Source organism: Paracoccaceae bacterium Fryx2 (assembly GCA_032334235.1).
Taxonomy (GTDB): Bacteria; Pseudomonadota; Alphaproteobacteria; order Rhodobacterales; family Rhodobacteraceae; genus JAVSGI01.
Window position 1 is genome coordinate 1,345,959 of record JAVSGI010000003.1, and the last position, 111,536, is coordinate 1,457,494.

General features: G+C 61.8%; 116 protein-coding genes and 4 pseudogenes (2 of these 120 cut by a window edge). 54 read left to right on the plus strand and 66 right to left on the minus strand.

What is annotated here, in order from left to right; all coding sequences use genetic code 11:
• From RNZ50_07585 to RNZ50_07605, 5 genes are all read left to right on the plus strand, one after another.
• Positions 1 to 331, plus strand: the 3' end of a protein-coding gene (locus tag RNZ50_07585; protein MDT8854880.1) for a phospholipase D family protein. It extends 1,520 nt beyond the left edge of the window; the window shows 331 of its 1,851 coding nt (coding positions 1,521-1,851); its start codon lies beyond the left edge, outside the window; the stop codon is at positions 329 to 331.
• Complete coding sequence (locus RNZ50_07590) at positions 324 to 3,422, plus strand: helicase-related protein (protein MDT8854881.1); 3,099 nt, start codon at positions 324 to 326, stop codon at positions 3,420 to 3,422. Before RNZ50_07585 ends, RNZ50_07590 begins: the two co-directional genes overlap by 8 nt.
• A gap of 571 nt (positions 3,423 to 3,993) precedes the next feature.
• Positions 3,994 to 5,226, plus strand: coding sequence for a DNA (cytosine-5-)-methyltransferase (gene dcm / locus RNZ50_07595; protein MDT8854882.1), 1,233 nt, complete (start codon positions 3,994 to 3,996; stop codon positions 5,224 to 5,226).
• Entirely contained in the window at positions 5,219 to 5,755 is a 537-nt protein-coding gene (locus RNZ50_07600; GenBank protein MDT8854883.1) for a very short patch repair endonuclease, read from the plus strand. The genes dcm and RNZ50_07600 overlap by 8 nt, the downstream gene beginning before the upstream one ends.
• Positions 5,673 to 6,935 (plus strand): MvaI/BcnI family restriction endonuclease, encoded by a 1,263-nt coding sequence (locus tag RNZ50_07605; protein MDT8854884.1) that lies wholly within the window; start codon positions 5,673 to 5,675, stop codon positions 6,933 to 6,935. The genes RNZ50_07600 and RNZ50_07605 overlap by 83 nt, the downstream gene beginning before the upstream one ends.
• On the opposite strand, the gene RNZ50_07610 is transcribed toward RNZ50_07605, so the two are convergent.
• Entirely contained in the window at positions 6,866 to 7,798 is a 933-nt protein-coding gene (locus RNZ50_07610; GenBank protein MDT8854885.1) for an IS5 family transposase, read from the minus strand. The genes RNZ50_07605 and RNZ50_07610 overlap by 70 nt on opposite strands.
• A gap of 268 nt (positions 7,799 to 8,066) precedes the next feature.
• Here RNZ50_07610 and RNZ50_07615 point away from each other — a divergent pair, with 268 nt between their 5' ends.
• The gene (locus tag RNZ50_07615) at positions 8,067 to 8,432 is read left to right on the plus strand and encodes a hypothetical protein (GenBank protein MDT8854886.1); all 366 of its coding nucleotides are present in this window, start codon (positions 8,067 to 8,069) and stop codon (positions 8,430 to 8,432) included.
• Positions 8,433 to 8,514: 82 nt separating this feature from the next.
• On the opposite strand, the gene RNZ50_07620 is transcribed toward RNZ50_07615, so the two are convergent.
• The 16 genes and pseudogenes from RNZ50_07620 to hisI all read right to left on the minus strand — a co-directional run bounded on the left by RNZ50_07620 (position 8,515) and on the right by hisI (position 20,752).
• Positions 8,515 to 8,850: a hypothetical protein gene (locus RNZ50_07620; protein ID MDT8854887.1), complete on the minus strand. Its 336-nt coding sequence runs from the start codon at positions 8,848 to 8,850 to the stop codon at positions 8,515 to 8,517.
• A complete protein-coding gene (locus RNZ50_07625; GenBank protein ID MDT8854888.1) occupies positions 8,847 to 9,395 on the minus strand; it encodes a hypothetical protein in 549 nt (182 codons plus the stop codon). Before RNZ50_07625 ends, RNZ50_07620 begins: the two co-directional genes overlap by 4 nt.
• A 12-nt stretch (positions 9,396 to 9,407) precedes the next feature.
• Positions 9,408 to 9,629: a hypothetical protein gene (locus tag RNZ50_07630; protein ID MDT8854889.1), complete on the minus strand. Its 222-nt coding sequence runs from the start codon at positions 9,627 to 9,629 to the stop codon at positions 9,408 to 9,410.
• Between the two features lie 667 nt (positions 9,630 to 10,296).
• Entirely contained in the window at positions 10,297 to 10,482 is a 186-nt protein-coding gene (locus RNZ50_07635; GenBank protein ID MDT8854890.1) for a hypothetical protein, read from the minus strand.
• 193 nt (positions 10,483 to 10,675) lie between these two features.
• A pseudogene (locus RNZ50_07640) lies at positions 10,676 to 11,717 on the minus strand (IS5 family transposase).
• 154 nt (positions 11,718 to 11,871) lie between these two features.
• On the minus strand, positions 11,872 to 12,921 hold the full coding sequence (locus RNZ50_07645) for a WD40 repeat domain-containing protein (protein MDT8854891.1): 1,050 nt from the start codon (positions 12,919 to 12,921) through the stop codon (positions 11,872 to 11,874).
• A complete protein-coding gene (locus RNZ50_07650) occupies positions 12,906 to 13,868 on the minus strand; it encodes a GTP-binding protein (protein ID MDT8854892.1) in 963 nt (320 codons plus the stop codon). The genes RNZ50_07645 and RNZ50_07650 overlap by 16 nt, the downstream gene beginning before the upstream one ends.
• 2 nt (positions 13,869 to 13,870) lie before the next feature.
• Entirely contained in the window at positions 13,871 to 14,833 is a 963-nt protein-coding gene (locus RNZ50_07655) for a metal ABC transporter substrate-binding protein (GenBank protein MDT8854893.1), read from the minus strand.
• 12 nt (positions 14,834 to 14,845) lie between these two features.
• Positions 14,846 to 15,712 (minus strand): metal ABC transporter permease, encoded by an 867-nt coding sequence (locus RNZ50_07660; GenBank protein ID MDT8854894.1) that lies wholly within the window; start codon positions 15,710 to 15,712, stop codon positions 14,846 to 14,848.
• On the minus strand, positions 15,709 to 16,461 hold the full coding sequence (gene aztA / locus RNZ50_07665) for a zinc ABC transporter ATP-binding protein AztA (GenBank protein ID MDT8854895.1): 753 nt from the start codon (positions 16,459 to 16,461) through the stop codon (positions 15,709 to 15,711). The genes RNZ50_07660 and aztA overlap by 4 nt, the downstream gene beginning before the upstream one ends.
• Positions 16,462 to 16,565: 104 nt before the next feature.
• On the minus strand, positions 16,566 to 17,006 hold the full coding sequence (locus tag RNZ50_07670) for a Fur family transcriptional regulator (protein ID MDT8854896.1): 441 nt from the start codon (positions 17,004 to 17,006) through the stop codon (positions 16,566 to 16,568).
• 80 nt (positions 17,007 to 17,086) lie between these two features.
• Positions 17,087 to 18,136 carry an iron ABC transporter permease gene (locus RNZ50_07675; GenBank protein MDT8854897.1) on the minus strand — a complete coding sequence of 350 codons (1,050 nt, stop codon included), beginning with the start codon at positions 18,134 to 18,136 and terminating at the stop codon, positions 17,087 to 17,089.
• A 49-nt stretch (positions 18,137 to 18,185) separates the two neighbouring features.
• Positions 18,186 to 19,115 (minus strand): ABC transporter substrate-binding protein, encoded by a 930-nt coding sequence (locus RNZ50_07680; GenBank protein ID MDT8854898.1) that lies wholly within the window; start codon positions 19,113 to 19,115, stop codon positions 18,186 to 18,188.
• Between the two features lie 13 nt (positions 19,116 to 19,128).
• Complete coding sequence (locus RNZ50_07685; protein ID MDT8854899.1) at positions 19,129 to 19,890, minus strand: ABC transporter ATP-binding protein; 762 nt, start codon at positions 19,888 to 19,890, stop codon at positions 19,129 to 19,131.
• A complete protein-coding gene (locus RNZ50_07690; protein MDT8854900.1) occupies positions 19,887 to 20,294 on the minus strand; it encodes a DUF1636 domain-containing protein in 408 nt (135 codons plus the stop codon). The genes RNZ50_07685 and RNZ50_07690 overlap by 4 nt, the downstream gene beginning before the upstream one ends.
• On the minus strand, positions 20,294 to 20,752 hold the full coding sequence (hisI, locus tag RNZ50_07695; protein MDT8854901.1) for a phosphoribosyl-AMP cyclohydrolase: 459 nt from the start codon (positions 20,750 to 20,752) through the stop codon (positions 20,294 to 20,296). The genes RNZ50_07690 and hisI overlap by 1 nt, the downstream gene beginning before the upstream one ends.
• 89 nt (positions 20,753 to 20,841) lie before the next feature.
• On the opposite strand from hisI, the gene RNZ50_07700 reads away from it, so the two are divergent.
• Positions 20,842 to 22,023, plus strand: coding sequence for a GTP-binding protein (locus tag RNZ50_07700; GenBank protein MDT8854902.1), 1,182 nt, complete (start codon positions 20,842 to 20,844; stop codon positions 22,021 to 22,023).
• A gap of 44 nt (positions 22,024 to 22,067) precedes the next feature.
• Here RNZ50_07700 and RNZ50_07705 read toward each other — a convergent pair whose 3' ends face one another.
• Positions 22,068 to 22,664, minus strand: a complete 597-nt coding sequence (locus RNZ50_07705) for a LysE family translocator (protein ID MDT8854903.1) — start codon at positions 22,662 to 22,664, stop codon at positions 22,068 to 22,070.
• A gap of 239 nt (positions 22,665 to 22,903) precedes the next feature.
• Here RNZ50_07705 and RNZ50_07710 point away from each other — a divergent pair, with 239 nt between their 5' ends.
• Positions 22,904 to 24,574, plus strand: a complete 1,671-nt coding sequence (locus tag RNZ50_07710; GenBank protein MDT8854904.1) for an iron ABC transporter permease — start codon at positions 22,904 to 22,906, stop codon at positions 24,572 to 24,574.
• A 54-nt stretch (positions 24,575 to 24,628) separates the two neighbouring features.
• Here the strand turns inward: RNZ50_07710 and RNZ50_07715 are convergent, their stop codons facing one another.
• The gene (locus RNZ50_07715) at positions 24,629 to 25,654 is read right to left on the minus strand and encodes a Fe(3+) ABC transporter substrate-binding protein (GenBank protein ID MDT8854905.1); all 1,026 of its coding nucleotides are present in this window, start codon (positions 25,652 to 25,654) and stop codon (positions 24,629 to 24,631) included.
• A 143-nt stretch (positions 25,655 to 25,797) separates the two neighbouring features.
• Positions 25,798 to 26,763, minus strand: coding sequence for a DUF1513 domain-containing protein (locus RNZ50_07720; GenBank protein ID MDT8854906.1), 966 nt, complete (start codon positions 26,761 to 26,763; stop codon positions 25,798 to 25,800).
• Positions 26,764 to 26,923: 160 nt separating this feature from the next.
• Here RNZ50_07720 and istA (RNZ50_07725) point away from each other — a divergent pair, with 160 nt between their 5' ends.
• Complete coding sequence (gene istA / locus RNZ50_07725) at positions 26,924 to 28,432, plus strand: IS21 family transposase (protein ID MDT8854907.1); 1,509 nt, start codon at positions 26,924 to 26,926, stop codon at positions 28,430 to 28,432.
• Positions 28,429 to 29,244: an IS21-like element helper ATPase IstB gene (gene istB, locus RNZ50_07730; GenBank protein ID MDT8854908.1), complete on the plus strand. Its 816-nt coding sequence runs from the start codon at positions 28,429 to 28,431 to the stop codon at positions 29,242 to 29,244. Before istA (RNZ50_07725) ends, istB (RNZ50_07730) begins: the two co-directional genes overlap by 4 nt.
• Positions 29,245 to 29,305: 61 nt before the next feature.
• Here istB (RNZ50_07730) and RNZ50_07735 read toward each other — a convergent pair whose 3' ends face one another.
• Positions 29,306 to 29,467 (minus strand): hypothetical protein, encoded by a 162-nt coding sequence (locus RNZ50_07735; GenBank protein ID MDT8854909.1) that lies wholly within the window; start codon positions 29,465 to 29,467, stop codon positions 29,306 to 29,308.
• 3 nt (positions 29,468 to 29,470) lie between these two features.
• A complete protein-coding gene (locus RNZ50_07740) occupies positions 29,471 to 29,890 on the minus strand; it encodes an imelysin family protein (protein ID MDT8854910.1) in 420 nt (139 codons plus the stop codon).
• A gap of 96 nt (positions 29,891 to 29,986) precedes the next feature.
• On the opposite strand from RNZ50_07740, the gene istA (RNZ50_07745) reads away from it, so the two are divergent.
• Entirely contained in the window at positions 29,987 to 31,525 is a 1,539-nt protein-coding gene (gene istA, locus RNZ50_07745) for an IS21 family transposase (GenBank protein MDT8854911.1), read from the plus strand.
• Between the two features lie 12 nt (positions 31,526 to 31,537).
• Positions 31,538 to 32,299, plus strand: a complete 762-nt coding sequence (istB, locus tag RNZ50_07750) for an IS21-like element helper ATPase IstB (protein ID MDT8854912.1) — start codon at positions 31,538 to 31,540, stop codon at positions 32,297 to 32,299.
• Here the strand turns inward: istB (RNZ50_07750) and RNZ50_07755 are convergent.
• From RNZ50_07755 to RNZ50_07775, 5 genes are read right to left on the minus strand one after another with little or no spacing between them, the layout of a single operon-like run.
• Positions 32,234 to 33,043, minus strand: a complete 810-nt coding sequence (locus RNZ50_07755; protein MDT8854913.1) for an imelysin family protein — start codon at positions 33,041 to 33,043, stop codon at positions 32,234 to 32,236. The genes istB (RNZ50_07750) and RNZ50_07755 overlap by 66 nt on opposite strands.
• Positions 33,040 to 34,611, minus strand: coding sequence for a di-heme oxidoredictase family protein (locus tag RNZ50_07760; GenBank protein ID MDT8854914.1), 1,572 nt, complete (start codon positions 34,609 to 34,611; stop codon positions 33,040 to 33,042). The genes RNZ50_07755 and RNZ50_07760 overlap by 4 nt, the downstream gene beginning before the upstream one ends.
• On the minus strand, positions 34,571 to 35,056 hold the full coding sequence (gene bfr / locus RNZ50_07765; protein ID MDT8854915.1) for a bacterioferritin: 486 nt from the start codon (positions 35,054 to 35,056) through the stop codon (positions 34,571 to 34,573). The genes RNZ50_07760 and bfr overlap by 41 nt, the downstream gene beginning before the upstream one ends.
• On the minus strand, positions 35,031 to 35,303 hold the full coding sequence (locus tag RNZ50_07770) for a (2Fe-2S)-binding protein (protein MDT8854916.1): 273 nt from the start codon (positions 35,301 to 35,303) through the stop codon (positions 35,031 to 35,033). Before RNZ50_07770 ends, bfr begins: the two co-directional genes overlap by 26 nt.
• Positions 35,304 to 35,318: 15 nt before the next feature.
• The gene (locus RNZ50_07775) at positions 35,319 to 36,590 is read right to left on the minus strand and encodes an imelysin family protein (GenBank protein MDT8854917.1); all 1,272 of its coding nucleotides are present in this window, start codon (positions 36,588 to 36,590) and stop codon (positions 35,319 to 35,321) included.
• A gap of 54 nt (positions 36,591 to 36,644) precedes the next feature.
• Between RNZ50_07775 and RNZ50_07780 the strand changes: the two genes are divergently transcribed.
• A complete protein-coding gene (locus RNZ50_07780; GenBank protein ID MDT8854918.1) occupies positions 36,645 to 36,971 on the plus strand; it encodes a hypothetical protein in 327 nt (108 codons plus the stop codon).
• Between the two features lie 124 nt (positions 36,972 to 37,095).
• Here the strand turns inward: RNZ50_07780 and RNZ50_07785 are convergent, their stop codons facing one another.
• The 3 genes from RNZ50_07785 to RNZ50_07795 form a co-directional block, all read right to left on the minus strand.
• Complete coding sequence (locus tag RNZ50_07785; protein MDT8854919.1) at positions 37,096 to 37,236, minus strand: hemin uptake protein HemP; 141 nt, start codon at positions 37,234 to 37,236, stop codon at positions 37,096 to 37,098.
• A 23-nt stretch (positions 37,237 to 37,259) separates the two neighbouring features.
• Complete coding sequence (locus RNZ50_07790) at positions 37,260 to 37,424, minus strand: hypothetical protein (protein MDT8854920.1); 165 nt, start codon at positions 37,422 to 37,424, stop codon at positions 37,260 to 37,262.
• A 330-nt stretch (positions 37,425 to 37,754) separates the two neighbouring features.
• Entirely contained in the window at positions 37,755 to 38,747 is a 993-nt protein-coding gene (locus RNZ50_07795; GenBank protein ID MDT8854921.1) for a tripartite tricarboxylate transporter substrate binding protein, read from the minus strand.
• Between the two features lie 204 nt (positions 38,748 to 38,951).
• Here RNZ50_07795 and RNZ50_07800 point away from each other — a divergent pair, with 204 nt between their 5' ends.
• Positions 38,952 to 39,401 carry a hypothetical protein gene (locus RNZ50_07800; protein MDT8854922.1) on the plus strand — a complete coding sequence of 150 codons (450 nt, stop codon included), beginning with the start codon at positions 38,952 to 38,954 and terminating at the stop codon, positions 39,399 to 39,401.
• An 11-nt stretch (positions 39,402 to 39,412) separates the two neighbouring features.
• Complete coding sequence (locus tag RNZ50_07805; protein MDT8854923.1) at positions 39,413 to 40,906, plus strand: tripartite tricarboxylate transporter permease; 1,494 nt, start codon at positions 39,413 to 39,415, stop codon at positions 40,904 to 40,906.
• 193 nt (positions 40,907 to 41,099) lie between these two features.
• Here the strand turns inward: RNZ50_07805 and RNZ50_07810 are convergent, their stop codons facing one another.
• The 3 genes from RNZ50_07810 to RNZ50_07820 form a co-directional block, all read right to left on the minus strand.
• Positions 41,100 to 41,681 carry a rhomboid family intramembrane serine protease gene (locus RNZ50_07810; protein ID MDT8854924.1) on the minus strand — a complete coding sequence of 194 codons (582 nt, stop codon included), beginning with the start codon at positions 41,679 to 41,681 and terminating at the stop codon, positions 41,100 to 41,102.
• A gap of 208 nt (positions 41,682 to 41,889) precedes the next feature.
• Positions 41,890 to 42,333: a hypothetical protein gene (locus RNZ50_07815; GenBank protein MDT8854925.1), complete on the minus strand. Its 444-nt coding sequence runs from the start codon at positions 42,331 to 42,333 to the stop codon at positions 41,890 to 41,892.
• A gap of 560 nt (positions 42,334 to 42,893) precedes the next feature.
• Entirely contained in the window at positions 42,894 to 43,601 is a 708-nt protein-coding gene (locus tag RNZ50_07820) for a hypothetical protein (GenBank protein ID MDT8854926.1), read from the minus strand.
• 88 nt (positions 43,602 to 43,689) lie between these two features.
• Here RNZ50_07820 and RNZ50_07825 point away from each other — a divergent pair, with 88 nt between their 5' ends.
• On the plus strand, positions 43,690 to 44,733 hold the full coding sequence (locus RNZ50_07825; protein MDT8854927.1) for an IS5 family transposase: 1,044 nt from the start codon (positions 43,690 to 43,692) through the stop codon (positions 44,731 to 44,733).
• Positions 44,734 to 44,906: 173 nt separating this feature from the next.
• Here RNZ50_07825 and RNZ50_07830 read toward each other — a convergent pair whose 3' ends face one another.
• The 9 genes and pseudogenes from RNZ50_07830 to RNZ50_07870 all read right to left on the minus strand — a co-directional run bounded on the left by RNZ50_07830 (position 44,907) and on the right by RNZ50_07870 (position 52,334).
• Positions 44,907 to 45,269 (minus strand): hypothetical protein, encoded by a 363-nt coding sequence (locus tag RNZ50_07830; protein ID MDT8854928.1) that lies wholly within the window; start codon positions 45,267 to 45,269, stop codon positions 44,907 to 44,909.
• Complete coding sequence (locus tag RNZ50_07835) at positions 45,266 to 46,180, minus strand: DUF5655 domain-containing protein (protein MDT8854929.1); 915 nt, start codon at positions 46,178 to 46,180, stop codon at positions 45,266 to 45,268. Before RNZ50_07835 ends, RNZ50_07830 begins: the two co-directional genes overlap by 4 nt.
• A 15-nt stretch (positions 46,181 to 46,195) precedes the next feature.
• On the minus strand, positions 46,196 to 47,392 hold the full coding sequence (locus RNZ50_07840; GenBank protein MDT8854930.1) for a GIY-YIG nuclease family protein: 1,197 nt from the start codon (positions 47,390 to 47,392) through the stop codon (positions 46,196 to 46,198).
• Complete coding sequence (locus RNZ50_07845; GenBank protein ID MDT8854931.1) at positions 47,385 to 48,134, minus strand: pseudomurein-binding repeat-containing protein; 750 nt, start codon at positions 48,132 to 48,134, stop codon at positions 47,385 to 47,387. Before RNZ50_07845 ends, RNZ50_07840 begins: the two co-directional genes overlap by 8 nt.
• Positions 48,131 to 49,063 carry an IS5 family transposase gene (locus tag RNZ50_07850; protein MDT8854932.1) on the minus strand — a complete coding sequence of 311 codons (933 nt, stop codon included), beginning with the start codon at positions 49,061 to 49,063 and terminating at the stop codon, positions 48,131 to 48,133. The genes RNZ50_07845 and RNZ50_07850 overlap by 4 nt, the downstream gene beginning before the upstream one ends.
• Before the next feature lie 39 nt (positions 49,064 to 49,102).
• On the minus strand, positions 49,103 to 50,884 hold the full coding sequence (locus RNZ50_07855; GenBank protein ID MDT8854933.1) for a DNA methyltransferase: 1,782 nt from the start codon (positions 50,882 to 50,884) through the stop codon (positions 49,103 to 49,105).
• Positions 50,881 to 51,303 (minus strand): type II toxin-antitoxin system VapC family toxin, encoded by a 423-nt coding sequence (locus RNZ50_07860; GenBank protein MDT8854934.1) that lies wholly within the window; start codon positions 51,301 to 51,303, stop codon positions 50,881 to 50,883. Before RNZ50_07860 ends, RNZ50_07855 begins: the two co-directional genes overlap by 4 nt.
• 3 nt (positions 51,304 to 51,306) lie before the next feature.
• Positions 51,307 to 51,549 carry a plasmid stabilization protein gene (locus RNZ50_07865; protein MDT8854935.1) on the minus strand — a complete coding sequence of 81 codons (243 nt, stop codon included), beginning with the start codon at positions 51,547 to 51,549 and terminating at the stop codon, positions 51,307 to 51,309.
• 83 nt (positions 51,550 to 51,632) lie between these two features.
• Positions 51,633 to 52,334: pseudogene (locus RNZ50_07870) on the minus strand (site-specific integrase).
• 103 nt (positions 52,335 to 52,437) lie between these two features.
• Between RNZ50_07870 and RNZ50_07875 the strand changes: the two are divergent.
• Positions 52,438 to 53,481 (plus strand): IS5 family transposase, encoded by a 1,044-nt coding sequence (locus tag RNZ50_07875; GenBank protein ID MDT8854936.1) that lies wholly within the window; start codon positions 52,438 to 52,440, stop codon positions 53,479 to 53,481.
• Between the two features lie 173 nt (positions 53,482 to 53,654).
• On the opposite strand, the gene RNZ50_07880 is transcribed toward RNZ50_07875, so the two are convergent.
• From RNZ50_07880 to RNZ50_07890, 3 genes are all read right to left on the minus strand, one after another.
• On the minus strand, positions 53,655 to 54,212 hold the full coding sequence (locus RNZ50_07880; protein ID MDT8854937.1) for an integrase arm-type DNA-binding domain-containing protein: 558 nt from the start codon (positions 54,210 to 54,212) through the stop codon (positions 53,655 to 53,657).
• A 139-nt stretch (positions 54,213 to 54,351) separates the two neighbouring features.
• Positions 54,352 to 54,762, minus strand: a complete 411-nt coding sequence (locus tag RNZ50_07885; GenBank protein ID MDT8854938.1) for a hypothetical protein — start codon at positions 54,760 to 54,762, stop codon at positions 54,352 to 54,354.
• A gap of 18 nt (positions 54,763 to 54,780) precedes the next feature.
• Positions 54,781 to 54,951 (minus strand): hypothetical protein, encoded by a 171-nt coding sequence (locus RNZ50_07890; GenBank protein MDT8854939.1) that lies wholly within the window; start codon positions 54,949 to 54,951, stop codon positions 54,781 to 54,783.
• Between the two features lie 312 nt (positions 54,952 to 55,263).
• Here RNZ50_07890 and RNZ50_07895 point away from each other — a divergent pair, with 312 nt between their 5' ends.
• The 6 genes from RNZ50_07895 (at position 55,264) to RNZ50_07920 (ending at position 58,827) form a co-directional block, all read left to right on the plus strand.
• On the plus strand, positions 55,264 to 55,533 hold the full coding sequence (locus tag RNZ50_07895) for a transcriptional regulator (GenBank protein ID MDT8854940.1): 270 nt from the start codon (positions 55,264 to 55,266) through the stop codon (positions 55,531 to 55,533).
• Between the two features lie 10 nt (positions 55,534 to 55,543).
• The gene (locus tag RNZ50_07900) at positions 55,544 to 55,738 is read left to right on the plus strand and encodes a hypothetical protein (GenBank protein MDT8854941.1); all 195 of its coding nucleotides are present in this window, start codon (positions 55,544 to 55,546) and stop codon (positions 55,736 to 55,738) included.
• Positions 55,735 to 56,595 (plus strand): helix-turn-helix domain-containing protein, encoded by an 861-nt coding sequence (locus RNZ50_07905; GenBank protein ID MDT8854942.1) that lies wholly within the window; start codon positions 55,735 to 55,737, stop codon positions 56,593 to 56,595. Before RNZ50_07900 ends, RNZ50_07905 begins: the two co-directional genes overlap by 4 nt.
• Positions 56,546 to 56,971, plus strand: coding sequence for a hypothetical protein (locus RNZ50_07910; GenBank protein ID MDT8854943.1), 426 nt, complete (start codon positions 56,546 to 56,548; stop codon positions 56,969 to 56,971). The genes RNZ50_07905 and RNZ50_07910 overlap by 50 nt, the downstream gene beginning before the upstream one ends.
• The gene (locus tag RNZ50_07915) at positions 56,968 to 57,489 is read left to right on the plus strand and encodes a DUF6362 family protein (GenBank protein ID MDT8854944.1); all 522 of its coding nucleotides are present in this window, start codon (positions 56,968 to 56,970) and stop codon (positions 57,487 to 57,489) included. Before RNZ50_07910 ends, RNZ50_07915 begins: the two co-directional genes overlap by 4 nt.
• Before the next feature lie 372 nt (positions 57,490 to 57,861).
• Positions 57,862 to 58,827, plus strand: coding sequence for a helix-turn-helix domain-containing protein (locus RNZ50_07920; protein ID MDT8854945.1), 966 nt, complete (start codon positions 57,862 to 57,864; stop codon positions 58,825 to 58,827).
• Positions 58,828 to 58,909: 82 nt separating this feature from the next.
• Here RNZ50_07920 and RNZ50_07925 read toward each other — a convergent pair whose 3' ends face one another.
• On the minus strand, positions 58,910 to 59,272 hold the full coding sequence (locus RNZ50_07925; GenBank protein ID MDT8854946.1) for a hypothetical protein: 363 nt from the start codon (positions 59,270 to 59,272) through the stop codon (positions 58,910 to 58,912).
• Positions 59,273 to 59,377: 105 nt separating this feature from the next.
• Between RNZ50_07925 and istA (RNZ50_07930) the strand changes: the two genes are divergently transcribed.
• Together istA (RNZ50_07930) and istB (RNZ50_07935) are read left to right on the plus strand one after the other, a co-directional pair.
• Complete coding sequence (gene istA, locus RNZ50_07930) at positions 59,378 to 60,886, plus strand: IS21 family transposase (GenBank protein ID MDT8854947.1); 1,509 nt, start codon at positions 59,378 to 59,380, stop codon at positions 60,884 to 60,886.
• Positions 60,883 to 61,698 carry an IS21-like element helper ATPase IstB gene (gene istB, locus RNZ50_07935; GenBank protein ID MDT8854948.1) on the plus strand — a complete coding sequence of 272 codons (816 nt, stop codon included), beginning with the start codon at positions 60,883 to 60,885 and terminating at the stop codon, positions 61,696 to 61,698. Before istA (RNZ50_07930) ends, istB (RNZ50_07935) begins: the two co-directional genes overlap by 4 nt.
• Positions 61,699 to 61,833: 135 nt before the next feature.
• Here istB (RNZ50_07935) and RNZ50_07940 read toward each other — a convergent pair whose 3' ends face one another.
• Positions 61,834 to 62,382: a hypothetical protein gene (locus RNZ50_07940; protein ID MDT8854949.1), complete on the minus strand. Its 549-nt coding sequence runs from the start codon at positions 62,380 to 62,382 to the stop codon at positions 61,834 to 61,836.
• Positions 62,383 to 62,394: 12 nt separating this feature from the next.
• Positions 62,395 to 62,616: a hypothetical protein gene (locus tag RNZ50_07945; protein MDT8854950.1), complete on the minus strand. Its 222-nt coding sequence runs from the start codon at positions 62,614 to 62,616 to the stop codon at positions 62,395 to 62,397.
• A gap of 406 nt (positions 62,617 to 63,022) precedes the next feature.
• Between RNZ50_07945 and RNZ50_07950 the strand changes: the two genes are divergently transcribed.
• Positions 63,023 to 63,955, plus strand: a complete 933-nt coding sequence (locus RNZ50_07950; GenBank protein ID MDT8854951.1) for an IS5 family transposase — start codon at positions 63,023 to 63,025, stop codon at positions 63,953 to 63,955.
• Positions 63,956 to 64,189: 234 nt separating this feature from the next.
• On the opposite strand, the gene RNZ50_07955 is transcribed toward RNZ50_07950, so the two are convergent.
• Both RNZ50_07955 and RNZ50_07960 read right to left on the minus strand, forming a co-directional pair.
• The gene (locus RNZ50_07955; GenBank protein ID MDT8854952.1) at positions 64,190 to 64,846 is read right to left on the minus strand and encodes an NAD(P)H-dependent oxidoreductase; all 657 of its coding nucleotides are present in this window, start codon (positions 64,844 to 64,846) and stop codon (positions 64,190 to 64,192) included.
• A gap of 22 nt (positions 64,847 to 64,868) precedes the next feature.
• Positions 64,869 to 66,305: a hypothetical protein gene (locus RNZ50_07960; GenBank protein MDT8854953.1), complete on the minus strand. Its 1,437-nt coding sequence runs from the start codon at positions 66,303 to 66,305 to the stop codon at positions 64,869 to 64,871.
• A gap of 452 nt (positions 66,306 to 66,757) precedes the next feature.
• Between RNZ50_07960 and RNZ50_07965 the strand changes: the two genes are divergently transcribed.
• Positions 66,758 to 67,216: a DUF1772 domain-containing protein gene (locus tag RNZ50_07965; GenBank protein ID MDT8854954.1), complete on the plus strand. Its 459-nt coding sequence runs from the start codon at positions 66,758 to 66,760 to the stop codon at positions 67,214 to 67,216.
• Here the strand turns inward: RNZ50_07965 and RNZ50_07970 are convergent.
• Positions 67,213 to 68,421, minus strand: coding sequence for a bifunctional alpha/beta hydrolase/OsmC family protein (locus RNZ50_07970; protein ID MDT8854955.1), 1,209 nt, complete (start codon positions 68,419 to 68,421; stop codon positions 67,213 to 67,215). The two genes, RNZ50_07965 and RNZ50_07970, sit on opposite strands and share 4 nt — an antisense overlap.
• A gap of 192 nt (positions 68,422 to 68,613) precedes the next feature.
• Here RNZ50_07970 and RNZ50_07975 point away from each other — a divergent pair, with 192 nt between their 5' ends.
• The 7 genes from RNZ50_07975 to RNZ50_08005 all read left to right on the plus strand — a co-directional run bounded on the left by RNZ50_07975 (position 68,614) and on the right by RNZ50_08005 (position 73,798).
• The gene (locus RNZ50_07975; protein MDT8854956.1) at positions 68,614 to 68,910 is read left to right on the plus strand and encodes a PRC-barrel domain containing protein; all 297 of its coding nucleotides are present in this window, start codon (positions 68,614 to 68,616) and stop codon (positions 68,908 to 68,910) included.
• A gap of 480 nt (positions 68,911 to 69,390) precedes the next feature.
• Entirely contained in the window at positions 69,391 to 69,957 is a 567-nt protein-coding gene (locus RNZ50_07980; GenBank protein MDT8854957.1) for a TetR/AcrR family transcriptional regulator, read from the plus strand.
• Positions 69,954 to 71,114: an efflux RND transporter periplasmic adaptor subunit gene (locus RNZ50_07985; GenBank protein ID MDT8854958.1), complete on the plus strand. Its 1,161-nt coding sequence runs from the start codon at positions 69,954 to 69,956 to the stop codon at positions 71,112 to 71,114. The genes RNZ50_07980 and RNZ50_07985 overlap by 4 nt, the downstream gene beginning before the upstream one ends.
• The gene (locus RNZ50_07990; protein MDT8854959.1) at positions 71,111 to 72,244 is read left to right on the plus strand and encodes an ABC transporter permease; all 1,134 of its coding nucleotides are present in this window, start codon (positions 71,111 to 71,113) and stop codon (positions 72,242 to 72,244) included. Before RNZ50_07985 ends, RNZ50_07990 begins: the two co-directional genes overlap by 4 nt.
• A 1-nt stretch (position 72,245) precedes the next feature.
• Positions 72,246 to 72,959 carry an ABC transporter ATP-binding protein gene (locus RNZ50_07995; GenBank protein MDT8854960.1) on the plus strand — a complete coding sequence of 238 codons (714 nt, stop codon included), beginning with the start codon at positions 72,246 to 72,248 and terminating at the stop codon, positions 72,957 to 72,959.
• A complete protein-coding gene (locus RNZ50_08000) occupies positions 72,956 to 73,366 on the plus strand; it encodes a hypothetical protein (GenBank protein ID MDT8854961.1) in 411 nt (136 codons plus the stop codon). The genes RNZ50_07995 and RNZ50_08000 overlap by 4 nt, the downstream gene beginning before the upstream one ends.
• A 15-nt stretch (positions 73,367 to 73,381) precedes the next feature.
• Positions 73,382 to 73,798, plus strand: a complete 417-nt coding sequence (locus RNZ50_08005) for a hypothetical protein (protein MDT8854962.1) — start codon at positions 73,382 to 73,384, stop codon at positions 73,796 to 73,798.
• Positions 73,799 to 73,866: 68 nt separating this feature from the next.
• Here the strand turns inward: RNZ50_08005 and RNZ50_08010 are convergent, their stop codons facing one another.
• Together RNZ50_08010 and RNZ50_08015 are read right to left on the minus strand one after the other, a co-directional pair.
• Positions 73,867 to 74,295 carry a DUF305 domain-containing protein gene (locus RNZ50_08010; GenBank protein MDT8854963.1) on the minus strand — a complete coding sequence of 143 codons (429 nt, stop codon included), beginning with the start codon at positions 74,293 to 74,295 and terminating at the stop codon, positions 73,867 to 73,869.
• A 26-nt stretch (positions 74,296 to 74,321) separates the two neighbouring features.
• A complete protein-coding gene (locus tag RNZ50_08015; GenBank protein MDT8854964.1) occupies positions 74,322 to 74,510 on the minus strand; it encodes a heavy-metal-associated domain-containing protein in 189 nt (62 codons plus the stop codon).
• Positions 74,511 to 74,678: 168 nt separating this feature from the next.
• Between RNZ50_08015 and RNZ50_08020 the strand changes: the two genes are divergently transcribed.
• From RNZ50_08020 to istB (RNZ50_08035), 4 genes are all read left to right on the plus strand, one after another.
• The gene (locus tag RNZ50_08020) at positions 74,679 to 77,180 is read left to right on the plus strand and encodes a heavy metal translocating P-type ATPase (GenBank protein MDT8854965.1); all 2,502 of its coding nucleotides are present in this window, start codon (positions 74,679 to 74,681) and stop codon (positions 77,178 to 77,180) included.
• A gap of 13 nt (positions 77,181 to 77,193) precedes the next feature.
• Entirely contained in the window at positions 77,194 to 77,658 is a 465-nt protein-coding gene (gene cueR, locus RNZ50_08025; protein MDT8854966.1) for a Cu(I)-responsive transcriptional regulator, read from the plus strand.
• Between the two features lie 444 nt (positions 77,659 to 78,102).
• The gene (gene istA, locus RNZ50_08030) at positions 78,103 to 79,641 is read left to right on the plus strand and encodes an IS21 family transposase (GenBank protein MDT8854967.1); all 1,539 of its coding nucleotides are present in this window, start codon (positions 78,103 to 78,105) and stop codon (positions 79,639 to 79,641) included.
• Positions 79,642 to 79,653: 12 nt separating this feature from the next.
• Positions 79,654 to 80,415 carry an IS21-like element helper ATPase IstB gene (gene istB / locus RNZ50_08035; GenBank protein ID MDT8854968.1) on the plus strand — a complete coding sequence of 254 codons (762 nt, stop codon included), beginning with the start codon at positions 79,654 to 79,656 and terminating at the stop codon, positions 80,413 to 80,415.
• Here istB (RNZ50_08035) and RNZ50_08040 read toward each other — a convergent pair.
• Both RNZ50_08040 and RNZ50_08045 read right to left on the minus strand, forming a co-directional pair.
• Positions 80,350 to 81,564: an MFS transporter gene (locus RNZ50_08040; protein MDT8854969.1), complete on the minus strand. Its 1,215-nt coding sequence runs from the start codon at positions 81,562 to 81,564 to the stop codon at positions 80,350 to 80,352. The genes istB (RNZ50_08035) and RNZ50_08040 overlap by 66 nt on opposite strands.
• Before the next feature lies 1 nt (position 81,565).
• Entirely contained in the window at positions 81,566 to 81,823 is a 258-nt protein-coding gene (locus RNZ50_08045; GenBank protein MDT8854970.1) for a metal-sensing transcriptional repressor, read from the minus strand.
• 130 nt (positions 81,824 to 81,953) lie between these two features.
• Between RNZ50_08045 and RNZ50_08050 the strand changes: the two genes are divergently transcribed.
• Genes RNZ50_08050 through RNZ50_08060 form a run of 3 tightly spaced genes read left to right on the plus strand, consistent with a single transcriptional unit; the run spans position 81,954 to position 83,897 of the window.
• Positions 81,954 to 82,247, plus strand: coding sequence for a hypothetical protein (locus RNZ50_08050; GenBank protein MDT8854971.1), 294 nt, complete (start codon positions 81,954 to 81,956; stop codon positions 82,245 to 82,247).
• Between the two features lie 55 nt (positions 82,248 to 82,302).
• Positions 82,303 to 83,028: a HupE/UreJ family protein gene (locus RNZ50_08055; GenBank protein ID MDT8854972.1), complete on the plus strand. Its 726-nt coding sequence runs from the start codon at positions 82,303 to 82,305 to the stop codon at positions 83,026 to 83,028.
• A gap of 17 nt (positions 83,029 to 83,045) precedes the next feature.
• Entirely contained in the window at positions 83,046 to 83,897 is an 852-nt protein-coding gene (locus RNZ50_08060; protein MDT8854973.1) for a hypothetical protein, read from the plus strand.
• A gap of 51 nt (positions 83,898 to 83,948) precedes the next feature.
• Here the strand turns inward: RNZ50_08060 and RNZ50_08065 are convergent, their stop codons facing one another.
• Positions 83,949 to 84,605, minus strand: a complete 657-nt coding sequence (locus RNZ50_08065) for a metalloregulator ArsR/SmtB family transcription factor (protein ID MDT8854974.1) — start codon at positions 84,603 to 84,605, stop codon at positions 83,949 to 83,951.
• An 88-nt stretch (positions 84,606 to 84,693) separates the two neighbouring features.
• Here RNZ50_08065 and RNZ50_08070 point away from each other — a divergent pair, with 88 nt between their 5' ends.
• The 11 genes from RNZ50_08070 (at position 84,694) to istB (RNZ50_08120) (ending at position 94,959) form a co-directional block, all read left to right on the plus strand.
• Positions 84,694 to 85,539 (plus strand): sterol desaturase family protein, encoded by an 846-nt coding sequence (locus RNZ50_08070; protein MDT8854975.1) that lies wholly within the window; start codon positions 84,694 to 84,696, stop codon positions 85,537 to 85,539.
• Complete coding sequence (locus tag RNZ50_08075; protein ID MDT8854976.1) at positions 85,536 to 86,834, plus strand: MFS transporter; 1,299 nt, start codon at positions 85,536 to 85,538, stop codon at positions 86,832 to 86,834. Before RNZ50_08070 ends, RNZ50_08075 begins: the two co-directional genes overlap by 4 nt.
• The gene (locus RNZ50_08080) at positions 86,831 to 87,184 is read left to right on the plus strand and encodes a DsrE family protein (GenBank protein ID MDT8854977.1); all 354 of its coding nucleotides are present in this window, start codon (positions 86,831 to 86,833) and stop codon (positions 87,182 to 87,184) included. Before RNZ50_08075 ends, RNZ50_08080 begins: the two co-directional genes overlap by 4 nt.
• A complete protein-coding gene (locus RNZ50_08085) occupies positions 87,184 to 87,480 on the plus strand; it encodes a rhodanese-like domain-containing protein (protein ID MDT8854978.1) in 297 nt (98 codons plus the stop codon). The genes RNZ50_08080 and RNZ50_08085 overlap by 1 nt, the downstream gene beginning before the upstream one ends.
• 98 nt (positions 87,481 to 87,578) lie before the next feature.
• The gene (locus RNZ50_08090; GenBank protein MDT8854979.1) at positions 87,579 to 87,950 is read left to right on the plus strand and encodes a MerC domain-containing protein; all 372 of its coding nucleotides are present in this window, start codon (positions 87,579 to 87,581) and stop codon (positions 87,948 to 87,950) included.
• Positions 87,937 to 88,725 (plus strand): nucleoside phosphorylase, encoded by a 789-nt coding sequence (locus RNZ50_08095; protein MDT8854980.1) that lies wholly within the window; start codon positions 87,937 to 87,939, stop codon positions 88,723 to 88,725. Before RNZ50_08090 ends, RNZ50_08095 begins: the two co-directional genes overlap by 14 nt.
• A 466-nt stretch (positions 88,726 to 89,191) precedes the next feature.
• A complete protein-coding gene (locus RNZ50_08100; protein ID MDT8854981.1) occupies positions 89,192 to 89,425 on the plus strand; it encodes a helix-turn-helix transcriptional regulator in 234 nt (77 codons plus the stop codon).
• Positions 89,422 to 90,684, plus strand: coding sequence for a type II toxin-antitoxin system HipA family toxin (locus tag RNZ50_08105; protein ID MDT8854982.1), 1,263 nt, complete (start codon positions 89,422 to 89,424; stop codon positions 90,682 to 90,684). Before RNZ50_08100 ends, RNZ50_08105 begins: the two co-directional genes overlap by 4 nt.
• A gap of 223 nt (positions 90,685 to 90,907) precedes the next feature.
• The gene (locus RNZ50_08110) at positions 90,908 to 92,572 is read left to right on the plus strand and encodes a DUF262 domain-containing protein (GenBank protein ID MDT8854983.1); all 1,665 of its coding nucleotides are present in this window, start codon (positions 90,908 to 90,910) and stop codon (positions 92,570 to 92,572) included.
• Between the two features lie 74 nt (positions 92,573 to 92,646).
• Complete coding sequence (gene istA / locus RNZ50_08115; GenBank protein MDT8854984.1) at positions 92,647 to 94,185, plus strand: IS21 family transposase; 1,539 nt, start codon at positions 92,647 to 92,649, stop codon at positions 94,183 to 94,185.
• 12 nt (positions 94,186 to 94,197) lie between these two features.
• Positions 94,198 to 94,959, plus strand: a complete 762-nt coding sequence (gene istB / locus RNZ50_08120; GenBank protein MDT8854985.1) for an IS21-like element helper ATPase IstB — start codon at positions 94,198 to 94,200, stop codon at positions 94,957 to 94,959.
• 1,016 nt (positions 94,960 to 95,975) lie between these two features.
• On the opposite strand, the gene RNZ50_08125 is transcribed toward istB (RNZ50_08120), so the two are convergent.
• A complete protein-coding gene (locus RNZ50_08125; GenBank protein ID MDT8854986.1) occupies positions 95,976 to 97,019 on the minus strand; it encodes an IS5 family transposase in 1,044 nt (347 codons plus the stop codon).
• Positions 97,020 to 97,095: 76 nt separating this feature from the next.
• Positions 97,096 to 100,203: a DUF3883 domain-containing protein gene (locus RNZ50_08130; protein MDT8854987.1), complete on the minus strand. Its 3,108-nt coding sequence runs from the start codon at positions 100,201 to 100,203 to the stop codon at positions 97,096 to 97,098.
• A gap of 51 nt (positions 100,204 to 100,254) precedes the next feature.
• On the opposite strand from RNZ50_08130, the gene RNZ50_08135 reads away from it, so the two are divergent.
• Positions 100,255 to 101,298 (plus strand): IS5 family transposase, encoded by a 1,044-nt coding sequence (locus tag RNZ50_08135; protein ID MDT8854988.1) that lies wholly within the window; start codon positions 100,255 to 100,257, stop codon positions 101,296 to 101,298.
• Positions 101,299 to 102,010: 712 nt separating this feature from the next.
• Positions 102,011 to 103,054 (plus strand): IS5 family transposase, encoded by a 1,044-nt coding sequence (locus RNZ50_08140; GenBank protein ID MDT8854989.1) that lies wholly within the window; start codon positions 102,011 to 102,013, stop codon positions 103,052 to 103,054.
• Positions 103,055 to 103,227: 173 nt separating this feature from the next.
• On the opposite strand, the gene RNZ50_08145 is transcribed toward RNZ50_08140, so the two are convergent.
• From RNZ50_08145 to istB (RNZ50_08180), 8 genes and pseudogenes are all read right to left on the minus strand, one after another.
• Complete coding sequence (locus RNZ50_08145) at positions 103,228 to 103,944, minus strand: hypothetical protein (protein ID MDT8854990.1); 717 nt, start codon at positions 103,942 to 103,944, stop codon at positions 103,228 to 103,230.
• Positions 103,945 to 103,993: 49 nt separating this feature from the next.
• Entirely contained in the window at positions 103,994 to 104,395 is a 402-nt protein-coding gene (locus tag RNZ50_08150; protein ID MDT8854991.1) for a hypothetical protein, read from the minus strand.
• A gap of 41 nt (positions 104,396 to 104,436) precedes the next feature.
• The gene (gene istB, locus RNZ50_08155; protein ID MDT8854992.1) at positions 104,437 to 105,198 is read right to left on the minus strand and encodes an IS21-like element helper ATPase IstB; all 762 of its coding nucleotides are present in this window, start codon (positions 105,196 to 105,198) and stop codon (positions 104,437 to 104,439) included.
• A 12-nt stretch (positions 105,199 to 105,210) separates the two neighbouring features.
• Positions 105,211 to 106,749, minus strand: coding sequence for an IS21 family transposase (gene istA, locus RNZ50_08160; GenBank protein MDT8854993.1), 1,539 nt, complete (start codon positions 106,747 to 106,749; stop codon positions 105,211 to 105,213).
• 486 nt (positions 106,750 to 107,235) lie between these two features.
• Positions 107,236 to 108,279: pseudogene (locus RNZ50_08165) on the minus strand (IS5 family transposase).
• A gap of 61 nt (positions 108,280 to 108,340) precedes the next feature.
• A complete protein-coding gene (locus RNZ50_08170; protein MDT8854994.1) occupies positions 108,341 to 109,186 on the minus strand; it encodes a hypothetical protein in 846 nt (281 codons plus the stop codon).
• A gap of 119 nt (positions 109,187 to 109,305) precedes the next feature.
• Positions 109,306 to 110,832: pseudogene (locus RNZ50_08175) on the minus strand (N-6 DNA methylase).
• Between the two features lie 125 nt (positions 110,833 to 110,957).
• On the minus strand, positions 110,958 to 111,536 hold the 3' portion of the coding sequence (gene istB, locus RNZ50_08180) for an IS21-like element helper ATPase IstB (GenBank protein ID MDT8854995.1). The gene runs 237 nt beyond the window's last position; the window shows 579 of its 816 coding nt (coding positions 238-816); the start codon falls outside the window, past its right edge; the stop codon is at positions 110,958 to 110,960.

Below are 111,536 nucleotides of genomic sequence, written 5' to 3' on the forward strand. Positions count from 1 at the left end.
AATCCTGCGCAGCATCATCGAGAACCGTGAGGCGTTCCTGCGCTACATCCGCCTGCTTCTGGGTGATCCGCAGGCGGCGGCGCAGATCATCCTGCAAGGTGGCAAGGGTAGCTTCCTTGGCTTTGCAGGCTTTGCCGACGATGCACCAATCCTGGAGGATATGGTCCGGTCGCTCTCCGGCGACGGCCGCCGCCTGCGCGACATCGAGCGGCTGATGACCCGGCTGGGCGATGCCAAGGGCGCGGATGGGGAACTGGTCATTCCGCCCCGTTTCGCAGCATTGTGGGAGGTGTTCCGCAGCGTTTTGCTGAGCGAGGTGCGCCGTGGCTGACGCCCGCTTTGACCCCGGCCCGGCGCTGGCCCCCCTCAAGGCTTTCCAGCGCGCGACGGTAGATCACGTCTGCCGCCGCCTGCTGACCGATGCCGACGCCACGCGCCAGTTTCTCGTGGCCGACGAGGTGGGCCTCGGCAAGACCATGGTGGCCCGCGGCGTGATTGCCCGCACGATCGAGGCGCTTTGGGAAAAGGTGCCAAGAATCGACATCATCTATGTCTGTTCCAACGGCGCGATCGCCGCGCAAAACCTCGCCCGTCTCAACGTGATGGAGCGCGAGGCGAAGGTGCTGCCGACGCGGCTGACCCTGCTGCCCTTGGTGCTGGGTGGGGAAAACAGTCTGCGCCACAACAGGGTGAACTTCATCAGCCTGACGCCCGGAACAACCTTCGATCTGAAATCCTCGGGCGGCTGGGCGCGCGAGCGGGCGCTGATCCTGCGGCTGCTGGATGGTCGCCTGGCCCACCCCAAAGGCGCAGTCCGGCTGTTTCAGGGCTGGTCGGGTGAAACTGGCTGGGAGGGGGAGCGTGCGCGGGTCGCGACCCTGCCAGTGGACCGCGAAATTGCGAACCGGTTTCAGGATGCTGTTGCCTCCAGCCCCGGCCTGATCACGCGGATCGATGATCTTTGTGCCGAGGTCGCGCGCTATCGGCAGGTCGACGGCGACCTGCGTCACGCCTGCACCGCCGTGATCGGTGAATTGCGAGGAATGCTGGCACAGGCCTCGGTTCAGTCCCTCGAACCTGATCTGATCATCCTCGACGAGTTCCAGCGATTTCACGATCTTCTGCACGGCGACAGCGAGGCGGCCGATCTGGCGCGCCAGTTGTTCAACCATACTGACAGCATGGGCAACAGCGCCAAGACCTTGCTGCTGTCAGCAACACCCTACCGTATGCTGACACTTGCGGGCGACGCACCGGAAGAGGGCGATCACCACCGCGATTTCCTCGACGTGCTGGAATTCCTTTTCGGTGCTGAAGATGGCAAGCGCCGTCGCGACGAGATCGCCGTCGAGATGCGCCACTTTCGCAAGGCGATGCAGGCGCTGCCAGGAGGATTCGAGAACGCCAGAACCATCCGGCACGGGATTGAGGGGCAGTTGCGCCGGATCATCGCGCGCACGGAACGCGTGTCAGAGACGGCAGACCGCGACGCCATGATCCGGGAGGTGCGTCATGAGCTAGACCTGACCGCGGGCGACCTTATCGAGGCGCGCGCCATCGCGGCGGTGGCGGCTGCGGCCGGGGCACCAGGCACCGTGGAATACTGGAAATCCTCGCCGTGGCTTTTGAACCTGATGCGTGGCTACAAGCTGGCCGATCTGCTGAAAGAGCAGGCCAAGGCCCCTTCGCCCGCCCTTCGTTCTGCCATGAAGGCGGCAATCCCCCTGCAGATCGCTCCGCAAACTGTGGAAAGCTATGCTCCGCTGACCCCGGCCAATGGTCGGATGCGCAAACTGGCAGAATTGGCCTTTGCCGAAGGCATGGCGCGCCGCCTGTGGATCGCGCCCTCGATGCCCTACTTTGGCACCAGCCAGCCGGTCAGCAAGATGCTGATCTTCTCGGAATGGACGATGGTCCCCGATGCGATCGCCGGGTTCCTGTCCTATGAGGCCGAGCGGCAGATGGGGATGGGCAAGGACCACGGCTATACCGATCCACCGACCACACGCCCCTTGCAGTTCCGCCGCGCCCAAGGTCGCCTTGCGGGTCTGCGTGCGCTGCAACTGGTGATCCCCTCGCCCCGTCTGGCGGCGCTGGCCGATCCGCTGACCTTGCTGCGCGAGGATGGCCCCTTTGCCGATCTCGACGCGATGCGTCGCGCCGCGGCAAATAGATTGCGCCCGCTTGCCGAAAACCTGACAGACCGCTGCACCGAGGCCGCGGAAGGCGGTTGGGACTGGAGCAGTGCTGCCGCCCTCGATATCTCGACAACTGGCTTTGCAGGTTGGCTGAGCAGCCCCACCTTGCGGCAGGAGGGTGACGAGGAAGCTTGGCCAGATCATCTGGCTGATCTCGCGCAAGCAGCCAAACAGCCGATCGGCCGCGCAGACACAGAGCAAGTCCTCGCCCATCTTGTCGATGTGGCGCTGGGCAGCCCGGCAACCTGCGCGCTGCGCGCGTTATCTCGCATCGCACCTGGTCTATCATTGGACGATCCCGCCCTTCTTTCCGCCGCCACGCATGTGGGCATGGCGTTCCGGACGCTGTTCAACCAGCCGGAATCGCAGGCGCTCCTGCGCGCCGAAGGCGATGTATACTGGCGGGCTGTCTTGCGTCATTCGGCCGAACATGACCTGCAGTCTGTCCTGGACGAGTACACCCATGTTCTGTTCGAGGCGGAAGGGCAGGTTGGCCATGCGCCGGTCTCTGCCGTACGCGTAATCGCTGAACGTATGGCCGAAGCGCTGTCGCTACGCCCTGCACAGATCGAGTTGAACCATTATACCTTGCAGCGTGGCCGCATCGTGCAAACGCACCCGATCACGCTACGCGGCCGATTTGCCATGCGATTGGCCCAGAAAGGCGAGGATGAGACCGGCGTAAACCGGACCGGTCTGGTCCGCACGGCCTTCAACTCTCCCTTCAAACCGTTCGTTCTGGCGTCAACATCCGTCGGACAGGAAGGGCTGGATTTCCACCCCTACTGTCACCGCGTCGTCCACTGGAACCTGCCAGGCAATCCAGTCGACATGGAGCAGCGCGAAGGCCGCGTCCACCGTTACAAGAACCATGCGGTCCGGCTGAACCTTGTCACAGGGCATTTTCAAGATGCGCTTGACGGTCAGGCAAGCGATCCTTGGGCCAGCATGTTCGACGCAGCGCATGCCGGAGCAAAGCACAAGGGCGATCTCGAACCATTCTGGGTGATGGATGGCCCGATCAAGGTCGAGCGCCACATTCTGTCGCTTCCGTTCAGTCGAGAGGAAACACGGCTGTCCTGGTTGAACCGTTCGGTCGCGCTTTACCGCTTGGCATTCGGGCAGCCCCGACAGGACGATCTTCTGGCGCTGCTGGATCAAGTTCGGAACGATATAGTCCCCGAGGAGCTTGCCCAGTTACAGATCAGCCTCCGTCCCGATTGAGCGCGGCCTTCTGCAGTTTTGGCGCGGTCGGCGTCCTGTCGGACTACTATCCAACTGGAATCGTTGCGGTTTTCGCGATTTTGTTGACCTATTGTTGACCTGGATTTTGGACAGCAAAAATCACCGCGGTTGGCGGGGCGTAATGCATTGTAGTTATTAGTTTTTTTGGTTGCGGGGACAGGATTTGAACCTGTGACCTTCAGGTTATGAGCCGCTTCTGCCGGAGGATCGGCGATCCTTTGATTTCAATAGGTTACGCGATAAGCCATTGAACTGGCGTTGCTTTCTAACTGCGTCGCGCCGCAGCCAACCGCAGCGGACGGGTCCAAACGGGGAACGAGGCAGTTAGACAGGTTGACCTATTGTTGACCCACTTCGGAATCACCTGTTTCGTACACTACCGCCGATCCCCGATCTCCTCTCTCCGGCCGAGGGACCGAGGTTAGCTTAAACCAATGAAGGTAGCCGCCTCTCGTTAACTGATTTGGAACCAGTCGTTTGCTAAATGTTCTTGAAAATGGGGAATCACTCCGACATTGTGTCAGAAAAATACCCAGACGGATGAGCAACGATGACCGAGTTCGAGGAACTGCTTCTGAAGGCAGGCTACACCGTTCCAGAGGCCGCCAAGGTTCTCGACTATTCTGAGGGTCATATATATCGCTTCAAGCGGGGCGATGAACAGCCCCGGGAAGGCGTGCTGGAGCTGATGCGTATGAAAGTTGCTGCACGGCAGGCTGGGATGCCGACGGCGCCGTCTTTCACCTTCGTTGATCTCTTCGCGGGGATTGGCGGGCTTCGCCGCGCGATGGAGTCTGCCGGGGGCCGGTGCGTGTTCACCTCGGAATGGGACCGGTTTGCCCAGCAGACCTATCTTGCTAACTTCCCGGACAACCGGCCGATTGCCGGTGATATCCGCGACGTGGATGCTGCCGACATTCCCGATCATGATGTTCTGGTGGCGGGCTTTCCCTGTCAGCCGTTCTCGATCGCCGGGGTGTCAAAAAAGAATGCGCTGGGCAGGCTGCACGGGTTCCAGGATGAAACGCAAGGCACACTGTTCTTCGATGTCCTGCGCATCCTGAAAGCTCACAGGCCAGCGGCGTTCCTGCTTGAGAACGTGAAGAACCTGACCAGCCATGACCGCGGCCGCACCTTCGAAGTTATCCGGCGCAAGCTGGCCGAGGAACTGGGCTATTCTCTCCACCTGCGCGTTATAGATGCGGGCCATTTCGTGCCTCAGCATCGGGAGCGCATCGTCATGGTGGGCTTCCGGGACAAGGTCGCTTTTTCATGGGACGATCTCGCCCTGCCCGCCTATGGCCACCGGCGCTTGCGGGATATCCTTCACCCGGAGGATGGCAGCGAGCAGCCGGAAGGGCATTTCACCGTCGGCCCCGATGCGCGCATCAACGTCAAGTATACTCTCACACCCGGGCTCTGGCAGTATCTTCAGGATTATGCGGCCAAGCACAAAGCCAAGGGCAACGGATTTGGCTTCGGCCTCGTCGATGGAAGTAACATCTCACGGACGCTTTCAGCGCGTTATTACAAGGACGGCTCCGAGATTCTGATCAGTCGTGGGGAGGGGAACAACCCAAGGCGCCTGACCCCGCGTGAATGTGCCCGGCTGATGGGATATGGCGACGATTTCCGCATCCCGGTCTCTGACACCCAAGCCTACAAGCAGTTTGGCAATTCGGTAGCCGTGCCGGTGTTTGCCGAGGTCGCGCGCATCATGCAGCCGCATATCGCGACAGTAATGCGGCAGGCAGCCGACGCTCCGGCCCTGAAGGTTGGCTGACGTCCACGATCCCGAAACCCGCAGCCGGAATATGGCGGCGATCAGGGGCTCCGACACAAAGCCTGAGCTGCTGATCCGCAAACTGCTGCACCGGCAAGGGTTCCGGTATCGGCTGCACGACCGGTTGCTCCTAGGAAAGCCTGATCTAGTATTTCTCAAATTCCGTGCGGTTCTGTTTGTAAACGGCTGCTTCTGGCATGGGCATGACTGTCCGCAGTTTCACTGGCCAAAGTCCCGGGAGGACTTCTGGCGGGAGAAAATCGGCGGCAATGTGCGCCGCGACTTGCGGAATGAGGCAGTGCTCAGCACTGCGGGCTGGCGGATTGGCCTGATCTGGGAGTGCGCAATCAAGGGGCCGGGGCGGCTGCCGGTCGGCGAAGTGATTGACAACGCTGCTGCTTTTCTCGAGGGTTCTGGCATGCACTTTTCCATTCAGGGCCAGTCGGTTGATCGATTCACTGAACAAACTGCTGGACATGATGCAGGCTCAGGGGGCCGTGCGTTTCTACGCAAAACGCCTTGCGGCTAATGACAACTCGAAGAACCAAGTTTATCTCGGCGGTGGCTTCGGCGCGCTGAACGTTCTGCCGCACGCGCCTGTGACGAGCGACGAGACTGTCATCGCTGGCAGCATTCGACGCCGCGACAAGGCCGACGTGCGGTTTTTTTGGATCGATGAATCCGGCCTGTCACCCGCGCCAGACGCCCAACTGATCCTTTACCCAAAATACCCCGAAGTGCGGATGTCGGGCTTTCTGCGCAGCGTCGAACGCGCACCAGGTGACCTCATGCGGTCCCGCGATCCGGGCCGGGTTCTGTTTCTTGGGATATGCGGCGACGGCCGCATCATTGGCTTCGCAGCAGCATCAGACCACCCTGTTGTCGCTGGCCTCGACGCAGCAGCCATCACTGAACTGGCCGGAGTGTTTCTCGATCTGACGCCTCTTCGGGCCGGGGTTGGCAATTCCCGCGACGCTCTTGTTGCCGCGCTCAGGGCGATCCACCTGAAGGGCTGGATACAATCCCAAAAAATCGGCCGCAGCGGGCTCCCCGAGCCCTACAGCGCAATGAACGGTGGCGGTTACACTCTCGAAGCCGAGCTTGGTATATCGCCCAACGGCTACTCCGAGCCGGATTTCCTCGGCTGGGAGGTTAAGCAATACGGTGTCAGCGACTTCACCAACTACCGGCCCAAGAGCCCGGTGACGCTGATGACACCAGAGCCCACCGGCGGCATTTATCGTGATGGCGTCGAGGCCTTCCTCCGCGAGTTCGGCTATGCGGACAAGACAGGGCGCCCGGACAGGATCAATTTCGGCGGCGTGTACCGGGCAGGCGGCGATTTCCATCCTGATACTGGGCTCGCGCTGCGGATCACCGGGTTCGATCAGACAACGGGCAAGATCACCGATCTTGACGGTGCGCTGCTGCTTCTGGATGTCAGAGATCGTATCGCCGCATCGTGGGGCCTGCGCAGGCTGATGGATCACTGGAACCGCAAGCACGCAAAAGCCGTCTATGTACCATCGCTGGCCCGCAACCCACCGCAAGAATATCAGTATGGATCAATCGTCCAACTCTGCGAGGCTCTGTTGCACAAATCGGGTGACAGACAGATCTCCCCTTTCCCTGGACAGACTCATCCCACGGCTTCAGTGACGGGTATACCGAGCGCCGTGAAGCCGTTCAGCACGGCTACACGGACCTGAAACTCGGCGACCTGACGGTCAAAGTCCCGCGCCATGAGGCGCTGACCCAGCAATTTGACGCAGTGCATCTTCGTCTCGACGCGGCTTCGGCGGTGATAACCGCTCCATCGTCGCCAGATGGTTCGGCCGAAGCGTTTCGACGCGCGTAGGGCTTCGTTGCGGGCGATTGCCCCGGGGGTGTCGGGCTTCCATGGCTTGGCGTTCTTGCGGGGCGGAATGATGGCGGCCGCACCGCGGGCGGCGATGGCGTCGTGACACTTGCGTGTGTCGAAGGCGCCATCAGCGGTGACGCTGGCGATCTCCTGATCGGGCGGGATCTGGTCGAGCAGTTCGGGCAGCATCGGCGCGTCACCGACATCGCTGGTGGTGAACTCGGCTGCGCGGATTTCCAGTGTTTTCTCGTCTATCCCGATGTGAATCTTGCGCCAGACCCGACGTTTGGTGCCGCCGTGCTTGCGCGCATTCCATTCACCTTCGCCTTCAACCTTGATCCCGGTGCTATCGATCAGAAGATGCAGCGGGCCTTGCGAGCCGCGGTGGGGGATGTTGACCTTCAGGGTCTTCTGGCGACGGCTCAGCGTGCTGAAATTGGGCACAGCCCAATCCAAATCGATGAGCCCCAGCAGGCTTTCGACGAAGCCAGTCGTCTGTCTGAGCGCCATGCCAAACAACACCTTGATGGTCAGGCAGGTCTGGATCGCGGCATCGCTATAGTCAGGCTGTCGGCCGCGCTTACCTGTCGGCGCAGCCTCCCAGATCATGGCGGTATCAAACCAGATCGTCAGCGAGCCGCGGCGCTTCAGCGCTTCGTTATAGGCGGGCCAGTTCCTGGTCTTGTAGGCGGGGGGTATGGGTCTGCTCATGCCGTCCAGCTACCACGCTGGATTCACAAGATGAATCCCTCACGGGATTTGTGCAACAGAGCCGGATTTTGCCCAAAGCCATCTCCGGAATCCGGAGTATAACCTTGTAAGGGAACCTTTAACTAAACCAGTAAAGGAGGAGGAGGAGGACGCAGCTGCGCGCGAGATCGATTTTGATCGTTTCTTCGCAGAGCTGCTGACCGCGCTCGGCCTTGATCCGAACGGAACCCTGCCTGCCTGGTGGCAAGGCTGGCCAGCCAAAACCCATGTGCGCCGCTGGATCGACGACCTTGGCCTCACCGAGGATCGGATCATAGAAACCGCCACCGAAACCCGGAGGGACCACCCTGCCCCGCCTGATGGGCCCAAGGCACTGGACCGGGCGATGGAACGCGCCGCCGAGCGTGACGCTCAACTCGCAGCAACCTCCCCGAAGGCCCCGACCGGCAAACGCCAGCCCAAACGCACAGAGGGCGCACGACCCAGCGCCGATGAACTCGCGGCCTTTTACGCAGACATGGTCAACTCCGACCGCTACCTGCCCGCCAACGCGATCAGCAACACAATCCGCGACGCGATGCTGTCACGCGGTCTCGTCACGCCAGATCGGTTGCGGGCGCGGGGCGTGCATTGAACCAATCGTGATCTTCGGCCAGTCTGGCCTGCGCTGCGGACGGACCATCTCGGCACCTCTGGCCAAGGGAAGCGCCGCCCCTTCAGTGCAGCATTTCCTCCAGCCCCAACGCTACGAATGCAGCCTTCATCTGCGGATCAAACCCCGGATCGATCCGCGCTGGGCCATAGCCGTGCGCCCGGTTCCAAGCATCGATCTCGCGCAGTTCAGCTGCGAACTCCTCGGGCGAGGCGGCCTCCTTCAAGGTCGTGTCACCCTCGCAATAGCTGAAGATCATCAGGCGGGTCGGGTCGGCCCATGTCCCGAAATACGCGGCGTCCTGTGCCGTATCGATCTGCGCCCAGCCCTTCTCGTAGCTGCAGAGCCCGAAATCATAGACGTAGCGATCAGCCGGGGCGAATTCGCGGGTGATCTTCATGCGGCCACCTGCGCGCGGGCAGTTATGGCGATCACACAAAGGTCGCGGTAGCGGGCCATGGCCTTCGGGCTGCTTGAGACCGGGTTGATCTCGAAAGCGCGCAAACCGGCGATGTCGCCCGCCTCAGCCAAGGCGACGATCTGGGCAAGCTTGGCGCGGAACCTGGCGTGGGTCGGCTTGGAGAAATCCGGCGCCTGCGGTAGCGCACCGGTTTGCGCCTGATTGAGAACGGCTTGACGCTTGCCGATAGCGGAGGAAGCTGCCGCCTTTGGTTCGTCGACGGGCGCCGGAATTACCTCGCCCGCAGGATCGGGGTTGCCGTAGTCCAGCACCAAGGTCAGCCGGGCCTCGGCCTGATCGAAGGTGTCGGCCGTCATTATCGACGTGAAGGCAAGGGTGGCGCGGGCGGCGCCAATCCTTGCCGCCAGCAAGCGGGCGAAAGCGTCACCCGCCTTCTTCGCGCTGGCGCCGGGTTCGATCGGCGTGTCGGAAAGGCGCTGGGCGAGCGTATCGATCTGCGCGGCGGTCAGGGCTTTGGTTTTCATGGTCGGGTTCCTTCAGGCGTTGGTGATGTGGGCGGAAAGCCCGAGGGTTGTGACCGCGTAGATCATCGTCCGGCCGTCACCGATCGCCGTGCCGTAAGCCTGCGCCTCGGGCAGGGTCGCGAATTGCGCGCGCGTGCGGGTGGCGGGCGTCCGGCCGCGGGCGGCGACAAAGTGCGCGGCGTTCTTGAGGCAGAATTCTTCGTGGTTCGTCAGGGGCTTGGTTGCGGTATTCATGGCGGTCTCCGTTGCGTTGCGATGGCTGCAGACAGCGCACGAGATCGAAAGAGAGCAACTTCTAAGTCACTGAATAGATGAGGTTTCGGTCAGAATGGGAGTATCCCGGCGAAGCTATGCCGCGCAACGCGGGGTCTCTGAAGCAGCGGTCCGAAAAGCCATTGCCACCGGGTGGATCACCACCCTGCCCGACGGCACGATCGATCCGGCACGGGTGGGTTGCGAGTGGGGCGCCCAGATTGATCCGGCCCTAGCGGCACAAAGCTTAAGGTAAGAATGCGCGGCACCACTCCGACGAAAGTGATCGCCTGAGTGATCGCTTCGGGCGGAAATACTCGACCAGTGGGCGTTTTCAGGTAGGCTGCGATGGCAAAGCTCAATATTCCCACCAGCAGCATTTGATGGACATAACCCGTGGCGCGCTTCTGCCAGCTTCCGGTCCATAAGAGACCCGGTGCTATCGTCATCGTCAGATCGACGGGCCCGTCTTTAGCTCGCGTGGCTTTTTTGCCGCTTTTCTATTCGCCTCTGGCTACGGCAACCCGTGATCGAGAAGGATTCCTACGAGTGCCTGTCTGCGAGCGCACAACGCATGTCGGACATCGGCAAGGGTCTTGCGCCGCGAGCTTAAAGGTAGGTCCCCAGCCGCTCACTGTGTTTGTGTGAGCTAAAGATCTTTTGAAAGGGATTGTACGTCCGCCTCGGTCACACCCACCATCGGGCCGGGGAACCGCAGAACGAACTTGTGGCGATCGGCGCGGACGACGGTGATCACGGTTTCCTGGTCGAGGCAGGCCGGATCCTTGCAGGCAAGCTCCGCCAGCATGATGGTGTCCTTGTCCGACAGGCCCATGAGGGCACCTCGATTTTTGACTGTTTTCGCGGCAACGGCATAGCAGGTTCTGCCCGAAGCGCGGCAGCGACCTTCAGCTGACCGATTGTTGCCTTGGTTTTTATGATCTGCCGCCCATTTCGCCTCGCGGACCTTCGGTTCAGGGCCGTTTTTAGCGATGCGCGGGGCGATCTGCGTCCTTGGCCGACCGTTTTCAGGCTGGGTGCGGGTTGATGCGACCCAGTTGGCCGAGGCGGCGCATGTTGTAGGCGAGATTCTTCATGCCGACTTTGGCCTTCGCCCGCACCAAGCCGATGGTGCGCACCAGGGTGCCGCCCATGTCGTTGGCCTGCGCGCCGAAGATGTGCTCAACCCGGACCCGCACGGTGGATTTGGTGCGGTTGCTGCCCTTGGCCTGGTCGGTCAGCGGCTTGCCCCGATTGCCCTTGCGGTGGATGTGGCTTTTCAGTTTTAAGGCGCGGAGTTTGGCCTCCATCTCCTCGGACCGATAAGCAGCATCCGCCCACACGCCAGACCCGGTGTTGCCCTGCATCAGCAGATGATCCACTGCCTGGCTGTCATGCACAGCGGCGTCGGTGACGTGGTAGCGCCGGACCAGCTTATGCGTGCGGTCCACATTCACATGGTTCTTGTAGCCGTAGTGGCTCTTGCCGTGCTTTTTCGTCCAACGTGCGTCCACATCCTTTTGCACCCGTTTCGCTGGCTTATCAGCCCAATCCTCGGGGACCTCGCCCTTCTTGATCGTTGCGTTTTCATCGCGCGTGTTGTGATTGCGCGGCACCGGCACGATGGAGGCGTCCAGGATCTGACCGCCGCGCGCAATGTAGCCCCGCCGCGCCAAATGACCGTCAAACAACCCGAACAACTCCTCCACCTTCGGCCTGCGCCAGCGCATCGCGATACAGCCACACCGTCTTGGCGTCGGGCACCCGGTCACCAAGGCCCAACCCCAGGAAGCGCATAAAGGAAAGCCGGTCGCGGACCTGATATTCGATCTGATCATCCGACAGGTTGTAAAGCGCGCTCAGAACCAGCGTCTTGAACATCAGCACCGCATCTATCGGCTTGCGCCCCGCGCGGGACTTGCGATCCGCAACAGGCTTGCGCCAGACCCGCTCAAGAGCCGGACGAAACTCCTCCCACGGCACGACGGCATCAATTTCGACCAGCGGATCCCTTTTGGCATCGAGGCTCGCGTAACGGTCCGAAAGATCGAAAAAACCCATCTGCGCCATCGTTGCATCCCCAATGCCAGTTCACTGTCTCACCATACCGAAGTGCGGGGGATGGGGCAATTTATAGAGGTGCCCATGAGTGACCCGACCCACGCCTTGAGCCGCTCTGTCACCACCGGATCGGCGGCGGGCCTGCGTTTGAAGAGGCCCAACATCAGCCTGTTGGCCCTAATGGGGCCCAGAGCACCACCCCGTCTTCGGCGGCGGCCAGCATCCAGCCGCTGTCCGGGGTCACCACCAGATGGGTGATCGCAGCCCCGCTGCGGCGCTTGATGACACGGGGCTGGGCGATGGGATCAATCTCGCTGAACAGCACCACACCGTTGTCAAACCCACAGAGCAGACCATCATGGCCGGGCAGGCCCACGACGGCGGTTGCCAGCGTGTCGCCATCATAGCAAAGCGTCAGCGGCTTTTGCCCCATCGGGCCATTGGCGCCATCGAACGGCCAGCAGATCGCCTCTTGCGCTCCGCTGGAAGCGAGGAACGGCAGTTTTCCCACCCAATCCATCGACTTCACCTTTGCCGGATAGCCCGACATCCGCATGTCGGCCTTGTCGCGCAGCCGCCAGCCGTGGAGGGCGTTCTCCTGCATGGTCGAGACGATAAACCGGTTGTCCGGGCTCCATGTCACCCCCACATGGCTGCCCGCCCATTTCAGCGATGACGGTTTCCAGTCGCGCCGCCCGCGCGTCCAGAGCGTGACCCCACCGTAATGTGCGACGGCCAGACGCTCGCCTTTGCGGTCAAAGGCGAGGCCGCCCACAGTGCTGGGATGGTCAAGCTTATGCGCCCTCCCGTCTGCATCGTGAACGTGCGCCGTCTTGCCCACGGATGCGGCCCACGCGCCCTTGCGGTGAGACGCGATGCAATCCACCCACCGCAGCCCGTGGCTGGCGATCTCCGTTACCTCGCCATCATCGCTGATCTTCAAGACCCGTCCGTCATCGCCCCCGGTCAGCACGCCCGCGCTATGGCGAGCCATGCACAGCACCGTACCCCGATGGACAGGCACTTCCTGCATCGGCAGGTCGGGGCGGAAGATCCGCACCACCCCGTCGCCAAAGCCTGCAAAAACGGTGTCATCCAAAGCCACCGTACAGGTCGGCACCGCATCGCAGATGAAATACCGCCCCAGCTTTTCGATGGCCGTCGGCTCGGCTGTGCGCGCCACTGGATCAAGGATCGTCACGCCGCCTTGCATGCCTCGAACCCTTCGCGGAGATTCATGCTGTCAAGATTGCGACCGATGAACACCAATTTGGTCTGGCGCGGCTTGTCGGTCGGCCATGGCCCCAGCAGGTTGCCATCCATCAGCATATGCACGCCCTGAATGACATAGCGCTGATCCTCGCCCGCCATGTCGATGATGCCTTTGGAGCGCAGCAGGTCTTGGCCCTTTTCGCGCAGGAGTTTGCTGAACCAAATCTGGAACGCATCCGGGTTCATGGGCACATCGGAGTGCAGCGAGATGCTGGTGACCTCGTCATCATGCTCATGGGCGTGGTCTTCGGTCAGGAAGTCGGGCTCGATTTCCAGCACGCGCTCCAGCTCAAACGCTTTCAGGCCCAGCACCTGATCCAGATCCACGGCGCAGCGCGCGGTGCGGATGATGCGGGCCGTGGGGTTGATGCTGCGCAGCCGCGCCTCGACCGCCGTCAGGGCGTTGGCATCCACCAGATCAGTCTTGTTCAACAGCACGATGTCGGCAAAGGCGATCTGCTCGGCGGCCTCGTGGCTCTCGTCCAGATGGGTGGACAGGTTCACCGCATCGGCCACGGTCAGGATTGCGTCCAGCCGGGTGCGGGCTGCAACATCGGCATCGACGTAGAACGTCTGCGCCACCGGAGCGGGGTCGGCAAGGCCGGTGGTTTCGATCAGGATGCCGTCCAGCCCCTTGCGCTTCATCAGCCCGCCGATGATGCGGATCAGATCGCCGCGCACGGTGCAGCAGATGCAGCCGTTGTTCATCTCGAACACTTCCTCGTCGGCATGGGTGACAAGGTCATTGTCGATGCCGGTCTCACCGAATTCGTTGATGATGACGGCAAACTTGCGGCCGTGGTTTTCGGTCAGGATGCGGTTCAGAAGCGTGGTCTTGCCTGCGCCGAGAAACCCGGTGAGGACGGTGACGGGGATTTGTGCGGTCATGGTCATTCCTTCAAGGCTGCGGTGAGGGTGGCCACGTTGTGGCGCATCATGGCAAGGTAAGTGCCGGCCGGGCCATCGGGGCCGGACAAGGCATCGGAGAACAGCGTGCCGCCGATCTGGGCCCCGGTCTCGGATGTGATCTGTTCCAGCAACCGGCTGTCGGTGATGTTTTCTACAAACACGGCCGGGATCGCTTCGGCCTTCATCTGGGTGATCAGGGCGGCCACATCGGCGGCAGAGGCTTCGGCTTCGGTGCTGAGGCCTTCGGGCGCGTGGAAGGTCATGCCGTAGGCGGCAGCGAAGTAGCCGAACGCATCATGCGATGTGACGACCGACCGGCGGTCTTCCGGCAGAGCGATCATCGCGGCCCTGATCTCGGCATCGAGCCCCGAAAGCTCGGCCAGATAGGCGGTGGCGTTTGCGGAATAGACCTCTTCGCCAGCCGGATCGGCGGCAATCAGGGCCTGCGCGATGTTGGAGACGTAAATCTTGGCGTTATCGATGCTTTGCCAGGCATGAGGATCAACAGCACCGTGATCGTGGCCCGTATGGTCATCGTGGTCATGCGCCTCACCCTCGGCATGCGCCTCGCCTTCGGCATGATCGTCATGGCCTTCCTCGACCATTTCCAGCGCCTTGATGCCATCGGTGGCCACCACAACCGGCCCCTTGAATTCCGACGCCTCGATCAGCCGGTCAAGCCAGCCCTCGAACCCAATGCCGTTGACAAATACCACCCTTGCTGCAGCCACCGTCTGCGCATCGGCCGGGGTCGGCGCGTAGACATGCGCATCACCATCCGGGCCGACCAGCGTGGTCACGGCAACCCGGTCGCCACCAACTTCGGCCACCATGTCGCCAAGGATGGAAAAGCTGGCGACAACGGGCAGTTTGTCTTGGGCAAAGGCCGACATTGGCAGGATGGCAAGGGCAGTCGTCAGGCCAAGAAACATACGGCGATGCATGGGGTTATCCTTTCAGGATTGCAGATGGGGGCGCGGCAGATAGCGCGCCATGAGGCTGCCTTGCGGGCCAAAGATGACCGAAGCGGCATAGAGTGCGCCCGCAACCAGGATGATCGCAGGGCCGGTGGGGAGGGATGCGTGGTAGGACAACAGAAGGCCGGTGATGCTGGACGCCACCGCCACAAGGATCGCCACGCCGATCATCCCGGCAATGCCTTGCGCCCAGAATCGGGCGCTTGCGGCGGGCAGGATCATCAGGCCGACCGACATCAGCGTGCCAAGCGCCTGAAACCCGGCGACAAGGTTCAGCACCACCAAGGCCAGAAAGCCGAAATGCGTGATCGCCGACATTCGGCTGACCGAGGCGAGGAACTGCGGATCGGCACATTCCAGCACCAGCGGGCGAAACAGCACTGCCAGCGCAAACCATGTGATCGTGGCAATCGAACAGAGCAGAACCAGCGCATCATCATTCAGCGCCAGCACCGTGCCGAACAGCACATGCAACAGGTCCACGCTGCTGCCCTTGACCGACACGATCAGTACCCCTGCGGCCAGACTGATCAGATAGAAGGCGGCCATGCTTGCGTCTTCCTTCAGCGCGGTCATGCGGGTGACAAAGCCCGACAGCAGCGCCACAGCCATGCCCGCCACCAAGCCGCCGATGGTCATCGCGCCCAGCGACAGGCCAGACACCAAGAACCCTACAGCGGCACCGGGCAGGATGGCATGGGCCATCGCGTCGCCGGTCAGGCTCATCCGGCGCAGCATCAGGAAGACGCCAATGGGCGTGGCCCCGATGGATATGGCGATGCAGCCCAGAAGCGCGCGGCGCATGAAGGCGAAGTCGAGGAACGGGGAGATGATCAGGTCGATCATGCCGCGCCTCGGTTTTGTTTGCGTGTCTCGGGCAGACAGACGGCGGCGTCCTCATCAAACGCCTCGCACATCTGGCGGGCGCGCAAGAGGTTGGCGGGCGTCAGCACCGATGCGGTCGGCCCGTGTGCGACCATCTCGCGCGCGATCATCAGGGTGTTGGGGAACTGTGCCCGCACGGTGTCAAGGTCATGCAGCACCGCCACCACGGTGCGCCCCTCGCCATGCCAGCGCTGAACCAGCGCCATCAGATCGGCGGCGGTCTTGGCGTCGATGGAAGTAAAGGGTTCGTCCAGCAGGATCACCTGCGCCTCTTGCAGCAACAGCCGTGCGAAGAGCACCCGCTGCATCTGCCCACCCGAGAGCGCACCAATCGGGCGGCGCTCAAACCCGGTCAACCCCACGGCGGCAAGGGCCATAGCAATCCGGTCAGCATGCCCTGCGGTGATCCGGCCAAAGGGGCCGATGTCCGCCCAAAGCCCCATGGCCACCAGATCGCGCACCGACACAGGAAAACTGCGGTCAATCTCGGCTTGTTGCGGCAGATAGGCCACGCGCGATTTCGCCAACGATATGTGCCCCTCGAGCGGACGCAGCGCGCCGATGATGCCCTTGAGCAGGGTCGATTTCCCAGCGCCGTTGGGGCCGACAATCGCTGTCAAACTGCCTGATGGAATTGTCGCATCCAGATGATGCACCGTAGGGTGGCGGTCATAGCCCAGCGTCAGATCCTGCAAGACGATGGCTGGCATGGCTTAACCCACCACGACCGCAAAGGCCGCCCACAGCAGGCCCCACACCACTGCCGCCACAGCCAGCCGCAGGCCAAGCCCCGACAGGATCAGGCTGAACCCGGTCACGCCTTGGCCCCCGCCCCGTTGTCTGTGCCCGCGTCACAGTCGCCGCAGCGGCCATGCACCTCGACCACAGGATGGGTTGGGCGAAAGCCGTCCTTGGCCAGCGCCTTGGTGATGCGCCCTACCTCGGCCCCGGCGTCACGTTCCTGCACTCGACCACAGTCATCGCAGATCGCAAAGACAACGGCGCGATCAGGGGTATCCGTGGCGGGCAGATAGGCGTTCAGCGATTCAATCCGCCGCACACGGCCCGCGCGGATCAGATGCTCCAGCGCGCGGTACACGGTCGTGGGGGCAATCCGGGGGCGGTCAGGCTTCAGCCGGTCAAGGATGTCATAGGCCGAAACGGGACCGTTCGCTGCGCGCAATACATCAAAGACCAGCCGGTCGTTGCCGGTTGGCTGGAGGGGATGGTCATGGGTCGGGAACGGTCTGATCACGCTGGCCTCATTGGTTCTAGAATAGTTATACTATAACATAACACTCCACAAGCCGACCGCGGGTCGTAATCCCCTAGGCGTTACATCCGCCGTCGCGCCAGAAGGCCTACGAAGAACGCCCCGCCAATCAGGCCGGTCACCACACCAATCGGCATGTCTTCGGGGGCCATCACGACGCGGGCGATGATGTCGGCCCAGATCAGGAAGATCGCGCCGAACAGGGCCGAGAACGGCAGCACGCGCGCGTTGTTGCCGCCCATCACCAGCCGCACGATATGGGGCATCATCAGGCCGACAAAGCCGATGATCCCGGAAAACGCCACCATAACCCCGGTGATCAGCGCCCCCGCCACGAACACCTGCAGCCGGAACCGTGCAGGCGCGATGCCCAGTGTGGCGGCGGTTTCATCCCCCACACTCATCGCGTTCATTTCGGGCGCGCGCAGCCACAGCCACGCCCCTGTCGGCACCAGCACAGCCAGCGGCCAGACCATATGCGACCACTGCGCAAGGCCAAGCCCGCCCAGCATCCAGAACACCACCGTATGCGTGGCGCGCGGATCGCCCAGGAAAATCAGCACATTGGCCCCGGCCATCACGATAAAGCTGACCGCAACACCGGCCAGAACCAGTCGGTCGGCCCCGTTGGCCCCGGTCAGGTGAACCACACCCACCACCAGCATCGCCGCCACCAATGCCCCCGCAAAGGCCAGCAAAGGCACCGTCAGCAGCCCCAGAAACAGCCCGGTGTGCAGCAGGGCAAGGATCGCGCCAAAAGCGGCGCCCGACGAGATGCCAAGGAGATGCGGATCGGCCAGCGGGTTGCGCGTCACAGCTTGCAAGGCCGCCCCCACCAGCCCCAGCCCCGCCCCCACAAGCGCCGCCAGCAGCACGCGAGGAAAGCGGATGTCCCAGACAATCGCCTCGCGTCCGTTGGACCACGTCGCCTCAACCAGCCCCGGAGCCAGTTGGTTGGCCAATACCCCCACCACGGTTGGCAAGGGCACGGGCACCGCCCCCACGGCCACCGCCACAAGGATGGATGCGCCCAGCACGCACAGGCCAAGCGTGGCCCGTGCCCCAAGGTGCAGGCGGCGTTGCGTGGCGTGGGTCAGGGTGCTGTCGGTCATCTGAACCTCCGGTGAAAAGGCCCGCGCCGATACGCGCGGGCCGCGTTGATCACTTGGCCGTAAAGCCCGCGACCACCTTTTCCACCGCCGCAATGTTGCGCGGCCCCGGCGTCGCCTCGACGTATTCCAGCACCACGAACCGGTCATTCACCACGGCGTCGATGCTCGCAAAAGCCGGGTTGTTTTTCATGAAGTCGATCTTCTGCTGAGCTGTCACATCGCCGTAGTTCACGATGACGATGACCTGCGGGTTGCGCTCTACCACCGGCTCCCACGCAATCTCGGTCCAGCTTTTCTCGACATCGTCCATGATGTTCACGCCCCCCGCTGCCTCGATCATCGCGGTGGGCATGGCGTACTTCCCTGCGGTGAACGGTGCCTCTTCGCCGCTGTCATAGACAAACACGCGCAGTGGGTTGCTGCGGTCCACCCCTGCCGTCACCTCGGCCAGACGCGCCTTGTAGCCATCAACCAGCACCACGGCACGGTCCGACACGCCGAAGATCGTGCCGAGGTTCAGAAGATCATTATACATGTCCTCCATCGCCACCTTGTCTTTCGGGCCAAGGTGGATGCAGCTTTCGGTCAGCTCGTAGGTCTGGATGCCAAAGGGTTCCTGCGTCTCGGGCGTCACCTCGCCGCCGACCTTCATGCCGTAGTTCCAGCCGGCAAAGAAGAAGTCCGGCTCGGCGCCGACCAGCACTTCCTTGGTCGGATATTTGGCCGACAGTTCCGGCAGTTCGGCGATGCCTTCCCGCATCTGTGCGTCCAGCGTCTTCCAGCCGGAAATGCCGGTGTAGCCGACCATCTGGTCTCGCAAGCCCAGGACAAGCATCATTTCGGTCAGGTTTACATCGTTTGAAATCGCCCGCGTCGGGGCGGCATTGAAGGTCACCTCGCGGTCGCAGCTTTTCACCGTGACGGGGAAGGCCGCCGCAGAGGTGGCGGACAGCAGCAAGGCAAGGGCGGCAAGTTTCATCGAAGTCTCCGGATTACAGGTGGAAGGAATAGCGCGGGCTGGGGCCGCTGGCGTCGATGCGGGCGGTCACGTCAAAGGCGCGGGTGATCGTGTCTGGCGTCAGCACATCGCAGGGCGGGCCATGCGCAAGCAGGCGGCCCTGATGCAGGATCAGCAGCGCATCGGCGTGTTCGGCGGCCAGCGTCAGATCATGCAGCGTCAGCACCACCGTCAGGCCAAGACCGCGCAGCAGGGACAGCACCTCCAACTGATGGCGGATATCCAGGTGATTGGTGGGTTCGTCCAGCACCAGCAGTTCCGGTTCCTGCGCCAGCGCGCGGGCCACCATGACGCGCTGCCGCTCGCCCCCTGACAGGGTGCCAAAGGGCATGTCCGCAAAACGCACAAGGTCCATCCGGTGCAGGCTGGCCGCGATCACCTCTGCGTCGCGCGCCCCTGCCCCGGCAAACCCCGACCGGTGCGGCGTACGGCCAAGGCCGACCATCTCACGCACGGTCAGGGCAAAATCGGTGGGTTGTTCCTGCAAGACAGCCGCCACCCGGCGCGCAGCGGCCCGCGGCGACAGCGCCCACAGATCATCACTGCCCAGCGTCACCCGCCCCACATCCGGGCGCAGATAGCGATAGAGCATCCGCAATAGCGTGGATTTCCCCGCACCATTTGCCCCACAGATTGCCAGTACCTGGCCGCGCAGCACGGTAAAGCTGACATCCGACAGGATCGGGGCCGCCCCGCGCGGTGCCCACGTCAGTCCTTTGGCGACAAGATGTGTCATAGCTCGGCCAAATTCGGGGTGACCATCAATGGGGCCGCCGGGATGCGCGCCAAAGCTGACCGGGCCAGTTTTCCCGGTCGTTCAGTGGAGCGGCACCAGCCATCGGGCAAAGCCGCATAAAGTTGGGCAAAAGCCACCAGATCGTCGATGTCGGCATTTGGATCAATATCGCCAAAGAGCCAAGTAGCCTTGCCCGCTGCACACCATGCCACCGTGCAGGGCCGATCGCAGCCCGCCATGCAGTCAACCCCGGAGACGTCAAACTGATCCAGTCCCCTGGCGTGCAGCGCTTGGCGCAACCTCGTGATCAATTCGGGGCCAGGTTCGGTCATGCTCCAATGACGGCACGATACGCAGACGGCGATCTGGTGGCGCAGCACTGCGTCAGGGCCAGGCTGCGCCATCACAGCTGCGTCGGGTTCGGCGAGTCACCATATACGGTGACCGGATCGAAAACCTTCGCGTTTTCGACAAATCGAAGCTCGCCGTCAGCGTCAACCGCCCGATAGAAACACGACCGATATCCGACATGGCACGACGCCCCGCCCGCCACATCAACCCGCAGCCAGATCGCATCCTGATCATCGTCAATGCGAACTTCGACCACCCGCTGCACAAAGCCCGAGGTTGCTCCCTTGTGCCACAGGCATTGGCGCGCGCGGCTCCAGTAATGCGCCTCGCCGGTCTGGATCGTCAGGCGCAAAGCTTCCACCGTCATCACGCCCATCATCAGAACTTCACCTGACTGCGCGTCGGTCGTGACCACAGGGATATGGCCATCGGCGTCAAATCGGGGTGCAAGGGACGTGCCTTCCTCGACCTGCGGAATGCTCGTGCGGCTGGCAAAGGGGATGGTGGGCATCGCAGGCTCCAGTCAATGGCAGCGCCTTGCTTAATGTAATGTTATAATATAACGCAAGTGGAAATCGACGTGACGAAAGGACGCCCGAAATGACCGCATCTGCATTTCCCATTCCAGTGACCCTGCTGACCGGGTTCCTCGGGTCTGGCAAAACCACGCTGCTGAACCACCTGATCCGTGATCCGGGCATGGGGCGGGTGGCGGTGATCATCAATGAGTTCGGGGATATCGGGCTTGACCACGACCTGATCGAGGAAGCGACCGAAGAGATGGTCTTGCTGCAATCGGGCTGTCTGTGCTGCACCATCCGCGGCGATCTGGTGACGGCGATGCTGGCGCTTCTGCGCCGTCAGGCGGCTGGCGAGGTGGCGTTTGACCGTGTGGTGATCGAGACGACGGGCCTTGCCGACCCTGCCCCGATCCTGCACACGCTGCTTGTTGAGCGGGAACTGGCGCAGGCCTTCCGGCTAGACGGCGTGGTGACGACCGCCTGTGCCGCCACCGGCCCGCGGAGCCTTGATAAGCAGTTCGAGGCAGTCAATCAGATTGCCCTTGCCGACCGGATCGTGCTGACCAAGACCGACCTTGTCACCCCGCCCGAGCTGCGCCGGTTCGAGGACCGCTTGGCGCAGATCAACCCCGGTGCGGCCCGCATCACTGCCGATCATGGCCGCGTGCCACCCGGAGTATTGTTCAACATCAGCGGGATGCACGACAAAGCTGCGCCAGATCAAACGCTGGCTTGGGTCAATGCCGCAGCCTATGCCCCCTCAAAGCCGACAGTACCCACGCAACCGATCGGCAGCGGCAACCCTGCCTACGGGCTGTTCGCGCCGAACCCCGCCACTGACCCCTTTGCCAGCCTGTCGATGGGCTTTCACCGCCCCTCGCCCGCAGCACCCGTCAGCCTGCACGATACCCGGATCAATTCGGTTTCCATCACCATCGATGATCCGATCCCGGCAAATCTTTTCGATTTCTGGCTGGATAACCTGATCGCGCTGCGCGGCCCTGATATCCTGCGCATGAAGGGCATCGTGCACGTCGAAGGCATCCCCCACCCCTTCGCATTCCATGGCGTGCAGCACATCTTTCACCCTCCGGTCAGCCTGCCGCACTGGCCCGAGGGCGACCGCAAAAGCCGGATCGTGGTCATCGGCCGCGACATCCCGCGCGACATTCTGGATAGCAGCCTTGCGGTCCTGCGGATGCGCCCAGAACAAACTGGGTCAGGTGGGATGATGGCGCAGCACGTTCAAATGCCGTTCTGACCGTCCCCTGTGTTCCGTTGGTCGGCGGGAGAAGTAGCGCATCGTCACCGAAACAGCATCCAGATCGCGACGGCGGCGAGCATGATACCAAAGGCAATGTTTATCGGCCGCGCAGCAGAGGCACTGCGAAACCGTCGCAACAGAAGGTCGCCTGCCAGCGTCCAGATGGTGAAGGCCACGAAGTTGTTCACGGTGAACACGGTCGTGATCCAGAGGACAAGTGCTGCATCGCTTATCGCCGAGGCGGGCAAAAACTGGCTGAACATCAAGACAACGATCAGATAGGCTTTGGGGTTCAGGATCAGCAGGATCGCCCCATCCAACGCTGTTGCCTCGCGCGCCTTGGCGACACCTGTCGTGGCGCCTGCACGCAAGAACAGCCATGCCAGCCAAAGGACGTAAACCGATCCGCCAATTCGCAGAACTTCTAACGCACTTGAACTCAGCCCGGCCAATTCGGCAAAGCCAAGCCCAATGACCGCTGTCACGATAAATGTGGCCAGGTGATAGCCTGTGGTCGCGGGCAGCGATGCACGCAGCCCAAAGCGCGCGCCAATTGCCGCAAAGAACATGTTCCCCGGCCCCGGGCTGTACGCCAGCGGCAAGAGAAACAGCAAAAGGGCAAGCGTAAATTCGAACATGCGACACGATCTCCAGAAAATGAGTTTCCTTGTCGCGCGGCAGTCGCAGCCAAGCGACCCGGTTATTGCGCAATGCCTGTTGCAAGGTTATTGCCAGAGGCCCGGCGCATGATGAGCAACGTGCGGGCTAACAGTCCGAGCCTGACTCCATCCTAAACGCACAACCCGGACTGGACCTGCAGCGGGATGACAGTGCGGATGGAATTGAAGCCAGCGGTCGGGGCGGTTATCATCAATCGATGAGCGTTACACCCACATCTTCTTTACCGTCCAAGCGCCGCCGAGGCAGTGGCTTTCAGGGCCTCGCGCTTGTCCTTGGCGGGCTGTGCCTGTTCCCTCTGGTTGCCGTCGTGCTGGCCGCTTTGACAGGCGGGGGGGAGACCGCCCTGCATCTGGCGACCACCCGCCTGCCGGTGTTGGCGGGCAACACGGTTCTTCTGGTGGCGCTGGTGGCGGTTGGCACAGCGGTGATCGGCACGGGGGCCGCGTGGCTGGTCACGATGACGCGCTTTCCGGGGGGCCGCGTGCTTGAATATCTCCTGCCGCTGCCGCTGGCGTTTCCGGCCTATGTTCTGGCCTATGCCTATACCACCTTTCTCGATCACCCCGGTCCTGTTCAGCGCACCCTTCGTGAGGTGACGGACTGGGGGCCGAACGACTATTGGTTCCCCGATATCCGGTCTCTGCCCGGGGCGGCGCTGATGCTGATCTTCGTGCTGTATCCGTATGTCTATCTGCTGGTGCGGGCGATGTTTCTGAGCCAGTCGGCCAGCGCCTGGGTTGCGGCGCGTGCGCTGGGGCAAGGCCCCTGGGGGGCGTTTCGTCGTGTCAGCCTGCCGATGGCGCGGCCAGCGATTGCGGGCGGCGTGCTGCTTGCCGTGATGGAGACCATCGCCGACGTGGGCACGGTGTTTCACTTTGGCGTACCGACCTTTGCCACCGGCATCTATCAGGCGTGGTTCTCGATGGGCGACCGGGGCGCGGCGGCGCAGCTGGCGCTGTGCCTGCTGACGGTTGCGCTGGCCTTGGCGATCGCTGAGCGAACGATGCGAGGGCGGGCGCAATTTCACAACACTGGAAGGCGGTTCGAACGTGTCGAGCCGCTGCGGCTGCGAGGGCTGGCGGCGATAGGTGCCTTTGTTGCCTGCGCGGTGCCGGTCTTGTTCGGCTTTGTCCTGCCTATCGCCATTCTGGTCGAGATGGCCATCGGGTCGGGCCAGAATCTGCTTTCGGCACGCTATATTGCCCTGATCGGCAATTCGTTGACGCTGGCTGGCCTCGGGGCGTTTCTGACTGTGGCCGCAGCATCTGTGCTGCTGTTCAACGCACGGCTGCATCCGGGGCGCGCGGCGCGCGGCGCAGTCGGCGTAGCGCGGCTGGGCTATGCTGTGCCCGGGGGCGTGATCGCGCTGGGGGTGCTGGTCCCGATGGCGGCGTTCGACAATTGGCTGGATGCGGTGATGCGGGAAACATTCGGCATCTCGACCGGATTGTTGTTCACGGGCAGCCTGCTTCTGTTGCTGCTGGCTTACTATGTGCGCTTTGCCGCTGTGGCGATGAACGGGCTTGATGCCGGGCTGACGGCAGTGCCACCGCAGATGCATCTGGTGGCGCGAACACTGGGCGAGCGGCCCTTGGGTGTGATGCGCCGCATCTTTTTGCCGCTTACGACACCTGCTGCCCTTACGGCGGCGCTGATCGTGTTCGTCGATGTGATGAAGGAACTGCCTGCCACGCTGATCATGCGTCCGCTGAACTTTGATACGCTGGCGGTGCAGGCGTTTCGCCTCGCCGCGGACGAACGTCTGAACGGCGCGGCGGTGCCGTCATTGGTGATCGTGGCCTTCGGCCTTGTTCCGGTTCTGTTGCTGATGCGGCAAGTGGTGCGCGGCCCGCTGCGGGGCGGCTGACAAAAAATGGCCCCCGGTTTCCCGGAGGCCAAGCTGTTGTTGACTGTATCGGTGTTACTTCCAGCCAAGCTCATTGTAGATTTCCTGCGCGCGGGCCTGATGTTCGCCCAAGGCCGCAAGGTTCAGCGTGTCAGCCTTGAAGGTACCCATGCCCTGCACCACTGCATCGACGGCAGCATTCGGCACGGCGGGATGCTCATAGTTGATCGCGGCAAAGAACTGCTGCGCCTCGTCCGATGCAAGGTATTCGAGGAAGGCAACCGCATTGTCACGGTTGGGCGCGTTTGCTGCAATCGCACCACCCGAAATGTTGATATGCGTGCCACGGTCCGCCTGGTTCGGGAACACCCAACCAATCCGCTCGGCACCATCCGCCGGAGTCAATCCATAGACAGTTTCGGCGAGCGCGCGGGCAAAGTAATAGGTATTGGACACAGCAATGGCACATTGTCCCGAAGCAATAGCCCGCAACTGATCGGTGTCGCCGCCTTCGGGTTCGCGCGCAAGGTTTGCCAGCAACCCGGCGCCCCAGGCCGTGGCGGCCTCTTCGCCTTCATGTGCAATGATCGAGGCCATCAGCGACAGCGAATAGATGTTGCTGGCTGACCGCATGCAGATCATGCCCTTGTATTCGGGCTTTGCCAGATCGGCATAGGTCTGCGGCGGGGTGGCAACCTTTTCCTTGTCGTAAAAGAAAACCCGCGCGCGGGTCGCAAAGCCGAACCAGTGACCCTCCGGATGACGCAGTTCCGCCGGAATGCGCTCTTCAAGCACGGCCGAGGTGACCGGCTGCAACAGCCCCGCCTGATCGGCGCGGAACATCCGGCCAGCATCCACCATCAGCAGAACATCGGCCGGACTGTTGGCACCCTCGGCAGTCAGGCGCTCGGTAATCTCGTCGGCATTGCCTTCGATCCGGTTCACGGTGATGCCGGTTGCGGCGGTGAACTGGTCATAAAGTTTGTCATCGTTGTCGTAGTGGCGCGAAGAGTAGATGTTGATTTCGCCTTGCGCGAACGCTGCCGGTGGCCCGGCCACAAAGGCGCACAGCGCCGCCGCAAGAAAGGGTAGTGGACGCATGTTCGTCTCCTTTACATAGAGCCTGACAAAATTTGTCAGGTATGATCGAATACCGTCGCTGCGAAGCCGAGTCAATATTCTTGACTGAATTACTCATCAATCACAGGGTGCGTAGGTGCGTCGTCCAGCGGGCACAATGTCGATTAATCTGCCAGTGAAACGATGTGATTGTCCCAAGCGCAGCTTGTGCTGGCGAGGCGGCGTGGCTGACCCTCGGCAATAGTGATCAATCCCCCAAGCCCGTCACTCGCCAAAAATCCGTCCTCGTGTGCTGCGAGCCCACAAACATCGGTGCGCGAAACCGAGCCGATAAACTTACCCGAAGCCGAAAAGCGGTGGAGCCGGCCGCCGCGCGGAGAGGTGATGGCAACCTCTTCACCGTTGCCGCTGAAAGCGATGCTGCCGGCATAACCTTGCATCGCCAACTCGTCGGCAAAAGGCGCGACAAGGAGCAACGGCACCTCACCCCGACGATGCAGCGCCAGAAGCGGCGGCGCAGCACCTGCCCCGCCTTCCCATTGCATCGCGAATGCGACCAGTCCGTCAGCACGGATCGCGAGGTGGCGAATGGAGTTCGGCCTAAGTGCAACATCAAGCTCCACCTGTTCCAGCAGTGTGCCATCGAGGGCAAGATAGGAAAGGTTCGGGCGCATTGTGTCGAGGTTCAGCTTCGTGCGGTCGGTCGGATCCGTGGCAATGCCGCCATTGGCCACCACCAGCGTCCGACCATCAGGCATCAGGCGCAGGTCATGCGGGCCGATCCCGTGACTGGCGATTTCGCCACTCCGCAGATAGCCTGCGTCCACATGCCAGATGCCAATCACGCCCAGGCTGCTGTCGCGGTCTTGCTCGGCGGTGAAGAGGATCGCGCCGTCCGTCGAAAACACCCCGTGGCCGTTGAACTGCCGCCCCTCGGGGGGTGCAAGCCGTGCGCACACCGCGCCCGTCGCGCAATCGATGACCAGTGCGTAGGTGCCAGGACGACGCGCAAATGCCACAGCCTCGGCACGAAAGGGGTGTCCTGCGCCCGCGTGGCCCCGGGCTGGCAGCGGCACGCGAAACGCCTGCGCGCCATCTTTGCCCAGGCCGAACTGTTCAGCGACAACCATCTTGGCCGGTGCCGACAACCACCTTGGCCGGTGGGGCTGAACGGAAGACGGGCATGCCCGTCTGGAGGGCAGCCGCACCGGCCTGATTGATTTCGGGGAAGGTGCTGGTCGCTGCGGGTTGGTAAGCCGGGTTCCTCTGCCGTCAAACGGAGGATCCGGGTTGGCCTACAAACCCATCAACGACCAGCAATTGAGATTATACATGTCCGACCTCCGATATCACAGTCAGCGCACGTCGGCCGCCCGCGCCGGGTTCAGTGAGCGCACGGCCCGACGGTTCGATGCCAATCCGACGCTGCCCTCGAACCGCAAGATCGTTCACGGGCGCACGGTGGCCGATCCCCTCGAAGGCTTTTGGGAGGGCGACATCCTTCCCTTGCTGGAGAGGGACAGCGCCTTGCAGGCCGTCACCCTGCTGCGCCACCTTCAGGGCCTGCATCCGCTGGCCTTCCCCGATGACCGGATCCGGCGCACCCTGGAACGGCGGGTGCGGCAGTGGCGGGCGTTGAACGGGCCCGAGCGCGACATCATCTTCCGCCAGACGCCGGAGCCGGGCCGCATGGCCCAGTCCGACTTCACTCATGCCGAGGAGCTGGAGGTGACGATCGCGGGCCAGCTATTCCCGCATCTGCTCTACCACTTCGTCATGGTCTACAGCCGGTGGGAGCATGTCGGGGTGGTCCTGGGCGGGGAGAGCTTCACGGCCCTGGCCGAGAACCTGCAGCAGGCGCTCTGGTCGCTCGGCGGGGCACCACAGGAGCATCGCACCGACAGCCTCTCGGCCGCTTTCCGCAACCTGACGGCTGACCAGCGCCAGGATATCACCACGCGCTACAATGCCTTCGTCGGCCATTACGGCATGGAGGCCAGTCGCAACAACCGCGGGGAAGCTCATGAGAACGGCGCGGTGGAATCCCAGAACCGGCACCTGAAGAAGGCCATCGAACAGGCGCTGATCCTGCGCGGCAGCCGCGACTTCGCCAGCATTGAGGACTACCGCCGCTTCATCGACATTCTGGTGGCACGGCGCAACCGGCAGCGGGCGGCGGCCACGCAGGTGGAACGGGCGCATCTGAAGCCCCTGCCGCGCCGGCGCACCACCGACTTTACAGAGACCGTGGTTCCGGTCACCCGCACCAGCGGCTTTCTGGTCAAGAGCATCTTCTACAGCGCCCCGTCGCAGCTGATCGGGCAGCGCTTGCGGGTCCACCTTTACGACGATCGCCTTGAGGCCTTTCTCGGCAGCACCCTGGTCGTCAGCCATACAAGGGCGCGAGGTCGCGGCGATGGCCATCGCGTGCATGTCATCAACTACCATCACGTCATCCATGCGCTGCGGCGCAAACCGCAAGCCCTGTGGAGTTCGATCTACCGCGACAGCCTGTTCCCGCGAACCGAATACGCTGAGGCCTGGAAGGTGCTGCAGCGCGATCTGCCCCGCCGCGACGCCTGCCGCCGCATGGTCGACCTGCTGTTCATCGCCCACGACCGGGCCTGCGAGGCGGAACTGGCACATCTGCTGGCAGCAGAATTGGACGCGGGCCGGGTGCCCGATCCCGGACCTCTGGCATCCTGCCTGAACCCGCGGCAAACGGCGCTGCCGAGAGATGTTGCCGTCGCCCATCCCTCGCTCGACAGCTTCGATGCCCTTCTGGGAGCCTGCGCATGACCTCCCGCGAGATCGACATCCACACGCTGCCAGGCATGCTGACCGCGCTGCGCCTGCCCAGCTTCCACAAGCTTTGGGCCGACATCGCCACCCGTGCCGACACCGAAGGCTGGCCCGCTGCCCGCTTTCTGGCTGTCCTCGCGGAATACGAACTGGCCGAGCGCGACATGCGCCGCATTCAGCGCCACATGAACGAGGCACAGCTACCGGCTGGCAAGACGCTGGCGACCTTCGACTTCAAGGCGCTGCCAACCCTGCCGCGCGCCCGGATCGAGGCCTTGGCGGTCGGCGACTGGCTGGAGGGTGGCGGCAACCTGATCGCCATCGGCAATTCCGGCACGGGCAAAACGCACATTCTCTGCGCGATAGGCCATGCCCTGATCGAGCGGGGACACCGCGTGTTCTATACCCGCACCAGCGATCTGGTGCAGCGACTTCAGGCCGCCCGCCGCGATCTGGTGCTCGAAGCCGCGCTCGCCAAGCTCGACAAGTTCGACCTGATCATCCTCGACGACATCACCTACGCCCACAAGGATCAGGCCGAGACAGGCGTGCTCTTCGAGCTGATCGCCCGGCGCTACGAATGCCGCAGCATCGCCATCGCCGCCAACCAGCCCTTCAGCGGCTGGGACCAGATCTTCCCGGACAAGGCGATGACCGTCGCCGCCATCGACCGGCTGGTTCATCACGCAGCGATCCTGGAGATGAATGCCGAAAGCTTCCGCCAGCGCGCGGCCGCCTCCAACAAAGAGGCGCTGAGCAGACCGCCAACGACAACCATCGCCGACAACAAGGACAAAGGAGAAGGCTGAGCGAAAAACAATTCCAGATACGCCAACCCAGCGGCCTAAAACCGGCCAACGTGGTTGACGGTCACGGACATGCTGGTTGACGCGCTACACCGAACAGCGCAAAGCCACCATCCTGTTCTTGCGCGGCCGCAAGATAGGCAGGGTCGCCAACAGCCGCCCATCCGATGTGCGGAACAGAACCTGCGGCCAAGAGGGCTGCAATAAAGCCGCGGCGCGTGGTCATGGATCAATCTCCATCAAGGGAATTGAACCCCGGCACGATGTCGAGGGCAGCCCCGATCTCGACCTCTATTGCCGAGTGCATCGCCCGAACTGACTGCTGCAGCACTTCGATCCGCAGCCTTGCCTGAGGATCTCCCACGTCCTGAAAACCCGGGTCGGTGATACGCGCGGCCGCCGCAAGGACGTCTTCCAGAGCCGCGTCCGTGCGTGGCAAGGCACCATCGGCAAGGGAATGGGCGAAGGCATGCGCTGCCTCGGCCGCCAAGACGACGTTTCGCAAGGACCGACCCGATCGCCAGGCTTCGGCCAGACGCGGGCGCGGGCGCTCGAACGTGCCCATCGGACGGGCGAGCCTGCTATCCGACGTCATCTGCGTGTTTCGCTTGATGGTGGGCATCGATTTCACGGGATCATGGGCAGTCATTTCGCGTGAAGCTGGGCACTGATTTCGCGGGATCGCGGGCAGGTCTGGTCGGCAAATTGAGGATAGTTGCGCCTTCAGGAATGAAGGGGTGGCTTGATGCCGACAGGACGATTGAACATGCGCCGGATACGAGATGTTTTGCGATTGAAGCTTGGGCAAGGCCTGAGCGAGCGGTCCATTGCCGCTTCCCTCGGTCTGAGCAAGGGGAGCGTCGGAAGCTACACCCAACGGGCGCGTCATGCCGGGCTCACGTGGCCCTTGCCGGAGGGGATCGATGACGACAGCCTTGAACTTCTTTTGTTTCCAGCCCCGCCCACGGTGCCGGACGCGGAGCGGCTTGTGCCCGACTGGGCGGAGATTGACCGCGAGTTGCGCCGCCCTGGGGTGACGCGGATGCTGCTCTGGGAAGAATACCGTGCCGCGCACCCCGGGGGTTTTGCCTATACTTGGTTTTGCACGCATTACGAGGCTTGGAAGGGTCGGGTGCGCCCGACGATGCGCCAGACACATGTGGGCGGCGAGAAGGTGTTCGTTGACTTTGCCGGCGACACCATCGACGTGATCGACCCCACGACCGGCGAAGCGCGGGCCATGAAGCTGTTCGTGGCGGCAATGGGGGCATCGAATCACACCTATGCCGAGGCGGTGGCATCGGAGGGGTTGGAAGATTGGATCCTCGCGCATATCCGGATGTTCGCCTTTCTGGGCGGCGTGCCAAAGGCGGTGGTTCCGGACAATCTGAAGTCCGCCGTGATCAAGGCAGACCGGTTTGATCCGGGGCTGAACCGGACCTATGCCGAGATGGCGGCGCATTATGGCACCGCCGTTCTGCCCGCCCGGCCGCGCAAACCCCGGGACAAGGCGAAGGTGGAAGTGGCTGTCCAAGTGGCACAACGCTGGATTCTGGCGCGGCTGCGGAACCACCGGTTCTTCTCATTGGCCGAGTTGAACGTGGCGATCCGGCGGCTGCTGGACGAGTTGAACATGCGCGTGATGCGCGGCTATGGCGCCAGCCGCGCCGATCTGTTTGCCACTTTGGATCGGCCCAATCTTCAGCCCCTACCGCCCGAACCTTATGTCTTCGCCCGCTGGAAGCGCGCCCGCGTGGCACCCGACTATCACGTTGAGGTCGACAGCTCATGGTATTCCGTGCCCTTCGCGCTGATCAAACAAGAGGTCGATGTTCGCACAAGCGGCCAGACGGTCGAGATATTCCATCGTGGTCAGAGGGTTGCGAGCCACGTGCGCACCCCGGGGCGGCGCAGCCATGTCACCGTGGCCGACCATATGCCATCGGCCCATCGTCGCTTTGCCGAATGGACCCCGGCCAGAATGCTGGCGCAGGCAACCAAGACCGGCCCCGCCGTCGCCGCCTTTTGCGAGATGGTGATGGCTGACCGCCCCCATCCTGAACAGGGGTTCCGCACCTGCCTGGGTGTGCTGGCCTTGGTCAAAACCTATGGGCCGGAGCGCGTTGATGCGGCCTGCCAGCGGGGTGTGACCATCCGGGCCCGCACCGTCACCTCCATTCGTTCGATCCTCAAGACCGGCCTCGATCGCGCCTTCCTGGAAGGCTCCGAAGAGGTCGCCCCCCTCCAGCACGCCAACATTCGTGGCGGCAGCTATTACCATTGAGAAAGGACTAAAATGCTGACCCATCCCACCCACGACCGACTGTTGGCGCTCGGCCTGACCGGCATTGCATCGGCGCTCGAAGAACAACGCAGGTCAACCGCCTTCGACGCCCTCTCGTTCGAAGAGCGTCTCGGCCTGCTGGTCGACCGCGAGGCTGCAGAGCGCGACACCAAGAAACTGGCCTCCCGGCTCAAGTTTGCGGCTCTGCGCCAAGATGCCAGCGTCGAGGATCTGGACCTGCGCAGCCCACGTGGTCTTGACCGCAGTGTCATGGCGCATCTTGCCGATGGCGGCTGGATCGCCCGGCACGAGAACCTGCTGATAACCGGGCCGACCGGTTTGGGCAAAAGCTGGATCGCCTGCGCCCTTGGCCACAAGGCGTGCCGGGATGGGCGGCCCGTCCTCTATCAACGTGCGCCGCGCATGTTCGAGGCCCTTGCTCTGGCCCGTGGCGATGGCCGCCATGAACGCATCCTCAAAACCATCGCCCGCATGGATGTGCTGATCATTGACGATTGGGGCCTCGCCGTCCTCACCGCCCCGGAGCGCCGTGACCTGCTGGAAATCCTCGAAGACCGCCACGGCCGCGCTTCCACCATCGTCACAAGCCAACTCCCCGTTGACCAGTGGCACGAAGCCATCGGCGACCCAACGCTCGCAGATGCCATCCTCGACCGCCTCGTTCACAACGCACACCGCCTCACCCTCTCAGGTGAAAGCCTGCGCAGGCGCTCCGCCGTCACAAAAAAGCTTGACCAAATCGTTCAAGCCTGACTCCATGAAAGCGTCGGCCAGCCTGCCCACGATCCCGTGAAATGACTGCCCAGAATGGCGCGAAACGCGTGCCCACGATCGCGCGAAATCAGCGCCCATTCTCCGCGAAATCCGCATCATCTGCAATCCGGCAAGAATCTGGGTATAAAGCACGCCTGTTGCCTCGTCACCGGACAGATAGGTCGCGTTATCGGCCGCTCCGGCAGTGATCAAGGTCCGCGCAAAGCCATCCGACCATGCGCGTTCAAGATCGGTGGCCTGACGCGAAAGATCGGCGGCAGCTGTCCGGACAAGTTCGCAGGTGTAATCCTGAAGACCATACTCTGAAAAAGCCGGGTCATAGAGCAGCATTTCCAGTGCGAACAGGCCGCGGGCCGCGATCGAGATATCTGCAAAGGCCACTGGATCACGCGCGATGGGATCCTCATTGGCTGTAAGTGCCGAGAGTGCGCGCTGCGTGAAACCGCGATCATCGGGCCAGAACGCTATCGACAGCGCTGCAGTTTCGGACGGTCCAATCCGCATGTCTGCAACTTGCGTCCAGGCATCGAACGCGGTCTGAAATGCAGGCCGTACCTGCGCCGGACGACAATCGGATCGCGCAGCGGCTTCCAGCAGCATCGCTGCGTCGGCGAACCGTGCGAAACCCGGCAGAATCTGCGCCGAGACGACCTCATTCACATCGGCCGAAACTGCCGTCGCCGCACAAAGCGTGATCATCGCGGGAAGCAGGACGCGTTTCATAAACTCTCCAGATAGGTGATGAGGGCTGCACGATCGGCGGCAGACATCGTGACCACGCGGTCGCGCGCGGCTTGCGCCTCACCGCCATGCCAAAGAATTGCCTCCAACAGACTGCGTGCCCGGCCGTCGTGCAGAAAGGTTGCATGTCCGCTGACCAGTTCGGTCAGACCGATCCCCCACAATGGTGCGGTGCGCCATTCAGTGCCGGTTGCGCGGGCCTCGGGGCGATGGTCAGCCAAACCTTCGCCCATGTCATGCAGCAGCATGTCGGTGTAGGGCCAGATCAACTGAAAACTCTGTTCAGGCTGATCTGCCAGCCGATGCGTCACAAAGCTGGGCTGATGGCATGAAGCGCAGCCGCTTGCGTGGAACACTTCGCGGCCTTGCAGAACCTCCGGGGCGTCCTCGCCGCGCCGTGCTGGCACGCCAAGATTTCGGCTGTAGAAGGTGACCAGGTCAAGGCCATGGTCGTCGACCTCGAACCCGTCCTGTCCGGCGTCAGCGCCGTGGATCGACTGTCGGCATTCCGACTGTGTTGCCGTGCAATCACCCCACAAGTCGGGAAATAGCGGCGTCGAAATGCCGATGTCACCTGCGAACGCTGACGCTGACTGTTCGCGGATCGTGGGCATCCCCGCCTTGTGGCCGAACCGGCCAAGCATCGGCTGATTGAACTCCACCGACCAGACGATGTTGGGCCGTCCCGAGATACCGTCGCCATCGGCATCGTCCGGGTCGGCCAGCGCAAGAATATCGGCAGCGGGAACTGCCTCAAGCAAGCCAAGGCCAATCATCTGGTTTGCCACCCGCGGGCTGAGCATCGCATCAGGATGCAATGGGCCGTAGCCAAGGTCAGCAGCCGTGTAGGTCGGCCGACGTAATGTCGCAGTTTCGCCTTCGGACAGTGCTATTTCAATCTCTTCATAACCAACGTCGAGCCGGTATTCGGACGGATGCCCGGCGGTCCCGAAATCCTGCAGTTGGCTGCCATAAACTGGGTCGGGCAAGGTGGCGAGGTAGCCTTCGATGGCGGCCATCGCGGCGGCGTGTTCGTTATCCGACGGTGCCGGGATCGAGATGCGGAGGAACATCGACACCGCTGCATCCTGCGGCCCTTCGGGTGGGTGGCCTCGCCCATCCTTGATGTGGCAGCTTTGGCAGGCCCGCGCATTGTAAAGTGGCCCGAGCCCATCCGAGGCAAGCGTCGAAGACGGCGAAGACACCCAAAGCTTGCGGAAGAGGCCATTTCCTACCCGGAAATCAAGTTCACGCTCGAAACTGATATTCCCGGACGGATCGGAAAAGGCGTCCGGGGTGGTTCGGGCGCGTACTGTGGCCGCCCCCCCGGGTAGCGCTTCGAATGCCCCCGTCACCGAGAAATCCAAGGGAAGGGATGTAACGGCCGCGATCCGGGCAGCTTCTTCGGGTGTGCGTGGGATCACGGTCAGGTGCGGATCGCCGAGGTCTTGTGCCACGGCGATCCACGGGGTTACGCCCGCAAGAGAAAGGGCCAACAGGACGACACGACTATTCGGCCTGATCCATTGGCAAGGCGTTGAGTTGGGCATAACGTTCGGCTCCGAGCTTGTCGTACAGGTCGATCTGCGTTTCCAGAAAGTCGATGTGACCTTCCTCGTCTGCCAGCAGGGTCTCAAACAGCTTCATGGTCACGTAGTCGCCCGCTTGGGCACAATACTCACGCGCCTCCCCGTAAAGCGCCCGCGCCTCCTGTTCGGCCGCCAAATCACAGTCCAGCGTCTCGCGAGGGGTCTGCCCTATGCGCAGCGGGTCCAGCTTTTGCAGGTTCGGATGCCCCTCGAGGAAGATGACCCGCGCGATCAACCTGTCAGCGTGCTGCATCTCCTCGATGCTTTCTTCGCGGCTTTTCTTGGCCATGTGGCCAAGCCCCCAGTCCTCTTGCAGCCGGTAGTGCAACCAGTATTGGCTGACCGCCGTCAGTTCGGCACGGATGGCACGGTTGAGGTATTCAATGACTTTCGCGTCGCCCTTCATTGGGGTTTTCCTGTGTTGGTTCGTGGCGCTTGCGCAGGCCACGAAGGTGCATGGGGACTTCCAGGTTGGCATTCTGTCGCATGGTGGCAAGGAAAAGCGGCATGCAGGATCCGCAGTCAGCCGCTTTTCCCAGCGCATGATAGATCTTGCCCGGCGTGATGATCGTGTCGGGATCGGACGCCCGCATCCAGTCGATGGCCGCGTGCACGTCCCGGTCGCTGATGGACTGGCAATGGCAGACGATCATCGGCGCGGCCTTTCGTTACTGAAATACAGCTGCAGGGTTGTCGAGGCTGTCGGACCCTTCAAAGGCGACCGCATCAAGGCCAAGCGCTTTCACGATGCGCTCGATGCTGCGGGTCTGGTCGATCAGCCCGTTCACGCCAGCCATGATCAGCGCCTCGCCCTCGGCATTGCCTTGCGCCAGCATCATGTCATAGGCAAAGCCACCTTCGGCTGCGGTCTTGATCGCGCCGAGCGCCACCATCGACGCATCAAGCCGGGCGCGCATTTCGGTATCAAGGGCCGGGTTGGTCGCGGCCAGCAGCGCGGCCAGCGATGGCCCTTCGATCACGGTGCCGTCGGTGCGGACATAACGTCCGAGATAAACGTTCTGCACGCCCTGTCCGTTGTAGTAGTGGCTGTTGTGGGTATTGTCGGAAAAGCAGTCATGCTCTTCCTCCGGGTCATTCAGCATCAGGCCAAGGCGCATCCGTTCGCCCGCTTGTTCCCCATATGACAGGCTGCCCATGCCGGTCAGCATAGCCACGAGCCCCGTGCCATCATCTGCCATGACGGCAGCGCGCGCGCCCCCACCATCAGCCCACTCGGCAGCCATATACTTCAGATCACTGACCAGAAGTTCGGTCGCTGCCACCAGATAATCCGCACGACGGTCGCAGTTGCCGTTCGTGCAGCCATCGCCTTGCACGTAGTCGGAAGAGGGCCGGTTGCCCGCGCCTGGCCCGGTTCCGTTCAGGTCCTGCCCCCAAAGCAGAAATTCAATGGCGTGATAGCCGCGCGCGACATTGGTTTCGATCCCGTCGGCTTCATTCAGCGTGTCAGCGATCAGGGCAGGCGTGATTGCCCTCGCGTCGATGGCCTGCCCCGCGATGGTGATTGCAGGATTTGCGATCACGTTGAGTGCAGCCAGTTCGTTGGCATCAGTCGGCCCGCCATAGGCTGCATCGACATAATCGATCAGTCCCTCGTCAAGCGGCCACGCGTTCACACTGCCCTCCCAGTCGTCCACGATCGCGTTGCCGAAGCGGTATACTTCCGTCTGCTGATAGGGCACGCGTGCGGCGAGCCAGGCCGTGCGGGCGGCTGAAAGCGTCGCCTCGGAGGGGCTGGCGACAAACGCATTCACCGCCTGTGCAAGCGCCTGCGCCGCGCTGAGGCTGTCGGCATACTTGGCCGCGGCAATGTTGGCATAGGTATCAAGGACGTCTGTCCGGCTGACATCTGCGCGGGCGGCGGTCGAGATCGCCGTGCAAAGTATCAGCGCACATGTGGCGAGGGTGAATGATCTCATTGACTGGACATCCTTATTTCAGTGGAGTGTGGAGTTCTGCGGGTCAAGTGGCCCATGTCGGGCCGCCTGCAGCGCCATCTGTTTCAAGGCCAAGCCAACCGTCTCGGCATGTTTCAACAGGCAAAGAGCAAGGTCCGCCCGTACAAGAAGTGTCGCGATCAGCGCCGCATCTTCCCGGTCGCCTTCCGATGCAGCCGCAATGAAGTTGGCAAAACAGGCTTCATCAGCACCGACGCAGGTGCAGGCAAGATGGTGCCGCAGCAAAGGGCGCCGACCATATCGCAGAAGCATGTCGCAGATTTCGTCGATGCACCGAACGGCTTGCTGCCCGACTTCCGCACCAAGCGATGTGTGGAAGTCGGCGCAGAGGCGATCTCTTGAACCTGATCCTTCGCACCAAAGGCGAAGATAAAGCACAGCGCCAGCCTCAACCGGGCCAAGGTCACGGATTTGCCCGACGGCAGAACCACCTCGAAAAGATGCGTGAGAGGTCATGGACGGGCCATCATTTTGTTAGGATCAGTTTGCCAGCGCGTGTGATGCGCAGAGTATAAACCTGGTCCCGCAAAACGATCCGCGCTTGATTTCCACCATCGGTCAGTTGTTCTGCCGCATATGCGGGTGGTTCGGCGATATAGGTGGGCATCGTTTTAGCGACAGATATCTGCGTCATGGCTGGCTCCTGCGCTCATTTACCATCCAGTCAAGCCAGCACGCCCACGAACAATCACATGAACCTTGCAGTTCGCTCAGGATTTCGAGCAGGTCGGTCTGGGCGACCTCGCCGTCGCGCAGGTCGATTTTCGCTTCCGATCTACTTTTCTGCGCCAGCATCGGCCCTGCCCCTTTTGACCACGAGTGTGCATCGTCGCCCGGGCGGGAGTCGGTCGTGCACAGTTTCCTTAAGTTTAGTAAAATACTCAGGAGTGTCAATCCGAGTCTTTCAGTCGGAAATATTTGCCACCCAAGCACAGGCTTCTTGGGTCCACGACGTTTCGAAGCCACTCGGAAGCGGCTTTGATGATGTGATGGCGCCCCGACGCCATCGATGTGCCAGAGTAAGTCTGCGATGATCCACACAGGCGGACGGTCCTGTTGCCTGTGGTGCAAGACGGAACCCCTGCGCCGGACGGAAGCACCCGGCGCAGGGCGGAACGGTCCGGTTCAGCCTTCCACGCGGGTGCCTGTCGCACGGACCACGGGGATCCATGTGTCGCGCTGTGCAGCGTAGTAACCATCGACCTCGGCATGGGTCTTGGCCGCGGGCACGATCGAGGCCAGTTCCTCGAGACGCGCGCGCATCGCGTTGGACTGCACGATCTCGTTGATCATGCCATTCAGCGCGGTAACAATGTCGTCCGGTGTGCCGGCCGGGGCTGCGATCGTGTTCCAGGTCTGGCTGACGAAGCCGGGCAGGCCGGCCTCTTCCATGGTCGGCACCTCGGAAAGAGCTGCCAGCCGCACAGGGGCAGAGACGCCCAAGGGCCGCACGGCCCCCCCCTGCACCTGCCCGATGGCGGTCAGGGACGGGTCGAACACGAAGCTCAGCCGCCCTGCGATCAGGTCGACCATTGCCTCGGGGCTGCGCGGATAGGGGATGTGGACCACGCCCCCGGCGCCGATGCGCTGCAAGAACAACGCCCCGGTGATGTGGGTGGTGGTGCCCGCCGGTCCGGATCCATACTGGAATGCCGCCGGATCGGCCTGAATGCGCGCGGTCAGGGCGGCGAGATCGGCATCGGGACTATCTGCGGGCACGCACATCACCATCGGAACCTCGTTGATCATCGCGACGCCGCGCAGTGTCGAGGTGATATCGACCGGCAGAGGATCGAACAACGCGATGTTGTGGACCAGCTGCGACGACGTTCCGACCAGAAGGGTGTAGCCGTCAGGCGCGGCATTGCTGACATCCTCGGTTGCGCGCATTCCCGACGCGGTGCCGTTGTTTTCCACGACAATGCTTTGGCCAAGCGCGGGCTCCAGCGCCTCGACAAGGATGCGGGCCACCACATCGGCATTGCCGCCGCCGCCTTGCGCTACGACCAGCCGGATGGGGCCCGCTGCGGGCCATTGGGCGGCATGGGCCACGCGCGGCAAAAGGGACAGGAAAGGCGCGGCGAGTGCCGAGCCAAGCAGCATACGACGATGAATCATCTTTCGCTCCGGGAAAGCAGGAATGTGAGGGATTGGCTGACCATCAGACTGGCGGCTCCACCTGTTATGTCGTATCTGACTAAATCAGTCAACTAAACGAATCGTGGGGATCGTTTGCAACCTTGGGTGACAGCGCGCGCTGTGCGCAGAACAGGACACAGCCGGAGAGGGTTGCCAAAGCCGGTGCAGCGGATGTTGCCAGGGTTGGCAATCGCCGCTGTCGGAACCGTCATACTGGTGCTGGCGCAAGATCAGCCCGCGTGGCTTGGCGGGCATGTTGGCCCGGGCCTGATGGCACAACTGCTTGGGGTGGGTGTGACCGGCCTTGGCGGCGCTTGGGCACTGATCCGTGGGCTGTCGGGCCCGCCGGATCAGACGCGCGCCTCAATGGCGGGGTGTAGCGCGGGCAGCCCTTCGGCGGGCCTGAGGTTCAGCGGACCTGCGCTTCTAGGCGCGGTGCTGGTCTTTGCGCTGACGCTGCCGGTTGCCGGGCTGGTTGTTTCGGCGGGGCTGTCTGCTGCGATGGCTGCCTGGGGCGCGGGCGAGCGCAAGGTGCCTGCGCTGGCTGCCACGGTTCTTGGGCTGATGGCATTGGTTGCGGTGATCGGCGGGATATTGTTGCCGCCGACGGCACCGCTCTGGCCAACTTTGTAGGGGCGCCCGCGATGGACATGGCCGCCTGGGCCGCAGGCTTTGCCTTGGCGCTGACGCCGGAAAACCTGTTCTTGTGCCTGATGGGGGCGCTTTTGGGCACGCTGGTCGGCGTGCTGCCCGGTATCGGCCCTGCGGCCACGCTCGCGCTGTTGCTGCCGCTTACCTTTGCACTGGAGCCGACCGGCGCCCTGATCATGCTGGCCGCGATCTATTACGGCGCACAATACGGCGGCTCCACCAGTTCGATCCTGCTGAATGTGCCGGGGGAGTGTTCGGGCGTCGTCACGGCAATGGACGGGCACAAGATGGCGCTGATGGGCCGGGCGGGCCCCGCGCTGGCGGTGGCGGCGCTTGCGTCGCTGTTCGCGGGGTTGGTCACGGCGGTTCTGATCGCGACGGTGGCCGTGCCGCTGTCATCGATGACCACGGCCATCGCGCCAGCGGGCCTCGTCGGACTGATCGCACTGGGACTGTTCGCGGCGGCGATCATGTCGCCGGGGCCTGCGCTTCCGGCGCTTGCACTGATCCTGATCGGGGCGGGGCTGGGGCTGGTGGGCACCGATTTGGCAGGCGGCCAGCCGCGCTTCACATTTGGCATCCCGGAATTGCGCGACGGCATCGGTTTCGTGCCGCTGGTCATGGGTATCTTTGGCCTGGCGGAAATCATCCGCGCGCTGGAAACCTCGGGGCGGCCCGAAACCATCCGCGGCGTGCGCTGGCCATGGCCCAGTCGCGCCGATCTGCGGGCGGGCGCATGGCCAACGCTGCGCGGCACGGCCGTAGGCTCGGTCTTGGGCGTGATCCCCGGGGCCAGCACGCTTTTGGCCGCACTGGCCGCGCGCGGGCTGGAAAGCAGCTTCCCTCCACGCGACCGCCCGCTTGGCACCGGCGCCGTCGCAGGCGTCGCAGCACCCGAGGCCGCGAACAACGCCGCAGCGCAGGCGGCCTTGGTCCCGCTGTTGACGTTGGGCCTTCCGGGCAGCCCGGTCATGGCCGTGCTGGCGGGCGCGCTGATGATCCATGCGATCCTGCCCGGCCCCGGCTTCATCGCGCAAAACCCCGACCTTTTCTCCGCGCTGATGGCCAGCCTGATCATCGGCAACATCATCCTCGTTGTTCTGAACCTGCCCTTTGCGGGCGTTTGGGCGGCGCTCTTGCGCATTCCGTTCCGCAGGCTCGTGCCGGTCATCCTCGTGATCAGCCTGATCGGGGTGCATTCGGTGCAGAACTCGCTGTTCGACGTTTGGCTGATGCTCGGCTTTGGATTGTTCGGCTGGGCGCTGTTGCGGCTGGGGCTGGAGCCCACGCCGCTGGTGCTGGGCTTTATCCTTGGGCCTGCCTTCGAGGAATACCTGCGGCGAACGCTGCTCTTCTCGCGGGGAGACGCTATGGTGCTGCTCACCGATCCGGTAAGCGCGATTTGTCTTGCTCTGATCGCTGCGGCGGGGATCTGGAAGATCAGAGGGATTTTTCTGCCTGGCCGCAGCGCAGGGGTTCCCAAGTAACGGACATATCGACAGCATTGGAAACGCTGCCGACCGGCTTCGCTGGGCCACCTCGAGCGGGCCAACTCTGTGCTCATCACGATTGTCGACGGCCAGCCCCGCCCTCGGAACGACGCTGTCATGACCGGGAACCACTGCCTTCAAGCCCGCCGAACAGCGCGCCAACCGTCCGCTCCGGACCGGGTGTGCTGCGTCATTCCAGATTGACGTCGCCAAGGCGCGGAGCGTGGACGTGTGTCCGTATCAGGAAAGCAGCAATTGCGCCCGCGATAGCGCCGAACAGGTGGGCCTCCCACGAGACGCCCGGCTGACCCGGCAGAACGCCCCAGAGAATGGAGCCATACAGGACACCGACAAGTAGTGCCGCGCCCAGCGTGATCGGCGAGCGATCCACCAGGCCGCGCGCCACAAGGAAGCCGAACCAGCCGAACACCAGCCCTGAAGCACCGATATGGATGGCGGAGCTTCCGAAAAGCCAGACGAGGCCGCCGCCGAGGCCAATCACCACGGTGTTCACCGACAGCAAGGCCCGCGTGGTCGTGGCCACCAGCAGCACACCCATCACCAATAGCGGCGGCGTATTGGCCATCAGGTGCGCGAAGCTTCCGTGCAGGAGAGGCATTGCCATGACGCCATCCAACCCGCTGACGTGCCGGGGGATCAGGCCGAAGGCCGGGTTGAAGCCATAACCGATGATCCAGTTTGCGACCTGAACCGCCCAGAGCAGTGCGACAAAGGCGACAAGCGCCGTGGCGCGCCGAAAGAATGCGCGCATGTGATCCCGATTTCTCATGTCGGCAAAAGTATACGTCTCCATAGCGCCTTCAACGACTTTCGCGCGCAGCACAGCATGCCGTCTCTGAGTACGCGAATTCGCGGCGGCCAATCCCTTTGCGGCTCAAGCCAAACAAACGGCTGCTTCTGGATAGCGCGATGCGGCATCCGAGCCTGTTCTCCAGGACGGCTCTGGCCCGAACACGTCATCACTGTCCTTTCGGCGTTACGTCCTTCATCCCCTTCCTCAACAACAGAGCAACTTGTTGGGAGGTGAACTTGAACCCCTGTCCGTCCGGGATGCGCTCGGCCGAAACCGGATACGTCGGCCTGCGAGGGTCAATGCCGACAATTCGGAAGGTCTCGCGACCTGTGCTGAACTGGCGGCCGTAATCGGTGGCAGACAATCCGAATGCCCCGGCAAGTGCCTCAAAGTGTAGCCTTTCCGGGTCGAGCGCAGTGCCATCTGGGAGCGGGATCGACACGCGGAAGGCGACATCGAAGCCCCATCGCAGATCCACGCTTGTCATGTATTTTGCCTCGACCACGAGACCGTGGCGGGAAGCGACTTCCTGGCAAGCCTTCAGCATGTCGATGTGCGGGCGCTGGCAAAGCACAGTGGTCAAGTTTCGCGGGGAAGTGGTATTCGACATCGCAGGATCGGAACTCGGAGTTTCCACCAGACGTTACAGCACGCGATGGTGCCGATCAAACGAAGCAGGACACACCCCTCATTCCCTGGCTGCGGCAGAGGGTCAGGCCAGACGGTTAACGGTGAACCTGCTGCATGAGGGTTAAACCCCGTTTTGATCCGGTTTCGCGCGGTCGGGTGCGGGTTTGGCTACTAACGTGTTGGAATCCTGCGCAGTTTGGGTCGTTTTGTTGACCTATTGTTGACCTGGAATGCGGGCATGCAAAAGCCCCGCGGTTAAGCGGGGCGTAAGCGATTGATAAACAAGAGGCTTTTGGTTGCGGGGACAGGATTTGAACCTGTGACCTTCAGGTTATGAGCCCCATCTCCCGGGAGAGCTGCCATCCTGTGATTTCAAGCACTTACAAGATAACCCATTGAACGCTAGACGTTTTCTAACTGCATCGCGCCGCAACCAACCGCAGCGGACGGGTCCAAACGGGGAACGAGGTAGTTAGACAGGTTGACCTATTGTTGACCCGCCTGAAATCTCGCTTCGACAAGTCAGCGTCCGACACCGCGTCAGAATGCAAGTCCCGCAGCACCGCCCCCGCAGGCAGGACAGCGCCGCTGCCAGATGTCAGATCCGTTTGCCCCGTATCGTTTCCCACAACTGCCGCAGCTCATCACATAGACAACCTGATTGTGATCGTTCCCGGGAAGATCCGTTGCCTTCAACACCTCTTGCCCGTTCTTGTTCACGTAACCAAGTTTTGTCGTCTTCCCCGCACTTGATCGGCTCCGTGTCACCGCTGGGTTTGCCCTCCCTTTTTGTTTCTCAGGCGCCTCCCATGGCACACCCAGTATCCATCCTTCAACTTGCGCGACCGCGGCTTCTGGCGGCGTGAGGCTGGGCTTCATTGCCTCAAGCAGCTTGCCATCCTGGGCAGCCTGCGACAGCCATGCCGCAACGCTGTAGGCGTCGTGCTGATCTGGGGTGCGGCCATCTGCTGGGAAGCTGGCACTCCACAGCTTCGGATAGGCCTCAAGGATCACTGACTTACCAATCGGGATGTCCCAGCCATCGAAGGGCCAGAAATGGACCCGATCACCCAGCGCGCGGCGGATGAATCGGAGCCATGGAATTCCGGCATGGGAGGATTTTGCAACCGAGCCCTGCACGTCAAAATGGAACGCCGACTTGGCGCCAGGCGAACGCTCGTCTGTCAGGCGGCGCCAGCGCGAGTTTCCCTCCCGGGCGGCTCCATTGCCAACCGAGCCGTTGCGCACAAAATCGACATATGGGCACCTCTATAAATTGCCCCATCCCCCGCACTTCGGTATGGTGAGACAGTGAACTGGCATTGGGGATGCAACGATGGCGCAGATGGGTTTTTTCGATCTTTCGGACCGTTACGCGAGCCTCGATGCCAAAAGGGATCCGCTGGTCGAAATTGATGCCGTCGTGCCGTGGGAGGAGTTTCGTCCGGCTCTTGAGCGGGTCTGGCGCAAGCCTGTTGCGGATCGCAAGTCCCGCGCGGGGCGCAAGCCGATAGATGCGGTGCTGATGTTCAAGACGCTGGTTCTGAGCGCGCTTTACAACCTGTCGGATGATCAGATCGAATATCAGGTCCGCGACCGGCTTTCCTTTATGCGCTTCCTGGGGTTGGGCCTTGGTGACCGGGTGCCCGACGCCAAGACGGTGTGGCTGTATCGCGATGCGCTGGCGCAGGCCGGCAAGGTGGAGGAGTTGTTCGGGTTGTTTGACGGTCATTTGGCGCGGCGGGGCTACATTGCGCGCGGCGGTCAGATCCTGGACGCCTCCATCGTGCCGGTGCCGCGCAATCACAACACGCGCGATGAAAACGCAACGATCAAGAAGGGCGAGGTCCCCGAGGATTGGGCTGATAAGCCAGCGAAACGGGTGCAAAAGGATGTGGACGCACGTTGGACGAAAAAGCACGGCAAGAGCCACTACGGCTACAAGAACCATGTGAATGTGGACCGCACGCATAAGCTGGTCCGGCGCTACCACGTCACCGACGCCGCTGTGCATGACAGCCAGGCAGTGGATCATCTGCTGATGCAGGGCAACACCGGGTCTGGCGTGTGGGCGGATGCTGCTTATCGGTCCGAGGAGATGGAGGCCAAACTCCGCGCCTTAAAACTGAAAAGCCACATCCACCGCAAGGGCAATCGGGGCAAGCCGCTGACCGACCAGGCCAAGGGCAGCAACCGCACCAAATCCACCGTGCGGGTCCGGGTTGAGCACATCTTCGGCGCGCAGGCCAACGACATGGGCGGCACCCTGGTGCGCACCATCGGCTTGGTGCGGGCGAAGGCCAAAGTCGGCATGAAGAATCTCGCCTACAACATGCGCCGCCTCGGCCAACTGGGTCGCATCAACCCGCACCCAGCCTGAAAACGGTCGGCCAAGGACGCAGATCGCCCCGCGCATCGCTAAAAACGGCCCTGAACCGAAGGTCCGCGAGGCGAAATGGGCGGCAGATCATAAAAACCAAGGCAACAATCGGTCAGCTGAAGGTCGCTGCCGCGCTTCGGGCAGAACCTGCTATGCCGTTGCCGCGAAAACAGTCAAAAATCGAGGTGCCCATATGTGTGATCAGCATCAGTCGGCCAATGCTTTTGAAAATCGTCGAGAAATTGCGGCCAATCCGGCAGAAGCCCATGCACCTCGAAATAGCGCAGGGGAAACGAGAACGCGTGATCGATCCCAACGATGGTCGGAATGTCTTCTACCAAGCGCTCCACAAGCCACTCGGCAATGCCGCGCCGCGTCCAGTACTTCTTCGGCGATGGCGGCGGAGCAACTTCCTGAGGCGTTTCTTGCCCCTCGGCCATATAGACGCGCAAGCCCTTGAGACTGGAATTGGCAGTTTCGGCACCCGAATAATCGATGCCGATCGTTCTGACGAAGGGGGGCTGCTTCGTATTCATGACGCGCCGTAGCTCAGTTCGATCAGGGCTTTAGCCCTGTCCAAATCTTCGGCTTTCGACAGGGTGATTTCGAGATCGCCAGTGCCGAAATGGCCAAGGCTGGACACATCGCGCGTAAAGCCATGTTCAAGTTGAACTGTCGCAGGATCGACTTTCACAAAAATCAGTATCTTACCTGCCGTGGGACGAAATTCCACGCAGGCGAAGTTCTTGATCCGCTTGAACGCGATGTATAACCGGAGGGTTGTTTCCTGCACATCATCGCCCAGCGCGGTCAGGTACGCTCGTAGCGCCTCGAACCTGTCTATCATGGCGGCATCCAATTCTGCCATGACAGTGCTGATCGTTTTGTACTTTCCAGGCACGGTCACCGAACCATTGCCTGTCCCCCCTGGGCCCGCCGATCCTTTCACAGACGTGGCGGCCACCAGATCAAGCATCAGCAGATCGCCCCCGAAACGGCGATATCGGATCAGCTCGATATTGCGCTGGATTTGCTTGACCGCATGATCGTCATAGCGGTTGAAATCCCCTGCGATGCAGATCAGGCGTGGGGCGGACCAGTCGACGGCATCGGCCGCGTCTTTGCCGAGCTTTTCTAGCACAAGCCACTGAAAATCCTTGCGATGGTCCATGAGCCAATCGAGGTAAAACAGTCCCTGATTGATCACGTTCTCATTTGAGGCCCGCTTATACTCAAGGATTACTGGGCAGCCGTTTTCATCGAGGCCCAATGTGTCGATCCGGCCGCCGTGCGTCGTGGTGAATTCACTGGCAAGAAATCGAACGCCCAGCAATGGCTCAAGGTTACCCTCGAACAGCATCTGAACCGACTTTTCGACTGTATCTGTCGTACCAGCCAGTTCGCTGACTGCACCGGCGGCGATGCGAAAAAGCTTGATATCACTCATTCTGCATCACCCGATCTACTGCTGACCAACCCGCTCAACCAATTGAGCGGTCTTGGGGTCGTAACTGAAATTGATGATCGTCCGGTCTCTGATGCGCTCAACGGCCTCGTCAATCACGAAAAGCGGCACCATGAACCATTCTCGCGGCACGACGGGACGACCGAAGCGGTCAAGGATCTCCACATCGAACCTGGCGGGCTCGAATATTCTGTGGATCAGATTTTCAAGCTTGGTTCGATTGATGTTGAAGAGCTCATAGGTGGCAACCACTTCGACGTCCGCCAACAGAAAGGTCGGCTGGAGTCGCGCTCCAGCGATACGCTGCTTTACACCAGTATTGGTCACCCCAATCTTGTGGACGAGGTCGCGGTTTGCAGCCACCATCGGGTGATCGGATTTGCTACGCAGAACATAGATCGTACCGCTTGCCTCGTCCCCCTCTTGCGGCTGGTCCGCAAAAAGTGGTCCTGCGACCGGCTCTGTAATTCGCCGCCCGGCATCATCTTTATTCAAAGCGCGCTGAAGAGAGCGCATGAGCATATTGCTCTCTGTTCCATTGTCAAAAATCACACGCAGTCGCGCGTCGGTTCTGCCTTGGGCAGTGATCTCGATCTCACCCATCTCGGCGACATAGGCCTTCTGACCGCCGACGATAAAGAAGCGGCCTGCCTTGATTTCTGCTTTCAATTCGAACGGGCGCGCCGATCGTGCCCCCTGATCCAAATCCTTTTGTACCTGCTCGAACAGAGGCTTGAAGCTGGCGAAGTCCTCACAGCGTTCGCGATTGGCAATTTCTTCGGCCGCACGTTTCTCAAAACTCGACCGGACGTGACGAAGTTCCGTTATTTCTGACAGATCGTCGTCAACACCCAGTTCAGCCAGCAACGCATCATCATCCATATCATCCACATCGTCTTTTGCTGCCAACGCAAGAGCGTTCAACAAACCCTGATGATCGAGAGGCTCGACAAGGCCACGGCACTCGGGCAGCTGACAAATCCGGTCCAACCGAACCGCATAGAGACGCTCGAAGATATCATGCTCATCGCCGTGTCGCGGGGCGTGGCCCTGCTCTTCCGCAAAGCGCTGAATGTCTTCGAAACCTGCGATGATCCGCTCTTGCTGCGGCGTGCGTGCGCCGACCCGCTTGGCCTCGACCTCAACGCCAAGTTCGGCCAGCAATGCGTCATCGTCGTCAGTAAAATCAGCCATTTGCAGCTTCAGCCTTCATGCGGGCAAGGAATGCGACACCTTCTGCCATACGCTTTTCCCAGGCGTCCATCGAGGTAATTGACGGCAGCCGCCCGCGCTCTTGCTTAAATTTCAGGGCGCGTTTGGCAAGATCGCGCGCCTCTTCTGGCGTCAGGTTCACCTTTTTGGCCGAAATCACAGCCGCAACACGCTTGAGGCTTTCTTCGCTCATCGTCTTGGCCAGAATGGCGTAGGCCTCGCCGAACGGGTTGATGCGATCAATCAAGTCGATGTCCAGATCGCGGACATTCATGAACTTCCGGACACCGTCGATCAGGGCCGTGCTGCCGGTCTTTTCGGCATCGCCGCCAGATAAAGCCAACTCCTTGGCCTTCTGCGTCAGGTTCAGCGCCGCAACGGCATGCTGCCGTATCGCTTCCTGATCGTGGTCGTCCAGTTGCGGGTATTTATCCTTCACGATCTTGCCCATGCGAACTTGCGTCAGTTCTTCAGGCACCATTTCAGAATCGAAAAGACCACGCTCGATCGTGGTCTTGTCTTGGACAAAGGCGGTGATCACCTCGTTCAGGTCTTGGGTGCAGATGCGATGGGCAAAATCGCTTTTGGGCTCTGCCAGGCCCTTGATCTCGATCTGGAACTTGCCGCTGGTTGGATTGAAGCCGACATTGCATTTGGTCGGATCGTGGCTCTGTTGCACAAATCGGGTGACAGACAGATCTCCCCTTTCCCTGGACAGACTCATCCCACGGCTTCAGTGACGGGTATACCGAGCGCCGTGAAGCCGTTCAGCACGGCTACACGGACCTGAAACTCGGCGACCTGACGGTCAAAGTCCCGCGCCATGAGGCGCTGACCCAGCAATTTGACGCAGTGCATCTTCGTCTCGACGCGGCTTCGGCGGTGATAACCGCTCCATCGTCGCCAGATGGTTCGGCCGAAGCGTTTCGACGCGCGTAGGGCTTCGTTGCGGGCGATTGCCCCGGGGGTGTCGGGCTTCCATGGCTTGGCGTTCTTGCGGGGCGGAATGATGGCGGCCGCACCGCGGGCGGCGATGGCGTCGTGACACTTGCGTGTGTCGAAGGCGCCATCAGCGGTGACGCTGGCGATCTCCTGATCGGGCGGGATCTGGTCGAGCAGTTCGGGCAGCATCGGCGCGTCACCGACATCGCTGGTGGTGAACTCGGCTGCGCGGATTTCCAGTGTTTTCTCGTCTATCCCGATGTGAATCTTGCGCCAGACCCGACGTTTGGTGCCGCCGTGCTTGCGCGCATTCCATTCACCTTCGCCTTCAACCTTGATCCCGGTGCTATCGATCAGAAGATGCAGCGGGCCTTGCGAGCCGCGGTGGGGGATGTTGACCTTCAGGGTCTTCTGGCGACGGCTCAGCGTGCTGAAATTGGGCACAGCCCAATCCAAATCGATGAGCCCCAGCAGGCTTTCGACGAAGCCAGTCGTCTGTCTGAGCGCCATGCCAAACAACACCTTGATGGTCAGGCAGGTCTGGATCGCGGCATCGCTATAGTCAGGCTGTCGGCCGCGCTTACCTGTCGGCGCAGCCTCCCAGATCATGGCGGTATCAAACCAGATCGTCAGCGAGCCGCGGCGCTTCAGCGCTTCGTTATAGGCGGGCCAGTTCCTGGTCTTGTAGGCGGGGGGTATGGGTCTGCTCATGCCGTCCAGCTACCACGCTGGATTCACAAGATGAATCCCTCACGGGATTTGTGCAACAGAGCCATTGTGGCTGGCCAAATTTGCCCACTTGAACGAGGTATGCGCAAAGGAGATTTCATGGCCGGTTCGAAAAATCAGGGGCCAAAGGATCGGAACTTGCTGACCCTGACAAATCGAGTTTGTCGACACGAAAGCTGAGACCGACTTTGTGTGCTTCCCAAAGTCTGCAGCCTTCATGAACCACCCAGCTACATAGTCGAGTGACTTCCAGCCCTTGATCCGCCCGTCGAAGATTGCCCCGAGCTCTGATTTTTGCTCGTCCGTGAGCCATTTGCTGCCCAGATACGGCGGGTTCCCGCAGATATAGGTCTCCCCACCCTCATTCTCGAAATCGATCTGTGCCTGATCCAGTGGTGTGTGGAACAGGTCCTCGGCCACGAACTTCACCCCTGTCCCGGTGGGCGGGCAGATCGACAGCCAGTCTAGCCGCAGGGCGTTGCCTTGTGTGATCCAGTTCTGCGCGTTCAACGGCAGGAACTCGGCCCGCGCCTGCACCGCGCCGCGATAGGTCACGTCGCACTGAAACTCGGCGATGATCAGCGCCAGACGGGCGATTTCGGCGGCAAAGTCGCGCAGCTCGATTCCGCGGAAGTTGGTTTTGGGGATATCGGTCTTGCGATCTGCCTCGCCCCGGCGCTGGTTGATCACAGCTTCTATCGCCCGCATCTCCTTATAGGCGATGACCAGAAAGTTGCCCGATCCGCAGGCGGGGTCGAACACCCTGATCTTGGCCATCCGGTTGCGCAGGTTCAGCAGCTTGCGGGGGTTGTCGGCAGCCTCCTCCAGCTGGACGCGCAGATCATCCAGAAACAGCGGGTTCAGCACCTTCAGGATGTTCGGCACGGATGTGTAGTGCATGCCCAGTGCGGACCGCTCGCCCTCATCCGCGACGGCTTGGATCATCGAGCCGAAGATGTCGGGGTTGATCTTGGTCCAGTCGAGGTTGCCGATGTGAAGCAGGTAGCTGCGCGCAATCTTGGAAAAGCTGGGAACGTCGGTGTCGCCCGAGAACAGGCCGCCGTTCACATAGGGAAGGGCGTTGGCCCAGTTGCGGAGATCGGCGGTGGGGCGGGCGGGTAGTGCTGTGTTCATCGCGCGGAAGATTTCGCTGATCACCCAATTGGTGTTGGCGCTGCCCGGGTCACTGAACTGGCTAACCGTGGTGGTGAACAGGGCTTCGCCGTTGAAGATGCCAGTGTCTTCGGCGAAAAAGCAAAAGATCAGCCGTGCCATGAAGTGGTTCATGTCGTGGCGGCGCGCCTCGGTGCCCCATTCGGGGTTGTCCTTCAGCAGTTCGACATAAAGCCGGTTCAGGCGGCCGGTCGCCTTGATATCAAAGGCGCTTTCCCGGATTTGCTTGACGGTGGTGATGCCTGCAAGCGGCAGGAAGAAGCCGAAGTGGTCGTGGAAATCAGGATAGGCGCAGGCGATGGGGGCGTCGTCGGAAGTGAGGTCTTCGGCCTCCAGCGTTTCGCCATCGGTGGCAAGGATGAAGCGGGCCTTACCCTTGGTCGTGGCCGGGCTTACGCGAAGGGCGGCGATGGTGGCCGAGGTTTGGCCGGGCGCGCAGGTGCCAATGTGGATATTGTTGGTCTGCAGCACGCCGCCAAGGTCGGATTTGTTCGACACACCTGTGCGCAGACGCTTGAGGGTGGTTTCCTTGTTCCCGAAGGCCTCAAGGAACTGGAAGGGAAACTCCTGCCGCTCAAAGGGTTTCTCGGCCAGTTCAGAAATGGCCTGTTCAATTTCGACAGCGTTCATACGGAATTCCAGGGATTAATGATGTCACCGCCGCAGCCTTCGAAATCTTTGACATTGCGCGTGGCGATGGCCGCATTGCAGGCAAGGGCGATTGCGGCGATCTGGCAGTCGGCGTCCATGATCGGCTTGCCTGTGCCGCGGCGGGCGGCCGCGATCTCCGCATAGCATCGCGCGGCTGGGCTGTCGAAAGGCAGAATGCGGCCTGCAAAGTCCTGATCGATCATCGCACCGATCGCGCCGACAAGCCGATCGCGCCGCTGCCCAGCGGGCAGGATAGCAGCGCCAGTGCGCAATTCGGCCTCGCTCACCGCAGTCAAGAACAGCGTGTCGGCGGCATGACCGGCGAACCATGCCAGGACAGCAGGGTCCGGCTTGGCGCGCATGAGTTCAGAAACGACATTAGTGTCGATAATGATCATGCGTCACTCAAAGTCCGGCGAGGCGCGCATTGGCGTCCGGGCTGGCAGTGCCAGATCAATGCCGCCCAGCGCTGCAAAACGCTGGTGGATGGACTGGCCAAGGTTCTTTGGGGCGCTGGGCTGGCCGACGACCTGCCGCAAAATATCGCGTGCCTCCTCCTCCATCGATCGGCCATGCTCGGCCGCCCGCACACGCAAGCGGTGCTTCACATCATCGTCGAGGTTTCGAATCGTAATGCTGGCCATCGGGTTCCCTCCTCTGCGTAAAGGGGAAGGTAGGCAGTGATTGCACTGCTATCAAGCGCCTTCTAATCAATGTGGCGCTTTGTTTAAGTCCCAACCACTTTCAGCCGCGGCTTCAGCATCTCGCCCACAGCGTTCACCCCGGCCCGCAGCGGCGAGTCGATCAGATGCGCATAGCGTTGGGTGGTGCCGATCTGGGTGTGGCCAAGCAGCCGCCCAATCATTTCAAGCGAGGCCCCACCGGAGACCAGCAAGGAGGCGAAGGTATGGCGCAAATCGTGGATGCGCACATCGGGGATTTCAGCTTGGACACGCATCCTCTCCCAGAAGCGCTTGAGGTCAACCACCGGTTGGCCCGGCACATCGCCGGGGAAGAGGAAGGGGCAGCCCTTGGGCACGGCATCGCCGCGCAGACGGATCAGGGCGACGGCCTCATGCGAGATCGGCACCCGGTGGACACGGCGCTGCTTGGTGTAGGCGGCCTGCTTGGTCCAGATCGCCAAGTCGAGATTGAACTGATCGAAAGTGGCGGTGCGGGCCTCGCCGCAGCGGGCGCCGGTCAGCATGCAGAGGCGGATGATCCCGGCGGCGCGCTGATCGGGATCGGCGCACAGCGCATCGGCCAGGCGTTGGATTTCGTCGAAAGAGAGGAACCGCTCGCGGGCGGTTTCGGGGCGCTTGCGGAAACTGGTCGCCGGGTTGTCGGTTCGCATTTTCCACGTCACAGCGAGGCTGAACATTTTGCGCAGCACCTCTCCCACACGATTTGCGCGCACTGGCGTCGGCTTGAAGGTCTTTGGCGGAGATTTTGGTGCAGGGCACCTCTATAAATTGCCCCATCCCCCGCACTTCGGTATGGTGAGACAGTGAACTGGCATTGGGGATGCAACGATGGCGCAGATGGGTTTTTTCGATCTTTCGGACCGTTACGCGAGCCTCGATGCCAAAAGGGATCCGCTGGTCGAAATTGATGCCGTCGTGCCGTGGGAGGAGTTTCGTCCGGCTCTTGAGCGGGTCTGGCGCAAGCCTGTTGCGGATCGCAAGTCCCGCGCGGGGCGCAAGCCGATAGATGCGGTGCTGATGTTCAAGACGCTGGTTCTGAGCGCGCTTTACAACCTGTCGGATGATCAGATCGAATATCAGGTCCGCGACCGGCTTTCCTTTATGCGCTTCCTGGGGTTGGGCCTTGGTGACCGGGTGCCCGACGCCAAGACGGTGTGGCTGTATCGCGATGCGCTGGCGCAGGCCGGCAAGGTGGAGGAGTTGTTCGGGTTGTTTGACGGTCATTTGGCGCGGCGGGGCTACATTGCGCGCGGCGGTCAGATCCTGGACGCCTCCATCGTGCCGGTGCCGCGCAATCACAACACGCGCGATGAAAACGCAACGATCAAGAAGGGCGAGGTCCCCGAGGATTGGGCTGATAAGCCAGCGAAACGGGTGCAAAAGGATGTGGACGCACGTTGGACGAAAAAGCACGGCAAGAGCCACTACGGCTACAAGAACCATGTGAATGTGGACCGCACGCATAAGCTGGTCCGGCGCTACCACGTCACCGACGCCGCTGTGCATGACAGCCAGGCAGTGGATCATCTGCTGATGCAGGGCAACACCGGGTCTGGCGTGTGGGCGGATGCTGCTTATCGGTCCGAGGAGATGGAGGCCAAACTCCGCGCCTTAAAACTGAAAAGCCACATCCACCGCAAGGGCAATCGGGGCAAGCCGCTGACCGACCAGGCCAAGGGCAGCAACCGCACCAAATCCACCGTGCGGGTCCGGGTTGAGCACATCTTCGGCGCGCAGGCCAACGACATGGGCGGCACCCTGGTGCGCACCATCGGCTTGGTGCGGGCGAAGGCCAAAGTCGGCATGAAGAATCTCGCCTACAACATGCGCCGCCTCGGCCAACTGGGTCGCATCAACCCGCACCCAGCCTGAAAACGGTCGGCCAAGGACGCAGATCGCCCCGCGCATCGCTAAAAACGGCCCTGAACCGAAGGTCCGCGAGGCGAAATGGGCGGCAGATCATAAAAACCAAGGCAACAATCGGTCAGCTGAAGGTCGCTGCCGCGCTTCGGGCAGAACCTGCTATGCCGTTGCCGCGAAAACAGTCAAAAATCGAGGTGCCCTGCAGATCGTTTTGATTTGAACGCCCGGGGCACAGCGATCGGCTTGACGGGCTTCTTCCAGACCCGCGGCCGCCCCGCCGCGACCTTGATCAGCAGCCTGTCGACATCGGTTGGCGTGATGTCGGCCACTTTGCGCGATCGCCAGTCGGGCAAGACCAGCGTTCTGAGCATGCTGGCCTGATCCTTAGCGCTGGATGCGGAGAGTTTCGGCAGATGTTCATCTATGTACCGTTCGACCAGTTCCTCAACGGTTGGCGCGTGCCGGGCATTTGTTCGGACATCCATGGGATCTTCACCGCGGTCGATGTCACGCTTGAGGCGCTTCGCTTCCTCGCGGGCGGCAACGACCGACCAACTGGGCCAAGTGCCGATCGTCATGCGTCGTTGCCGCCCGGCGGCGCGGTAGATCAGGATGAACCCCTTGCGGCCCGACAGGAACACGCAAAGGCCGAAGCCCGCGCAATCCTCGTCGAACACCACGTACTTACGCGTGCCGATTTCGGCAGCCTTTACAACTCGTTCCGTCAAATGTGTGGCCATATCGGTTCCCCTTTTCGCACCGACTGAGCGTAGAGAATCGGCAAAGAGCAACCTGCTCCACACAAGGCACCGGCAGAGAGGCGGAAACCGGCAGAAACAAACCGGCAATTCTGCCGGTCGTTTTGCGGCGTGGGAAGAATCAGGTTTGGGTCGGGTTCAGTTCCTGCCAGATCGCCTTGATCCGGCGTCGGATCGTGCTCTCGTCGGGGGCCCCCCCGTCGTCGGAATTGGCGATGAACCATTCCTGCATCTCAATCACTAAGTCACGCTGCTGCAATGGAAATCCGCCCGTGTAGATGCGTTTGAACAGGGCCATGTGAAAGCCTTCCCAGTCGTACCTCCCCGGTGCGCCGGGCCCTGCATTGCGGGTCCGACCGATCCCATTTGCTTCCTCGAAGCGATCGATTTCGCGGGCTGTGATCATGATGTCCGCCGCAGTCAGCCGCACGCCACACACTGGATCGGTGATCAGCTTGAACGTGTCTGAACCGTTTGGGCGAGCTTGTCTCAGGTAGACCTTCCTCTCGGCTTTACCGAACGGGCGGAACAACGGGCGCACATCCGAGGCCTAAACCACCAGCAGCCCCGCGGCCGGTTCGTCACCAAAAAGGATCGGCGAAAACCCCGCGACAAGGTCAAGTTCACCCGAAATTGCCCAATTCACAACCGCGGTCTGGGTGCACCCCCACCGACCTGCAACATCAAGAATTGAATAGAAATACTGCGCCGGAAACGCCATGCCTGCCTCCTGTTACGACCCCCAATTTGACCCAGGCTTCAAAGCAAACGAAACCTGCCCCCGACCTCTCGGCGGCGGTGATCATCTGGCGATTCTAGTTGTGAACTGCTCTCCCCGAAGCTGTCAGAAATCCCCTTTTGTTCATATCAAATTCATCGGTCGAAACTCTCAAAAGCTGTGGATAACGGGACCGGCAGAATTGCCGGTTTGTTTCTGCCGGTTTCTGCCTCTTTGCCGGTGCCTTGCCTGTGCTTGTCTCGACTCACTGATTTCAGCGCACCGATCAGGGGGCGCTGGGCATGGAGAAAAGATATGCAGAACATTGGCTTGAAGGAAACCGACGATGCGGTGCCAGAGGCGGACACCGGCCTTCTGATCGGCTGGCTGGACCGGGCCGACCTTGCCCGGGAGCTGACCCTGTCGGTCGATACACTGCAGCGTTGGGAGACCCGCCGCATGGGCCCGCCCTGCGTCCGTGTGGGGCGTAAAGTGATCTACCGCATGGAAGCTGTTCGCGACTGGCTGCGCGAGCAGGAGGCCCGCAAGGCGTTGACCAGCCGCGCTGTGGCCGCACGGCGCTGAGGGGGCAATCATGGCACAAATTATCCCTATCGGCACAATCACGGTCACCGCCCTGATCGCCGAGGCCCAGCGCGAGCTGGAGATGCGCAAGCAGGTCTACTGGGCCAACGTCCGAGCAGGCACGATGCGCCAGGCGGATGCCGACAAGCGCATCGCCCTGATGGCGGCGATTGTGAAACGCCTCACAGCGACGGCTGCGCTATGAGCGTCCAGGCCATCACATGGGCGCTGGATTGTCCGGCGGGCAGCGTCACCGAAAAGGTGATCCTGTTGGTGCTGGCAAATTATGCCAACGAATACGGCATCAGTTGGCCATCGCAAAAGACTCTCGCTGATCAAACCGCGCTGGGCGAGCGGACGGTGCGCCGGGTACTGTCCGACATGGACATCCGCGGCGTGATCCGGCGCATTCCCCGCCGCCGCGGCAATGGCAGCCGCCAGTCCGACATGATCCTGCTGACCGCGTTTGAGGGTCGCAAACCAGCCCCGCCGGGCATGCTCGACGACGATGCAGAGCCCAACAATTCGGGCGCTTTCAAGCAACCGGCCAATGGCGACAAGCGGCCAGTTTGGCCGCCTGACAACCGGCCACTGTGGCCCCACCCCCCGGCCACAGTGGCCGCCCTTGATACTTCACTGATACTAAAAAGCGCTTCGCATCTAAGCGAACCAGATCCTCGAATGGCTTGTCTTGCAGTTTCAGGTCCCGGTCTGGACAGGGACGCCGAGGCCAGCAGCATCACGGCTTTCGAGATCACCCGCTGGATTGAGGCGGGCTGCGATCTGACGCTCGACATCCTGCCGGTGATCGCCGCGAAAACCCGCGATGCACGACCTGCCCCGATCCGTGGCTGGTCGTTCTTCACCCCTGCCATTCTGGAAGCCAAAGCCCGCCGCCAAATGCCCCTGCCCCAAACGAAGGAAATTGCTGATGAACACGCAAGCGCCCCACGAAAAGCCAAGCTCCACAAATCCACTGCCCGCGATAGCAGCACTGCCTGGAATGCCGCTGTTGAAAAAGCTGATCGGGCACGGGCCGCGCAGACCGACCCCAACGCCTGACGAGATCGCGCTGATCCAGCCCGTGACCAAGCTGCTGGCAGCGTCCCTGACCCCCGCCAAGCCCGCACGCGCGGCGCAACTGATCACCCGACTGATTGGGCATTACCCGCAGCAGGCGCTGAGTGACGATATCCGCGCAGGGATTGCCGAAGACTGGCTTGAGGATCTGGCGCATCTGCCCGAGGACGTGATTGATGCGGCCTGCGCGGGCTGGCGGCGGGCCGAAAATAAATTCGCACCGACGCCCGGCCAGTTGCTGGCCATCGCCAACCCAATCGTCACCATCCGCCGGTTTCTGGCCCAGCAGGGGGCGCAGATCACCGGCCTGCCCGAGGCCAAGGCAACGCAGCCAGCAGTTCGGAGGGAGGCGCCATGACCCTGACCGCCCGCGACATCGAGGATCGCTTTGAGGAGGCCGCCTACACCCTGCGGCGCCTGCCCGAGGCGGACCGGCCCCGCGGCTATGGCTCGTCCTGGCCGCCGGTGGTGCAGGAGGCCAAGCATGCCTACGGCTACACCCCCGAGGCCCCGATGCGGGTGATCCCCAGTGCTGCCGCGATCAGCCGGATGGAGGAATGCTTTGACTGGCTGATGCTGGTCAATCCCGAGGATGCCCGCATCATCTGGCTCCGGGCAGACGGCATGCGCTGGCGGCAAGTCTGCTACCGCGCCGGAGTTGTGCGATCGACTGCTTGGCGGCGCTGGGCGGCCGCACTTTTGACGATTGCAAAGAAGCTGAATTCAGCAGCGAAAACAGAGCGCAAGCTGAAGCTGCCGGAGCCACCCGTCCCGACACCCGGCGCAATCCCGCGTGAAAGCGTGTCGAACACGCAGGATAACCCGCAAAACACGTTGAACTTCAGGCGAGACATTTCTTCCGGTTCTGAGGCATAAAAGCGATAGGCTGGTGGAACATATGGGCGACAGATCGACCGCTTCCCCAAGCCCTTATCAGGCGCTGCCCCTCGCTCCCCCGGCCTTGGTTCCACCCTGGCTGGACCTGTATGCGGGGGGCAGAGGCGCGGTAAGTCTCTAGCGTCAAACATTTTTTCTGGGTTCGCACCTTTGGGTGCGCGGTTCGCAGGTGCGCACCCTGCGTCTGAGTGCGCGCCCGCAATCTGATCAACACCGCAGCCGCCCTGCCCACTCTTCCCTCCCGTCCTCGCCCCTCCAAGGAACCGCCCGTCACCGGCGGTTCCGACCCCGCCCCACCTTATCCGGCCCGGTGTTCATCACCGGGCCTTTTTCCATGTCCGGAGTCCTCCCATGAGCCACGCCGCCACCAACTGGGCCATCCAGCAGCGCGGGCTGAAGCCTGCCACCAAGATCGTGCTGTGGTTCCTCTGCGACCGCCACAACCCGGATTTCGGCTGTTTCCCGACGCAGGCCCGGCTGGCCGAGGATGCGGAAATGTCCATCTCTGCCCTGAACGATCATTTGGCGACGCTAGAGAAATTGGGGCTGATCCACCGTATCCGCACCCAAAATCCGCGCACGCACCGCCGCCAGCCTACCCGTTACCTCCTGGGGTTCGAGCAGGGATTCCCGCAAAACCCACCTCCGGAAAGCGGAGAAGGCTTTGTTGAAAACATGGAAGAAAACGACGACCCGTCTCCGGAATCGCCAGATGGGGCCATCTCCGGATTTCCGGGGGTTCCATCTCCGGATTTTCCCCAAAGCCATCTCCGGAATCCGGAGTATAACCTTGTAAGGGAACCTTTAACTAAACCTGTAAAGGAGGAGGAGGACGCGCAAGCGCGCGAGATCGATTTTGATCATTTTTTCTCAGAGCTTCTGACCGCGCTGGGCCTCGATCCGACCGGCACCCTGCCCGCCTGGTGGCAGGGTTGGCCAGCCAAAACCCATGTGCGACGTTGGATCGACGACCTCGGCCTCAATGAAGACCGGATCGTCGAGACCGCAACCGAAACCCGGAGGGACCACCCTGCCCCGCCAGACGGTCCCAAGGCACTGGACCGGGCGATGGAACGTGCGGCCAAGCGCGATGACCAAGTCGCGGCAACCTCCCCGAAGGCCCCGACCGGCAAACGCCAGCCCAAACGCACAGAGGGCGAACGACCCAGCGCCGATGAACTCGCGGCCTTTTACGCAGACATGGTCAACTCCGACCGCTACATGCCCGCCAACACGATTAGCAACACAATCCGCGACGCAATGCTATCACGCGGGCTCGTCACGCCGGAACGGTTGCGGGCGCGGGGTGTGCATTGAGCCAATCCTGAACGTCGAACAGTCCGGCGGGTGCTGCGGACGGACCATCTCGGCACCTTTGGCCAAGGGAAGCGCCACACATTCAGTGCAACATTTCCTCCAGCCCCAACGCAACGAACGCCGCCTTCATCGCCGGATCAAACCCCGGATCGATCCGCGCCGGGCCATAGCCGTGCGCCCGGTTCCACCCATCGATCTCGCGCAGTTCTGCGGCAAATTCTTCGGGCGACGCAGCCGCCTTCAAGGTCGTGTCACCCTCACAATAGCTGAAAATAATCAACCGGGTCGGGTTGGCCCATGTCCCGAAATATGACGCGTCCTGAGCCGTATCGACCTGCGCCCAGCCCTTCTCGTAGCTGCAGAGCCCGAAATCTGTTGCGCGACAACCATCTTGGCCGGTGCCGACAACCACCTTGGCCGGTGGGGCTGAACGGAAGACGGGCATGCCCGTCTGGAGGGCAGCCCCACCGGCTTGATTGATTTCGGGGAAGGTGCTGGTCGCTGCGGGTTGGTAAGCCGGGTTCCTCTGCCGTCAAACGGAGGATCCGGGTTGGCCTACAAACCCATCAACGACCAGCAATTGAGATTATACATGTCCGACCTCCGATATCACAGTCAGCGCACGTCGGCCGCCCGCGCCGGGTTCAGTGAGCGCACGGCCCGACGGTTCGATGCCGATCCGACGCTGCCCTCGAACCGCAAGATCGTTCACGGGCGCACGGTGGCCGATCCCCTCGAAGGCTTTTGGGAGGGCGACATCCTTCCCTTGCTGGAGAGGGACAGCGCCTTGCAGGCCGTCACCCTGCTGCGCCACCTTCAGGGCCTGCACCCGCTGGCCTTCCCCGATGACCGGATCCGGCGCACCCTGGAACGGCGGGTGCGGCAGTGGCGGGCGCTGAACGGACCCGAGCGCGACATCATCTTCCGCCAGACGCCGGAGCCGGGCCGCATGGCCCAGTCCGACTTCACTCATGCCGAGGAGCTGGAGGTGACGATCGCGGGCCAGCTATTCCCGCATCTGCTCTACCACTTCGTCATGGTCTACAGCCGGTGGGAGCATGTCGGGGTGGTCCTGGGCGGGGAGAGCTTCACGGCCTTGGCCGAGAACCTGCAGCAGGCGCTCTGGTCGCTCGGCGGGGCACCACAGGAGCATCGCACCGACAGCCTCTCGGCCGCTTTCCGCAACCTGACGGCTGACCAGCGCCAGGATATCACCACGCGCTACAATGCCTTCGTCGGCCATTACGGCATGGAGGCCAGTCGCAACAACCGCGGGGAAGCTCATGAGAACGGCGCGGTGGAATCCCAGAACCGGCACCTGAAGAAGGCCATCGAACAGGCGCTGATCCTGCGCGGCAGCCGCGACTTCGCCAGCATTGAGGACTACCGCCGCTTCATCGACATTCTGGTGGCACGGCGCAACCGGCAGCGGGCGGCGGCCACGCAGGTGGAACGGGCGCATCTGAAGCCCCTGCCGCGCCGGCGCACCACCGACTTTACAGAGACCGTGGTTCCGGTCACCCGCACCAGCGGCTTTCTGGTCAAGAGCATCTTCTACAGCGCCCCGTCGCAGCTGATCGGGCAGCGCTTGCGGGTCCACCTTTACGACGATCGCCTTGAGGCCTTTCTCGGCAGCACCCTGGTCGTCAGCCATACAAGGGCGCGAGGTCGCGGCGATGGCCATCGCGTGCATGTCATCAACTACCATCACGTCATCCATGCGCTGCGGCGCAAACCGCAAGCCCTGTGGAGTTCGATCTACCGCGACAGCCTGTTCCCGCGAACCGAATACGCTGAGGCCTGGAAGGTGCTGCAGCGCGATCTGCCCCGCCGCGACGCCTGCCGCCGCATGGTCGACCTGCTGTTCATCGCCCACGACCGGGCCTGCGAGGCGGAACTGGCACATCTGCTGGCAGCAGAATTGGACGCGGGCCGGGTGCCCGATCCCGGACCTCTGGCATCCTGCCTGAACCCGCGGCAAACGGCGCTGCCGAGAGATGTTGCCGTCGCCCATCCCTCGCTCGACAGCTTCGATGCCCTTCTGGGAGCCTGCGCATGACCTCCCGCGAGATCGACATCCACACGCTGCCCGGCATGCTGACCGCGCTGCGCCTGCCCAGCTTCCACAAACTCTGGACCGAGATTGCCACCCGCGCCGATGCCGAAGGCTGGCCCGCTGCCCGCTTTCTGGCTGTCCTCGCGGAATACGAGCTGGCCGAACGCGACATGCGCCGCATTCAGCGCCACATGAACGAGGCACAGCTACCGGCTGGCAAGACGCTGGCGACCTTCGACTTCAAGGCGCTGCCAACCCTGCCGCGCGCCCGGATCGAGGCCTTGGCGGCCGGCGACTGGCTGGAGGGTGGCGGCAATCTGATCGCCATCGGCAATTCCGGCACGGGCAAGACGCACATTCTCTGCGCGATAGGCCATGCCCTGATCGAGCGGGGACACCGCGTGTTCTATACCCGCACCAGCGATCTGGTGCAGCGACTTCAGGCCGCCCGCCGCGATCTGGTGCTCGAAGCCGCGCTCGCCAAGCTCGACAAGTTCGACCTGATCATCCTCGACGACATCACCTACGCCCACAAGGATCAGGCCGAAACCGGCGTGCTCTTCGAACTGATCGCCCGGCGCTACGAATACCGCAGCATCGCCATCGCCGCCAACCAGCCCTTCAGCGGCTGGGACCAGATCTTCCCGGACAAGGCGATGACCGTCGCCGCCATCGACCGGCTGGTTCATCACGCAGCGATCCTGGAGATGAATGCCGAAAGCTTCCGCCAGCGCGCGGCCGCCTCCAACAAAGAGGCGCTGAGCAGACCGCCAACGACAACCATCGCCGACAACAAGGACAAAGGAGAAGGCTGAGCGAAAAACAATTCCAGATACGCCAACCCAGCGGCCTAAAACCGGCCAACGTGGTTGACGGTCACGGACATGCTGGTTGACGCGCTACAAAATCATAGACGTAGCGATCGCCGGGGCAGAATTCGTGGGTGATCTTCATGCTGGCACCTGCGCGCGGGCAGTAATGGCGATTACGCAAAGGTCGCGGTAGCGGGCCATGGCCTTGGGGCTGGACGAGACCGGATTGATCTCGAAAGCCTGCAGGGCGGCGATGTCGCCTGCCTCGGCCAAGGCTACGATCTGGGCCAGCTTGGCGCGGAAGCGGGCGTGGGTCGGTTTGGAAAAATCCGGCGCGGGCGGCAGCGCGCCGGTTTGAGCCTGATCGCGGATGGCTTGCCGCTTGCCGACAACCGGGGCGGGCGCGGCCTTCGGTTCGTCGACGGGCGCCGGAACTGGCTCACCCGCAGAATCGGGGTTGCCGTATTCCAGCACCAAGGTCAGTCGGGCCTCGGCCTGATCGAAGGTATCGGCCGTCAGGATCGACGTAAACGCAAGGGCGGCGCGCTCGGCGCCGATCCTTGCCGCCAGCAAGCGGGCGAAGTTGTCGCCCGCCTTCTTTGCGCTGGCGGCCGGTTCGATCGGGGTTTCGGAAATGCGCTGGGCAAGCGTGTCGATCTGCGCGGCGGTGAGGGCCTTGGTTTTCATGGGTTCGTTCCTTCAGGCGTTGGTGATGTGGGCGCAAAGCCCGAGGGTTGTGACCGCGTAGATCATGGTGCGGCCGTCGCCGATCGCGGTGCCGTAAGCCTGCGCCTCGGGCAGGGTCGCGAATTGCGCGCGCGTGCGAGTGGCGGGCGTCCGGCCGCGGGCGGCGACAAAGTGCGCGGCGTTCTTGAGGCAGAATTCTTCGTGGTTCGTCAGAGGCTTGGTTGCGATCTTCATGGCGGTCTCCGTTGCGTTGCAATGGCTGCAGACAGCGCACGGTCCCAAAAGAGAGCAACTCCTAAGTCACTGAAAATATGAGGTTTCGGTCAGAAAGGGAGTGCCCCGGCGAAGCTATGCCGCGCAGCGCGGGGTCTCGGAGGCGGCGGCGCGCAAGGCGATCGCAACCAAGCGCATTGCCACAGTGCCCGAGGGCAGGATTGATACCGCAAAGGCAGATCCCGAATAGCGCGCGCAGACTGATCCGGCCAAACGCCGCGCGGCCTCCCGCCCGCTTAAGCCTTTATCAAGAAGGCCCCGGAAGCGGTCTCGAATAGCGGCAGACAGGCGCCTTCCGAAAGAGGGCTCTGTTGCACAAATCCCGTGAGGGATTCATCTTGTGAATCCAGCGTGGTAGCTGGACGGCATGAGCAGACCCATACCCCCCGCCTACAAGACCAGGAACTGGCCCGCCTATAACGAAGCGCTGAAGCGCCGCGGCTCGCTGACGATCTGGTTTGATACCGCCATGATCTGGGAGGCTGCGCCGACAGGTAAGCGCGGCCGACAGCCTGACTATAGCGATGCCGCGATCCAGACCTGCCTGACCATCAAGGTGTTGTTTGGCATGGCGCTCAGACAGACGACTGGCTTCGTCGAAAGCCTGCTGGGGCTCATCGATTTGGATTGGGCTGTGCCCAATTTCAGCACGCTGAGCCGTCGCCAGAAGACCCTGAAGGTCAACATCCCCCACCGCGGCTCGCAAGGCCCGCTGCATCTTCTGATCGATAGCACCGGGATCAAGGTTGAAGGCGAAGGTGAATGGAATGCGCGCAAGCACGGCGGCACCAAACGTCGGGTCTGGCGCAAGATTCACATCGGGATAGACGAGAAAACACTGGAAATCCGCGCAGCCGAGTTCACCACCAGCGATGTCGGTGACGCGCCGATGCTGCCCGAACTGCTCGACCAGATCCCGCCCGATCAGGAGATCGCCAGCGTCACCGCTGATGGCGCCTTCGACACACGCAAGTGTCACGACGCCATCGCCGCCCGCGGTGCGGCCGCCATCATTCCGCCCCGCAAGAACGCCAAGCCATGGAAGCCCGACACCCCCGGGGCAATCGCCCGCAACGAAGCCCTACGCGCGTCGAAACGCTTCGGCCGAACCATCTGGCGACGATGGAGCGGTTATCACCGCCGAAGCCGCGTCGAGACGAAGATGCACTGCGTCAAATTGCTGGGTCAGCGCCTCATGGCGCGGGACTTTGACCGTCAGGTCGCCGAGTTTCAGGTCCGTGTAGCCGTGCTGAACGGCTTCACGGCGCTCGGTATACCCGTCACTGAAGCCGTGGGATGAGTCTGTCCAGGGAAAGGGGAGATCTGTCTGTCACCCGATTTGTGCAACAGAGCCCCGAAAGAGTGATCCTCCAGAACAGGAGGAATCGCAAACCAAGCCTCTTGGGAATCGCTCTCGGCCCAACAAAACCTTGAAGCGCGTTAAACAGGACCGACGGTTGATGTTCCGAAAACAGATGGGTCAGCAAAGTTGCAGCTGACTTTCCATCTTATTCGGGCTGGTCTTTGCCCGACATCAAGGCGCATTGCGCTCTGACGGATCGCGAGCGAACGCGGCGGGTTGGTCTGCGCTGCCGACCTCACGCTGACGGCGGGCCGCCAGCGCCCACCACGCCAGTTGCGCGAAGGTGCGGCCAAGGTATCCATCCCACTGGGCAGCGTCGACATCCGTTTCGTAACCACCCGCTTCATTGAGCACTTCCTGCGCCTTGGGAAGATGGATCATCGCCGAAACCGGAAGACAGCCCAACTCCGACAGGTACGTGCGCATGTTCACCGCAGCCCGCGCCCCGCCCCATTGGCCAGCGGAATAGGTCACGATTGCGCTTGGCTTGTAGGAATAGAGAGAACTGCCGAAGTGGTTCAGCAGATGCGCAAGGGCCGGGCTCATGGAGTGGTTGTATTCTGGGCTGACCATCACATAGCCATCGGCCGCGTCGATCTTCCGTGCCAGTTCCTCAAGGGCTTCGGGCGCTTTACCCTTCGCATAGGAAAAATGCGGCTTGAACGATCCGGACAGGTCGATGTCGAGTGGGTCGATCAGAACGGCCTCATGGCCGTCGGCCGCAAGCCTAGCTACACAGGCCCGTGCCACGCGCAAGCCCAACCGGGCCGGGCGCGGCGGTGAGGTGTCGCGGATCGACCCGAGGAAAACGAGCAGGGTCAACGGCATGGACACCCTCCCTTGCAAAGGCTCATGCAAAATGCCCCCAAAAGCCGGACTTGCGGCCATGGTCCCGGCGCAAGCGGGCGACATAGTTCGCATGAGGTTCGACCGTCCCGAAGTCCTCGATCTGGCTGGCCAACGCTTCACACTCTGCAAGGTGCCGTGCTGCATGCTGATAGCGGCTCGATCTTCCGGCGTTCAGCGTGAAGTCGATCATCGCCCGCAATGCCAGCGAGGCGGCCAGCGGATAGCGCGCCAACAGTGCTTCGGCGGCCGGGGTCAGGATTTCGTAGCGGTCACCGTCCAACTCGTCGAACCGGTGCTGGACCAACTGCGCCGCCCGGCCCAGCGCGGGCCAGTGGATCAGGAAATGCAGTGCCGAAAGGGGCTCAGGGTAGGCAATGGCATGGGCCATAGCCTGCTCCTGGGCCTCGACATCGTCGAAATCCGCAAGGCGCTTCAGATAGGCGCGCAGATGATCAGGGGCGAGGCTGCGGTGAAAGCACTCCAACCGGAACACTTGCGCCTCGTCCGACCGGCCTAGCGCTTCCAGCACATCCAGCCTGGCCGCCTGCCATTCCTCGGGCACCCAAGCGCGATCGCGAAACTCGGCCCGCTCCAGAAACCCCAACGCGTCCCCTGCCCGGCCAGCGGCCAGCAACCGCACCGCAATCTCCGCAGCGATCTTCGGCACCTTGCGCGTGGCGGGATCGTATTGGGCGATGAAGGCGTCCACGTCGCCCATTGCATCGGCAATGTCCTTCAGCGCCATCCGCACCAGGCTTTGCCGGGCGCGTTCTTCCATCTGATGCGCATAGGTGGCGCCGCCGCTGCCATAGCCCACCGCCTCCCATTCTCCCTTCGGCGGCACGGGAACCGGGGTCGCCGCCAGCGCCTCGATGCGCCCCTTGAGATGGGCAAGCCCCTCGGCCCCCAGTGCCGGGGTCAGGATGGCGATGAGGCCGTCATACTGGCCGTAGCCATTGTCGCGCAAAGCCTCGACTGCCGCATCGGCCAACGCCTCGGGAGGCGTTCCGGCTGCAAGTGCGATCTCGCCCAACAGCTCGCAGGCATCGTGAAACACGCCGATGACAATGCCGCTGCTGTCGTCGCAGCGCTCGAACAGAGGCGTGGCGACCTGCATGAAACGCCAGGTCAGCGTAAGCGCCTCGTTCGGGTCCGCGGGTGCGATCTGCTCCTTGATCGCACGCAGCTGGCTTTCCAGATCAGTGACCAGCGGCTTGCGGTTATGCCAGTTCACGAAATTGCGCGCCCGCGCGATGCTGGTCAGACGTTTTGCCACCTCTCGCGCTGCCTCTTTCGGGCTTTGCGCGCCCGCAAGTTCCAGCCGCAGCCGCCGCTTGGCCACCGCCGATCCGGTGCTGATTTCGATCAGCAGTTCTGCCAGGCGCTCTGCACCCAGCGTCTCGAGGTTTTTTGCATTCAGGGTGGTCTTCGATGCCATTGGAAATCCGTGTCAATTCGGGCCCACACTAGCAGCGGCCAGTTCGGAGTGAAACGCCGACGCTGCTTCGATATCACGGGCATTCTGGCAATTGCAGCGGGTAGCCAAACGGCCCTGCCGTCTACGCACCATTGCCGACAAGAAGCCGGAGGAACCGGCCGGGGTGCCCCATGTGTAGGCGATGGCTGCCAAAGGCGTTCACGGGTTGCTTTATGTGGCCATCCTTGGGCTGGCGGGTCAGGGATCGCGCTGATGGTGCTGTCGGGCGCGGGCGATATCCTGTTCGGCAACTCACCCGGCCCCTTGCCGGACTTCTGAGATTTCGCGCCGCGCTATGGTCACGCAGCGATGGCCTTGCTGATGGGTGCGCTTCTGGCGCTGCGTGTAGGAGCCGCGCTCTATCATCAGTTCATCCGCAAGGATCGGTTACTTGCACGGATGGGGGTGGGTAAATGGCCACGCGCCTTTTGCCCGCGCTGGCCCTGATGCTTGCTGCCACCTTCTTCGGGATCGCCCTTTACATCAACCTCGCCGAACAGCCTGCGCGCCTTGCTCTGGCTGACATGCCGATGCTGGAACAATGGAAGGTCAGCTTCGGTGTAGGCTTTGCGTTGCAAGGCTCGCTGACCATCGCAGCCGGAGTTGCGGGCCTTGCCGCATGGTGGAGGCTGCGCGATTGGCGCTTGGGCGCGGGCGGGCTTTTGATGCTCGCCAACTGGCCGTGGACCCTTGTCGTGATCGCCCCCACGAACGCCGCTTTGCTTGCCATATTCGCCGATGCGGCTGGCCCGGAAAGCCGCGCACTCATCGAATACTGGGGCCTGACCCATGGCGGCCGTACGGCGATTTCACTGGCTGCGGTTGTGTTCTATCTGCTGGCGCTTGCCCGGCCTGATCAGTCAAAAACCTAGACGAGTTCTGTCGATATTCTGGCGCTTTGCTCCAATGTGCGGTGAACCGGGCACTTATCGGCGATCTCGCGCAGCTTGGCGCGTTCGTCGGGTGTCAAATCCCCTTTCAGCCGGATGACCCGGTGGAAGGTATCGAGCTTTGCAGGGCTCAGGGCATCGGCATCTTGCGCGTGCACCTTGGTGTGGCTGACATCGACGCTGACATGGGTCAGGGCCCAGTTCTTGCGCCGCGCGTACATCCGGATCGTCATAGCCGTGCAGGCCCCCAGCCCGGCCCCCAGAAAACCGTAGGGCGACATCCCGCGATCAGTGCCGCCATACGACTTCGGCTCGTCGGCGAGCGCGTGATGCGGGCCAGAATGTATGTCCTGCAGGAACCCGTTCGCATCGGCCTCGGACACCCGCACGATGCCTTCGGGTACGTCCGGCGGCGGTGCGGGCGGTTCGAGAGACAGATACCGCTGCACCCAGGCCGCAATAATGTTCGCCGCGTAGTCAGCGTCAGCGGCGCGGGTGATCAGGTGATCTGCGGTGTCGAGAGTGACAAAACTCTTCGGGTGCTTTGCCGCGCGGAAGATCTCGGTCGCGTTATCGATGCCCACCACCTCGTCGCGCGGGGCATGCAAAACCAGCAGCGCCGCGTGCAGCCCCGCAATCGCTGGGGCCAGATTGCCTTGCGAAATGTCGTCCACGAAGGTCTGCCCGATGCGGAACGGACGCCCGCCGAGGCTGACTTCGGCCGACCCATCGCGGCGGATCGCGGGCAGGGCATCGGCGAAGCTGTGCGCGACATGCGACGGATCGAACGGCGCGCCAATCGTGACCACCGCATGGATGCCGGGGATTTGCGCGGTCGCCTTCAGCACCGCTGCCCCGCCAAGCGAGTGGCCAATCAGCATCTGCGGCGGCATGCCCCGCGCGGACAGCGCCTTGGCCGCCAGAACCAGATCCTCGACATTCGATGTGAAATGCGTGTTCTCGAACTCGCCATCGGAATGGCCAAGACCGGTGAAGTCGAACCGCAACACTGCGATCCCCATCATCGCCAGCCTGCCCGCGATGCGGCGGGCGGCGTGGATGTCCTTTGAGCAGGTGAAGCAATGCGCAAAGATCGCCGTCGCAAGATGCGGCCCGTCGAGCAAGTCAAGCCGCGCGGCAAGGTCGTGGCCACCGTGTCCGGCGAAGGTAAAGCGTTCGGTCGGCATCGGGTCTCCTGTGCGATGGGCGCGATTTCTGCAGGCTGGTCGCAGCCTGACCGCACCGCAACATTTCAATGCCGTCCTCACGCTATGGTGACGCCCGCATTAGGGCAAGCCGACCTTCGTGCGCGCCGGAACGAGGAAGGCGATCCCGCGTTGAGATATGGAGCATCCTGCTCTCACCAAGGAGACGAACCAATGGATCACACTCGACACACGGCGCTTCAGGCCGCCGAGTTGAACGAGGCAAACCTGATGGATGCGGTCATTTACGGGCCGTCCGACGAAAGGATCGGCACCGTCGCCCACGTCCATGGCATGGGTGTCGAAACGCGGGTGATCGTGGATGTCGGTGGATTTCTCGGAATCGGGTCGAAACCCGTTGCCCTTGCATCAAGCCAGCTAAATTTCATGCGGGATGAGGATGGCACTGTCCACGCCGTCACGACCTGGACCAAGGAACAGGTCAAGGACCTGCCGGAGCATCGGCACTGAACAGGAACGGGAAAGACTTTCTGAAAGGTATGCCGCGCCGGTCTGGTCGATGAAAGCAGCCCCACCCGGCATAACCCGACAGCGCCGGACTGAACCGGACTGAAGTGGAGCGCGTCCCGCCAGCCCCGATCTCGGTCTGGCGGGACGGTTCTGGCGTTTGGAACGCATTAGCGGTCGACGCCTCAACTCGCGTGTCGGGTTGCAGGGTTCTCTGCAGCGGTGTGCCGACTGCAGCGTCGTGAAGAAGCACCCACCGCCAGATCAGATGGCCCGATCCGCTGTGATCCTGGACGGTCAAAGCACAACCCGAACCGCAATCCAGCCATTCTGTCTGCACAATCGCTCCGCCTTTCATCGTCTGACGTTGACATGGCGACGCGACTGCCATCTAGTGAGTTATCGTTAACTAACTAGATGGAGTGCGTTTTCATGCGTGTGCGGAAATCGGCAGAGGATCGCAAAGCCGAAATCGTGACAACCATGCTTCGGCTCGCCGACGAGTTGGGGCCGGATCGGCTGACGACGGCGGCGGTGGCCAAGGCGGTTGGTGTCACGCAACCGGGGATATTTCGCCATTTTCCGACCAAGCAGGATCTCTGGCTGGCTGTGGCAGCGCGGATTGCCCAGACCATGACAGCGGCGTGGGAGGGCGTGTTGGCGGGCAACGTTCACCCGCCGGATCGGGTCACGGCCCTGATCGCGGTTCAGTTGCGTCAGATCGCGGCGCACCCGGCCATCCCCGCTATTCTGCATTCGCGCGAATTGCACACTGAAAACGCTGCCCTGCGCGCACAGTTCCTCGCTTTGATGACGCAGTTTCAGACCCTGCTGACTGACGCCCTGACCGAGGGTCGCGATCAGGGCGAGTTTCGCGCCGATCTGGTGCCCAAAGACGCCGCTATCCTGCTGATTTCACTCGTTCAGGGGGTGGCGATCCGCTGGTCGCTGGGCCAGCGCGCCTTTTCGCTGGAGGACGAGGGCGGCCGCCTGCTTGCCTGTCAGATCGACCTGTTCCGACCGCAGGCTTCTTCGGAGTCCACAACATGAGCTTCCTGACAACACGCACGATCCTCGTACTTGCTGCTGTGGGGGCTGTTGCCGTCGGCGGCTGGTTCTTTCTGACCGAGCGGCCTGTGTTCGTGCCCGTGGTCACAGCGTCGCCAACCACACCGGTGCGGGTTTACGGATTGGGCACTGTCGAGGCGCGGATCGTGTCAAGGATCGGGTTCGAGGTCGGGGCGGCCCTGTCGGATCTGCGGGTGGACAGCAATGACGCAGTGGCCAGCGGGCAGGTTCTGGCCGTCCTGCAGTCATCGCAGCAACAGGCCCGCGTCGCACGGGCCGAAGCGGCCGTGGCTGCGGCGGATGCCGCGATCCTGAAGGTCGAGGCCACCGTCACCCGCGCCCGCGCCGTGCTGGCACAGCGCACTGCGGCCAATGCCCGACAGCAGGCACTGGCCGCACGCAGCGCCATCGCCGTGACTTCGGCCGAGGAGGCACAACGCGATGTCGAAGTCGCCGCCGCCGAACTGACGGTCGCGCAAAGCGATGTTGCCGTGATCCGCGCGCAGGCCGCCGACGCCCGCGCGGCGTTGCTGTATGAGCAGACCTTGCTCGCCCATCACACGCTGACCGCCCCCTTTGATGCCGTGATCGTGCAGCGCCACGCCGAGGCCGGCACGGTGGTGCGCGCGGGCGATGTGATCTTTACCCTGATGGACCCCACGACGATCTGGCTGCAGACCTACATCGACGAAGGTCGCGCCGGGGACTTGGCCTTGGGTCAGCCCGCCGAGATCAGGCTGCGCTCGCTGCCGCATGATGTGTTCACCGGCACTGTCGCCCGCATCGGCATTGAAAGCGACCGTGTGAACGAGGAACGCCGGGTCTGGGTCAGCTGCACCGATTGCCCTACGCAGGTGTTTCTGGGCGAACAGGCCGAGGTCCGCATCACCACCGCCACGTTGACCGACAGCCTTCTGGTGCCAGAGATCGCCATTCAGGGGTTTGACGGCCATCAAGGCCGGGTCTGGACCCTGCAGGACGGGCGGCTAGCCCAGGTGATGCTGACATTTGGCCACCGCACCGAGGATGCGCGGGTCGAGGTCGTCTCAAACCTGCCCGACGGCGCGCAAATCGTCGCCAGCCCGGTGAAGGGCCTGACCGAGGGTCGGCTGGCCCGCATCACAGGGGATGCGCCATGAACCTTGCGTTTCGCGACGTGCGCCACAACCTGTTCCGGTTTCTGCTGACCTGCCTCGGGCTGGGGCTGCTGATGACCGTCGTGCTGGCGATGATGGGCATCTACAACGGCCTTGTTGCCGATGCGCTGAATATCGTGAAGGCCCCGCAGGCCGACCTCTGGGTGGTCGAGGCGGAAACCCAAGGCCCCTTTGCCGAGGCGTCGAAGATCCCCAATGATACCCGCGATGCGGTGGCGCGCTTGCACGGCGTGGCGCAGGCGGGCAGCATCACCTATCAGACGGTCGAGGCGCCGTTCGAAGGTGGCACGCTGCGGCTGTATGTGATCGGCTACGAACGCGGGCGTCTGGGCGGACCGCAATCTATCATCGAAGGGCACGGATTGGAGGCCAGCCATTTTGAGATGGTGGCTGACGCCAAGACCGGCCTGACACTGGGCGACACCCTCGTTCTGGGGCGCAACCGCTTCACCGTGGTCGGGCTGGTGCGCGACACGATGAACTCGGGCGGTGACCCTGCGGTGTTCCTGACGCTGGCCGATGCGCAGGTCCTGCAGACCCAGCTTGCCCCGCCCGCCGCCCGGGTGCAGGCGGCACGTGGTGGCAGTGCTGTCAGCGGAGCCACGGTTGCGGCGGTGATCGCCCGGCTGGACCCTTCGGTGGACCCGCAAAGCGTCGCCCATACCGTGCGGCAGTGGAAACACCTGTCGGCCCTGACCCAAGCCGAGCAGGAAGACATCCTGATCCAGTCAGTGGTGGACAAGGCGCGCAAGCAGATCGGGCTGTTCCTTGGCATCCTCTTGACCGTGTCGGCGGTGGTGATCGCGTTGATCATCTACACCATGACAATGGAGAAACTGAAACAGATCGCCACGCTGAAACTGATCGGCGCGCCCGACCGGGTGATCATCGGGCTGATCGTGCAGCAATCGGTGGCGCTCGGGGCGGTCGGGTTGACGCTGGGGCTTGGGCTGATCCTGACGGTCAAGGACTACTTTCCCCGCCGCGTTCTGCTGGAGCCGGTCAACGCGCTGGCCCTGACCGGGATCATCCTGATCGTCTGCGTGCTGGCCTCGGGTCTTGGCGTGCGGGCTGCATTGAAGGTGGACCCTGCCACCGCTTTGGGGGGTTGAGATGCTGGATGACAGTCGCCGGGTGATCGTGGACATCAAGGGGGTCGCCAAGCACTATGGCGACGGAGACGCGCGGGTTGACGCCTTGCGCAACCTCGATCTGACGGTGCATGCGGGCGAAGTGGTGGCGCTCTTGGGCCCGTCAGGGTCGGGCAAGACAACGCTTTTGAACATCATCGGCTGCATCATCGACCCGTCGGAAGGTCAGGTCAGCCTTGATGGCGAGATGGTTTATGACAACAAATGGCTGCGCGGTGATCTGCGCCGCCTGCGGCTCGACAAGATCGGGTTCATCTTTCAGGCCCACAACCTGTTGCCGTTCCTTAATGCCACCGACAACGTCGCGCTGGTGCTGCAACTGGCTGGCAAGACCGCCACACAGGCGCAGGCCCGCGCGCAAGAGTTGCTGGACTATCTGGAGGTTGGCAACCGCGCCCGCGCCATGCCCGCCCTGTTGTCGGGGGGCGAAGCGCAACGCGTGGCGATTGCGCGCGCGCTGGCCAACAGCCCGCGCATCATCCTCGCCGATGAACCCACCGCCGCACTGGACAGCAAGCGCGCGGGCATCGTGATGGACCTGTTGCGCAAGCTGGCTGCCGAACAAGACGCCTGCATCATCGCGGTGACCCATGACGAAAAGATCCTCGACCGGTTCGACCGCCTGTTTCACCTGCGCGATGGGCGCCTTGAAGACAACAAGGGAGATGCGGCATGACAACGACACCAACCAGATCAACGGGCCTGACGGTCGCAGCGGGCATCGCTGTCGTGTTCGGCGCGCTGACCATCCTGTCGGGGGGCCGGGCGCTGTTCGGCGACCCGGCGGCGCAGGCCGCAGTCGGCAACGCGGTGCCTTTCGTTCTGTGGTTCAATTTCCTTTCCGGCTTTGCCTATGTGCTGGCCGGGATCGGGATCGCCCTGCCCAAACCCTGGGCCGGGCCGCTGGCCATCGCGCTGGCCCTCGCCATCCTCACGGTCTTTGCGCTGCTCGGCCTGCACATCCTGATGGGCGGGGCTTATGAGTTGCGCACGATCGGTGCCATGACCCTGCGCGCGGCGGTCTGGATCGGCATCGCGGTTTACCTGCGGCGCGGAGCCGTGCTCGGATCAGCGCGACTTTGAGGTTGCGAAGCCCGTGTGGTTTCAACCAATGGTCAAAGCCTGTTGTGCTCAGTCGGTGGGTGTAGTGCGGCCACCCTTCGGGGCGCCCATGGGAAACGTGGCGCGCGTCAGCATCCGACCGTCGGCGTCGATCGTCAACCGCAGAGCCCGCTCTGCGCGGCGAAACGTCAGTCGATATCGGCCAAAGTCGGCGTCCATGTCAGCCTCGCAAACGCTGGTCACCTCGCCCGCGCGCATCCGGGTCTGCAACGTGGGGGGTCACGGCCGAAGGCCGTCGCGTTCACCGTAGAGTCCACCTCGAACCCGGTACTGGGCGCGATTTTTGCCACGCACATCACCGACTGCGACCCGCACATTGCGCGGATTATTGACGTCCACCTGATCGGACGGGATGGCAATGCCTCGACCTTCTCGCGCTATGAAGCGGCCTGATACTTTTCGTGATTTTCTGCCGCTTTGGCACGGGCTGGTGAGAAACACACCTGCCCGTGCCGATGTCGCTACATGCCTTTTGCGGCAAGCCAGGCGTTCATCTGCGCGATCTCGGTTTCCTGTGCCGCGATCACGGCTTCGGACAGGGCGCGGATTTCGGGGTCTGTGCCGAATTCCAGTTGCACCTTCGCCATCGCCACAGCGGCCTCATGGTGCGGGATCATACCCTTGACGAAATCCACATCAGCATCGCCGGTGTAGGGGATCATCATGTCCTTCATCATCACATCCATCGCGGCCGCATAGGCCTGCACCGCCGGGTTGTCGGCCAGTTCGGGCGGAATCATGGAAGCGTGGTTCATCATGCCCATGCCTTCCATCCCGGCCATGCCGGAATGGTCCATGTTCGAATGGTCCATCGTCGTTTGGGCCAAAGCCAGCCCGCCCGCGATTGCGACTGCGCCAGCGATCAGCGCGAGGTTCCGTTTTCTCATCATCATCTTCCCTGTCTTGGTATGTGTTTTTACGCAGGCGCGAAGCCGGCATCGGTCAGCACTGCCGCTAACCGCTCACGCGGCGCGGTCGTGGTCACGTCAACGGTGCGTGTTGCGGGATCGGCCTTTACCTCAGCCGTTGCATCGACGGATTGAATGGCCTTTGTGACGCCGCGCGCGCAACCGCCGCAGGTCATGGTTTCGATATGGAATTGCATAGACACTCCTTCGGGATCTTGCCTCATTCAGTGACAGATAGGGCTTCCAACGGTTGTAAGGTCAAGAGCACAAGGCCGTGATTAGATTTCTTTGCCAAGCCTATTGACCTTACCATCATGGGAAGGCCTATCTGGGTGGGCGGAACGTAGCCGCAAAGGTGGTCCGCAATGAACATCAACCCCAAAGATATGCAGCCCAGCCTGCAATCAAAGGTCGTCCTAGACGTCGAAGGCATGACCTGTGCGTCTTGCGTCGGTCGGGTGGAGCGTGCATTGAAGGCCGTGCCGGGGGTAGCGCAGGCTTCGGTCAACTTGGCCACCGAACGCGCAGAAATCACTGGCCCCGACCTTGACCGCGCGGCGCTGGTCAAGGCTGTCGAGGGCGTGGGCTATGACGTCGCTTCGTCCCCCATCGATCTTGCTATTGAAGGGATGACCTGTGCCTCCTGCGTCGCGCGGGTGGAACGAGCGCTTAAAGCGGTGCCGGGCGTGACGGGGGCCACGGTCAACCTCGCGACCGAACGGGCGCATGTGATCGGCCAAGCTGATGCTGCGGCCCTGATCCGTGCCATCGAGGGAGCTGGCTATGATGCGCGGCTGGCGGTGTCGGCGTCTGCCATGTCCGGAGAGGTGGTGGACCGCAAGGCGGCCGAGGAAGCCACCCTGAAGCGCGATCTGTTGATTGCGGCGGCGCTGTCCTTGCCCGTGTTCTTGCTGGAAATGGGGTCGCATCTGTTCCTGTGGGTCCACATGGCGGTGATGAACACTATTGGCATGCAGAACAGCTGGTACCTGCAGTTCGCGCTGACAACGGCGGTCCTGCTCGGGCCGGGACGGCGGTTCTACATAAAGGGCTACCCTGCACTGGCGCGGTTTGCGCCCGATATGAACAGCCTTGTGGCGGTCGGCACCTCCGCCGCCTATGGCTACTCGCTGGTCGCGACCTTTGCTGCCGGTCTGCTGCCATCGGGCACGGTGAACGTGTATTACGAGGCGGCCGCGGTGATCGTAACTCTGATCCTGCTGGGCCGGTATCTGGAAGCGCGCGCCAAGGGCCGCACATCCGAGGCGATCAAACGGCTGGTCGGGTTGCAGGCCAAGACTGCACGTGTGGTCAGAAACGGTGCTGCCATTGACGTGCCGATCGCCGAGGTTCAGCCCGGTGATCTTGTTGAAGTGCGCCCCGGCGAACGGGTGCCGGTAGATGGTGCTGTGACTCACGGCACAAGCTGGATCGACGAGAGCATGATCTCGGGCGAACCCATGGCCGTCGAAAAGACCCCCGGCAGCGGCGTCACCGGCGGCACGGTCAACCAGACCGGCGCCTTTACCTTCCGCGCAACGGCGGTGGGTGAGGCGACCATGCTGGCGCAGATCATCCGCATGGTCGAGGCGGCGCAGGGCGGCAAGCTGCCCATTCAGGCGCTGGTGGACCGGATCACCATGTGGTTCGTGCCCGCGGTGATGGCATTGGCCGCGCTGACTTTTGCCGTCTGGCTGATCTTTGGCCCGGATCCTGCGCTGACCTTTGGACTTGTGAACGCGGTGGCCGTGCTGATCATCGCCTGCCCCTGTGCGATGGGCCTTGCCACGCCGACATCCATCATGGTCGGCACCGGGCGTGGGGCTGAACTTGGCGTGCTGTTCCGCAAGGGTGAGGCGCTGCAAGCCTTGCAGGAGGTGCGTGTCGTGGCGTTCGACAAGACCGGTACGCTGACCGAGGGCAAGCCCAGTCTGACCGACCTGCACCTTGCCCCCGGCTTTGACCGTGCCCCCGTGCTGGCCGCTGTCGCGTCGGTCGAGGCGAAGTCCGAACACCCGATCGCCCGCGCCATCGTGGCGGCGGCTGTTGAAGAGGGTCTGACGCTGCCGGATATAACTGGCTTTGCGTCGCTGACGGGCTACGGCGTCGAGGCGCTGGCAGGCGGCGTGCGGGTCGAAATCGGCGCGGACCGGTACATGTTGAAACTCGGTCTGAATGTGGCCGCCTTTGCGGAGGTGGCAGCGAGACTGGCCGACGAGGGCAAGTCGCCTCTTTATGCCGCAATTGACGGAAGGCTGGCGGCGATCCTGGCCGTGGCCGATCCGATCAAGGAAACCACACCGCAAGCCATCCGCGCGCTGCATGCGCTTGGCCTCAAAGTCGCGATGATCACCGGCGACAACGCCCGCACGGCGCAGGCCATCGCCCGGCAGTTGGGCATTGACGAGGTGGTGGCCGAGGTGCTGCCTGACGGCAAGGTGGCCGAGGTGCTGCCTGACGGCAAGGTGGCCGCAGTGAAACGGCTCAAGGCCTTCGGCCCGCTCGCCTATGTCGGTGACGGCATCAACGACGCCCCGGCCCTGGCCGAAGCGGATGTGGGGCTTGCCGTCGGCACTGGCACCGACATCGCCATCGAAGCGGCGGATGTCGTGTTGATGACGGGGCGGCTGACCGCAGTGCCGGATGCCATAGCGCTGTCAAAGGCCACGATGCGCAACATCCGGCAAAACCTGTTCTGGGCCTTTGCCTACAATGCGGCCCTCATCCCGGTGGCGGCGGGTGTCCTGTGGCCCGCCTTCGGCATCCTTCTGTCCCCGGTCTTTGCCGCCGGTGCCATGGCGCTGTCATCAGTCTTTGTCCTTGGTAACGCGCTGCGTCTGCGCCGCTATTCCCCCACTCCGGCTTGAAGGAGCCCAACCCATGAACATCGGTGAAGCAGCCAAAGCCTCCGGCGTGTCGGCCAAGATGATCCGCTATTACGAATCCACCGGCCTGATCCCGACAGCGGGGCGATCGGGGTCTGGCTACCGCGTCTATTCCGATACCGAGGTGCAGATGCTGCGCTTCATCCGCCGGTCACGCGATCTGGGCTTTCCAGTCGAAAAGATTGAGGAACTGCTGGCACTGTGGCGCGACCGATCCCGCCACAGCGCCGACGTCAAGCGTCTGGCTCAGGAACAGATCGACGGGCTGGAACGCAAGATCGCCGAGATGCAGGCGATGAAGGAAACGCTCCAGCACCTTGCAGACGCCTGCTGTGGCGACCATCGGCCAGACTGCCCCATCCTCGCCGACCTCGGCAACGGGCCAAGCCAGATGCCGAGTGTTGCACGGCCAAGCGGGCAGAAGCGCGGGCAACCGGAGCAGCGGCGGTCGGCTGACTGAGCAAGCCGCAATCAGGCAGCCTTTGGCCATCGACGGTGGAGATCGTCGATGACAACAGGATGGGCATGATGAGAACCGTGTTCGGCCAAGTGGGGATGATCCGCTGGCAAGTCCGGATGATCGTGAGCCAAAACCGATTGATCCTCTGCAGGCCAGATGCGCAAAACTGCCATCAGCCCGAGAGCGCCTATGGCGGCCAAGGCCAGGGCGGCCGTGCCCATCCCAGCACTTGCCCCGACCCAGCCCGCAAGCGGGTAGGTCACCAGCCAGCAGGCGTGGCTGAGCGCAAATTGTGTGCGTGTTTCGCTTGATGGTGGGCATCGATTTCACGGGATCATGGGCAGTCATTTCGCGTGAAGCTGGGCACTGATTTCGCGGGATCGCGGGCAGGTCTGGTCGGCAAATTGAGGATAGTTGCGCCTTCAGGAATGAAGGGGTGGCTTGATGCCGACAGGACGATTGAACATGCGCCGGATACGAGATGTTTTGCGATTGAAGCTTGGGCAAGGCCTGAGCGAGCGGTCCATTGCCGCTTCCCTCGGTCTGAGCAAGGGGAGCGTCGGAAGCTACACCCAACGGGCGCGTCATGCCGGGCTCACGTGGCCCTTGCCGGAGGGGATCGATGACGACAGCCTTGAACTTCTTTTGTTTCCAGCCCCGCCCACGGTGCCGGACGCGGAGCGGCTTGTGCCCGACTGGGCGGAGATTGACCGCGAGTTGCGCCGCCCTGGGGTGACGCGGATGCTGCTCTGGGAAGAATACCGTGCCGCGCACCCCGGGGGTTTTGCCTATACTTGGTTTTGCACGCATTACGAGGCTTGGAAGGGTCGGGTGCGCCCGACGATGCGCCAGACACATGTGGGCGGCGAGAAGGTGTTCGTCGACTTTGCCGGCGACACCATCGACGTGATCGACCCCACGACCGGCGAAGCGCGGGCCATGAAGCTGTTCGTGGCGGCAATGGGGGCATCGAATCACACCTATGCCGAGGCGGTGGCATCGGAGGGGTTGGAAGATTGGATCCTCGCGCATATCCGGATGTTCGCCTTTCTGGGCGGCGTGCCAAAGGCGGTGGTTCCGGACAATCTGAAGTCCGCCGTGATCAAGGCAGACCGGTTTGATCCGGGGCTGAACCGGACCTATGCCGAGATGGCGGCGCATTATGGCACCGCCGTTCTGCCCGCCCGGCCGCGCAAACCCCGGGACAAGGCGAAGGTGGAAGTGGCTGTCCAAGTGGCACAACGCTGGATTCTGGCGCGGCTGCGGAACCACCGGTTCTTCTCATTGGCCGAGTTGAACGTGGCGATCCGGCGGCTGCTGGACGAGTTGAACATGCGCGTGATGCGCGGCTATGGCGCCAGCCGCGCCGATCTGTTTGCCACTTTGGATCGGCCCAATCTTCAGCCCCTACCGCCCGAACCTTATGTCTTCGCCCGCTGGAAGCGCGCCCGCGTGGCACCCGACTATCACGTTGAGGTCGACAGCTCATGGTATTCCGTGCCCTTCGCGCTGATCAAACAAGAGGTCGATGTTCGCACAAGCGGCCAGACGGTCGAGATATTCCATCGTGGTCAGAGGGTTGCGAGCCACGTGCGCACCCCGGGGCGGCGCAGCCATGTCACCGTGGCCGACCATATGCCATCGGCCCATCGTCGCTTTGCCGAATGGACCCCGGCCAGAATGCTGGCGCAGGCAACCAAGACCGGCCCCGCCGTCGCCGCCTTTTGCGAGATGGTGATGGCTGACCGCCCCCATCCTGAACAGGGGTTCCGCACCTGCCTGGGTGTGCTGGCCTTGGTCAAAACCTATGGGCCGGAGCGCGTTGATGCGGCCTGCCAGCGGGGTGTGACCATCCGGGCCCGCACCGTCACCTCCATTCGTTCGATCCTCAAGACCGGCCTCGATCGCGCCTTCCTGGAAGGCTCCGAAGAGGTCGCCCCCCTCCAGCACGCCAACATTCGTGGCGGCAGCTATTACCATTGAGAAAGGACTAAAATGCTGACCCATCCCACCCACGACCGACTGTTGGCGCTCGGCCTGACCGGCATTGCATCGGCGCTCGAAGAACAACGCAGGTCAACCGCCTTCGACGCCCTCTCGTTCGAAGAGCGTCTCGGCCTGCTGGTCGACCGCGAGGCTGCAGAGCGCGACACCAAGAAACTGGCCTCCCGGCTCAAGTTTGCGGCTCTGCGCCAAGATGCCAGCGTCGAGGATCTGGACCTGCGCAGCCCACGTGGTCTTGACCGCAGTGTCATGGCGCATCTTGCCGATGGCGGCTGGATCGCCCGGCACGAGAACCTGCTGATAACCGGGCCGACCGGTTTGGGCAAAAGCTGGATCGCCTGCGCCCTTGGCCACAAGGCGTGCCGGGATGGGCGGCCCGTCCTCTATCAACGTGCGCCGCGCATGTTCGAGGCCCTTGCTCTGGCCCGTGGCGATGGCCGCCATGAACGCATCCTCAAAACCATCGCCCGCATGGATGTGCTGATCATTGACGATTGGGGCCTCGCCGTCCTCACCGCCCCGGAGCGCCGTGACCTGCTGGAAATCCTCGAAGACCGCCACGGCCGCGCTTCCACCATCGTCACAAGCCAACTCCCCGTTGACCAGTGGCACGAAGCCATCGGCGACCCAACGCTCGCAGATGCCATCCTCGACCGCCTCGTTCACAACGCACACCGCCTCACCCTCTCAGGTGAAAGCCTGCGCAGGCGCTCCGCCGTCACAAAAAAGCTTGACCAAATCGTTCAAGCCTGACTCCATGAAAGCGTCGGCCAGCCTGCCCACGATCCCGTGAAATGACTGCCCAGAATGGCGCGAAACGCGTGCCCACGATCGCGCGAAATCAGCGCCCATTCTCCGCGAAATCCGCACAAATTGTGCGGCGAAGACAGCGCCCCGGTCGGCCTCGCGTGCGGAACGGTTGATGATGCGCCCGATGGGTGTCTGGGTCAGCGAAAAGCCGAAGCCGATCAAGGCCCAAAGGGCGATCAGCGCGGCAAGGCCGCCGACGAGCGGCACCAGCGCCACTCCCGCGACCATCAGTGCAGCGCCTCCGATCATCACGGGTCGATCTTCCAGTCGCTCAAGCATGCGGGGCAGCAAGACCGCAGCCAGCATTGACCCCGCTCCGAAACCCGCAAACGCCAGCGCGACGGATTCCTCGCCCAGACCCAGCCGTGCCTGCACCAGCACGACTGTATTCACATAGATCATCGCCCCGGCGGCGGCGACGGCGGCCTCCATCACCATCAGCCCGCGCAGCCGGGGCGTTCGGGTGTAGATGCGGATGCCTTTGGTCACGTCTGCCCAGAAATGGTTATCCTCCCTCTGTACCCGGTCTGGTAGACGCGCGGTCATAACCAGCAAGGCCGAGGCCACGAACCCCACGACAGTGCCTGCAAACAGCATCGGGAAGCTGACAACTGTCAACAAAAGTGCTGCGATCATGGGCGAGGCGAGTTGTTCCAGATCCTCAGTCAGCCGCAGCAGGGACAGCGCATTGGTGTAATCGTCCTCGTCCTTCAGAACATCGGGGATCACCGCCTGAAACGCCGGGGTGAACCCGGCAGACGCCGCCTGCAGGGCGAAGATCAGCAGATAGACCTGCCAGACTTCCGTCACGAAGGGCAGGAAAGCGATCACGCCCGCCCGGATCAGGTCGAGCGCCACCAGAAACGCGCGTCGCGGCAGGCGCTCTGCGATGGCCGCAGCCACCGGGGCCAGCGTCACATAGGCCACCATCTTGATCGCCAGCGCCGTTCCCAGCACTGCGCCTGCATTGTCACCTGCAAGCTGCCAAGCCAGGAGACCGAGGGCCACAGTCGCCAAGCCCGTTCCCACCAGCGCCACGAGTTGGGCTGCGAACAGATGGCGGAAGGTCGGGTCGCGAAGGGTGTTCAGCATCTTACAGCAGCTTCGTCAGGGATTTGATTTCGGCGAGGTCGTGCTCGCCCCCGGCCGTGACGCAGTGGTCGATATGGTCGTGGATCAGCGCCCGCTTCGCCTCGGCAACCGCGCGTTCAACGGCGTGAAGCTGCGTGGCCAGATCCACGCAGGGCCGCCCTTCCTCGATCATGCCGATCACGCGGCGCAGATGCCCCTCGGCGCGTTTCAGCCGGGTGGCGATGGCAGGGTGGCTTGCATGGATATGAGGTTCTGACATAAAGGGAGGCTATCCCCCCCTGGGGGATCAGGCAAGCAGGAAACAGGGGAGGCAATCCCCGAAGGGCTGGATGATGCAGGCGCGGGTTTCAGGATGGGGCAGGATTTGGTCGCTGTGTGCGGCCATTGTCATGGCACTGTCATTGGCTGCAGCGCCTGCGATCGAGGCCGTCAAGCATGGCCCCGGGGCGATGGTGGCTGAGGCTGACCATCGCGAGTTTCATGCCGCGCACGGCCATTCCCATCAGATGCCGAGCGCCCATCACGACTCTGGTGATCATGACCATGTCAGCGCGGCCGTGCTCGCTGCACCCGGGGCCGAGGTCCACACTTCCCCGGAGCGCAAGCTGCGCCCTGATACCATGGTTTCCGTTGGCACCATCCGCGAAGGCCCGCGACGACCACCCCGCCTGACGATGATCTGAACCGCCCCCTGCACCCGCGGGCGGCATCACAGCTTCATCAATCAGGATCTTCAACATGACCCCAAGTTCACGGGCACTACTGCGCCCACCTGTGCTATGGCCAGCCTTTGCTGCTCTTGGCACCTTTCTCGCCTGCCTCCCGTTCACGGGCGCGGCTCTTGCCCATGCCGTCACCGAAGGCGACGCGGGCTATGTGCAAGAGGTGACGGGCTTTCGCCCCATCGCCTTCATCTACCTCGGCGCCAAGCACATGGTGACGGGCTATGATCACCTCCTGTTCCTCGCCGGTGTGGTGTTCTTCCTCTACCGGTCCAAGGACATCGCCACCTATGTCAGCATCTTTGCTATCGGCCATTCGGTCACGATGATCGCCGGTGTCTGGTGGTCCATCTCGATCAACGCCTACATCATCGACGCGATCATCGCGTTTTCCGTGGTCTACAAGGCGCTGGATAACCTCGGCGCATTTAGGTTGTGGTTCGGGGTGCAGCCGAACACCAAGGCGGCGACGCTGGTCTTTGGCCTGCTGCACGGCTTCGGCCTTGCGACCAAAATTCAGGAATACGAAATCTCGCCCGATGGCCTGCTCGGCAACCTGGTCGCGTTCAACGTCGGCGTCGAGCTTGGCCAGCTTATGGCGCTGGCGGTCATCCTGCTCGCGATGACCCAATGGCGGGCGCGCCCCGCCTTCGCGCGGCAAGCCTATGCCGCGAATGTCCTGATGATGGTGGCTGGCTTTGCCCTGATGGGCCTGCAGATCACCGGCTATTTCGTCGCCTGAAGGGAGGGCACAATCCAATGACAAACCGGTTTGATATCCAGAAAGCCCCCCTGCGGGCAGAACCCCGTGCGACGGCCGCACCATCATCAGGCGTGCAATCGGTCCCGGCCACTCCGGGCGGCCTGATCCGCTCCACCCTGATTGCGGCGGGGGCGGCGGGCGCTATCCTCGTCCTGTTCTGGCTGCCCGCCGAATACGGCATCGACCCGACAGGCGTTGGCGGGCTCACGGGCCTAACCGAGATGGGCGAGATCAAAAGCCAACTTGCCGCCGAGGCAGAGGCCGACGCGCAGGCCATAGCTGCCCCTGCGGCAGCGACCTCGGCTGCAGCGGCACAAACCAGTGCGGCAATCCCCACGGAGGTGTTGCAGCGCCTAGACCGGATCGATGCGCAGCTTGCCGCCATCGCGGCGGTGATCGGCACGCCCCCAAGCCTGCCCGAACCCCCGGCCGAACCCCCGGCCGAAGCCCCGATCGTGGCCGATCCTGTGCCAGCGGAAACAGCCGTTCCAACTCCCGATGCCGTAGAAGCGGCTGTTGCTGCGGCAACTGCCCCTGAATGGCGCGACGAGGTGAGCTACACCCTGAACCCCGGCGAGGGGATTGAGGTGAAACTCGCAATGGAGGAAGGCCAAGTTGCCCGTTTCGCCTGGACCGCGAACGGCGGTGTGGTGAACTTCGACCTGCACGGCGACGGCAGCGGGCAGAACACAAGCTACGAGCAAGGCCGCGCCGTGCCGGAACAGACGGGCGACCTCGTCGCGGCTTTCACTGGCAACCACGGTTGGTTCTGGCGCAACCGCTCTGACGCGCCGGTGACAGTGACGCTGCGCACGGGTGGGGAGTACACCAACCTGAAGACTCCGTGAGCGATTGGATCTGTAAATCGGGTCAAAAAACTGTCGGAGGGGCGCCGATGATCACGCGTGCACCAACCGCCCCTCCGCGCGCCACTCTGGTAGTCCACCCTCCAGCCGACGGGCCTGCAGCCCCCGCTTGCGCAGTGCTGTGATGGCCTGATGTGCATAGACACAGTAAGGACCGCGGCAATAGGCTACAATCTCGGTGCCGGGGTCGAGCGTTTCAGCAATGCCCTCAAGATCAGCCAGCGTGACATTCCGCGCACCGGGAATGTGCCCCATCGCGAACTCATCTGCTGGACGGACGTCGAGGATCGTGACCGAGCCTTCGGCCATCCGCAGAGCCAGAACGTCGCGACTGACGGGTTCGGGGGCATCAGCGCCATCCGCCAGCCCACGCAGGATACGCTCGACCTGTGCGAGATTGCGTTCCGCCACCACGCGGATCAGGTCCATCAGCGCCAGCGTCCTTGCATCGCTCAGACGGTAGATCACGGACTTTCCCTCACGGCGACTGGTGACCAGCCCGGCGCGGCGCAGCGCCTGAAGATGCTGCGAGGCATTGGCGATGGAGAGGCCGGTCTTGTCGGCCAAAGCCTCTACCCCGCGTTCGCCTTGTGCGATCTGCTCCAGCAGAGTCAGCCTTGCAGGCGCCGAAAGCGCGTGGGCGACCACCGCGTATTCCTCCAGCAGTGCGGCCTTGGGGCTGATTGACATGGGGAGGCTCCCGATATTACATCATTCAAGCGATAACTTGAATATTAACGATTCCCGCGTCCCCCGCAAGTCCGAAGGCACAGACACGATGACCGAGACAATCCTCGCCAATGAACCCATGCTGCGCCTTGCCGTGTTTCTGGGCGTGCTGGCAGCGATGGCGGGATGGGAACTTGCAGCCCCACGCAGGCGGCAAGAGATCCCGCGCGTTATCCGCTGGACCAACAACCTTGCGCTGGTCGTCGTCGATACCGTCATCCTGCGCCTGACGTTTCCGATCCTTGCCGTGGGCCTTGCGCTGATGGCCGAGGAGCGTGGCTGGGGGCTGTTCAACGCTGTGGATGTGCCGCTTTGGCTGGCCGTCCTGCTGTCAATTCTGCTGCTGGATCTGGCGATCTACCTGCAGCATGTGCTGTTCCATGCGGTGCCGGGACTGTGGCGGCTTCACCGGATGCACCATGCCGATCTGGAATTTGATGTGACCACCGGCCTGCGGTTTCATCCGGTGGAGATTGTCCTGTCGATGGTGATCAAGCTGGTGGCGGTCATGGCCTTGGGTGCGCCTGCGTTGGCAGTTTTGCTGTTCGAGGTGCTGTTGAACGCCACTGCGCTGTTCAACCACGCCAACATCCGGTTGCCAGTCGGGCTGGACCGGGTGCTGCGGTGGGTCATGGTGACGCCCGACATGCACCGCGTGCATCATTCGGTGATCCCCGCCGAGACCAACAGCAATTTCGGCTTCAACCTGCCGTGGTGGGACCGGCTGCTGGGCACCTACCGTGCGCAGCCAAAAGCGGGGCACGAGGGCATGACCATCGGCATCGAGCAGTTCCGCACACCGCGCGATCTGTGGCTGGACCGGATGCTGATCCAGCCGCTGCGCGGCCCGGCCAGCGGTGGAGCGCTGGACACCCGCCCGGAGGACAGGGGGTGACAGCACTTCCCCTCGGGATCCGCGAGAACCGGGCGCAGTTCACCCATCAGCTGGTCCAGGTGCTGCTGGTGGGCTTTGCCATTGGCATGATGCGCACCGTGATCCCGGCGCTGGCGGAAACCGAATTCGGCGTGGCGCGCGGGTCGTTCCTGCTGCTGACAGCCTTTGTCGTGGCGTTCGGCGTCGTCAAGGCAGTGATGAACTTCGTGGCCGGGCAACTGTCCGAACGCATCGGGCGCCAGCGGGTGCTGCTGTGGGGCTGGATCATCGCTCTGCCCATTCCGGTGATGATCTGGGCCGCACCAAACTGGGGCTGGATCGTGGCGGCGACGGTTCTGCTGGGGGTCAATCAGGGCCTGTGCTGGTCGATGACGCAGACGTCAAAGCTTGACATCACGCGTGCCGACCAACGCGGGCTGACGATGGGGCTGAACGAGTTTTCCGGCTATGTCGGAGTGGCACTTGCGGGGGTCGTCACCGCCTATATCGCCGAAGCTTTGGGGGCGCGGCTGGGCCTGTTGGTGTTCGGCCTGACGGTGATCGGAGTTGCATTGGTTCTGACCGTGGTCTGGGTCAAGGACACGCTGCAATGGGCCAAGGCCGAAACAGCGGCGCATAAGATCAGCGCGCCAAAGTTCCCGCCGCGCTATCCGCAGGGCGTATCCGAGCACCCGTCAACGCGCGAGGTTTTCGCGTTGATGAGCTGGCGCGATAAGCGGCTTGCCGCACTGTCGCAGGCCGGGCTGGTCGAGAAATTTGTCGATGCGCTGGTTTGGGTGATCTTTCCGGTCTTTCTGGTCGGCAAGGGTGCCACCTTGACCGAGATAGGCTGGATCGTCGGCGCCTATGGCTTTGTCTGGGGCGGATCGCAGTTGTTCACTGGGCGGCTGTCGGATCATGTCGGGCGGTTCTGGCCGAACGTACTGGGCATGTGGATCAGCGGCGCGGGGGTGCTGATGGTGGTGCTGGGCACTGGCGCGGCGTGGTGGGCGCTGTCGGCGGGGATTGCTGGTTTCGGCATGGCGCTGCTGTACCCGAACCTCGGGGCCAGTGTCGCCGATATCACGCCACCCGCCTGGCGCGGCTCGGCCATCGGCATTTACCGCTTCTGGCGCGATCTTGGCTACGGCATCGGCGCGCTTGGCCTTGGGCTGGTCGCACATCTGACCGGCGCTGTGGAAGCCGCGTTCTGGTTCGTTGCGCTATCAATGTTCGTATCCGGTGCGGTGCTGTGCGTCTTCGGCGAAGAAACCCACCCGCGGCTGAACCCGGCGTCCGAAGGAGCCCCCACATGAAACACCTGCTGATCTTGAACGATCCGCCCTACGGCACCGAACGCAGCTTTAACGGCCTGCGCATGGCGCACGCGCTGGCCAAGCACGATCCCGAAGGTGAGGTCACCGTTTTCCTTATGGCCGACGCCGTTCTTTGCGCCAAGGCGGGTCAGAAGACGCCTGAAGGCTTTTACAATCTTGAGCGGATGCTGGGCCGCGTACTGTCAGCCAAGGGGCGCGTGTTGATGTGTGGCACCTGCATGGATGCGCGGGGCCTGACCATTCCTGACATGTTGGAGGGCGCGGAGCGGTCCACCATGGATGAACTTGCCGAGGCGACACTGGCGGCAGACAAGGTTCTGGTGTTCTGATGGCTGGGTTGTTGACTTTGACGGAACGGGCGGTTGAACGTGAGTGCTACTTTCTGATCGACGTGCGCGATGCAGAAGATTATTCGGATGCACATTTCGAGGGTGCCGCACATATCCCGTTGACCGAACTTGCAGACCGTGCGGCTGAAGTTCCAGCAGTCAAAATCCAGTTCACCATCTGCAGTAAGGGTGGTGGCCGGTCGGCTGAAGGGGCTGACCTGCTTTGCAGGCTTGGCCACCCGGACGCCCGCTGGCTTGATGGCGGCACGACTGGCTGGCTGAACATCCAAGCATGACAAGATGATCGGAAACAGAGGAGTTCCCTGTTGACACTGAAGGCCATGGTCGCAGTCACGATAATCGCAGTTGGTCTTGCAACAACGCAGAGCCTGGCATGAAAGCCGTGAAACCCGGAGACTGGCTTGCCCCTCTGGCGGCAGCGCTTTCGCTCGTGGCCTGCTACGGCACACTCGCGGCAATCGGACTCCTGGGGGTGCTTGGTGTCACGATCGCACTGAACGAGACAGTCTGGGCCGGGGCGATCCTTCTCTTTGCCGGGTTGACGTTTGCATTGCTTTTGGTTCGCCTGCGCAGGCATGGCCGACTTGCACCGGTCGCACTCGCAGGTATCGGCCTTCTGCTGATCGGATTCACCATGCTGGTTTCCTACGACCGCATCATCGAACTGGCGGGATTTGGTTTTCTTTGTGCGGGAACAATTATGGATTGGCGCAGCCGAAGGGAGCCAGTCCATGGCGACAGATAAAACCCCACCTATCCTGCGCGACAAACACCACGACGCGCCGTCGTCCTTCACCCCGGAAAGCCTGCTGCGCGAGGCGCGGCGTCAGAAAGGGGCGGACAAGGTAGCTGTCCCGAAAACCTGCCTGCTGGATCCGGACGGCGACATCGTGCGGCAGCTTAAGGCGGACGGTCGTGCCCAAAGACATGAAGGCTGGGTTTGCTATCATACCGATCTGTGGCTCTTCTCCCTTAATGGTCAAGAGATTGGTGTTGTGGGGTGTGCGGTCGGTGCGTCCTTTGCCGTGCTGGTGGCAGAAGAGGTGTTTGCGTCGGGATGCGAGCTTTTGATCAGCATCACGTCTTCCGGGCAGATCGCGGCTTCGGGTCCTCCACCATATTTCATCCTGATCGAGCGCGCGCTGCGCGATGAGGGAACAAGCTACCACTATCTGCCGCCATCAGATTGGAGCGAAGCGTCCCAGCCGCTTCTCTCCCGACTGGACGGTGCCTTCGACACAGGACCCCGCATACTCAGCGGGGCAACCTGGACCACCGACGCCCCGTTCCGCGAAACTGAAGCCGCAATCGCTGCGGCCAAAACACGCGGGATTCTCGCCGTCGAGATGGAAGCGGCCGGACTTTATGCGTTTGCACAAGCGCGCAGCCGGGCAGTGATTTGCCTTGCGCATGTTACCAATCAGATGGGAACGGTCGAGGGGGATTTCGAGAAGGGCGAAGCCAATGGTGCGGCTGACGCGCTCTGGGTGGTGTCGAAGATAGCCGAGCGTCTCGGCTGAACCGCGTTGCGCTGCAACAGGCGGCCGTCAACCATAGCTGTCTGAAATTGAGGCACTGCGCATTGGCAAGTCGGCAAACATGTAGCCAGAAGGGCTTTGTGGTCTTTGTGCGCCTTCCAAACGCAAAAAGCTCCCTGGGATACAGGGGATGATCCGCCTCCGAACCTTGGACCGCCCGGAGGCAGGGTTTTTCGGCTCAGATCAGCGGTGCGGGGCAGCTCAGGTGGACAAAGCCTATTAAAGAGCGGTTACACTCCAGAGTGTTAGTTGTAAGGCGTGACGAGCACCAGCCCATTGGAATGGTATCAGAATTGTGCAGGGCTGCTCTCTATGGCCGACCGGCTTGAATTCCCGTTCGGGAATATTTCTGCGGATTTGATGCGCGTATTGCACAGTATTCCCGAACGGGAATATTCTTGTGGACAGTCGCAGTCCACCTGCGATAGTGTCCCGCTCGGTAAATATGATGGCAAAGCGCACCCTCACCCCAGCCGAGATCGGCGAGATTGTTAGGTCCACCCGCAAGGCCGCTGGCCTCCGGCAGGACGAACTTGCCGGTGCGGCCGGTGTTGGCTTGCGTTTCATCGTCGATCTGGAGGCAGGCAAGCCCACGGCACAGATCGGCAAGGCGCTTCAGGTTCTGCAGGCGCTGGGCTGCAGCTTTGAGATCACCGCGCCCCGGGCACCTGTAAAGCCATGATCCGGACACTGGATATTTGGTGGAACGGCCAGATTGTCGGTCAGTTGACACAAAATCAGCACGGTGAACTTGGTTTCGCCTATGCGCCCGATTGGCTGACGCGTGAAGATGCACCGGCACTATCGGCATCATTGCCCAAACGCGCCGAACCGTTTTCACGGCGCGAGTGCCGTCCGTTTTTCGGCGGTCTGCTGCCCGAGGAAGGCCAGCGCGATGCGGCGGCGCAAGCTCTCGGTGTCTCGCGCGCAAATGACTTTGCGCTACTCGACCGCCTTGGTGGCGATGTTGCAGGCGCCCTCCAGCTTCTGCCGCCGGGCGCGGAACCGGCCATCGTCAATTCGAGCGCCCAACCCACTTGGCTCAACGATGCCGGATTGCTCCGTGTCCTTGACGCCTTGCCCCTCCGCCCCCTGCTGGCGGGCGAAGAAGGGCTGCGGCTGTCCCTCGCAGGGGCACAGTCCAAGGTTCCGGTGGTGGTGCTGAACGGCGCGGTGGCCTTGCCTGCGCCGGGTCAGCCGACCACCCATATCCTGAAGCCGCCGATCGCCCGCTTTGCGGCCACCACCGAGAACGAAGCCTTCGTGATGCGGCTGGCTGCCAGCATCGGTCTTGACGTCGCGACGGTTGAACCGCGCGTCGTTGCAGGGCGGACCTTTCTGCTCGTCAAGCGCTATGACCGCATTTACGGCACCGATGAGATAGTCCATCGCATTCATCAGGAAGATTTCTGCCAGGCGCTGGGCGTGCCGCCCGAAACGAAGTACGCCAGCGAGGGCGGGCCGACATTCAAGGATTGCTTCGCGCTGTTGCGGGACGTCGCGGCCCGGCCCGCGGTCGATATTCTGAAGCTGCTCGACGCCGCGATCTTCAATCTGATCGCAGGGAATGCGGACGCGCATGGGAAGAACTTCTCGATCCTTTATGATCAAGAGGGCCCGCGCCTGGCTCCGCTGTATGATCTGCTGACAACGGCCGCCTACCCAGAGCTTTCGCCAAAGCTTGCGATGAAGATAGGCAAGCGGGCGACGCTGGCAGAGATGGATGCACAGGGTTGGGCTGCGTTTTCCGTCGACACTGGAATTGGTGTGCCGCTGATCCGCAGGCGTGTTGGCGAGATCAGTGAAAGCGTTCGGGCAAAGACGCCAGGTGTGGCGGCAGGTCTGATGATGCCCGGCCTCGACGAAGCGGCCTTGTTGCGGTTTGCGGACCTTGCAGGTGAGCGCGCGGCGTGGTGCGCGCGGACAGTTCAGCGACCGTGATGAAGTCACAAGGGCAAATCACAATATGGCGAGGGCTGAAAGACTTGCCCGGGCAACAACTTCAACGCTTGCTCGACCCGTCAAATGTCGCGCCAATATCAGGTATAGCAGAATGCACGCTTCACCCGCATCCGGCGTTGATCGGATCAATCCGCCCGTTTACGAACAAAGGGTCCGCTGACGCTATTTCAGCGCGGCCGCTTTTATGAACCGGAGTAACCTGATGGCCCGTGTCGAATTCGACAGCACCAAGAAACCGCTGGACGACCTTTTGAAACGGGCCCGGGATGGGCAGGTTCAACTCCCGGATTTTCAGCGCGGCTGGGTCTGGGACGACGAAGGCCTCCGAAGCCTTCTTGCGTCGATATCCCGTTCGTTTCCCGTCGGAGCCGTGATGACGCTGCAGACCGGCGGCGAAGTCCGGTTCAAGCCGCGCACCATCGAGGGAGCGCCGGAGGCGAGTTCCAAGGTTATGCCTGAATCCCTGCTTCTGGATGGCCAGCAGCGGATCACATCGCTGTATCAAACGACCATGCGTCAGGCCATTGTTGATACGATGAACAGCAAGAAGCAAAAGATCAAACGCTTCTATTACATCGATATGGCCGCAGCGCTGGACGAGAATGCCGATCGGTTTGACGCCATTGTCGGCATGCCAGAGAACCGTATCGAGACACGGAATTTCGGGAAGGAAGTCGTGCGGGACCTGTCTTCCCAGGCCGCGGAGTTCGAGCTGGGGATGTTTCCCACAAACCGGATCTTCGACTGGAACGACTGGCAGACTGGCTTTGTCGGCCATTGGGGTTACGCGCCGGAAAAGACCCAGTTCTGGTTCCGGTTCCTCAACGAGGTGCTGGCTGCCTTTCATCAATATCAGATGCCGGTCATCGAACTCGGGCGCCGCACCAGCAGGGAGGCTGTCTGCCTTGTGTTTGAAAAGGTCAACACGGGCGGCAAGAAACTTGATGCATTCGAGCTGCTGACCGCCATCTACGCAGGTGAGGAAGAGGGGTTTCACCTTCGCGAAGAATGGGCCGTGATCGCGAAACGCCTGTCGGATTCGATTGCGCTGAAGGAACAGCCCCTGACCCGGCTGCAGGCGACCGATTTCTTTCAAGCACTGGCGCTTTTGTATACGCGGGACCGCAGACTGAAACATGTCGCAGCAAACCGCGCGGGGGACCCGCCTGCCATCAGCTGCACGCGCGATACCGTGCTGAGCGTTCCGCTTCACGCGTACAAGCAATACTCGGGAAGGCTGGAAGAGGGGTTTCGCAAGGCTGGAAAGTTTCTGTTCACCCAGAACATCTACTGGTTCAAAGATGTCCCGTATCAATCTCAGCTCGTGCCGCTGGCCGCGATCTTGGCAGAACTAGGAGATCGTTGGGAACATGATGCGGTGCGTAAGAAACTGGCGCAGTGGTACTGGAGTGGCGTTTTTGGCGAACTTTACGGCGGTGCAGTCGAAACACGATTTGCCAAGGATCTGGCAGAATTTCTGTCCTGGATCGATGGTGGTGGCGAGCCTGCGACAGTCAAGGATGCCGGTTTCCGCGCCGAACGCCTGAACTCGATGACCTCTCGCCTTTCAGCTGCCTACAAAGGCGTGAATGCCCTATTGATGAGCGAAGGCGCCCGGGATTTTCGGTCGGGGCAGCCGTTCAACCATACCACCTATTTCGATGAAGCCGTCGACATCCACCACATATTTCCGCGCGCTTGGTGTCATAAGGCAGGCATTCCGCGCGAACGATTTGATACGATCGTTAACAAGACACCGCTGAGCTCGCAAACCAACCGGATCGTCGGTGGTTGCGTGTTTCGCTTGATGGTGGGCATCGATTTCACGGGATCATGGGCAGTCATTTCGCGTGAAGCTGGGCACTGATTTCGCGGGATCGCGGGCAGGTCTGGTCGGCAAATTGAGGATAGTTGCGCCTTCAGGAATGAAGGGGTGGCTTGATGCCGACAGGACGATTGAACATGCGCCGGATACGAGATGTTTTGCGATTGAAGCTTGGGCAAGGCCTGAGCGAGCGGTCCATTGCCGCTTCCCTCGGTCTGAGCAAGGGGAGCGTCGGAAGCTACACCCAACGGGCGCGTCATGCCGGGCTCACGTGGCCCTTGCCGGAGGGGATCGATGACGACAGCCTTGAACTTCTTTTGTTTCCAGCCCCGCCCACGGTGCCGGACGCGGAGCGGCTTGTGCCCGACTGGGCGGAGATTGACCGCGAGTTGCGCCGCCCTGGGGTGACGCGGATGCTGCTCTGGGAAGAATACCGTGCCGCGCACCCCGGGGGTTTTGCCTATACTTGGTTTTGCACGCATTACGAGGCTTGGAAGGGTCGGGTGCGCCCGACGATGCGCCAGACACATGTGGGCGGCGAGAAGGTGTTCGTTGACTTTGCCGGCGACACCATCGACGTGATCGACCCCACGACCGGCGAAGCGCGGGCCATGAAGCTGTTCGTGGCGGCAATGGGGGCATCGAATCACACCTATGCCGAGGCGGTGGCATCGGAGGGGTTGGAAGATTGGATCCTCGCGCATATCCGGATGTTCGCCTTTCTGGGCGGCGTGCCAAAGGCGGTGGTTCCGGACAATCTGAAGTCCGCCGTGATCAAGGCAGACCGGTTTGATCCGGGGCTGAACCGGACCTATGCCGAGATGGCGGCGCATTATGGCACCGCCGTTCTGCCCGCCCGGCCGCGCAAACCCCGGGACAAGGCGAAGGTGGAAGTGGCTGTCCAAGTGGCACAACGCTGGATTCTGGCGCGGCTGCGGAACCACCGGTTCTTCTCATTGGCCGAGTTGAACGTGGCGATCCGGCGGCTGCTGGACGAGTTGAACATGCGCGTGATGCGCGGCTATGGCGCCAGCCGCGCCGATCTGTTTGCCACTTTGGATCGGCCCAATCTTCAGCCCCTACCGCCCGAACCTTATGTCTTCGCCCGCTGGAAGCGCGCCCGCGTGGCACCCGACTATCACGTTGAGGTCGACAGCTCATGGTATTCCGTGCCCTTCGCGCTGATCAAACAAGAGGTCGATGTTCGCACAAGCGGCCAGACGGTCGAGATATTCCATCGTGGTCAGAGGGTTGCGAGCCACGTGCGCACCCCGGGGCGGCGCAGCCATGTCACCGTGGCCGACCATATGCCATCGGCCCATCGTCGCTTTGCCGAATGGACCCCGGCCAGAATGCTGGCGCAGGCAACCAAGACCGGCCCCGCCGTCGCCGCCTTTTGCGAGATGGTGATGGCTGACCGCCCCCATCCTGAACAGGGGTTCCGCACCTGCCTGGGTGTGCTGGCCTTGGTCAAAACCTATGGGCCGGAGCGCGTTGATGCGGCCTGCCAGCGGGGTGTGACCATCCGGGCCCGCACCGTCACCTCCATTCGTTCGATCCTCAAGACCGGCCTCGATCGCGCCTTCCTGGAAGGCTCCGAAGAGGTCGCCCCCCTCCAGCACGCCAACATTCGTGGCGGCAGCTATTACCATTGAGAAAGGACTAAAATGCTGACCCATCCCACCCACGACCGACTGTTGGCGCTCGGCCTGACCGGCATTGCATCGGCGCTCGAAGAACAACGCAGGTCAACCGCCTTCGACGCCCTCTCGTTCGAAGAGCGTCTCGGCCTGCTGGTCGACCGCGAGGCTGCAGAGCGCGACACCAAGAAACTGGCCTCCCGGCTCAAGTTTGCGGCTCTGCGCCAAGATGCCAGCGTCGAGGATCTGGACCTGCGCAGCCCACGTGGTCTTGACCGCAGTGTCATGGCGCATCTTGCCGATGGCGGCTGGATCGCCCGGCACGAGAACCTGCTGATAACCGGGCCGACCGGTTTGGGCAAAAGCTGGATCGCCTGCGCCCTTGGCCACAAGGCGTGCCGGGATGGGCGGCCCGTCCTCTATCAACGTGCGCCGCGCATGTTCGAGGCCCTTGCTCTGGCCCGTGGCGATGGCCGCCATGAACGCATCCTCAAAACCATCGCCCGCATGGATGTGCTGATCATTGACGATTGGGGCCTCGCCGTCCTCACCGCCCCGGAGCGCCGTGACCTGCTGGAAATCCTCGAAGACCGCCACGGCCGCGCTTCCACCATCGTCACAAGCCAACTCCCCGTTGACCAGTGGCACGAAGCCATCGGCGACCCAACGCTCGCAGATGCCATCCTCGACCGCCTCGTTCACAACGCACACCGCCTCACCCTCTCAGGTGAAAGCCTGCGCAGGCGCTCCGCCGTCACAAAAAAGCTTGACCAAATCGTTCAAGCCTGACTCCATGAAAGCGTCGGCCAGCCTGCCCACGATCCCGTGAAATGACTGCCCAGAATGGCGCGAAACGCGTGCCCACGATCGCGCGAAATCAGCGCCCATTCTCCGCGAAATCCGCATCGGTGGTGACGCGCCGTCGCAATATCTCGGCAAGCTGCCGCACCAGGGCGGCGCTTCTGACGCAGAGGTCGACCGGCATCTGCAATCACATCTGATCGATCCGGCGCTGCTACGCGCGGATGATTTCGACGCCTTCATCGCCCATCGGGGCGAGGCGCTGCTGGCTCTGATCGAAAAGGCGATCGGCAAAAGCGTCTATCGCGGAACCGCGACCGATGAGCCGATCGAAGATGTGTTGGAGAGCGAAGCAATTGCGCTGGAGGCCGCGGAGTAGCTTCGGGCATCCTCCGCGCCTGTTGAACCACGCGTTGCTCCGATTTGGCGCGGTCGGCTGCAGGTTTGGCTACTAACGTGTTGGATTACCACGCAGTTTGCTTTGTTTTGTTGACCTATTGTTGACCTGGAAAAACCAACGCAAAAAGCCACCCGGAGGGCGGCTGGTAACGTCTTGTAATCGTTGTTAGATTTGGTTGCGGGGACAGGATTTGAACCTGTGACCTTCAGGTTATGAGCCGAAGAACTCGCGAAATCTTTTCTTAATTGATTTCATCAGGTTACGCGATAACCCTTTGATCTGAAATCTGTTTCTCGCCGCAATCAACCGCAGTCAACCGCAGCCGACGGGTCTGAACGGGGAACAAAGTCGTTAGACAGGTTGACCTATTGTTGACCCGCCTCCCCTGGATCGACGTGCCGATGGAAACTTTAGGGCACCTCGATTTTTGACTGTTTTCGCGGCAACGGCATAGCAGGTTCTGCCCGAAGCGCGGCAGCGACCTTCAGCTGACCGATTGTTGCCTTGGTTTTTATGATCTGCCGCCCATTTCGCCTCGCGGACCTTCGGTTCAGGGCCGTTTTTAGCGATGCGCGGGGCGATCTGCGTCCTTGGCCGACCGTTTTCAGGCTGGGTGCGGGTTGATGCGACCCAGTTGGCCGAGGCGGCGCATGTTGTAGGCGAGATTCTTCATGCCGACTTTGGCCTTCGCCCGCACCAAGCCGATGGTGCGCACCAGGGTGCCGCCCATGTCGTTGGCCTGCGCGCCGAAGATGTGCTCAACCCGGACCCGCACGGTGGATTTGGTGCGGTTGCTGCCCTTGGCCTGGTCGGTCAGCGGCTTGCCCCGATTGCCCTTGCGGTGGATGTGGCTTTTCAGTTTTAAGGCGCGGAGTTTGGCCTCCATCTCCTCGGACCGATAAGCAGCATCCGCCCACACGCCAGACCCGGTGTTGCCCTGCATCAGCAGATGATCCACTGCCTGGCTGTCATGCACAGCGGCGTCGGTGACGTGGTAGCGCCGGACCAGCTTATGCGTGCGGTCCACATTCACATGGTTCTTGTAGCCGTAGTGGCTCTTGCCGTGCTTTTTCGTCCAACGTGCGTCCACATCCTTTTGCACCCGTTTCGCTGGCTTATCAGCCCAATCCTCGGGGACCTCGCCCTTCTTGATCGTTGCGTTTTCATCGCGCGTGTTGTGATTGCGCGGCACCGGCACGATGGAGGCGTCCAGGATCTGACCGCCGCGCGCAATGTAGCCCCGCCGCGCCAAATGACCGTCAAACAACCCGAACAACTCCTCCACCTTGCCGGCCTGCGCCAGCGCATCGCGATACAGCCACACCGTCTTGGCGTCGGGCACCCGGTCACCAAGGCCCAACCCCAGGAAGCGCATAAAGGAAAGCCGGTCGCGGACCTGATATTCGATCTGATCATCCGACAGGTTGTAAAGCGCGCTCAGAACCAGCGTCTTGAACATCAGCACCGCATCTATCGGCTTGCGCCCCGCGCGGGACTTGCGATCCGCAACAGGCTTGCGCCAGACCCGCTCAAGAGCCGGACGAAACTCCTCCCACGGCACGACGGCATCAATTTCGACCAGCGGATCCCTTTTGGCATCGAGGCTCGCGTAACGGTCCGAAAGATCGAAAAAACCCATCTGCGCCATCGTTGCATCCCCAATGCCAGTTCACTGTCTCACCATACCGAAGTGCGGGGGATGGGGCAATTTATAGAGGTGCCCTTTAGTTCTGTACCGTTGGACTCAATCGGAAGCGCTCGCGCTTCGGAATATCATCAATCAGAATCTCGCACTCTCGCGCAAGCGCAGACTTATGACTGAGTGGATCTGAAACGACCGTTAGATGCGCCGCAACCCGTGAAGCAGCATCAAATTGAATTCGATAAATGAAATAGCGCTTTCTGTACTTCTCAGCAGCGGCAACTTCATTCTCGGTTAGCCGAACAGCTCCCGATTTCACCTCTACAAAACGATCAATGAGTTTAATCCGTTTTGGATCACTTCGGAATGCCTCTCGATCCTCTGCAGTTGCAAAGCTTATGCAATCGCATCCGAAAGCATCCTTACCCTGCAACCTAGAAACCTGAATTGGGAAGCGTCCCGACTCCTCTTCGAACAATACAGCCCATTGCTCTGCATCCGTCGGTGCCTCAACGTCAGAGTTTTGGCTGGTACCGCGCCCAGGTTTCGAAATACGGACGCCAATCTTTCTTCCCACCCGCTCATTGCCCGAAGGAACATCAAGCTTTGTTGAGGTCACACCGGATACAAGATCGCTGCCTAATAGACTAGATGGAGCAGGCGCAGGCGCAGGCTTTGTAGTGGCTTTCAACTCTGAAGGATCAGTTTTTGGCATGGTGCCTGCAGGCTCCCCCGCCCCACTACCTTTCGCAAACGTTTCTGCGTCCAGCGCTCCAACATCATCGGCGCCTGAAATTGTATCCTCTGCGCCAGAAAGTAGTGCGTCAAACTCCTCCTTTGTCAGGTTGCTCAACAAACGGCGCAATTGAAGCGTTCGTAAGTGGCTACCTTCCGCTGCCAAAAGCTTCTCAAAGTCGTCTCCGCTCTTAAGTTCAAATAGCTCGGCCAATCCATCGCTGATCGCGGTAACAGCTCGAAGCATTAGCTCATCGGCTCTATGTGACAAGTCTACTGCAATGATTAATACATCGCCATCCAGAATGTATTTACCGGCGTCCAATTTTCCCGGGAATATATTCTTGCCAAGACTAAACTCTACATCCGCTTCGACAACGATCCTAAGCACAAGCTGGTCCAAACGTCTTAGACGCGCGGTCTCCACCGATTGAGACAACCGGAAAGCCCTTATGAATGGGAGACTATCTAAAAATAGACTTCTCAGTTTCGCTGCAACAATGCCCTCTTCTTCGACCAGCCGAGTGACGGTCAGACTGAAATCTTGCTTGCTGAGAGGTGCGACCCCAAACCTAGCTTGAACCTCGACGGCACTTAGACGCGGTGGAATATCCAAAAGGGCTAGATATTCACGGATCGCGGCTGGAAAGTTATCGCGATCAAGATACAGTGCTTCTCCGGTCCGGACCCATTTGACTTCCCCGCCTTTTCTAACTTGCACCTCGCCGAATTCACGGAAATTCCGTGCCGGCTCCTGAGATCGCGAAGCATCAAACCCGGCTAGATCAAGAACTTGAACATAGAGGCGACGCACTAAGTCTGGACCTGGATCGCGGAGCTTCAACGAGCCAAGAAGACGATAGATTTCCACCTCGGACAGATCAGAAAGCTGGCCCGGTACACCGGCGTGTAACAGTCCCCTCGCCCATAAAACACGACTGAGGCCAAACTGGGCTTCGCCTGTTTCCGAAGGACGTTTCGGAGTCTTGAAGAGCTTTGTGAGACTCCCCGGCGTCACCATCGCCTCAACTGGGGCCGCCCTAGTACCATCGGCAGCCTCGAGCCAATTCTTCGTCTGGATTGCCTCACGAACGAGATCGGGCAAGACGCCATGGTAGGGCCTAAATGCACCTCTGCCGGAGCGCGCCATGACCCGTGTCTCAAACCCCGAGCCACTTATAGGATCGAAGCGCCTATCAAGGGCCAGCCATGCAAGAATCGCTTCACTTGGTGCGGAGGCCAAGATGCCGTCGAGACCAACAATTGACACGAAATCTGACTTCAAGCTGCTTCCCCAACGCAGTTCCGAAGTCCTCACCTCCGCCCGGTGCGTCTCATCAGAAATCTCGAATTGATCTGGCAACGCGGCCATAACTTGCTTTTGGACCGAATAGGGGATTGGCATCAAAATTTCGGAAGGCCACTCGTGCACGCCTATCCACTTGAAGAAGTCAGCAACCCCGACGCCATCAATCGAGATTCCGTTTGCGGATAAATCGGCAAGCAGTAGCTGTGGCTGGCTAAAGTAGAGCGCACCGCTGATTGTTCCAATTTGCCCATATTCTGCCGAAAGATGAACCGATTGTGCGTCGCGCCAAAATCCATCCTGGCACAGTACTTCTGTCAAGCCGATTGGAAACGCAGCGTCCTTGGCAACCGTCTCCCGAAGTTGAAAGAGGGAAAGCAATAATTCGCGCCGAACCCTTTCTGGATCAGCCCCACGTTTAATTGTCGCCACCGCCTGTTTTCGCAATGATGTAATGACACCCTCTGAGTTGAACTCGTGAATGCCAAACCCCTGCAAAAGACGAAAACGTTCCCGTGGCTGGCCACCCAATCCAATAACGATTTTCGACCAGAGCTCAGGGTGCAGGAACTTGGCGCGCGCCCAGCGTGGAAGGACAGGTGGCCGCCCGGCAGATGGTGGCGGAAAGCAGCTATTCTGTTGTGTTAGGGCTCGCTCACTTGAATCTAATAGCAATGATCTGTCGTGATAGTCTGTCGGAAGCCACTTAGCAAAACCGACAACTAAAGCTGCACGCTCTTCGATGCTCAAGCTTGCTCCTGCAAGCGTTTTTAGCGCGTCTGCCGGGTCTAGCTGCTGGACACCCAGTAGCTCAAGTGTTTCTTGATCTTTGTCATTGCGGCTTGTGGCAAGTGTTCCAAACAACCGCTTAGGAAGATACAGATCATATTCCTTTGGGCCAACCTTGGTTTCTGAAGCCGCTTTGCGCTTTCCCTCCATCGTCGGAATGAGTGACTTCATTGCCGCAGACTTATAGACTTTTAATTCAAATTTACGCAGCGCTTCCGGAAAAATGCCACTTCGCGTCAGAAAGCCAATCGCATTGAAGGTGGGAATGCTTTTCGTTAGCTCATTTAAGAATTCAGAGTATGAGATCGCCAAGACCTCAAGAACGTCATCATTTAAGGGCACCTCTATAAATTGCCCCATCCCCCGCACTTCGGTATGGTGAGACAGTGAACTGGCATTGGGGATGCAACGATGGCGCAGATGGGTTTTTTCGATCTTTCGGACCGTTACGCGAGCCTCGATGCCAAAAGGGATCCGCTGGTCGAAATTGATGCCGTCGTGCCGTGGGAGGAGTTTCGTCCGGCTCTTGAGCGGGTCTGGCGCAAGCCTGTTGCGGATCGCAAGTCCCGCGCGGGGCGCAAGCCGATAGATGCGGTGCTGATGTTCAAGACGCTGGTTCTGAGCGCGCTTTACAACCTGTCGGATGATCAGATCGAATATCAGGTCCGCGACCGGCTTTCCTTTATGCGCTTCCTGGGGTTGGGCCTTGGTGACCGGGTGCCCGACGCCAAGACGGTGTGGCTGTATCGCGATGCGCTGGCGCAGGCCGGCAAGGTGGAGGAGTTGTTCGGGTTGTTTGACGGTCATTTGGCGCGGCGGGGCTACATTGCGCGCGGCGGTCAGATCCTGGACGCCTCCATCGTGCCGGTGCCGCGCAATCACAACACGCGCGATGAAAACGCAACGATCAAGAAGGGCGAGGTCCCCGAGGATTGGGCTGATAAGCCAGCGAAACGGGTGCAAAAGGATGTGGACGCACGTTGGACGAAAAAGCACGGCAAGAGCCACTACGGCTACAAGAACCATGTGAATGTGGACCGCACGCATAAGCTGGTCCGGCGCTACCACGTCACCGACGCCGCTGTGCATGACAGCCAGGCAGTGGATCATCTGCTGATGCAGGGCAACACCGGGTCTGGCGTGTGGGCGGATGCTGCTTATCGGTCCGAGGAGATGGAGGCCAAACTCCGCGCCTTAAAACTGAAAAGCCACATCCACCGCAAGGGCAATCGGGGCAAGCCGCTGACCGACCAGGCCAAGGGCAGCAACCGCACCAAATCCACCGTGCGGGTCCGGGTTGAGCACATCTTCGGCGCGCAGGCCAACGACATGGGCGGCACCCTGGTGCGCACCATCGGCTTGGTGCGGGCGAAGGCCAAAGTCGGCATGAAGAATCTCGCCTACAACATGCGCCGCCTCGGCCAACTGGGTCGCATCAACCCGCACCCAGCCTGAAAACGGTCGGCCAAGGACGCAGATCGCCCCGCGCATCGCTAAAAACGGCCCTGAACCGAAGGTCCGCGAGGCGAAATGGGCGGCAGATCATAAAAACCAAGGCAACAATCGGTCAGCTGAAGGTCGCTGCCGCGCTTCGGGCAGAACCTGCTATGCCGTTGCCGCGAAAACAGTCAAAAATCGAGGTGCCCTTAAGTCAGAATCGACGTTGAGGGTCTTTCTGTTCGAATCGAGCTCCAGTGATGCATGAAATAGTGCAGGAAAAGGCAACGGCACATCCGTTGGAAAGAAACTATGGAGACGCCCTGCCGAATTCGGTTTATCCAATCGAACGGCTATTGCAATCTCATAGGTCTTCAATGATTCATTTAGATCGTTTGTTACTTCAATTTCGCCCTTTCGTCGATGGCAAATCCAAGTCTCCTCGATTTTAACGCCATTATCTTCGATTTCTAGAACGTACTTCTGCCCTACTTTCGGGCGCCGCGCCCACCGAACATCGATTTCGCCAGGCGAATGAAGAATGATTTCCTCAAGCGACTCAACAAACAGCAGGAAATGCGGCTTGAATTCCTTAAGCTGCGTCAGGGCTCGCTGCCGTGCTTGCTGAGACGAAAAAGCTGCGACAACGACCGTAGGGCACCTCTATAAATTGCCCCATCCCCCGCACTTCGGTATGGTGAGACAGTGAACTGGCATTGGGGATGCAACGATGGCGCAGATGGGTTTTTTCGATCTTTCGGACCGTTACGCGAGCCTCGATGCCAAAAGGGATCCGCTGGTCGAAATTGATGCCGTCGTGCCGTGGGAGGAGTTTCGTCCGGCTCTTGAGCGGGTCTGGCGCAAGCCTGTTGCGGATCGCAAGTCCCGCGCGGGGCGCAAGCCGATAGATGCGGTGCTGATGTTCAAGACGCTGGTTCTGAGCGCGCTTTACAACCTGTCGGATGATCAGATCGAATATCAGGTCCGCGACCGGCTTTCCTTTATGCGCTTCCTGGGGTTGGGCCTTGGTGACCGGGTGCCCGACGCCAAGACGGTGTGGCTGTATCGCGATGCGCTGGCGCAGGCCGGCAAGGTGGAGGAGTTGTTCGGGTTGTTTGACGGTCATTTGGCGCGGCGGGGCTACATTGCGCGCGGCGGTCAGATCCTGGACGCCTCCATCGTGCCGGTGCCGCGCAATCACAACACGCGCGATGAAAACGCAACGATCAAGAAGGGCGAGGTCCCCGAGGATTGGGCTGATAAGCCAGCGAAACGGGTGCAAAAGGATGTGGACGCACGTTGGACGAAAAAGCACGGCAAGAGCCACTACGGCTACAAGAACCATGTGAATGTGGACCGCACGCATAAGCTGGTCCGGCGCTACCACGTCACCGACGCCGCTGTGCATGACAGCCAGGCAGTGGATCATCTGCTGATGCAGGGCAACACCGGGTCTGGCGTGTGGGCGGATGCTGCTTATCGGTCCGAGGAGATGGAGGCCAAACTCCGCGCCTTAAAACTGAAAAGCCACATCCACCGCAAGGGCAATCGGGGCAAGCCGCTGACCGACCAGGCCAAGGGCAGCAACCGCACCAAATCCACCGTGCGGGTCCGGGTTGAGCACATCTTCGGCGCGCAGGCCAACGACATGGGCGGCACCCTGGTGCGCACCATCGGCTTGGTGCGGGCGAAGGCCAAAGTCGGCATGAAGAATCTCGCCTACAACATGCGCCGCCTCGGCCAACTGGGTCGCATCAACCCGCACCCAGCCTGAAAACGGTCGGCCAAGGACGCAGATCGCCCCGCGCATCGCTAAAAACGGCCCTGAACCGAAGGTCCGCGAGGCGAAATGGGCGGCAGATCATAAAAACCAAGGCAACAATCGGTCAGCTGAAGGTCGCTGCCGCGCTTCGGGCAGAACCTGCTATGCCGTTGCCGCGAAAACAGTCAAAAATCGAGGTGCCCCGTATCGTATCCCGAAGCGCGCATCGCCCTTGCATGGTCTATGAGCGATGTAATAGGTAGACCATCGATTTGGGCCAAGTCAGACCCAACTAATGGAAACGCCAGCACCGGAACTGGCTTCGGGCCTGAGGAAGCAAGTAATTTCCGAATTTTTGAATTCGTAAGGGCCAAGCTTTCGACATGCCGCACGGCTGCATCGCGAGAGAAGCCGATTTCGAGCTCTCCACTCGTGATGAACGGTTCAACCGACCAATTCAGTAATGATCGGAAACCGAGACCCTTTGCACCGATAAGGGCAACCTTCTGCTCAGGTTTATCGCTCGTATGGGACGTCATTAGCGACCGAACGCCACCAGTACGAAATGGTTTCCCAGTGTTTGCTACACAAAGACCATGTTCCGTGACATCTATCCGAACCCTGCCTTGGCCGCCTGCCTCCATTGCGGCGTCAGCCGCATTCTGTAGAAGTTCCAGAAGTTCGCGCCCTGCATAGTCCTTCGCAGTTGATCGTTCGCCCTTGTAATGCCCGGCCATGAAATCTGGTTTCGCAAGATACGCTGCATCCGTTTCAGCGACGCGGCTTCCTACCCAGCTCAGCCACTCTTCAGAGCTTTCGAAGCAGATTTCATCCGCTTCGTCCACTTCCGCAGGATTCGCGGTCTGTTCATGGTCAATGTCGCCTGTCAGCTGATATGACATTCAAAAACCTCGATGTTAGGTTCCGGTCAGAAGTGGGGGTTTTGTGTGCTCAAGTGTGGGATGCATTGAAACCACCAATTTCGATCGTTTCACCCAACAAGGGGGATGACACGTCGGTCGCTGGGTCGGCGGCGAATATAGCCGCTTCGAAGGCTTCCCAGGCATTATTGCGGGTAGCGGCGGCCTCACTGCGCAGTCGTTGAGCCTCCAACCTTCCGGCATCTAGCGCGGCGATCAGGGCTAACTGGTCGGCTATCGGCGGCAGAGGGAAGGTCAAGGAAAGAAGCACTGGTTTGGACACATTCTTCATCATGCCTGACTCAGTTGAAAACTCGCCCAAGATCTGTGACCGCACTGAATGGTGGCGGAGGATGATTGCGGATTTCGCGGAGAATGGGCGCTGATTTCGCGCGATCGTGGGCACGCGTTTCGCGCCATTCTGGGCAGTCATTTCACGGGATCGTGGGCAGGCTGGCCGACGCTTTCATGGAGTCAGGCTTGAACGATTTGGTCAAGCTTTTTTGTGACGGCGGAGCGCCTGCGCAGGCTTTCACCTGAGAGGGTGAGGCGGTGTGCGTTGTGAACGAGGCGGTCGAGGATGGCATCTGCGAGCGTTGGGTCGCCGATGGCTTCGTGCCACTGGTCAACGGGGAGTTGGCTTGTGACGATGGTGGAAGCGCGGCCGTGGCGGTCTTCGAGGATTTCCAGCAGGTCACGGCGCTCCGGGGCGGTGAGGACGGCGAGGCCCCAATCGTCAATGATCAGCACATCCATGCGGGCGATGGTTTTGAGGATGCGTTCATGGCGGCCATCGCCACGGGCCAGAGCAAGGGCCTCGAACATGCGCGGCGCACGTTGATAGAGGACGGGCCGCCCATCCCGGCACGCCTTGTGGCCAAGGGCGCAGGCGATCCAGCTTTTGCCCAAACCGGTCGGCCCGGTTATCAGCAGGTTCTCGTGCCGGGCGATCCAGCCGCCATCGGCAAGATGCGCCATGACACTGCGGTCAAGACCACGTGGGCTGCGCAGGTCCAGATCCTCGACGCTGGCATCTTGGCGCAGAGCCGCAAACTTGAGCCGGGAGGCCAGTTTCTTGGTGTCGCGCTCTGCAGCCTCGCGGTCGACCAGCAGGCCGAGACGCTCTTCGAACGAGAGGGCGTCGAAGGCGGTTGACCTGCGTTGTTCTTCGAGCGCCGATGCAATGCCGGTCAGGCCGAGCGCCAACAGTCGGTCGTGGGTGGGATGGGTCAGCATTTTAGTCCTTTCTCAATGGTAATAGCTGCCGCCACGAATGTTGGCGTGCTGGAGGGGGGCGACCTCTTCGGAGCCTTCCAGGAAGGCGCGATCGAGGCCGGTCTTGAGGATCGAACGAATGGAGGTGACGGTGCGGGCCCGGATGGTCACACCCCGCTGGCAGGCCGCATCAACGCGCTCCGGCCCATAGGTTTTGACCAAGGCCAGCACACCCAGGCAGGTGCGGAACCCCTGTTCAGGATGGGGGCGGTCAGCCATCACCATCTCGCAAAAGGCGGCGACGGCGGGGCCGGTCTTGGTTGCCTGCGCCAGCATTCTGGCCGGGGTCCATTCGGCAAAGCGACGATGGGCCGATGGCATATGGTCGGCCACGGTGACATGGCTGCGCCGCCCCGGGGTGCGCACGTGGCTCGCAACCCTCTGACCACGATGGAATATCTCGACCGTCTGGCCGCTTGTGCGAACATCGACCTCTTGTTTGATCAGCGCGAAGGGCACGGAATACCATGAGCTGTCGACCTCAACGTGATAGTCGGGTGCCACGCGGGCGCGCTTCCAGCGGGCGAAGACATAAGGTTCGGGCGGTAGGGGCTGAAGATTGGGCCGATCCAAAGTGGCAAACAGATCGGCGCGGCTGGCGCCATAGCCGCGCATCACGCGCATGTTCAACTCGTCCAGCAGCCGCCGGATCGCCACGTTCAACTCGGCCAATGAGAAGAACCGGTGGTTCCGCAGCCGCGCCAGAATCCAGCGTTGTGCCACTTGGACAGCCACTTCCACCTTCGCCTTGTCCCGGGGTTTGCGCGGCCGGGCGGGCAGAACGGCGGTGCCATAATGCGCCGCCATCTCGGCATAGGTCCGGTTCAGCCCCGGATCAAACCGGTCTGCCTTGATCACGGCGGACTTCAGATTGTCCGGAACCACCGCCTTTGGCACGCCGCCCAGAAAGGCGAACATCCGGATATGCGCGAGGATCCAATCTTCCAACCCCTCCGATGCCACCGCCTCGGCATAGGTGTGATTCGATGCCCCCATTGCCGCCACGAACAGCTTCATGGCCCGCGCTTCGCCGGTCGTGGGGTCGATCACGTCGATGGTGTCGCCGGCAAAGTCAACGAACACCTTCTCGCCGCCCACATGTGTCTGGCGCATCGTCGGGCGCACCCGACCCTTCCAAGCCTCGTAATGCGTGCAAAACCAAGTATAGGCAAAACCCCCGGGGTGCGCGGCACGGTATTCTTCCCAGAGCAGCATCCGCGTCACCCCAGGGCGGCGCAACTCGCGGTCAATCTCCGCCCAGTCGGGCACAAGCCGCTCCGCGTCCGGCACCGTGGGCGGGGCTGGAAACAAAAGAAGTTCAAGGCTGTCGTCATCGATCCCCTCCGGCAAGGGCCACGTGAGCCCGGCATGACGCGCCCGTTGGGTGTAGCTTCCGACGCTCCCCTTGCTCAGACCGAGGGAAGCGGCAATGGACCGCTCGCTCAGGCCTTGCCCAAGCTTCAATCGCAAAACATCTCGTATCCGGCGCATGTTCAATCGTCCTGTCGGCATCAAGCCACCCCTTCATTCCTGAAGGCGCAACTATCCTCAATTTGCCGACCAGACCTGCCCGCGATCCCGCGAAATCAGTGCCCAGCTTCACGCGAAATGACTGCCCATGATCCCGTGAAATCGATGCCCACCATCAAGCGAAACACGCAAGGATGATCGCCATGAACCGCGGTTCAATCGGAGAATGCGATCTAAATGCCGCTCGGAACAACTTGTCGCAAAGCAGTAGTTGGCTCTGAGTTTGTTCAACATAGGCAGCAACGCCCACAAGATTCGCAACGCCATTGGCTCTTGTGGGCACCTCGATTTTTGACTGTTTTCGCGGCAACGGCATAGCAGGTTCTGCCCGAAGCGCGGCAGCGACCTTCAGCTGACCGATTGTTGCCTTGGTTTTTATGATCTGCCGCCCATTTCGCCTCGCGGACCTTCGGTTCAGGGCCGTTTTTAGCGATGCGCGGGGCGATCTGCGTCCTTGGCCGACCGTTTTCAGGCTGGGTGCGGGTTGATGCGACCCAGTTGGCCGAGGCGGCGCATGTTGTAGGCGGAGATTCTTCATGCCGACTTTGGCCTTCGCCCGCACCAAGCCGATGGTGCGCACCAGGGTGCCGCCCATGTCGTTGGCCTGCGCGCCGAAGATGTGCTCAACCCGGACCCGCACGGTGGATTTGGTGCGGTTGCTGCCCTTGGCCTGGTCGGTCAGCGGCTTGCCCCGATTGCCCTTGCGGTGGATGTGGCTTTTCAGTTTTAAGGCGCGGAGTTTGGCCTCCATCTCCTCGGACCGATAAGCAGCATCCGCCCACACGCCAGACCCGGTGTTGCCCTGCATCAGCAGATGATCCACTGCCTGGCTGTCATGCACAGCGGCGTCGGTGACGTGGTAGCGCCGGACCAGCTTATGCGTGCGGTCCACATTCACATGGTTCTTGTAGCCGTAGTGGCTCTTGCCGTGCTTTTTCGTCCAACGTGCGTCCACATCCTTTTGCACCCGTTTCGCTGGCTTATCAGCCCAATCCTCGGGGACCTCGCCCTTCTTGATCGTTGCGTTTTCATCGCGCGTGTTGTGATTGCGCGGCACCGGCACGATGGAGGCGTCCAGGATCTGACCGCCGCGCGCAATGTAGCCCCGCCGCGCCAAATGACCGTCAAACAACCCGAACAACTCCTCCACCTTCCGGCCTGCGCCAGCGCATCGCGATACAGCCACACCGTCTTGGCGTCGGGCACCCGGTCACCAAGGCCCAACCCCAGGAAGCGCATAAAGGAAAGCCGGTCGCGGACCTGATATTCGATCTGATCATCCGACAGGTTGTAAAGCGCGCTCAGAACCAGCGTCTTGAACATCAGCACCGCATCTATCGGCTCGCGCCCCGCGCGGGACTTGCGATCCGCAACAGGCTTGCGCCAGACCCGCTCAAGAGCCGGACGAAACTCCTCCCACGGCACGACGGCATCAATTTCGACCAGCGGATCCCTTTTGGCATCGAGGCTCGCGTAACGGTCCGAAAGATCGAAAAAACCCATCTGCGCCATCGTTGCATCCCCAATGCCAGTTCACTGTCTCACCATACCGAAGTGCGGGGGATGGGGCAATTTATAGAGGTGCCCTTGTGATGAGCACATCACCCGCCCGCACTTCCAGTTTAGGCCGGGGCTTCAAAGGAACTGGAAGTGCCTTGTTCTCGCCCATACGATAGCTTCCAGTAGAGACTGCACTCACCTTAAGCACGCCCCACTCACCGGGTTCGGCCGGACGATCTAAGCATTGTGGGCTCCAGCCGTTTTCGAGATCGGCGATTACGTCGCCAAGCCGAACGGTGGGCCATAGACTCTTGCCAACCGCACCGCCGGTGATCCGCCTTAGCACGCCTTCGTGGCCCCAGCGGTCGAGATCCTTGAACGACGCGATGAACATCGGCTTGTCGGGCAAGGGCGTCGCCGGGGCGAAGCCAAGCATGGCCTCGAAATCGTCCATGGCCTTCGCTTCGGCAGAGTCCGCCTCCTCATTTTTCGCCGCCGCCTCCTTAAGTGCGGCATCATAAGCCGCGACGATTGCCTGTTGCTCGGCGAGGTCGGGCAAGGGAATGCGAAGGTCCAGAAACGCGTCAGGCGAGATGCGCTTGCGTCCGCTGGTGCCGGTAGCTTTCGACCGGAGTGACTTCAGAAATCCGCCCGTTCGCAGGACGCGTTGCACGAACCCGCTATCCAGCTTCGCCGGATCAGCGACGAAGACAGGGAACTCGGGTGTGACGACGCCCTTGGGGATCGAAGCCGGAAGCATGCCGATCGCGCCGCTGCGCGCGTCAATCTTTGAAAACACGATGTCGCCCGGATAGACCGCGTACATGGCACCTTTGTAGGGAGCCGAGCGATCACGAACCGAGATTTCGCCGTCCAGATGGACGGTGATCGGCGACCAGTCGCCGAATGTGCCGTTCACGCTGACGGTCTCCCGGCGCGGCGCCATCACTTCGCGCAAGGCGGTCAAGGCGTGGTGGGTGTGCGGGTGCACAGCATCGTCTAGACCGATCCAGGGCTCAAGAGCCCTCCACTGGCGGATCACGCAGCGGAGGGCAGGAGAAAATCCGGGGCCTCTGTGAGCTTTGCGCCCGCCTCCGCCCATGCCTCCAACTCTCGATAGGCTTGCAGAAGCGCCGGAAATTCCGTCGGCACGTTCTCACCGGTCTCGCCGGTCGAGGTGATGCCGACCGATTTCGGCGCCGCGACGAAGACCGGATAGTCGAACGCCTCGCGCACATGCACCCAGAGCGCAGCGTTGTGACGCTCGTCCAGAGCTTTCAAACTGGCTGACAACTGACGGGTAAGTGTGTCTGCCACCTTTGCAATGCCGATGGTGAAAGCTGCTGAATAGTCCTTCCTCAGTGCTGCGGCCTTTTTGCGATCAGTCGCCTGATCATCCCAGCCCACTCTCTTCAATTTGGTCACGCCGATGCTTTTCGGATAGGGAGGCGGTTCGGCTGAAAACCAGACTGGCGACACCCGTTTGATCCCGATCGCAGAAAGATCAGCGAGAATTTTCGCGGTCTCCACGTCGTCACCCGAAACGATGCGAGGTCCCAGCGTAGCGCAAAGGGTGTCGCGCTCTTTATTGAAAACGGTATCAAGCTTGGCGTGGGCGTCAACCCAAGCCGTCTCCCACGCCGTCTGATCAGCGTCTGTGAAGCGCTTAAGAAAGACTAGCGAGGCCTTAACCGTGGCATCTGCCGAACGAAAGGTTTCTTCCGGCAGGCCGACAACGGCAAGTATCTTCGCCTTACCCTCGCACCAACGACGCAGCCATGTCAGCGAGGGATTGTTGAGATTTCCGTCGGGCAGCACGATCCCGATGCGCCCACCGGGCTTGAGAAGGTTCAGGCAACGCTCAACAAAGACGACTTCGGTGGCACGGTTGGCCTTGCCCTTTCCGATTACAAACAGATCGAGGATCTTCGTTTTTGCCTTCGCGGCAGCCAGCATCCGTTGATGGCTTTCCTCCCAAGGTGCACCATATCGCGCTAGGCAGCGGTCCCGATAAGCTTGATCATCATGGACCCGGGTTTCATCGCTGCCGCCGACCTTCTGATCATCGCCGACGTTCGAGCCGAAGGGTGGATTGGTGATGACGATATCGAAACGGCCGGGGAAAATGCCGTTAACGTCTACAAGGCCATCATGATAGTGGATGCCGCCGTGTCCGTCGCCGTGCATGATCATGTTCATCTTGGCGGTACGAGCAGCACGCGGTTCAGCGTCAGTCCCGAAAATACAATTCCATGCGAGGCGCCCGACGCGGGTATTGACCGGCCGGTTCAGCTCATCGGATGGCAGCAATTCCTTGTTAAAGGTTGCAAATGCCTCTTCGATCCGGCGGTCTTCCTCGTCAGCGTCGAGCGCTAGAGCTTCGATATCGGATCGTGCCTTATCTTTGTCGGCCTGGATCGCCGCACCGATCTCACTGCGCACGTGCTCGAAAGCGCGGATAAGAAAACCGCCAGATCCGGCCGCGGGATCGCAGATCAGGTCGCCTTCCTTCGGGTCGAGCATGCTTACCATGAAATCAACAACGGGACGGGGTGTGAAGAACTGGCCGAGTTCACCGCGAAAGGTGCTGCCAAGAAATCGTGTAGCGCGTCAACCAGCATGTCCGTGACCGTCAACCACGTTGGCCGGTTTTAGGCCGCTGGGTTGGCGTATCTGGAATTGTTTTTCGCTCAGCCTTCTCCTTTGTCCTTGTTGTCGGCGATGGTTGTCGTTGGCGGTCTGCTCAGCGCCTCTTTGTTGGAGGCGGCCGCGCGCTGGCGGAAGCTTTCGGCATTCATCTCCAGGATCGCTGCGTGATGAACCAGCCGGTCGATGGCGGCGACGGTCATCGCCTTGTCCGGGAAGATCTGGTCCCAGCCGCTGAAGGGCTGGTTGGCGGCGATGGCGATGCTGCGGCATTCGTAGCGCCGGGCGATCAGCTCGAAGAGCACGCCTGTCTCGGCCTGATCCTTGTGGGCGTAGGTGATGTCGTCGAGGATGATCAGGTCGAACTTGTCGAGCTTGGCGAGCGCGGCTTCGAGCACCAGATCGCGGCGGGCGGCCTGAAGTCGCTGCACCAGATCGCTGGTCCGGGTATAGAACACGCGGTGTCCCCGCTCGATCAGGGCATGGCCTATCGCGCAGAGAATGTGCGTTTTGCCCGTGCCGGAATTGCCGATGGCGATCAGATTGCCGCCACCCTCCAGCCAGTCGCCGGCCGCCAAGGCCTCGATCCGGGCGCGCGGCAGGGTTGGCAGCGCCTTGAAGTC

Coding starts and splice junctions, on each gene's coding strand:
- bfr (MDT8854915.1), bottom strand. CDS start 35,056: ATGAAGGGCGACGCGAAAGTCATTGAATACCTCAACCGTGCCATCCGT.
- RNZ50_07610 (MDT8854885.1), bottom strand. CDS start 7,798: ATGAGCAGACCCATACCCCCCGCCTACAAGACCAGGAACTGGCCCGCC.
- RNZ50_07850 (MDT8854932.1), bottom strand. CDS start 49,063: ATGAGCAGACCCATACCCCCCGCCTACAAGACCAGGAACTGGCCCGCC.
- RNZ50_07720 (MDT8854906.1), bottom strand. CDS start 26,763: ATGGTTGTCGCTGAACAGTTCGGCCTGGGCAAAGATGGCGCGCAGGCG.
- RNZ50_07940 (MDT8854949.1), bottom strand. CDS start 62,382: ATGAAAACCAAGGCCCTCACCGCCGCGCAGATCGACACGCTTGCCCAG.
- RNZ50_07715 (MDT8854905.1), bottom strand. CDS start 25,654: ATGCGTCCACTACCCTTTCTTGCGGCGGCGCTGTGCGCCTTTGTGGCC.
- RNZ50_07780 (MDT8854918.1), top strand. CDS start 36,645: ATGTCGGGCCGCCTGCAGCGCCATCTGTTTCAAGGCCAAGCCAACCGT.
- RNZ50_07890 (MDT8854939.1), bottom strand. CDS start 54,951: ATGGCGTTTCCGGCGCAGTATTTCTATTCAATTCTTGATGTTGCAGGT.
- istB (MDT8854985.1), top strand. CDS start 94,198: ATGCTGACCCATCCCACCCACGACCGACTGTTGGCGCTCGGCCTGACC.
- RNZ50_08040 (MDT8854969.1), bottom strand. CDS start 81,564: ATGCTGAACACCCTTCGCGACCCGACCTTCCGCCATCTGTTCGCAGCC.
- RNZ50_07650 (MDT8854892.1), bottom strand. CDS start 13,868: ATGACCGCACAAATCCCCGTCACCGTCCTCACCGGGTTTCTCGGCGCA.
- RNZ50_08100 (MDT8854981.1), top strand. CDS start 89,192: ATGGCAAAGCGCACCCTCACCCCAGCCGAGATCGGCGAGATTGTTAGG.
- dcm (MDT8854882.1), top strand. CDS start 3,994: ATGACCGAGTTCGAGGAACTGCTTCTGAAGGCAGGCTACACCGTTCCA.
- RNZ50_07755 (MDT8854913.1), bottom strand. CDS start 33,043: ATGAAACGCGTCCTGCTTCCCGCGATGATCACGCTTTGTGCGGCGACG.
- RNZ50_08135 (MDT8854988.1), top strand. CDS start 100,255: ATGGCGCAGATGGGTTTTTTCGATCTTTCGGACCGTTACGCGAGCCTC.
- RNZ50_07880 (MDT8854937.1), bottom strand. CDS start 54,212: ATGGCCACACATTTGACGGAACGAGTTGTAAAGGCTGCCGAAATCGGC.
- istB (MDT8854912.1), top strand. CDS start 31,538: ATGCTGACCCATCCCACCCACGACCGACTGTTGGCGCTCGGCCTGACC.
- istA (MDT8854967.1), top strand. CDS start 78,103: ATGCCGACAGGACGATTGAACATGCGCCGGATACGAGATGTTTTGCGA.
- RNZ50_07965 (MDT8854954.1), top strand. CDS start 66,758: ATGGCCACGCGCCTTTTGCCCGCGCTGGCCCTGATGCTTGCTGCCACC.
- RNZ50_07660 (MDT8854894.1), bottom strand. CDS start 15,712: ATGATCGACCTGATCATCTCCCCGTTCCTCGACTTCGCCTTCATGCGC.
- RNZ50_07790 (MDT8854920.1), bottom strand. CDS start 37,424: ATGCTGGCGCAGAAAAGTAGATCGGAAGCGAAAATCGACCTGCGCGAC.
- RNZ50_07845 (MDT8854931.1), bottom strand. CDS start 48,134: ATGAGTCTGTCCAGGGAAAGGGGAGATCTGTCTGTCACCCGATTTGTG.
- RNZ50_07620 (MDT8854887.1), bottom strand. CDS start 8,850: ATGAAGATCACCCGCGAATTCGCCCCGGCTGATCGCTACGTCTATGAT.
- istB (MDT8854908.1), top strand. CDS start 28,429: ATGACCTCCCGCGAGATCGACATCCACACGCTGCCAGGCATGCTGACC.
- RNZ50_07685 (MDT8854899.1), bottom strand. CDS start 19,890: ATGACACATCTTGTCGCCAAAGGACTGACGTGGGCACCGCGCGGGGCG.
- RNZ50_08060 (MDT8854973.1), top strand. CDS start 83,046: ATGACAAACCGGTTTGATATCCAGAAAGCCCCCCTGCGGGCAGAACCC.
- RNZ50_07975 (MDT8854956.1), top strand. CDS start 68,614: ATGGATCACACTCGACACACGGCGCTTCAGGCCGCCGAGTTGAACGAG.
- RNZ50_08105 (MDT8854982.1), top strand. CDS start 89,422: ATGATCCGGACACTGGATATTTGGTGGAACGGCCAGATTGTCGGTCAG.
- aztA (MDT8854895.1), bottom strand. CDS start 16,461: ATGCCAGCCATCGTCTTGCAGGATCTGACGCTGGGCTATGACCGCCAC.
- RNZ50_08065 (MDT8854974.1), bottom strand. CDS start 84,605: ATGTCAATCAGCCCCAAGGCCGCACTGCTGGAGGAATACGCGGTGGTC.
- RNZ50_07925 (MDT8854946.1), bottom strand. CDS start 59,272: ATGCCCGTCTTCCGTTCAGCCCCACCGGCCAAGGTGGTTGTCGGCACC.
- RNZ50_07770 (MDT8854916.1), bottom strand. CDS start 35,303: ATGATCGTCTGCCATTGCCAGTCCATCAGCGACCGGGACGTGCACGCG.
- istB (MDT8854968.1), top strand. CDS start 79,654: ATGCTGACCCATCCCACCCACGACCGACTGTTGGCGCTCGGCCTGACC.
- RNZ50_07795 (MDT8854921.1), bottom strand. CDS start 38,747: ATGATTCATCGTCGTATGCTGCTTGGCTCGGCACTCGCCGCGCCTTTC.
- RNZ50_08050 (MDT8854971.1), top strand. CDS start 81,954: ATGGCACTGTCATTGGCTGCAGCGCCTGCGATCGAGGCCGTCAAGCAT.
- RNZ50_07805 (MDT8854923.1), top strand. CDS start 39,413: ATGGACATGGCCGCCTGGGCCGCAGGCTTTGCCTTGGCGCTGACGCCG.
- RNZ50_07635 (MDT8854890.1), bottom strand. CDS start 10,482: ATGGGCCTGTCGGACAAGGACACCATCATGCTGGCGGAGCTTGCCTGC.
- RNZ50_07690 (MDT8854900.1), bottom strand. CDS start 20,294: ATGGCGCAGCCTGGCCCTGACGCAGTGCTGCGCCACCAGATCGCCGTC.
- RNZ50_08020 (MDT8854965.1), top strand. CDS start 74,679: ATGAACATCAACCCCAAAGATATGCAGCCCAGCCTGCAATCAAAGGTC.
- RNZ50_07955 (MDT8854952.1), bottom strand. CDS start 64,846: ATGCCGTTGACCCTGCTCGTTTTCCTCGGGTCGATCCGCGACACCTCA.
- hisI (MDT8854901.1), bottom strand. CDS start 20,752: ATGCCCACCATCCCCTTTGCCAGCCGCACGAGCATTCCGCAGGTCGAG.
- RNZ50_07830 (MDT8854928.1), bottom strand. CDS start 45,269: ATGAATACGAAGCAGCCCCCCTTCGTCAGAACGATCGGCATCGATTAT.
- RNZ50_07860 (MDT8854934.1), bottom strand. CDS start 51,303: ATGATCATTATCGACACTAATGTCGTTTCTGAACTCATGCGCGCCAAG.
- RNZ50_08000 (MDT8854961.1), top strand. CDS start 72,956: ATGACAACGACACCAACCAGATCAACGGGCCTGACGGTCGCAGCGGGC.
- RNZ50_07985 (MDT8854958.1), top strand. CDS start 69,954: ATGAGCTTCCTGACAACACGCACGATCCTCGTACTTGCTGCTGTGGGG.
- RNZ50_07895 (MDT8854940.1), top strand. CDS start 55,264: ATGCAGAACATTGGCTTGAAGGAAACCGACGATGCGGTGCCAGAGGCG.
- RNZ50_07995 (MDT8854960.1), top strand. CDS start 72,246: ATGCTGGATGACAGTCGCCGGGTGATCGTGGACATCAAGGGGGTCGCC.
- istA (MDT8854993.1), bottom strand. CDS start 106,749: ATGCCGACAGGACGATTGAACATGCGCCGGATACGAGATGTTTTGCGA.
- RNZ50_08110 (MDT8854983.1), top strand. CDS start 90,908: ATGGCCCGTGTCGAATTCGACAGCACCAAGAAACCGCTGGACGACCTT.
- RNZ50_08015 (MDT8854964.1), bottom strand. CDS start 74,510: ATGCAATTCCATATCGAAACCATGACCTGCGGCGGTTGCGCGCGCGGC.
- RNZ50_07905 (MDT8854942.1), top strand. CDS start 55,735: ATGAGCGTCCAGGCCATCACATGGGCGCTGGATTGTCCGGCGGGCAGC.
- RNZ50_07680 (MDT8854898.1), bottom strand. CDS start 19,115: ATGAAACTTGCCGCCCTTGCCTTGCTGCTGTCCGCCACCTCTGCGGCG.
- RNZ50_07970 (MDT8854955.1), bottom strand. CDS start 68,421: ATGCCGACCGAACGCTTTACCTTCGCCGGACACGGTGGCCACGACCTT.
- RNZ50_07675 (MDT8854897.1), bottom strand. CDS start 18,136: ATGACCGACAGCACCCTGACCCACGCCACGCAACGCCGCCTGCACCTT.
- istA (MDT8854984.1), top strand. CDS start 92,647: ATGCCGACAGGACGATTGAACATGCGCCGGATACGAGATGTTTTGCGA.
- RNZ50_07840 (MDT8854930.1), bottom strand. CDS start 47,392: ATGGCTGATTTTACTGACGACGATGACGCATTGCTGGCCGAACTTGGC.
- RNZ50_07760 (MDT8854914.1), bottom strand. CDS start 34,611: ATGCCCAACTCAACGCCTTGCCAATGGATCAGGCCGAATAGTCGTGTC.
- RNZ50_08045 (MDT8854970.1), bottom strand. CDS start 81,823: ATGTCAGAACCTCATATCCATGCAAGCCACCCTGCCATCGCCACCCGG.
- RNZ50_07700 (MDT8854902.1), top strand. CDS start 20,842: ATGACCGCATCTGCATTTCCCATTCCAGTGACCCTGCTGACCGGGTTC.
- RNZ50_07810 (MDT8854924.1), bottom strand. CDS start 41,681: ATGCGCGCATTCTTTCGGCGCGCCACGGCGCTTGTCGCCTTTGTCGCA.
- RNZ50_07705 (MDT8854903.1), bottom strand. CDS start 22,664: ATGTTCGAATTTACGCTTGCCCTTTTGCTGTTTCTCTTGCCGCTGGCG.
- RNZ50_07835 (MDT8854929.1), bottom strand. CDS start 46,180: ATGAGTGATATCAAGCTTTTTCGCATCGCCGCCGGTGCAGTCAGCGAA.
- RNZ50_07945 (MDT8854950.1), bottom strand. CDS start 62,616: ATGAAGATCGCAACCAAGCCTCTGACGAACCACGAAGAATTCTGCCTC.
- RNZ50_07900 (MDT8854941.1), top strand. CDS start 55,544: ATGGCACAAATTATCCCTATCGGCACAATCACGGTCACCGCCCTGATC.
- RNZ50_08125 (MDT8854986.1), bottom strand. CDS start 97,019: ATGGCGCAGATGGGTTTTTTCGATCTTTCGGACCGTTACGCGAGCCTC.
- RNZ50_08150 (MDT8854991.1), bottom strand. CDS start 104,395: ATGACTGCCCAGAATGGCGCGAAACGCGTGCCCACGATCGCGCGAAAT.
- RNZ50_07875 (MDT8854936.1), top strand. CDS start 52,438: ATGGCGCAGATGGGTTTTTTCGATCTTTCGGACCGTTACGCGAGCCTC.
- RNZ50_07630 (MDT8854889.1), bottom strand. CDS start 9,629: ATGAATACCGCAACCAAGCCCCTGACGAACCACGAAGAATTCTGCCTC.
- RNZ50_08095 (MDT8854980.1), top strand. CDS start 87,937: ATGGCGACAGATAAAACCCCACCTATCCTGCGCGACAAACACCACGAC.
- istA (MDT8854911.1), top strand. CDS start 29,987: ATGCCGACAGGACGATTGAACATGCGCCGGATACGAGATGTTTTGCGA.
- RNZ50_07855 (MDT8854933.1), bottom strand. CDS start 50,884: ATGAACGCTGTCGAAATTGAACAGGCCATTTCTGAACTGGCCGAGAAA.
- cueR (MDT8854966.1), top strand. CDS start 77,194: ATGAACATCGGTGAAGCAGCCAAAGCCTCCGGCGTGTCGGCCAAGATG.
- RNZ50_07740 (MDT8854910.1), bottom strand. CDS start 29,890: ATGACTGCCCATGATCCCGTGAAATCGATGCCCACCATCAAGCGAAAC.
- RNZ50_07865 (MDT8854935.1), bottom strand. CDS start 51,549: ATGGCCAGCATTACGATTCGAAACCTCGACGATGATGTGAAGCACCGC.
- RNZ50_07990 (MDT8854959.1), top strand. CDS start 71,111: ATGAACCTTGCGTTTCGCGACGTGCGCCACAACCTGTTCCGGTTTCTG.
- RNZ50_07785 (MDT8854919.1), bottom strand. CDS start 37,236: ATGCCCACCTATATCGCCGAACCACCCGCATATGCGGCAGAACAACTG.
- RNZ50_07735 (MDT8854909.1), bottom strand. CDS start 29,467: ATGACCACGCGCCGCGGCTTTATTGCAGCCCTCTTGGCCGCAGGTTCT.
- RNZ50_07960 (MDT8854953.1), bottom strand. CDS start 66,305: ATGGCATCGAAGACCACCCTGAATGCAAAAAACCTCGAGACGCTGGGT.
- RNZ50_07980 (MDT8854957.1), top strand. CDS start 69,391: ATGCTTCGGCTCGCCGACGAGTTGGGGCCGGATCGGCTGACGACGGCG.
- RNZ50_08055 (MDT8854972.1), top strand. CDS start 82,303: ATGACCCCAAGTTCACGGGCACTACTGCGCCCACCTGTGCTATGGCCA.
- istB (MDT8854948.1), top strand. CDS start 60,883: ATGACCTCCCGCGAGATCGACATCCACACGCTGCCCGGCATGCTGACC.
- RNZ50_07815 (MDT8854925.1), bottom strand. CDS start 42,333: ATGTCGAATACCACTTCCCCGCGAAACTTGACCACTGTGCTTTGCCAG.
- RNZ50_08130 (MDT8854987.1), bottom strand. CDS start 100,203: ATGGGGCAATTTATAGAGGTGCCCTTAAATGATGACGTTCTTGAGGTC.
- RNZ50_07645 (MDT8854891.1), bottom strand. CDS start 12,921: ATGCAAGGCGGCGTGACGATCCTTGATCCAGTGGCGCGCACAGCCGAG.
- RNZ50_08145 (MDT8854990.1), bottom strand. CDS start 103,944: ATGTCATATCAGCTGACAGGCGACATTGACCATGAACAGACCGCGAAT.
- RNZ50_07625 (MDT8854888.1), bottom strand. CDS start 9,395: ATGAAAACCAAAGCCCTGACCGCCGCGCAGATCGATACGCTCGCCCAG.
- istB (MDT8854992.1), bottom strand. CDS start 105,198: ATGCTGACCCATCCCACCCACGACCGACTGTTGGCGCTCGGCCTGACC.
- RNZ50_08080 (MDT8854977.1), top strand. CDS start 86,831: ATGAAACACCTGCTGATCTTGAACGATCCGCCCTACGGCACCGAACGC.
- RNZ50_08070 (MDT8854975.1), top strand. CDS start 84,694: ATGACCGAGACAATCCTCGCCAATGAACCCATGCTGCGCCTTGCCGTG.
- RNZ50_07655 (MDT8854893.1), bottom strand. CDS start 14,833: ATGCATCGCCGTATGTTTCTTGGCCTGACGACTGCCCTTGCCATCCTG.
- RNZ50_08090 (MDT8854979.1), top strand. CDS start 87,579: ATGAAAGCCGTGAAACCCGGAGACTGGCTTGCCCCTCTGGCGGCAGCG.
- RNZ50_08085 (MDT8854978.1), top strand. CDS start 87,184: ATGGCTGGGTTGTTGACTTTGACGGAACGGGCGGTTGAACGTGAGTGC.
- RNZ50_07950 (MDT8854951.1), top strand. CDS start 63,023: ATGAGCAGACCCATACCCCCCGCCTACAAGACCAGGAACTGGCCCGCC.
- RNZ50_08140 (MDT8854989.1), top strand. CDS start 102,011: ATGGCGCAGATGGGTTTTTTCGATCTTTCGGACCGTTACGCGAGCCTC.
- RNZ50_07920 (MDT8854945.1), top strand. CDS start 57,862: ATGAGCCACGCCGCCACCAACTGGGCCATCCAGCAGCGCGGGCTGAAG.
- RNZ50_07825 (MDT8854927.1), top strand. CDS start 43,690: ATGGCGCAGATGGGTTTTTTCGATCTTTCGGACCGTTACGCGAGCCTC.
- RNZ50_07775 (MDT8854917.1), bottom strand. CDS start 36,590: ATGAGATCATTCACCCTCGCCACATGTGCGCTGATACTTTGCACGGCG.
- RNZ50_07710 (MDT8854904.1), top strand. CDS start 22,904: ATGAGCGTTACACCCACATCTTCTTTACCGTCCAAGCGCCGCCGAGGC.
- RNZ50_08010 (MDT8854963.1), bottom strand. CDS start 74,295: ATGATGAGAAAACGGAACCTCGCGCTGATCGCTGGCGCAGTCGCAATC.
- RNZ50_07915 (MDT8854944.1), top strand. CDS start 56,968: ATGACCCTGACCGCCCGCGACATCGAGGATCGCTTTGAGGAGGCCGCC.